At 52.0% G+C, this 113,663-nt stretch carries 121 protein-coding genes and 2 tRNA genes (2 of these 123 cut by a window edge); 75 read left to right on the forward strand and 48 right to left on the reverse strand.

What is annotated here, in order from left to right; genetic code table 11:
- From MCP_RS08525 to MCP_RS08580, 12 genes are all read left to right on the forward strand, one after another.
- Window positions 1-5, forward strand: the final stretch of a protein-coding gene (locus MCP_RS08525; protein ID WP_012900438.1) for a hypothetical protein. The gene continues 439 nt to the left of window position 1, outside the view; only the last 5 of its 444 coding nucleotides appear in the window; the start codon falls outside the window, past its left edge; its stop codon occupies window positions 3-5.
- 240 nt (window positions 6-245) lie between these two features.
- A complete protein-coding gene (locus MCP_RS08530; RefSeq protein WP_012900439.1) occupies window positions 246-686 on the forward strand; it encodes a hypothetical protein in 441 nt (146 codons plus the stop codon).
- Between the two features lie 150 nt (window positions 687-836).
- A complete protein-coding gene (locus MCP_RS08535; protein WP_012900440.1) occupies window positions 837-1,217 on the forward strand; it encodes a hypothetical protein in 381 nt (126 codons plus the stop codon).
- 140 nt (window positions 1,218-1,357) lie between these two features.
- The gene (locus MCP_RS08540) at window positions 1,358-1,735 is read left to right on the forward strand and encodes a hypothetical protein (protein WP_012900441.1); all 378 of its coding nucleotides are present in this window, start codon (window positions 1,358-1,360) and stop codon (window positions 1,733-1,735) included.
- Between the two features lie 154 nt (window positions 1,736-1,889).
- Complete coding sequence (locus MCP_RS08545) at window positions 1,890-2,252, forward strand: hypothetical protein (protein WP_012900442.1); 363 nt, start codon at window positions 1,890-1,892, stop codon at window positions 2,250-2,252.
- A 187-nt stretch (window positions 2,253-2,439) separates the two neighbouring features.
- Window positions 2,440-2,802 (forward strand): hypothetical protein, encoded by a 363-nt coding sequence (locus MCP_RS08550; protein WP_231845041.1) that lies wholly within the window; start codon window positions 2,440-2,442, stop codon window positions 2,800-2,802.
- Window positions 2,803-2,922: 120 nt separating this feature from the next.
- Window positions 2,923-3,288 (forward strand): hypothetical protein, encoded by a 366-nt coding sequence (locus MCP_RS08555; RefSeq protein ID WP_012900444.1) that lies wholly within the window; start codon window positions 2,923-2,925, stop codon window positions 3,286-3,288.
- 201 nt (window positions 3,289-3,489) lie between these two features.
- A complete protein-coding gene (locus tag MCP_RS08560; RefSeq protein WP_193763060.1) occupies window positions 3,490-4,533 on the forward strand; it encodes a hypothetical protein in 1,044 nt (347 codons plus the stop codon).
- A gap of 266 nt (window positions 4,534-4,799) precedes the next feature.
- Window positions 4,800-5,063 (forward strand): hypothetical protein, encoded by a 264-nt coding sequence (locus MCP_RS08565; protein ID WP_012900446.1) that lies wholly within the window; start codon window positions 4,800-4,802, stop codon window positions 5,061-5,063.
- 216 nt (window positions 5,064-5,279) lie between these two features.
- Entirely contained in the window at window positions 5,280-5,747 is a 468-nt protein-coding gene (locus MCP_RS08570; protein WP_128860003.1) for a hypothetical protein, read from the forward strand.
- 427 nt (window positions 5,748-6,174) lie between these two features.
- Window positions 6,175-6,807, forward strand: coding sequence for a hypothetical protein (locus MCP_RS08575; RefSeq protein WP_193763061.1), 633 nt, complete (start codon window positions 6,175-6,177; stop codon window positions 6,805-6,807).
- Window positions 6,808-6,988: 181 nt separating this feature from the next.
- On the forward strand, window positions 6,989-7,618 hold the full coding sequence (locus MCP_RS08580; protein WP_128860004.1) for a hypothetical protein: 630 nt from the start codon (window positions 6,989-6,991) through the stop codon (window positions 7,616-7,618).
- A gap of 772 nt (window positions 7,619-8,390) precedes the next feature.
- Here MCP_RS08580 and MCP_RS08585 read toward each other — a convergent pair.
- A complete protein-coding gene (locus MCP_RS08585; RefSeq protein ID WP_128567117.1) occupies window positions 8,391-9,449 on the reverse strand; it encodes a hypothetical protein in 1,059 nt (352 codons plus the stop codon).
- The gene (locus MCP_RS08590) at window positions 9,450-9,791 is read right to left on the reverse strand and encodes a PadR family transcriptional regulator (protein WP_012900451.1); all 342 of its coding nucleotides are present in this window, start codon (window positions 9,789-9,791) and stop codon (window positions 9,450-9,452) included.
- 179 nt (window positions 9,792-9,970) lie between these two features.
- Here MCP_RS08590 and MCP_RS08595 point away from each other — a divergent pair, with 179 nt between their 5' ends.
- Entirely contained in the window at window positions 9,971-11,287 is a 1,317-nt protein-coding gene (locus MCP_RS08595) for a glycosyltransferase family 39 protein (RefSeq protein ID WP_012900452.1), read from the forward strand.
- Between the two features lie 56 nt (window positions 11,288-11,343).
- Window positions 11,344-13,023, forward strand: a complete 1,680-nt coding sequence (locus tag MCP_RS08600) for a hypothetical protein (protein WP_012900453.1) — start codon at window positions 11,344-11,346, stop codon at window positions 13,021-13,023.
- A gap of 34 nt (window positions 13,024-13,057) precedes the next feature.
- On the opposite strand, the gene MCP_RS08605 is transcribed toward MCP_RS08600, so the two are convergent.
- A complete protein-coding gene (locus MCP_RS08605) occupies window positions 13,058-13,738 on the reverse strand; it encodes an FKBP-type peptidyl-prolyl cis-trans isomerase (protein ID WP_012900454.1) in 681 nt (226 codons plus the stop codon).
- A gap of 166 nt (window positions 13,739-13,904) precedes the next feature.
- Between MCP_RS08605 and MCP_RS08610 the strand changes: the two genes are divergently transcribed.
- Both MCP_RS08610 and MCP_RS08615 read left to right on the forward strand, forming a co-directional pair.
- On the forward strand, window positions 13,905-14,135 hold the full coding sequence (locus MCP_RS08610) for a hypothetical protein (RefSeq protein ID WP_128860005.1): 231 nt from the start codon (window positions 13,905-13,907) through the stop codon (window positions 14,133-14,135).
- Window positions 14,113-14,361: a type II toxin-antitoxin system HicA family toxin gene (locus MCP_RS08615; RefSeq protein ID WP_128567119.1), complete on the forward strand. Its 249-nt coding sequence runs from the start codon at window positions 14,113-14,115 to the stop codon at window positions 14,359-14,361. The genes MCP_RS08610 and MCP_RS08615 overlap by 23 nt, the downstream gene beginning before the upstream one ends.
- Before the next feature lie 38 nt (window positions 14,362-14,399).
- Here the strand turns inward: MCP_RS08615 and MCP_RS08620 are convergent, their stop codons facing one another.
- The 4 genes from MCP_RS08620 to MCP_RS08640 all read right to left on the reverse strand — a co-directional run bounded on the left by MCP_RS08620 (window position 14,400) and on the right by MCP_RS08640 (window position 17,214).
- Complete coding sequence (locus MCP_RS08620; protein WP_012900456.1) at window positions 14,400-15,110, reverse strand: FKBP-type peptidyl-prolyl cis-trans isomerase; 711 nt, start codon at window positions 15,108-15,110, stop codon at window positions 14,400-14,402.
- Window positions 15,111-15,151: 41 nt separating this feature from the next.
- Window positions 15,152-15,439, reverse strand: a complete 288-nt coding sequence (locus tag MCP_RS15790) for a hypothetical protein (RefSeq protein ID WP_162467034.1) — start codon at window positions 15,437-15,439, stop codon at window positions 15,152-15,154.
- A 540-nt stretch (window positions 15,440-15,979) separates the two neighbouring features.
- Entirely contained in the window at window positions 15,980-16,519 is a 540-nt protein-coding gene (locus MCP_RS08635; protein ID WP_012900459.1) for a hypothetical protein, read from the reverse strand.
- Between the two features lie 50 nt (window positions 16,520-16,569).
- Complete coding sequence (locus MCP_RS08640) at window positions 16,570-17,214, reverse strand: hypothetical protein (RefSeq protein WP_128860006.1); 645 nt, start codon at window positions 17,212-17,214, stop codon at window positions 16,570-16,572.
- Window positions 17,215-17,307: 93 nt separating this feature from the next.
- Here MCP_RS08640 and cyaB point away from each other — a divergent pair, with 93 nt between their 5' ends.
- The gene (gene cyaB, locus MCP_RS08645) at window positions 17,308-17,841 is read left to right on the forward strand and encodes a class IV adenylate cyclase (protein ID WP_231845042.1); all 534 of its coding nucleotides are present in this window, start codon (window positions 17,308-17,310) and stop codon (window positions 17,839-17,841) included.
- Window positions 17,842-18,482: 641 nt separating this feature from the next.
- On the opposite strand, the gene MCP_RS08650 is transcribed toward cyaB, so the two are convergent.
- Window positions 18,483-18,998, reverse strand: a complete 516-nt coding sequence (locus MCP_RS08650; RefSeq protein ID WP_012900462.1) for a nitroreductase family protein — start codon at window positions 18,996-18,998, stop codon at window positions 18,483-18,485.
- A gap of 102 nt (window positions 18,999-19,100) precedes the next feature.
- Between MCP_RS08650 and MCP_RS08655 the strand changes: the two genes are divergently transcribed.
- A complete protein-coding gene (locus MCP_RS08655; RefSeq protein ID WP_012900463.1) occupies window positions 19,101-19,601 on the forward strand; it encodes an amino acid-binding protein in 501 nt (166 codons plus the stop codon).
- Window positions 19,601-20,587 (forward strand): homoserine dehydrogenase, encoded by a 987-nt coding sequence (locus tag MCP_RS08660; RefSeq protein WP_012900464.1) that lies wholly within the window; start codon window positions 19,601-19,603, stop codon window positions 20,585-20,587. The genes MCP_RS08655 and MCP_RS08660 overlap by 1 nt, the downstream gene beginning before the upstream one ends.
- Here the strand turns inward: MCP_RS08660 and MCP_RS08665 are convergent, their stop codons facing one another.
- Window positions 20,588-20,767, reverse strand: a complete 180-nt coding sequence (locus MCP_RS08665; RefSeq protein ID WP_128860007.1) for a hypothetical protein — start codon at window positions 20,765-20,767, stop codon at window positions 20,588-20,590.
- A gap of 133 nt (window positions 20,768-20,900) precedes the next feature.
- On the opposite strand from MCP_RS08665, the gene MCP_RS08670 reads away from it, so the two are divergent.
- Window positions 20,901-21,188, forward strand: a complete 288-nt coding sequence (locus tag MCP_RS08670) for a hypothetical protein (protein WP_128860008.1) — start codon at window positions 20,901-20,903, stop codon at window positions 21,186-21,188.
- A gap of 18 nt (window positions 21,189-21,206) precedes the next feature.
- Here MCP_RS08670 and MCP_RS08675 read toward each other — a convergent pair.
- Window positions 21,207-21,279 (reverse strand) — tRNA-Gln (locus MCP_RS08675).
- 149 nt (window positions 21,280-21,428) lie between these two features.
- Here MCP_RS08675 and lipA point away from each other — a divergent pair.
- The 5 genes from lipA to MCP_RS08700 are packed head-to-tail and all read left to right on the forward strand — an operon-like array spanning window position 21,429 to window position 27,006.
- Window positions 21,429-22,298 carry a lipoyl synthase gene (gene lipA, locus MCP_RS08680; protein WP_012900467.1) on the forward strand — a complete coding sequence of 290 codons (870 nt, stop codon included), beginning with the start codon at window positions 21,429-21,431 and terminating at the stop codon, window positions 22,296-22,298.
- A gap of 2 nt (window positions 22,299-22,300) precedes the next feature.
- Entirely contained in the window at window positions 22,301-23,389 is a 1,089-nt protein-coding gene (gene pdhA, locus MCP_RS08685) for a pyruvate dehydrogenase (acetyl-transferring) E1 component subunit alpha (RefSeq protein WP_012900468.1), read from the forward strand.
- A complete protein-coding gene (locus MCP_RS08690) occupies window positions 23,386-24,360 on the forward strand; it encodes an alpha-ketoacid dehydrogenase subunit beta (protein ID WP_012900469.1) in 975 nt (324 codons plus the stop codon). The genes pdhA and MCP_RS08690 overlap by 4 nt, the downstream gene beginning before the upstream one ends.
- Before the next feature lie 10 nt (window positions 24,361-24,370).
- Window positions 24,371-25,588, forward strand: a complete 1,218-nt coding sequence (locus MCP_RS08695; protein WP_012900470.1) for a dihydrolipoamide acetyltransferase family protein — start codon at window positions 24,371-24,373, stop codon at window positions 25,586-25,588.
- 8 nt (window positions 25,589-25,596) lie between these two features.
- Complete coding sequence (locus MCP_RS08700) at window positions 25,597-27,006, forward strand: dihydrolipoyl dehydrogenase family protein (protein WP_012900471.1); 1,410 nt, start codon at window positions 25,597-25,599, stop codon at window positions 27,004-27,006.
- Between the two features lie 4 nt (window positions 27,007-27,010).
- On the opposite strand, the gene MCP_RS08705 is transcribed toward MCP_RS08700, so the two are convergent.
- The 4 genes from MCP_RS08705 to MCP_RS08720 form a co-directional block, all read right to left on the reverse strand.
- Window positions 27,011-27,751 (reverse strand): lipoate--protein ligase family protein, encoded by a 741-nt coding sequence (locus tag MCP_RS08705; RefSeq protein ID WP_012900472.1) that lies wholly within the window; start codon window positions 27,749-27,751, stop codon window positions 27,011-27,013.
- Window positions 27,729-28,007 (reverse strand): hypothetical protein, encoded by a 279-nt coding sequence (locus tag MCP_RS08710; protein ID WP_231845043.1) that lies wholly within the window; start codon window positions 28,005-28,007, stop codon window positions 27,729-27,731. Before MCP_RS08710 ends, MCP_RS08705 begins: the two co-directional genes overlap by 23 nt.
- Window positions 28,007-28,342 (reverse strand): rhodanese-like domain-containing protein, encoded by a 336-nt coding sequence (locus tag MCP_RS08715; RefSeq protein WP_012900474.1) that lies wholly within the window; start codon window positions 28,340-28,342, stop codon window positions 28,007-28,009. The genes MCP_RS08710 and MCP_RS08715 overlap by 1 nt, the downstream gene beginning before the upstream one ends.
- A gap of 145 nt (window positions 28,343-28,487) precedes the next feature.
- Window positions 28,488-30,197: an AMP-binding protein gene (locus MCP_RS08720; protein WP_012900475.1), complete on the reverse strand. Its 1,710-nt coding sequence runs from the start codon at window positions 30,195-30,197 to the stop codon at window positions 28,488-28,490.
- A 345-nt stretch (window positions 30,198-30,542) separates the two neighbouring features.
- Here MCP_RS08720 and MCP_RS08725 point away from each other — a divergent pair, with 345 nt between their 5' ends.
- Together MCP_RS08725 and MCP_RS08730 are read left to right on the forward strand one after the other, a co-directional pair.
- Window positions 30,543-31,916 carry a phenylacetate--CoA ligase family protein gene (locus MCP_RS08725; protein ID WP_012900476.1) on the forward strand — a complete coding sequence of 458 codons (1,374 nt, stop codon included), beginning with the start codon at window positions 30,543-30,545 and terminating at the stop codon, window positions 31,914-31,916.
- A gap of 510 nt (window positions 31,917-32,426) precedes the next feature.
- Window positions 32,427-33,425, forward strand: coding sequence for a transposase (locus MCP_RS08730; protein ID WP_231845044.1), 999 nt, complete (start codon window positions 32,427-32,429; stop codon window positions 33,423-33,425).
- Between the two features lie 220 nt (window positions 33,426-33,645).
- Here the strand turns inward: MCP_RS08730 and MCP_RS08735 are convergent, their stop codons facing one another.
- Complete coding sequence (locus tag MCP_RS08735; protein WP_012900477.1) at window positions 33,646-34,242, reverse strand: DUF2284 domain-containing protein; 597 nt, start codon at window positions 34,240-34,242, stop codon at window positions 33,646-33,648.
- 108 nt (window positions 34,243-34,350) lie between these two features.
- On the opposite strand from MCP_RS08735, the gene MCP_RS08740 reads away from it, so the two are divergent.
- Window positions 34,351-34,578: a hypothetical protein gene (locus MCP_RS08740; protein WP_012900478.1), complete on the forward strand. Its 228-nt coding sequence runs from the start codon at window positions 34,351-34,353 to the stop codon at window positions 34,576-34,578.
- A gap of 8 nt (window positions 34,579-34,586) precedes the next feature.
- On the opposite strand, the gene MCP_RS08745 is transcribed toward MCP_RS08740, so the two are convergent.
- On the reverse strand, window positions 34,587-34,832 hold the full coding sequence (locus MCP_RS08745) for a hypothetical protein (RefSeq protein ID WP_012900479.1): 246 nt from the start codon (window positions 34,830-34,832) through the stop codon (window positions 34,587-34,589).
- A gap of 93 nt (window positions 34,833-34,925) precedes the next feature.
- Here MCP_RS08745 and MCP_RS08750 point away from each other — a divergent pair, with 93 nt between their 5' ends.
- The 4 genes from MCP_RS08750 to MCP_RS08760 all read left to right on the forward strand — a co-directional run bounded on the left by MCP_RS08750 (window position 34,926) and on the right by MCP_RS08760 (window position 37,560).
- A complete protein-coding gene (locus MCP_RS08750) occupies window positions 34,926-35,168 on the forward strand; it encodes a glutaredoxin family protein (protein ID WP_012900480.1) in 243 nt (80 codons plus the stop codon).
- A 53-nt stretch (window positions 35,169-35,221) separates the two neighbouring features.
- Window positions 35,222-36,496, forward strand: coding sequence for an MFS transporter (locus MCP_RS08755; protein ID WP_128567122.1), 1,275 nt, complete (start codon window positions 35,222-35,224; stop codon window positions 36,494-36,496).
- Window positions 36,497-36,662: 166 nt separating this feature from the next.
- The gene (locus MCP_RS15690; RefSeq protein ID WP_158301475.1) at window positions 36,663-36,809 is read left to right on the forward strand and encodes a hypothetical protein; all 147 of its coding nucleotides are present in this window, start codon (window positions 36,663-36,665) and stop codon (window positions 36,807-36,809) included.
- A gap of 76 nt (window positions 36,810-36,885) precedes the next feature.
- Entirely contained in the window at window positions 36,886-37,560 is a 675-nt protein-coding gene (locus tag MCP_RS08760; protein WP_012900482.1) for an NAD(P)/FAD-dependent oxidoreductase, read from the forward strand.
- Between the two features lie 15 nt (window positions 37,561-37,575).
- Here the strand turns inward: MCP_RS08760 and MCP_RS08765 are convergent, their stop codons facing one another.
- Entirely contained in the window at window positions 37,576-38,352 is a 777-nt protein-coding gene (locus MCP_RS08765; RefSeq protein ID WP_012900483.1) for an NAD(P)H-dependent oxidoreductase, read from the reverse strand.
- Window positions 38,353-38,439: 87 nt separating this feature from the next.
- On the opposite strand from MCP_RS08765, the gene MCP_RS08770 reads away from it, so the two are divergent.
- Together MCP_RS08770 and MCP_RS08775 are read left to right on the forward strand one after the other, a co-directional pair.
- Window positions 38,440-38,760 (forward strand): nucleoside triphosphate pyrophosphohydrolase, encoded by a 321-nt coding sequence (locus MCP_RS08770; RefSeq protein WP_012900484.1) that lies wholly within the window; start codon window positions 38,440-38,442, stop codon window positions 38,758-38,760.
- 26 nt (window positions 38,761-38,786) lie between these two features.
- Window positions 38,787-39,200 (forward strand): hypothetical protein, encoded by a 414-nt coding sequence (locus tag MCP_RS08775; protein WP_012900485.1) that lies wholly within the window; start codon window positions 38,787-38,789, stop codon window positions 39,198-39,200.
- Between the two features lie 135 nt (window positions 39,201-39,335).
- On the opposite strand, the gene MCP_RS08780 is transcribed toward MCP_RS08775, so the two are convergent.
- On the reverse strand, window positions 39,336-40,157 hold the full coding sequence (locus tag MCP_RS08780; RefSeq protein ID WP_012900486.1) for an NAD(+)/NADH kinase: 822 nt from the start codon (window positions 40,155-40,157) through the stop codon (window positions 39,336-39,338).
- Window positions 40,158-40,249: 92 nt separating this feature from the next.
- Here MCP_RS08780 and MCP_RS08785 point away from each other — a divergent pair, with 92 nt between their 5' ends.
- The 3 genes from MCP_RS08785 (at window position 40,250) to speB (ending at window position 42,646) form a co-directional block, all read left to right on the forward strand.
- Window positions 40,250-40,627, forward strand: a complete 378-nt coding sequence (locus tag MCP_RS08785; protein ID WP_012900487.1) for an iron chaperone — start codon at window positions 40,250-40,252, stop codon at window positions 40,625-40,627.
- 693 nt (window positions 40,628-41,320) lie between these two features.
- The gene (locus MCP_RS08790) at window positions 41,321-41,707 is read left to right on the forward strand and encodes a translation initiation factor IF-5A (RefSeq protein WP_012900488.1); all 387 of its coding nucleotides are present in this window, start codon (window positions 41,321-41,323) and stop codon (window positions 41,705-41,707) included.
- 78 nt (window positions 41,708-41,785) lie between these two features.
- On the forward strand, window positions 41,786-42,646 hold the full coding sequence (gene speB / locus MCP_RS08795) for an agmatinase (protein WP_231845203.1): 861 nt from the start codon (window positions 41,786-41,788) through the stop codon (window positions 42,644-42,646).
- A 9-nt stretch (window positions 42,647-42,655) separates the two neighbouring features.
- Here speB and MCP_RS08800 read toward each other — a convergent pair whose 3' ends face one another.
- The gene (locus MCP_RS08800; protein WP_012900490.1) at window positions 42,656-42,946 is read right to left on the reverse strand and encodes a general stress protein; all 291 of its coding nucleotides are present in this window, start codon (window positions 42,944-42,946) and stop codon (window positions 42,656-42,658) included.
- 250 nt (window positions 42,947-43,196) lie between these two features.
- On the opposite strand from MCP_RS08800, the gene MCP_RS08805 reads away from it, so the two are divergent.
- From MCP_RS08805 to speD, 5 genes are all read left to right on the forward strand, one after another.
- Entirely contained in the window at window positions 43,197-43,415 is a 219-nt protein-coding gene (locus tag MCP_RS08805; RefSeq protein WP_012900491.1) for a sensor histidine kinase, read from the forward strand.
- Window positions 43,416-43,549: 134 nt separating this feature from the next.
- Window positions 43,550-44,008 carry a 30S ribosomal protein S15 gene (locus tag MCP_RS08810; protein ID WP_012900492.1) on the forward strand — a complete coding sequence of 153 codons (459 nt, stop codon included), beginning with the start codon at window positions 43,550-43,552 and terminating at the stop codon, window positions 44,006-44,008.
- A gap of 29 nt (window positions 44,009-44,037) precedes the next feature.
- On the forward strand, window positions 44,038-45,345 hold the full coding sequence (locus MCP_RS08815) for a single-stranded-DNA-specific exonuclease RecJ (RefSeq protein ID WP_012900493.1): 1,308 nt from the start codon (window positions 44,038-44,040) through the stop codon (window positions 45,343-45,345).
- Window positions 45,332-45,574, forward strand: coding sequence for a KEOPS complex subunit Pcc1 (locus MCP_RS08820; protein WP_012900494.1), 243 nt, complete (start codon window positions 45,332-45,334; stop codon window positions 45,572-45,574). The genes MCP_RS08815 and MCP_RS08820 overlap by 14 nt, the downstream gene beginning before the upstream one ends.
- Window positions 45,575-45,695: 121 nt before the next feature.
- The gene (gene speD / locus MCP_RS08825) at window positions 45,696-46,073 is read left to right on the forward strand and encodes an S-adenosylmethionine decarboxylase (protein ID WP_012900495.1); all 378 of its coding nucleotides are present in this window, start codon (window positions 45,696-45,698) and stop codon (window positions 46,071-46,073) included.
- Between the two features lie 620 nt (window positions 46,074-46,693).
- Here speD and serS read toward each other — a convergent pair.
- Complete coding sequence (serS, locus tag MCP_RS08830; RefSeq protein ID WP_012900496.1) at window positions 46,694-47,959, reverse strand: serine--tRNA ligase; 1,266 nt, start codon at window positions 47,957-47,959, stop codon at window positions 46,694-46,696.
- 154 nt (window positions 47,960-48,113) lie between these two features.
- Between serS and MCP_RS08835 the strand changes: the two genes are divergently transcribed.
- Window positions 48,114-48,833, forward strand: a complete 720-nt coding sequence (locus tag MCP_RS08835) for an MBL fold metallo-hydrolase (RefSeq protein ID WP_012900497.1) — start codon at window positions 48,114-48,116, stop codon at window positions 48,831-48,833.
- On the opposite strand, the gene MCP_RS08840 is transcribed toward MCP_RS08835, so the two are convergent.
- The 3 genes from MCP_RS08840 to MCP_RS08850 are packed head-to-tail and all read right to left on the reverse strand — an operon-like array spanning window position 48,828 to window position 50,976.
- Window positions 48,828-50,111 carry an alkaline phosphatase family protein gene (locus MCP_RS08840; RefSeq protein WP_231845045.1) on the reverse strand — a complete coding sequence of 428 codons (1,284 nt, stop codon included), beginning with the start codon at window positions 50,109-50,111 and terminating at the stop codon, window positions 48,828-48,830. The two genes, MCP_RS08835 and MCP_RS08840, sit on opposite strands and share 6 nt — an antisense overlap.
- Before the next feature lie 34 nt (window positions 50,112-50,145).
- The gene (locus MCP_RS08845; RefSeq protein WP_012900499.1) at window positions 50,146-50,550 is read right to left on the reverse strand and encodes an NUDIX domain-containing protein; all 405 of its coding nucleotides are present in this window, start codon (window positions 50,548-50,550) and stop codon (window positions 50,146-50,148) included.
- Between the two features lie 36 nt (window positions 50,551-50,586).
- Window positions 50,587-50,976 carry a response regulator gene (locus MCP_RS08850; RefSeq protein WP_012900500.1) on the reverse strand — a complete coding sequence of 130 codons (390 nt, stop codon included), beginning with the start codon at window positions 50,974-50,976 and terminating at the stop codon, window positions 50,587-50,589.
- A 150-nt stretch (window positions 50,977-51,126) separates the two neighbouring features.
- Here MCP_RS08850 and MCP_RS08855 point away from each other — a divergent pair, with 150 nt between their 5' ends.
- From MCP_RS08855 to hisS, 6 genes are read left to right on the forward strand one after another with little or no spacing between them, the layout of a single operon-like run.
- Complete coding sequence (locus MCP_RS08855) at window positions 51,127-51,519, forward strand: Mov34/MPN/PAD-1 family protein (protein ID WP_012900501.1); 393 nt, start codon at window positions 51,127-51,129, stop codon at window positions 51,517-51,519.
- Window positions 51,516-51,935 (forward strand): adenylyltransferase/cytidyltransferase family protein, encoded by a 420-nt coding sequence (locus MCP_RS08860; RefSeq protein WP_012900502.1) that lies wholly within the window; start codon window positions 51,516-51,518, stop codon window positions 51,933-51,935. The genes MCP_RS08855 and MCP_RS08860 overlap by 4 nt, the downstream gene beginning before the upstream one ends.
- A 39-nt stretch (window positions 51,936-51,974) precedes the next feature.
- Complete coding sequence (gene argC, locus MCP_RS08865) at window positions 51,975-52,982, forward strand: N-acetyl-gamma-glutamyl-phosphate reductase (RefSeq protein WP_012900503.1); 1,008 nt, start codon at window positions 51,975-51,977, stop codon at window positions 52,980-52,982.
- Between the two features lie 5 nt (window positions 52,983-52,987).
- Window positions 52,988-53,470, forward strand: coding sequence for a CBS domain-containing protein (locus tag MCP_RS08870; RefSeq protein ID WP_231845046.1), 483 nt, complete (start codon window positions 52,988-52,990; stop codon window positions 53,468-53,470).
- Window positions 53,467-54,648 (forward strand): bifunctional ornithine acetyltransferase/N-acetylglutamate synthase, encoded by a 1,182-nt coding sequence (gene argJ, locus MCP_RS08875; RefSeq protein ID WP_012900505.1) that lies wholly within the window; start codon window positions 53,467-53,469, stop codon window positions 54,646-54,648. The genes MCP_RS08870 and argJ overlap by 4 nt, the downstream gene beginning before the upstream one ends.
- Window positions 54,649-54,657: 9 nt before the next feature.
- Window positions 54,658-55,956: a histidine--tRNA ligase gene (gene hisS / locus MCP_RS08880; protein WP_128860010.1), complete on the forward strand. Its 1,299-nt coding sequence runs from the start codon at window positions 54,658-54,660 to the stop codon at window positions 55,954-55,956.
- A gap of 11 nt (window positions 55,957-55,967) precedes the next feature.
- On the opposite strand, the gene MCP_RS08885 is transcribed toward hisS, so the two are convergent.
- The 4 genes from MCP_RS08885 to MCP_RS08900 all read right to left on the reverse strand — a co-directional run bounded on the left by MCP_RS08885 (window position 55,968) and on the right by MCP_RS08900 (window position 61,668).
- Window positions 55,968-57,575, reverse strand: a complete 1,608-nt coding sequence (locus tag MCP_RS08885; RefSeq protein WP_012900507.1) for a sensor histidine kinase — start codon at window positions 57,573-57,575, stop codon at window positions 55,968-55,970.
- An 11-nt stretch (window positions 57,576-57,586) separates the two neighbouring features.
- Window positions 57,587-58,597, reverse strand: a complete 1,011-nt coding sequence (locus MCP_RS08890) for an ABC transporter substrate-binding protein (protein WP_012900508.1) — start codon at window positions 58,595-58,597, stop codon at window positions 57,587-57,589.
- Window positions 58,598-58,756: 159 nt separating this feature from the next.
- Window positions 58,757-60,307 (reverse strand): DUF790 family protein, encoded by a 1,551-nt coding sequence (locus MCP_RS08895; RefSeq protein ID WP_012900509.1) that lies wholly within the window; start codon window positions 60,305-60,307, stop codon window positions 58,757-58,759.
- Window positions 60,307-61,668: a DEAD/DEAH box helicase gene (locus MCP_RS08900; RefSeq protein ID WP_012900510.1), complete on the reverse strand. Its 1,362-nt coding sequence runs from the start codon at window positions 61,666-61,668 to the stop codon at window positions 60,307-60,309. Before MCP_RS08900 ends, MCP_RS08895 begins: the two co-directional genes overlap by 1 nt.
- Before the next feature lie 146 nt (window positions 61,669-61,814).
- On the opposite strand from MCP_RS08900, the gene MCP_RS08905 reads away from it, so the two are divergent.
- The 14 genes from MCP_RS08905 to MCP_RS08970 all read left to right on the forward strand — a co-directional run bounded on the left by MCP_RS08905 (window position 61,815) and on the right by MCP_RS08970 (window position 76,240).
- A complete protein-coding gene (locus tag MCP_RS08905; protein WP_012900511.1) occupies window positions 61,815-62,072 on the forward strand; it encodes a hypothetical protein in 258 nt (85 codons plus the stop codon).
- 71 nt (window positions 62,073-62,143) lie between these two features.
- On the forward strand, window positions 62,144-62,545 hold the full coding sequence (locus tag MCP_RS08910) for a hypothetical protein (protein ID WP_128860011.1): 402 nt from the start codon (window positions 62,144-62,146) through the stop codon (window positions 62,543-62,545).
- Window positions 62,546-62,968: 423 nt separating this feature from the next.
- Window positions 62,969-64,120 (forward strand): cell division protein FtsZ, encoded by a 1,152-nt coding sequence (gene ftsZ / locus MCP_RS08915; protein ID WP_012900513.1) that lies wholly within the window; start codon window positions 62,969-62,971, stop codon window positions 64,118-64,120.
- 129 nt (window positions 64,121-64,249) lie between these two features.
- On the forward strand, window positions 64,250-64,804 hold the full coding sequence (locus MCP_RS08920) for a DUF3795 domain-containing protein (protein WP_012900514.1): 555 nt from the start codon (window positions 64,250-64,252) through the stop codon (window positions 64,802-64,804).
- Between the two features lie 27 nt (window positions 64,805-64,831).
- Window positions 64,832-65,572: an ABC transporter ATP-binding protein gene (locus MCP_RS08925; RefSeq protein ID WP_231845047.1), complete on the forward strand. Its 741-nt coding sequence runs from the start codon at window positions 64,832-64,834 to the stop codon at window positions 65,570-65,572.
- Window positions 65,572-67,026: a hypothetical protein gene (locus MCP_RS08930; protein WP_012900516.1), complete on the forward strand. Its 1,455-nt coding sequence runs from the start codon at window positions 65,572-65,574 to the stop codon at window positions 67,024-67,026. Before MCP_RS08925 ends, MCP_RS08930 begins: the two co-directional genes overlap by 1 nt.
- Complete coding sequence (locus MCP_RS08935) at window positions 67,023-67,424, forward strand: secondary thiamine-phosphate synthase enzyme YjbQ (protein ID WP_012900517.1); 402 nt, start codon at window positions 67,023-67,025, stop codon at window positions 67,422-67,424. The genes MCP_RS08930 and MCP_RS08935 overlap by 4 nt, the downstream gene beginning before the upstream one ends.
- A gap of 236 nt (window positions 67,425-67,660) precedes the next feature.
- Entirely contained in the window at window positions 67,661-68,575 is a 915-nt protein-coding gene (locus tag MCP_RS08940) for a PAS domain S-box protein (protein WP_012900518.1), read from the forward strand.
- Window positions 68,576-68,648: 73 nt separating this feature from the next.
- On the forward strand, window positions 68,649-69,536 hold the full coding sequence (locus MCP_RS08945) for a tetratricopeptide repeat protein (RefSeq protein ID WP_012900519.1): 888 nt from the start codon (window positions 68,649-68,651) through the stop codon (window positions 69,534-69,536).
- Between the two features lie 118 nt (window positions 69,537-69,654).
- On the forward strand, window positions 69,655-70,488 hold the full coding sequence (locus MCP_RS08950) for a hypothetical protein (protein ID WP_012900520.1): 834 nt from the start codon (window positions 69,655-69,657) through the stop codon (window positions 70,486-70,488).
- Window positions 70,489-70,817: 329 nt separating this feature from the next.
- A complete protein-coding gene (gene leuS, locus MCP_RS08955; RefSeq protein ID WP_012900521.1) occupies window positions 70,818-73,634 on the forward strand; it encodes a leucine--tRNA ligase in 2,817 nt (938 codons plus the stop codon).
- 89 nt (window positions 73,635-73,723) lie between these two features.
- Window positions 73,724-73,795, forward strand: a tRNA-Ala gene (locus MCP_RS08960).
- 98 nt (window positions 73,796-73,893) lie between these two features.
- Window positions 73,894-74,823, forward strand: a complete 930-nt coding sequence (locus MCP_RS08965; protein ID WP_158301476.1) for a tyrosine-type recombinase/integrase — start codon at window positions 73,894-73,896, stop codon at window positions 74,821-74,823.
- A gap of 166 nt (window positions 74,824-74,989) precedes the next feature.
- Window positions 74,990-76,240, forward strand: a complete 1,251-nt coding sequence (locus tag MCP_RS08970) for a hypothetical protein (RefSeq protein WP_012900523.1) — start codon at window positions 74,990-74,992, stop codon at window positions 76,238-76,240.
- Here the strand turns inward: MCP_RS08970 and MCP_RS08975 are convergent, their stop codons facing one another.
- Window positions 76,241-76,552 carry a hypothetical protein gene (locus MCP_RS08975; RefSeq protein WP_128567125.1) on the reverse strand — a complete coding sequence of 104 codons (312 nt, stop codon included), beginning with the start codon at window positions 76,550-76,552 and terminating at the stop codon, window positions 76,241-76,243.
- A gap of 963 nt (window positions 76,553-77,515) precedes the next feature.
- Between MCP_RS08975 and MCP_RS08980 the strand changes: the two genes are divergently transcribed.
- Entirely contained in the window at window positions 77,516-79,870 is a 2,355-nt protein-coding gene (locus MCP_RS08980; RefSeq protein ID WP_128567126.1) for an ankyrin repeat domain-containing protein, read from the forward strand.
- 1,484 nt (window positions 79,871-81,354) lie between these two features.
- Here the strand turns inward: MCP_RS08980 and MCP_RS08985 are convergent.
- Window positions 81,355-82,674 (reverse strand): DNA primase family protein, encoded by a 1,320-nt coding sequence (locus MCP_RS08985; RefSeq protein ID WP_012900525.1) that lies wholly within the window; start codon window positions 82,672-82,674, stop codon window positions 81,355-81,357.
- On the reverse strand, window positions 82,671-83,507 hold the full coding sequence (locus MCP_RS08990; protein ID WP_128860012.1) for a bifunctional DNA primase/polymerase: 837 nt from the start codon (window positions 83,505-83,507) through the stop codon (window positions 82,671-82,673). Before MCP_RS08990 ends, MCP_RS08985 begins: the two co-directional genes overlap by 4 nt.
- Before the next feature lie 795 nt (window positions 83,508-84,302).
- Here MCP_RS08990 and MCP_RS08995 point away from each other — a divergent pair.
- Complete coding sequence (locus tag MCP_RS08995) at window positions 84,303-85,484, forward strand: type I restriction endonuclease (RefSeq protein ID WP_012900527.1); 1,182 nt, start codon at window positions 84,303-84,305, stop codon at window positions 85,482-85,484.
- Between the two features lie 80 nt (window positions 85,485-85,564).
- Here the strand turns inward: MCP_RS08995 and MCP_RS09000 are convergent, their stop codons facing one another.
- From MCP_RS09000 to MCP_RS09030, 7 genes are all read right to left on the reverse strand, one after another.
- The gene (locus MCP_RS09000) at window positions 85,565-86,077 is read right to left on the reverse strand and encodes a hypothetical protein (protein WP_012900528.1); all 513 of its coding nucleotides are present in this window, start codon (window positions 86,075-86,077) and stop codon (window positions 85,565-85,567) included.
- A 21-nt stretch (window positions 86,078-86,098) separates the two neighbouring features.
- A complete protein-coding gene (locus MCP_RS09005; RefSeq protein ID WP_012900529.1) occupies window positions 86,099-86,578 on the reverse strand; it encodes an HNH endonuclease in 480 nt (159 codons plus the stop codon).
- A gap of 41 nt (window positions 86,579-86,619) precedes the next feature.
- Window positions 86,620-87,150, reverse strand: coding sequence for a hypothetical protein (locus tag MCP_RS09010; RefSeq protein WP_128860013.1), 531 nt, complete (start codon window positions 87,148-87,150; stop codon window positions 86,620-86,622).
- Window positions 87,151-87,398: 248 nt separating this feature from the next.
- Window positions 87,399-88,574 (reverse strand): hypothetical protein, encoded by a 1,176-nt coding sequence (locus tag MCP_RS09015; RefSeq protein ID WP_012900531.1) that lies wholly within the window; start codon window positions 88,572-88,574, stop codon window positions 87,399-87,401.
- Between the two features lie 267 nt (window positions 88,575-88,841).
- Window positions 88,842-89,150, reverse strand: a complete 309-nt coding sequence (locus MCP_RS09020) for a cupredoxin domain-containing protein (RefSeq protein WP_012900532.1) — start codon at window positions 89,148-89,150, stop codon at window positions 88,842-88,844.
- Between the two features lie 82 nt (window positions 89,151-89,232).
- Window positions 89,233-91,071 carry a sensor histidine kinase gene (locus MCP_RS09025; protein ID WP_012900533.1) on the reverse strand — a complete coding sequence of 613 codons (1,839 nt, stop codon included), beginning with the start codon at window positions 91,069-91,071 and terminating at the stop codon, window positions 89,233-89,235.
- Between the two features lie 679 nt (window positions 91,072-91,750).
- Complete coding sequence (locus MCP_RS09030; protein ID WP_012900534.1) at window positions 91,751-92,221, reverse strand: hypothetical protein; 471 nt, start codon at window positions 92,219-92,221, stop codon at window positions 91,751-91,753.
- Window positions 92,222-92,479: 258 nt separating this feature from the next.
- Between MCP_RS09030 and MCP_RS09035 the strand changes: the two genes are divergently transcribed.
- On the forward strand, window positions 92,480-92,824 hold the full coding sequence (locus tag MCP_RS09035; RefSeq protein ID WP_012900535.1) for a PadR family transcriptional regulator: 345 nt from the start codon (window positions 92,480-92,482) through the stop codon (window positions 92,822-92,824).
- A gap of 11 nt (window positions 92,825-92,835) precedes the next feature.
- Window positions 92,836-93,537, forward strand: a complete 702-nt coding sequence (locus tag MCP_RS09040) for an RDD family protein (protein ID WP_012900536.1) — start codon at window positions 92,836-92,838, stop codon at window positions 93,535-93,537.
- Between the two features lie 20 nt (window positions 93,538-93,557).
- Here MCP_RS09040 and MCP_RS09045 read toward each other — a convergent pair whose 3' ends face one another.
- The 6 genes from MCP_RS09045 to MCP_RS09070 form a co-directional block, all read right to left on the reverse strand.
- Complete coding sequence (locus MCP_RS09045; protein WP_128567129.1) at window positions 93,558-93,743, reverse strand: hypothetical protein; 186 nt, start codon at window positions 93,741-93,743, stop codon at window positions 93,558-93,560.
- A 44-nt stretch (window positions 93,744-93,787) separates the two neighbouring features.
- A complete protein-coding gene (locus tag MCP_RS09050; RefSeq protein ID WP_012900538.1) occupies window positions 93,788-94,321 on the reverse strand; it encodes a hypothetical protein in 534 nt (177 codons plus the stop codon).
- 579 nt (window positions 94,322-94,900) lie between these two features.
- A complete protein-coding gene (locus tag MCP_RS09055) occupies window positions 94,901-95,668 on the reverse strand; it encodes an ABC transporter ATP-binding protein (protein WP_012900539.1) in 768 nt (255 codons plus the stop codon).
- Between the two features lie 8 nt (window positions 95,669-95,676).
- Window positions 95,677-96,834 (reverse strand): FecCD family ABC transporter permease, encoded by a 1,158-nt coding sequence (locus MCP_RS09060; protein WP_012900540.1) that lies wholly within the window; start codon window positions 96,832-96,834, stop codon window positions 95,677-95,679.
- Window positions 96,835-96,948: 114 nt separating this feature from the next.
- On the reverse strand, window positions 96,949-97,956 hold the full coding sequence (locus MCP_RS09065; protein ID WP_231845048.1) for an ABC transporter substrate-binding protein: 1,008 nt from the start codon (window positions 97,954-97,956) through the stop codon (window positions 96,949-96,951).
- Window positions 97,957-98,195: 239 nt separating this feature from the next.
- Entirely contained in the window at window positions 98,196-98,966 is a 771-nt protein-coding gene (locus tag MCP_RS09070) for a DUF169 domain-containing protein (protein WP_012900542.1), read from the reverse strand.
- Window positions 98,967-99,121: 155 nt separating this feature from the next.
- On the opposite strand from MCP_RS09070, the gene MCP_RS09075 reads away from it, so the two are divergent.
- From MCP_RS09075 to MCP_RS09085, 3 genes are read left to right on the forward strand one after another with little or no spacing between them, the layout of a single operon-like run.
- Entirely contained in the window at window positions 99,122-100,540 is a 1,419-nt protein-coding gene (locus MCP_RS09075; protein WP_231845204.1) for an AAA family ATPase, read from the forward strand.
- Window positions 100,537-102,057 (forward strand): vWA domain-containing protein, encoded by a 1,521-nt coding sequence (locus MCP_RS09080; protein ID WP_012900544.1) that lies wholly within the window; start codon window positions 100,537-100,539, stop codon window positions 102,055-102,057. The genes MCP_RS09075 and MCP_RS09080 overlap by 4 nt, the downstream gene beginning before the upstream one ends.
- 51 nt (window positions 102,058-102,108) lie before the next feature.
- Complete coding sequence (locus MCP_RS09085; protein ID WP_012900545.1) at window positions 102,109-102,711, forward strand: DUF2115 domain-containing protein; 603 nt, start codon at window positions 102,109-102,111, stop codon at window positions 102,709-102,711.
- A gap of 12 nt (window positions 102,712-102,723) precedes the next feature.
- On the opposite strand, the gene MCP_RS09090 is transcribed toward MCP_RS09085, so the two are convergent.
- Entirely contained in the window at window positions 102,724-103,260 is a 537-nt protein-coding gene (locus MCP_RS09090; protein WP_128860015.1) for a DUF1453 family protein, read from the reverse strand.
- Window positions 103,261-103,464: 204 nt separating this feature from the next.
- Here MCP_RS09090 and purL point away from each other — a divergent pair, with 204 nt between their 5' ends.
- From purL to MCP_RS09115, 5 genes are all read left to right on the forward strand, one after another.
- Window positions 103,465-106,440, forward strand: coding sequence for a phosphoribosylformylglycinamidine synthase subunit PurL (gene purL / locus MCP_RS09095; RefSeq protein WP_012900547.1), 2,976 nt, complete (start codon window positions 103,465-103,467; stop codon window positions 106,438-106,440).
- Window positions 106,441-106,442: 2 nt separating this feature from the next.
- Window positions 106,443-107,276 (forward strand): phosphoribosylformylglycinamidine synthase subunit PurQ, encoded by an 834-nt coding sequence (locus MCP_RS09100; RefSeq protein WP_012900548.1) that lies wholly within the window; start codon window positions 106,443-106,445, stop codon window positions 107,274-107,276.
- Between the two features lie 50 nt (window positions 107,277-107,326).
- Entirely contained in the window at window positions 107,327-107,689 is a 363-nt protein-coding gene (locus MCP_RS09105) for a heavy metal-binding domain-containing protein (RefSeq protein ID WP_173332319.1), read from the forward strand.
- Between the two features lie 206 nt (window positions 107,690-107,895).
- Window positions 107,896-108,105, forward strand: a complete 210-nt coding sequence (locus tag MCP_RS15540; protein WP_158301477.1) for a hypothetical protein — start codon at window positions 107,896-107,898, stop codon at window positions 108,103-108,105.
- Window positions 108,106-108,216: 111 nt separating this feature from the next.
- Entirely contained in the window at window positions 108,217-110,793 is a 2,577-nt protein-coding gene (locus tag MCP_RS09115) for a cation-translocating P-type ATPase (protein ID WP_012900551.1), read from the forward strand.
- Between the two features lie 29 nt (window positions 110,794-110,822).
- On the opposite strand, the gene MCP_RS09120 is transcribed toward MCP_RS09115, so the two are convergent.
- The 4 genes from MCP_RS09120 to MCP_RS09135 all read right to left on the reverse strand — a co-directional run.
- The gene (locus MCP_RS09120) at window positions 110,823-111,272 is read right to left on the reverse strand and encodes a universal stress protein (RefSeq protein ID WP_012900552.1); all 450 of its coding nucleotides are present in this window, start codon (window positions 111,270-111,272) and stop codon (window positions 110,823-110,825) included.
- Window positions 111,262-112,203 (reverse strand): cation diffusion facilitator family transporter, encoded by a 942-nt coding sequence (locus tag MCP_RS09125; protein WP_012900553.1) that lies wholly within the window; start codon window positions 112,201-112,203, stop codon window positions 111,262-111,264. Before MCP_RS09125 ends, MCP_RS09120 begins: the two co-directional genes overlap by 11 nt.
- 66 nt (window positions 112,204-112,269) lie before the next feature.
- Window positions 112,270-113,487, reverse strand: a complete 1,218-nt coding sequence (locus tag MCP_RS09130; protein ID WP_128567277.1) for an Nramp family divalent metal transporter — start codon at window positions 113,485-113,487, stop codon at window positions 112,270-112,272.
- 48 nt (window positions 113,488-113,535) lie between these two features.
- A protein-coding gene (locus MCP_RS09135; RefSeq protein WP_012900555.1) for a magnesium transporter crosses the window boundary here: on the reverse strand, window positions 113,536-113,663 show its 3' end. 1,237 nt of this gene lie beyond the right edge of the window; only the last 128 of its 1,365 coding nucleotides appear in the window; its start codon lies off the right edge, out of view — the gene reads right to left on this strand; its stop codon occupies window positions 113,536-113,538.

Here is a 113,663-nt window from a genome sequence, read left to right on the forward strand (position 1 = left end):
GGTAAGGTAGAAGAGTGTCCTACGACTAAGCAGTGGCAGGAGCGAGCCTCCTGCATGACTTTTTTATTTTTTTCTCCGATTATTCTAACGCATGCCGAAAAACAATTCGCATCGTCGGATAAGCCTCAAAACTGGTATCCTCCTGTGTTTATCCGATAAAAATTAAGTAATAATCGCATAATATTATAATAATGGCTAAATCGGTGGTATCGATATCTCCTTTTAGTAATTGAGGAGGGTAGTTTATGAGTAAGGTTATGAAAGGACTGTTACTTTTGCTGGCAATTGCCATGGTAACGATGCCCGTATCTGCGAACCTTGTGGCGACCTCGTTCGGTTTCCCGGTGATCGTGCAGAGCGGCACGACCAGCGCCTTCAACCAGGACACTGCGTTCGCGTCGGACTTCGAGACATTAGACATTAATTTCCCGCCCTTTGTCGGGGACACTGTACTCGGGCCACTGGTCGGAACGGCTGCTGTCGATGGAGTATCTGTGACTGGTACCGCTAATGTGCTGCCTTTTGGCCCGGTGAACCTGGCGTTCCCGTCCATTAGCCAGACGGTCGAGCAGACGCAGGAAGTCACGCACACCGACTTTGCGCAGACCAACGAGCAGGCAGAGTTCGCTTATCCGTTCGTCGGAGTAGGGCCTGTCGCGCTGCCCGGATTCGGCTTCGGCTGGTAAGGTGAGTAGGCAGGAGGACAGACTCCCCTGCCGTATTTTATTTAAAGGCTCAAGTGACTTTTTTTATTTTTTACCCTACGGTTATTCGTGATTTAACCGGCAAATGCTTTAATCGCCACATGTCGTACTGTTGACCGAGGAGGAGGGTATATGAAAAGACTGAGCTGTCTCTTTATACTAATTGCGTTACTCGGGATGGCAGTCCCGTCGGGCGCGGCATTAGCGCCGACATCGTTCGGGTTCCCTACGATGTTCCACAATGCGGGCACGACCGTTTTTAACCAGGCTGTCAGCAACGCCTGGGACCTGGAAAGCCTGGACCTTTCCCCGTTCGGCACCAGCACTTTCGGCTTCCCCGCGGTTAGCCAGAGCGGCGTCCAGGGCCAGGCCATAATGGCGACCGAGTTCGCGCAGACCACTGAGATCACTTCGTTCTCGTATCCCGCCATCACGACCACCGGCATCAACGGCTTTGGCGACTTCAACGGCTTTGGCGGCTTCGGCGACATCGACGGCTTCAACTGGCTTTGACTTTCTATTTTTTTCGCCCGGATTTAAACCGTTAATACCGCTTTTATTTGGTTTTGTACATCGATAGTTTGCTTTTCTTCGAGCCAATTCTTTAGTCAATACATGCCAACATGTTCACTGGTAAAAGGAGGGTGGATATTTTGAAGAAGGCATTATTTGCCATAATGGCTTTATCAGCCATCTTAATAGTCGCGGCTGCCATTTTCGTGCCCGCGAGCGCACAGCTCACGTCCACGTCGTTCGGCTTTCCCGTGATCGTACAGAGCAGCGATACCGTAGCTTTCCAGCAGTATACGGCTGACGCGTTAGACTACGAGGACGTCAGCATAGACTTCCCGGTGGCTGGCTGTGGCCTGCCCTTCGGGGCCGTGAGCCTGGCGTTCCCCAGCATACACCAGACATCGCTGCAGACGCAGTCCATAACGCAGACCAGCTTCGCGCAGACCAGCGAGTTCGCCGAGTTCGCTTACCCGTTCGTCGGAGTGGGCAGCCTCGGGCTCCCGGGCTTCTGCTTCTAGGTGGCGGCGAAGGCCGTCACCGCTTTTTTACCGGCCGCGACCGCACTGCGTTTAATAGTTCACACTTCCTGGTAAGCTGTTTTATTATACACGAATATTTTAGATGACGCTCATAATAGATTCCCAATGGTAGTCAAAGGGGATGGTTAGAACTATGAGAAAAGCAATAGCGGGAGCATTGTTCGTGCTTGCCCTGGCCCTGGCCTCTGGATTATTCCTGGCTTCGCTGGCCACGGCGGCGTCCGGGCAGTTCTCCCCGATGTCTTTCGGCTTTCCGAACGTAGTGCATTCGCTGACGAGTACTTCCTGGGTACGGGATACGGCCGATATGTTCGACTTCGAGGACGCCTCGATCGTACCGACCGGGGGATACTTCCCGGCGATCCATCAGACGTCGATACACACGAGGTCGCTGAGCCATACCGAGTATTCGCATACGTCGGAGTTCACTTCCATCGGGTATCCGTATGTATCAGCGGGGCCCGGCCCGTACGGCGGTTTTGCCTGCGGATACTAGGGGAGCCGAAATAAGAGGGTAATGGGGGGCCGTGGTAGAACGCCATGGTCTCCCCGGCCTTTATTAATAACCGTTAAGACTGCATTTATTTCCATAATAAAGCCAAATTATCGTTAATAATTATACTAATATATTAATCGATGCTTTATGATAGATACACTTAGCAATGAGGAGGGTAGTCATTATCATGAATAAACTGGCAGTGGTACTTATTATTGCGGCGGCCGTCACTCTTCTGGCGCTGCCGGCTTATGCGTCCCTTGTACCCATGTCCTGGGGGTTCCCCACTATGGTCCAGAATAATTCGCTGACCAATTTCGAGAGCAACTTCGCATGGGCCAGCAATAACGAGTTCTCCGACATATCGTTCCCGACGTCGACGTGTTCGGGCTTAAGCGCGTTCAGCGCATTCCCGACGATCACGCAGATGTCGAACTCCGAGCAGCTGGTCTCGCAGGTCAAGTTCTCGAACCAGCAGCAGAGCATGTCGTTCTCATATCCGTGGATCAGCATCGGGTTTTCGCCTGTGCCTTCTATGGGTTTCCTCTGAGCAAGAGGCATCTTTTTTTATTGTATTTTTCACCGTTCACTGGCCGATTATTCGTTATTATAAATGCCAATATATTAATCAAGGGCGGGGATATCCGTTATTGAGAGGAGGGTAGTTCATATGATGAAAAAGTTAGCCTTATTTGTAATTGTCTTACTGGCGGCTGCTACGATCGTAGTGCCGGCTAGCGCTGGACTGGTGCCCATGTCCTGGGGATTCCCCGTGTTGATCCAGAACGCGTCATTGACCGGCCTGCAGTCACAGACGGCCACGGCACACGACATCGAGTCGGCCGCGATCGATTTCGGAGGCGGCGGCTTCGGTGGTAGCATATTCGGGGGGGCGTTCCCGTCCATCGCGCAGTTCGCCGACCAGGGCCAGTCGCTTACCAGCCTGGGTTTCGCCAGCCAGAACCAGAACATGATCTTCGCGTACCCGTTCATAAGCATCGGCGGCTCTCCGATACCGGGCATGGGCTTCTTCTGAGCCCATCCCCGCTCTATTTATTAAGGGGGCGACGGATAAAAGTCCAGGCGACGCCACTTGGTTTTTAAAAACGTACCATCGGGCTGAAATGGCAAAAACCTCGAAAAAAATCCTCTGAAAAGGGTAGAGTTTCGTTTTTATAAACGCTAATATATTTATTATCGTTTCCTTTAGATATGAGTGTCAAGTAGGGGGGATTGTATGAGTATAAGAAAAATAGCCGTACTATCGATGCTGGTCGTTCTGCTCATTGCGTCCAGCGTATCGGCATCGGCTGCAGTTATCGGCGGTGGAGGTATCTCGGCCACCTCAGCGTCCACGTTCGCGGCGACATCTACCGGGTTTAGCTCATTCGGCGGCTTCGGCAGTGGCTTCGGCAGTGGCTTCGGCGCGTTCGGCGGCTTCGGCTTCCCGTTTAACTGTGGCTTTGTACCGTTTGGCGTGGGAGCGTTCCCATTCAACTGGGCGTTAGGCGGAGGATTCGGCCCATTCCCGTTATTCGGGTGGGGCAGGTTCAGTCCGGGATTCTTCGGAACCTGTGGAGGTAGTTTCCCATTCAGCCCGTGCTTCATGGGCGGATGTGGTTTAACCGGGCCTGCAGCGCTGCCCGCTATCGGCGCTAACGCGCCTCTCGGCGGCATTGCGAAGGGCATTGCGAAGGCGTCGGTGGACCAGGGTGTGCCGTTCATTCTCGGCTCGCCTCTGGGAGCTTCGCCGGTGCTGGGCTGGGATGTGTCTTCGTGGGCCTTCGGCCTGCAGAGCTGTGTCAGGAGCCTGCCTCTGTACTTTGGTGCACATGGCTTCGGGTTCCCGTTCACGCTGGGCAACTACAGGATCGGCATGATCCCGTCCTGTGGCCTGCCGTGCGGCATACCGGCTCCCGCATGTCTGCCTGCAGCGCTGCCCGCTATCGGCGCTAACGCGCCTCTCGGCGGCATTGCGAAGGGCATTGCGAAGGCGTCGGTGGACCAGGGTGTGCCGTTCATTCTCGGCTCGCCTCTGGGAGCTTCGCCGGTGCTGGGCTGGGATGTGTCTTCGTGGGCCTTCGGCCTGCAGAGCTGTGTCAGGAGCCTGCCTCTGTACTTTGGTGCACATGGCTTCGGGTTCCCGTTCACGCTGGGCAACTACAGGATCGGCATGATCCCGTCCTGTGGCCTGCCGTGCGGCATACCGGCTCCCGCATGCCTGCCTGCAGCGCTGCCCGCTATCGGCGCTAACGCGCCTCTCGGCGGCATTGCGAAGTAACTGAGCAAAGCGTACGATGGCAAGCGGAAGTAACGTAGAGGGGAACGGAAATTCCCCTATTTTTCTCTTTTTTTTCGCCAAAACTTAAATCGCATGTTTCGTGACCCTTTCGGCAATCAGGAGCTAAATAGCACTCAGGGGCAGTAACACGACGCTATTAGCGCCGTTTTGCTATAATAAGCTGTAGAGCGATTGATTTTCTGCTTTTAACATTCACAAATGGTTTTTAATTCATTCGGTAATGTCACATATGTAGGGGGAATGAGATGGACTATAAGAAAGTAGCCATATTCGTTCTTCTCGTGCTGGCGGTCCTGCTGATCGCGCTGCCTGCTGCAGCCTGGTTCGGCGGGATGGGATTCGGCGGCTTCGGCTTTAGGGGCCTCGGCTTCGGCTTTAGGAGCTTTGGCTTCGGCGGCTTCCCGTTCTGGGGCGGCTTCGGCGGCTTCCCGTTCTGGGGCGGCCTCGGCGGCTGCGGCCTCGGATGGGGCGGCCTGGGCGGCTGTGGCCTGGGTGCCTGCGGCTGGTAAGCTCAAGCGAATATGGGCTGCACGAGAACGATCGTATGATTGCTAGTAGGCGTGGACAACGCCTACTACACTATTTATTTTTCAGCTTAAATTTCCGGGCAGGTGCGCCATTTCTATTATTTTACGCTTGCAGGGCCGAATTATTCGCTTATTGTTTTACTAATATATATTAAATCGATAATGAAATCTGTACATATATCAGAGGAGGGTATATTTATGGAAAAAAGGAGGGTACTGGCGCTTATCGCTGCCGCACTATTCATATTCTTCACGGTAGCCCCGGCAGGCGCCGATTTCATAGGCACGGGAGTCACTTTTGCAAAGGATTTCAGCGACAGCATCAACGTGAACGTGGCCAAGATCGCGGGCCTTGATGATACCGCATTCGCCGGCGTCGGCACGTCTATCGGCGTGAGCTGGGATGTACCGGTGAATATTAACGTTCTCGCAGGGTACCCGTACGGGTACGGCGGCGTAGGGGTCGTGACCACGGGCAATACGGGCTATGCGCTCGGCCTCAATATGGACATGGTCCAGACTTCAGGGTTCGACGGCTCCGACTTCGGAATACCGCTCGCGCAGCAGGGCACCACGTCGACGCACTTTGGCAAACTGTGGGCTGCCGAGAACCAGATCGATAATACTCAGGCGTTCCTTCCCTTCTCGAGCTTCCCGGTATTATAAGGCCGCCGGATTCCTTTTTTTTATTGCCGGGCTGGCGCTCATTTTTTTAGCTTTAGCTTCGCTATTATAATTCCCGTTAGCGCAGATATAACTAGCCTATTATTTTACCCTTTAAGCAAATATGAGGCTATATTTTGCCCTGTTAAAAGTAATTGCCATTTATACAACCCATTTTAAACTATTAGCCATGATTAATACCCAGAATGCGTTAAAGAGCTTCAGAACGGTTACATTTCGTATTTTTATATACTAATTTATTTATCTTGTCTTATTAGACATAAGTGTGCAGTTCGGAGGTGTAGTTATGAAAATGGCAAGAACCCTAAGTGTAGCCATTCTTTGTATAGTGGCTACGTTGTTAGTAGCGGTACCCGCTTACGCACAATTTTGCGGGCCCGCACCCCTGGCCGGTGCCTGCGGGGCGCCTGTGGCATATGGGCCTCCCCAGGATTGTGTAGCACAAGTCTATTGCAACATTCCGGTCACTTCCCAGGTGCCCGTGACCGTGCCCGCAACCTCTGCGGTACAGGTCCCGATCACCGTGCCGGTGGCGGACGTTTGTCCCGTGACGGTCCCGAGGGCAGTCGTAGTGCCCCAGACGATCCCGGTGCCCTTCGTCAGGCCGGCAGTGACCTCGACTACGGTCCCGGTCACGGTGCCCGTCTGCTCGAGCGTGCCCGTAACGTCCATGATCCCGCAGTGCTATACGGTACCGCTGGGATGTGGGGCAGGAATTCCGCCGGCCGTAGGAGCTAACGCTCCGATCGGCGCGAACGCGCCCATCGGCGGCCTCAGCAAGGGCCTCGACAAGGGCCTCGGTGCCAACATGGGCATGGGCCTCGGCAAGGGCATCGGCGGCTACGGCATGGGCATGGGCGGCCTCGGCGGCTTCGGCTCGCCGTATGGAATGGGCGGCCTCGGCGGCTTCGGCTCGCCGTATGGAATGGGTGGAATCGGCGGCTTCGGCTCGCCCTATAGCGGCATGGGCATGGGCGGCCTCGGCGGCTTCGGTGGCATGAACCTCGGCGGCTACGGCGGCCTGGGCTCGATGATGAAATAAGCCCGCAGCATACATGCAAAAATAAAGGTTGGGAAAACTGGCATGTAAGCATAAGCGAACTGGGAAGCAGTGCCTTTCCAGTTCGTTAATATCATTAAAATAACCTTTTTTATCGTTTATTTGGCCGGTTATGTATTTATCGGGCCGGGACTACCTACTCTTAGAGTTGGGTGGGAGTTGTATGGTGAGGTACAACCTGTTCCCCGTTGTGGCCGTTATACTGCTATACTTTAGCTGTCCGTCCGCTCTTGCGGCGGACTCCGGCATCGGGGGTATCGGCCTGTATGGGTTTCCGATGAATATCGTGCCCGTTGGCGCGGGGGCCGCGGCCACTGCCGGCCAGGGCTACACGTATAATAACATAGGCTATGAGCTGCCCGATTTTGCCAGCACTTACGGCTTCACGGCCTTCGAGAGCTCTCCCATACTTACAGGCACCACCGGCTATTTCGGGCCCGACCTGGGCGGCATCGACCTGGGCGTTTCGTTCGGCCTGACCCAGGCCGACCACGACGCCTCAAAGACAGCCTTCTCAAAGGACCTCATGTACCAGGCCGACCTTGAAAATACTTTTATCGCCTTCCCCGGCATCGGCGTCGGCTCGCTCGGTGTCCTGTTCCCCACGATCAGCAATGAAAAGTCCAGCATCAAGTATGCCGAGAGCATTAAGTTCGAGTTCACCACGGAGAGCGATAAGTTCCAGATGGCGGGCTTCGGGTACCCGCTGGGCCTGGGCCTCGGGTATACCTCGGCCACCGTGGCGAGCAGTCCCGGCGCCAGCCTGGTTAACTCGCCATACTACTTCGCCTAACCAGGGCCCATCATTGCGCTCATGCTACAAAGCTCGCTAAGCAAATTAATTCCACGAAGACGTTTTTCGAGCCCGAAGGCCGCGAACTGGCGCAAAGACCGCGAAGATATATTAAAAGAAACTGGTTCTTTTCCGATTGTTGGATGAGGATTTGTTGGTTTTTATTGCCTGCTGTGATTTTAGGTTAAACATTTTGTATCCTTTTCCCTATGCCGTCGTGGAGTGTCCAATACACAGGGCCACGAGGCCACGGAGAACGCACGGAGTTTTTCTTTTAGATGGGAGACACTGAGGGGACGGAGACGTGTTTATACTTAACTGAGAGACAGAGTTGAAAAAGGCTCGGGCGACGATAAACCATTTTTCACTTTAACGTTGTTTATTCGTCAACCGTATCTCGATGATCTCTGTCTCTCAGGAAAATAATAAACCGGGCTCTGTCCCCTCTGAGCCTTGCATATAAAAAAAAGTCTTTGTGAGTCCTCCGTGACTTCGTGGCCCTGTGTATTGGACACTCCAGGAAGGCATAAGTAAAAGCAAAAGAACGTTCATCCAAAAATTGGAGAAGATCCAAAGATAATTAATATTCAAATGGATTAGGCGTTATATCGTAATAAATTTTAAGATAGTCTTCGCGGTCTTTGCGCAAGCTTAGCGGTCTTAGGGCTTGAAAAACGTCTTCGCGGACTTATACATCTTCGCGAGCTTTGCAGCATGGGCGGGATGTTTGTAATTCAACACCGTAAATATAATAAAAAAGCCGTGTGAAAGGTCACACGGCATCGTTATTCTCGGGCTTACCATAGAGCGCGAATCGCATCGCGTCCCATAGCTGTTTTGCCGTAGCGATCAGGCATCCCAGGACTACCATGGCCAGCACGAACTTGATGAGCGTCGTGGGGCCGGCGGACAGAGCGCTGTTGAACGGGAACACGGCCAGTAGCCAGATGAACAGCAGGGCATTACACAGGTTCAGCAACGCCTCCAGCAGGGACGGTATCCACTTTTGCCGGATGGCGAGATACGCCAGCGCCAGAATGATCCCGACGACACCGATGATGTTGAAGTACAGCACGAACGGCGCGAACTTATCGGTCAGCAGCGGTACAAGCGCGGGATTATCGCCGAAGCTCTGGAGGAACGGGACACGGGCCCAGAAGATGTTGAGCAGGACCAGCCAGACCGCCGTTCCGATGATCTTTGCCGCTGTGTTTATGGGCGATGATACGTCGTTCAGGCTTCTTTCGAACGCCTTCAGCCGGGCCTCGTATGGAGTCTTGAGGTTAGTCTCGTAGACGTACATGGCCAGGAATATGGCGGCAATGACTACTATTGCGATAGCAAGCGCGAACACCACTGAAAGTATGATCGACAGCACGTCCTGCGCCGGGCTCGCTCCCGAGATGGACATCTTCAGCGTATCCGGGGATACGAGCTGGAGGATGACGATGACCGCCAGGAACGCGGCCGCTATGCCTGCGAGCGAGAGCAGTGCCTTGCCGAAGTCGTGGCCGAAAACGGTCCTCTTCGTCGGGTACATGGCCGCTATCTTTTTTGCAGGGCCCATCTTACCCAGTACTTCCTTCACGATCCGCTCGTCAACTGCCACTTTACGCTCTGCGGCCAGGGCGTCGGCGCTGTCAAGGATGTGCGTCTTCAGCTCCCGGGCCACGTCGGCCTTCTGCTTTCCGCCCATGCCCTCCGTCGCCTTATCGATATATTCCTTGATCAATAGTTGTTTCTTCAGCTCTTCGGCGACCTCTCCGGGCTGTTTTCCGCCCAGGTCCTTCGCCATATCCTCAATATAATCTTTTGTGTAATCGTCAGACATTCAGTTCGCCCCTTTCATTTCAATTTCAAGCCGGCCTATGGAGTCGCCGATCGACTTCAACGACCCCAGCAGCTTTTCCCGTATCTCTCTGCCATATTCGGTGATCATGTAATATTTCCGCGGCCGGGGGCCTTCCGTGACCCAGCGGCTGCTCAATATGCGCTCGTCCTCGAGGCGTCGGAGGATAGGATAGAGCGTGCCCTCTTCCACGCCCAGCCCGGCGTCCTTGAGGCTCTTGATGATGTCGTAGCCGTAGCGCTCCCTCTCGAGGAGGCACATCACGGCCACCTGCATCACCCCGCGTTTCACTTCGGTCTCGAAGCGTTCGAAGATGTCGCCCATATTATCACTTGCATTGACCTATAATGTGTGACGCAATTAATTGTATCACAAACTATACTGTATCACTCTAAGTATATATAGTGATCGCTCGCAGCTATTAAGGCTGCAGGAGCAGGTTTTAATAATTTATTGCCATAACTTGTTTACCACATCAATTATTTGAGAGAGGATATACGGGCATGAAAGTCGATACGTACCTTGGCATTGGATCATTGAAGCTAAGCCTTGGATTTTTAAACAAGTACAAGCTGGCGATCCTGGCCGTGTTTCTTTTCGCACTGTATTTTTCCAATAATTCTTACGTTATAAGCGGTGATGCCATCCCCACGACCCTGTTGCCCTGGGCCATCCTCGAGGAGCATACGATCGTCCTGGATAATTTTACCGGCTTTATCATCACCCAGTGGGAGAACCATTATTTTGTCGTCCTCAAGCAGGGGCACCTCATATCGTTTTACCCCATCGTAGCGGCCATCCTTGCCCTGCCCTTCTATCTGCCTGCTTACATAATAATTACGCTGTCCGGCAGGCCCGTCGTCGATTTCACCGACTCGTTCATCTTCACGACCGGCTATAGCATGAAGTTCGCCGCCGTGACGATGGCGGTCCTGAGCGTCGTCGTCTTGTACTTATTATTGAAGAGGCTGTTCGATGACAAATGGGCTTACATCCTCGCGATCGTTTATGGGGTCTGCACCAGCACCTGGACGATCAGCAGCCAGTCCCTGTGGCAGCACGGCCCTGCGCAATTGCTCATCATTTGCTGCTACTTTTTCATATTGAGGAACATCGACAGGCCGGGCAACACCAATGTATTAGGCATAGGCGCCATATCCGCCCTCGCCTTCTTTAACCGGCCGACGGACGGCATCCTGCTGATACCCGCTGTTTTCTATGTCCTGAAGGAAAAACGCTGGCTCGCCATTCCCGCATTCCTCATCGCCGGCGCGCCGTTCATGGCCTATAACCAGTATTACTTCGGCTCCGTGCTGGGCGGATACAGTAATGCAGTGGGTACCCATATCTTCTCAGTGATGGCAGCCGCCCCGTTAGCTGTGCAGGCCACCGCCGTACTCACGAATGCTGCATATGTAACGGCGGGGATAGGCGACATAAGCTACATCGGGGATATCATCAAGCGATACATGGATTTTTTCGTGTTACTGCTCACGTTCACGCCGATAGCGCTCCTGGCGATCACGGGCGTTATCAACCTGCTTAAGCAAAAAAAGCTGACAGGCATCCGCCTCGATATACAGATGGCGATACTCCTGTCATTACTGGTATATACGCTGTTCTTCGGGCTGATCAACTTCGGCTCAGGCTGGGGCTATGGGCCGCGGTACTGGTCCGACGCAATGCCCCTGATCATGATATTTATCGGATGGTCGAAGTCCGAAAGCACTTTGTATAAAGCGGCTTTCGCCAGCCTGGCGCTGATATCGTTCGCGATACAGGCTTACGGCGCTTATATCTATCTGCTGATCCCCGCTTAAAGCGCATACTTCGATAATAATTTATAGATTTAAGTTTTAACCAGCTACGTTCTAACATGGAAGCAATTAGCAGAAGGCTACGCATAAAAGAGATACCCCGTTTTATGTTTTTCGTCGGGGCCATCAATATTTCATTTATTTTTCTGGCCTACGCTATAGCACTGATCGGCTTTGTATTCAATATACCGATATCCCCTTATCACATAATTCTGGCGTTTACATTAACGGCCCTATTCAGTATCGGATCATCATGGTATTATTTCGGGCCGTACTGGCCGACTATATTAAAAAATATGGCAATTGGCCTGATAATTTTCACTATCCTGCTTCTATCATGCGGCGCAATTGCGGGCCACTTCTATGATGTTTCTTTCGATGGCCAGTGGTACCATCAGGGCGCCATCCATCTGCTGATGAACGGGTTTAATCCGATTTATCAGCAGGCCCCGGATAATTATCCGGGCGCATTATACATTGACCACTACCCGGGAGCATTTGAGACGATCTCGGCCGTCATCGGTGCTTTCACTCATCACATCGAAGACGGAAAGCTGTTGAATATTTTTTTGATCGTGACCGCAGTTCTTCTCATCGCCCCTATAATTTTTGATGTCTTTCCAGGAGTTGACCTGGCGTTTGCCATTTCGGTCGTGTTATTGGCGGCTTTAAACCCGATCAGCATTTACCAGTCCCTAAGCTATTATGTGGATGGGGCTTCAGCTTCATTATTAGCCATACTCGTGTTTTTGCTGTTATTATCTTATAAAAAGATGAACAGGCCGTTACTTCTGATCATGACCAGTGTCATCGTGCTACTGGTAAATATTAAATTCTTTAATCTGGTATACGCAGTTGTCCTCGTATCCGGATTTATCGCCATATGCATTTTTAACCATAAGTCAAGCCGGCTTCATTATATGTTAGTTATTTCACTTCTGGTCGGCTTATTGTTCGGAGCTCATCCGTATATTACCAGCTTGATCGACCATGGAACTCCTTTTTACCCCGTAAATGGCATCAGCCAGGACATGATAGCCGGTGATATGCCGCCGAACCTTGCAGGAAAAAATAGCCTTGAGCAGCTAGTCATATCGATATTCTCCAGGTCCGATTTTCATAAGGCCGATGCCGTCTTAAAAATACCTTTCACGTTCACCGCAAATGAGATCAGATCATTATATACGACGGACGCAAGGACTGGCGGCTTTGGCCCGTTGTTCAGCGGCGTTGTGTTATTATCCGTTCTTATAGCAATTCTATTAATGGTCGTAAGAACAGGCGATATAGACCCCATGATTAAAGTTATTTTGCCAATGTGTGTACTACTGCTTGTTACCGTAGTGATCAATCCGGGCGGCTGGTGGGCCAGGTATGTCCCGCAGCTATGGCTCATACCACTGCTATTACTTCTCGGCGCTCAGCAGAGGTTTACGAGTAGATTAAAAATACTAAATTATGTGCTGGTCCTTGCTCTTCTATTGAATATTTGCATGGTAGCCTATAGCTATTACAGCTACCAGCAGGATATTACGGATAAAATAAGCAGGCAGATAAGTGATATAAGATCCCTTACACAGGACAAGCCCGCTCATCTATATTGTGGCATATTCATTGCCGTACAGGACCGCTATAAAGAACAGGGCATCGATTTTATCTTTACGGATACGCCGCCGGACAGGCAATGGAGCACGCTGGCCGAAGTCGAGGCCTCCTATGGCCAGGTAACATTTTATTAATACTTAAAAAAATGCCGGCCCGGAATTACCGGGCTCATTCGCTTTTTTCGATCAGGTCCTCTTCGGTGAACGTCTCTTTATACGTTACCGTCTTATAGCCCGCGAAGCTCGTCAGGAACCTGGCGATGAGCACCTTGCCCAGCGTCCATTCCTCGCTCAGGAAATATCCCTTGGGCACGTCGATCGTGATATTGTCACCATCGACCTCGTACTTTGCCTCTGGGCCGATATAGCCATGAACGATGGCGTCCGTCTTCTCGCCCTTATCCTCGAGTACGTCCTCGATCTTGTATTCATAGGTCAGCGTCTTGCCGGCCAGCGGCTCGTTGTAGTCGACCTTGACCCTTCCCCCGCTGACGCTCTCGACGACGCCGATGCGTCCCTCGGACTCGATCCACACGCCGGGCTCGGGCTTCTTATCGAACTTCTTCACGGAGACCGTCTCGATGAGCTCCAGGCTCCTGAATCCATAACCCTTCTCCGGCGGCACCGCTACTGTGCCCTTGTAGCCCTTCTTTTTGCCCATCAGGTCCTCTTCGAAGCCCTCGACGAGGGAGTTCGAGCCCACTACGATGGTCATCGGCTCGTATGTGCGCTTCTCGTCGTATATGTTGTTCTCCTTTGCCACATCTGCATCCGTCGTGTCGAACACTGAGCCATTGTCGAGCTTTCCAGTGAACGATAGCTTGATGATATCGCCTTTTGTGATTGCCATAAGATCCACTCTATTTTTTGTTTAGCTAATGGGATAGCTGTTCATCTGGATTAAGCTTCGTTATTACACATAAACGTATTTATAGATAAAATAGTAATTACATATTGTTAAGTAGTAAACGCCGATGGATAGATATTTAGTCATAGAGGGGAACAATTTGGAGTATATGAGTAGGTCACTCTCCGTTACCCTGCGGGTATTTAAGGGTGAAAAAATGCTTGTTGCCAGCAATAGGGAACTTGGCATAGTAACGCAGGGTAAAGACTGGAATAACCTCATGAAAAATATAAGAGATGTCATCGAGACTTATTTTGACATACCATCGGCTGATATTGTGAAGATCAATCTTGAGATCGACCCGATGGTGAGCGAGAATGCCGAGACTGCCAGTTGTTAGCTGGAAAGACATCATTAAACTACTTCGAAAGCTCGGCTATAATTTTAAAAGGCAGGGCAAAAGAGACCATATAATATATTCAATTGATTCCCCGAGAGTTGGGTTGGGAATAGTCTCTATTCCACGACATGATGAAATAGACCCAGGCACATTAAGGTCTATCCTTGATATAGTGAGCGACAATACAGGATTAACGACTAATGATCTAATAGAAATGCTAAGATAAAAAAAGGGATTTGGCCGTTAAATAACGGCCTAAAAGAGTTACTCTTTCTTCTCTTCTTCAGCGGGGGCAGCTTCCTCGACCTTCGGAGCCTCAGGCTTCGTGTAGGTCTCCTGGAAGACGACTTCCTTAATATCTTCCTGCTCCATGATCTCGTTGGCGGCGACGCCCTTGGCGACGAGCCAGCGCTGGTTATACGAGAACTCCTTGGGGACCTCGACGATGACCTTGTCGCCCTCGGTCTTGTGCCCGACGTCCTGGCCGGTGTACATCTTCAGGATGGCGTCGACCTTGTTGTCGGTGCCTTCGATGAGCTCCTCGACGGTGTAATCGTAAGTGAGAGTCTCGCCCGCGAGGACCGGGTTAAAGTTAATGCGAACACGGCCGCCCGCGGTGCTCTCGACGACGCCGGTCCTTCCCTGGACCTGGACGCGCATGCCGGGCTTGACCTTTTCCTTGAACTTCTTGGCCGGGATGGTCTCGATGAGGTCGAGGCGCCTCATGCCGAAGCCCTTCTCGGGGGGCACTTCGACGTGGCCCTTCTCGCCGACGTCCTTGCCGATGATGTCCTCGTCCAGGCCGGCGACTACGTAGCCCTTGCCGACGATGATGGTCTCGGGGCTATAGTTCGCCTTTTCATTGTATATGCCGTTCTCCTTCGCGACGTTCGCGTCGGTCGTGTCGAACACGGCGCCGTTCTGGAGCTTGCCGGTGTATGAGAGCTTGATGAAATCTCCTTTCTGTACTGCCATTAAATGACACCTTCTAAATGAGTATTGTAGTCTTAAAGATATTATGATGTCATAATGTTTACGGTGAGCGGGAAGAACAATGTGATGATTTTTTTAAGCGGCCTGGCCTGGTCTTTAATGGCTATGCGCTTTGTGACCAATGGTATAAATATCAATAGAAAATAGTTTTCAGTACTAATCCTGGAGGTCAAGGATATGAAGTTCGTTTTACCCTGTACGATGGTACTCTGTATCATGTTGATTGCGTCTGTTTCTGGTTGTATATCGTGTCCATTTACTAACACGGTTACATACCCCACGCCTACGCCGACAGCCACTGCCACTGCCACGCCGCCTCCGCCCCCGCCGCCATCTCAGGCGACGGTCACGGCTACGGCGACTGCAACGCCCACACCAACGCCCACACCTACACCTACACCGATGCCGACGCTGACGCCCACACCTACAGCAACTCCGACGCCCACTCCGACACGAACGCCGACGGCCAAACCTATTCAATTATCAACGCCGGGGCTCGTAAGCCCTGCAAATAATCAAACATTCGAAAATCCCCCTAATACCGTGGCTTTTAATTGGAGACCCGTATCGAACGCTGCTTCATATAAGCTCGAAGTGGAGGTGCAGAACGCGTCTGTCTGGGTAAATAAGATAAACGCCCAAGTCAAGGGCACGAACTATAATACGACCATAGGCTATGCACCGTCACAGTGGAGATGGCGTGTTACAGCATTGGGTACAGGAGCTTATACGAATTCAGCGCCCAGCCAGTGGCGATACTTTAGTTTTAGATATGCCATCCTAAGATAAAATCCCGGGTCGGATTGACCCGTTTTTATTTATAAACAAAGCTGTCAAGTTACTTTAGGGACTTAAATGCCCCGGCCATTTTGAGGACGGGTCGTTTTTTCTTCCCACTCTTCAACGCTTACGGAAGTCTTATTAAAATACGCCCACGCCACGAAGACGAGCGCGATGCCCGCGGCGACCGCCGCTGCCTCATACATGTACATGAACTCGTCGGGCTTGTGGCTGTACCGGAAGACCATGGTCAGGAACTCGATAGATAGCGAGATCATGATCACTGTCATGAACCGTGATATGAAGTGCCGTATCTTGCGCGGGGCGTTCATCCTCACCCGGCTCTTGAGCTCCTCATCGAACATGGTCCTTGCAAGCTCGAATACGGCCGACGAGACGGTCGTGAACCCGATGGCCTCGAAGAGTGTGTCGAGCTTGACAGTGGGCAATGCCTGGACCGTGACCCGGAGGCTGTTAAAGGCGAGAAAGATCATGAAGGCCGAGATAAGAATAAAGAGCAGGATGACAATATAAAAGATGGCTCTCGATAAGATGGCCAGTATAATATCCGCTATCCGTATATCAGGAGGCATGTCGTGCCTGTCGGGCATAAGAACAGGTCGGCATTCATGATGATAATGGTTTTATGCGCTTTTCACCCTCATGCGGCTGCTTTTTTCAGCCAGTTATCAGCCCTGCTCAGCTTGCTGAAAGCCTCGATGCGGTCCTTTTCCGCCGCCGCGAAGTCGGTACGCCCATCCAGATTTAAGAGCCGCAGGAACGTGGACTTTGCCCAACTGTCCAGCCTTATCGCTTCGGCCTTGCCCCTGCTGTCCGGCGCCTTATCAAGGCGCTTTTCTATGGCACACGCGATGGAGTAGCCCTCGGACGCGGTCGGCAGCATTTTCACTGCATGCCACATCTTCAGGTCGACCTCTTTCTCGAACGATGCGCGGTCTCTGGCCGATATAAAAGCTTTTTTATTCATTTTAAGCCAGCTTACACCTGAGTCCAGCCTGCCATGCAGCATTGACCGTTCCTTTCCTGTCAGGTCCGCCGCATCGATGCGGCTCCTTGCCAGCGCCAGCCTGGATAAGGTCTTATCAACGCTAGCAGCATAGTAGAGTTTTTCAGTTTCCAGGATCGACGCCGTATCAGCCTCATCGTTGCCCGAGATATACCGCATGATGCCGCCGGGCGAGATGTCAATGCCCTCGTTTGTCCAGTGTACCATGCCCCCTGCCATTTTGCTATGTGACGGTAATGCCATGAGCAGGCCGGCGGACAGTGATACGACTTTCCCCATAATAAGGAATGATTTGAATGCCGTACATATCATGCCTTTTCACGGATTGGGCGACGCCCGGATGAAAGGATTATATCCGAAGCATCTGATTGTATGCTGATGATCGAAATCGAGATCAAAGCCAGGGCGGACCATGATGCCCTTAAAAATAGGCTTAAGCAAGAAGGGGCCGACTATGAAAAGACAGTCGAGCAGACCGATATTTACTTTAACGCTCCTGACCGTGATTTTGGCGAGACGGACGAGGCGCTGAGGCTCCGGAACGAGGGCGGGCAGGTCTTTATGACGTATAAGGGTCCGAAGCTCGACCCCTTGAGCAAGACCCGGAAGGAAGTGGATGTGGAGGTCGCCGATTTCGATAAGATGGAGGAGCTCATCCGCTGCCTGAGGTATAAGGAGACGCTGCGTGTTCGTAAGATGAGGGAGATCTATCATCTTGATGGTGCCCTCGTGTGCCTGGATAAGGTGGATGGACTGGGCGAGTTTGTGGAGCTTGAGACACTGGCCGTGGATGAAGGTGCTATTGCACCGAGGCGGGACTTTTTGGTCGGGACGCTGCGGCACCTGGGTGTCATGGGTGAGTTGATAAGGGAATCGTACCTTGAGATGCTCCTTGCGAAAAAATAATTTGTATTTCATTGTTAGCGCCTTTCTTTGATTTGTTCGGTTTTATAAAATGCGACTCACGTACAGCCCTTCGGTTTCAGACACGAAGACACAAAACTTTTTTTTAAAGTTTTAACACAAAATCATGAAAGCACTGTAAACACAATTAAACCATGAAACCATGAAGTCCCTATTAAGCGAATTAAGCCGCTAAAGCACGGTTATTAAGACACGAACGAATGACGTAAATCACGAAGTGCCACCAAATTAAGACAAAAAGGGAACGCCAGCCCAGGTATCCATTAGTTGCCTATCGTTTTTAATATCGATCCAAAAATAGCCAGGCATCGCTCGCTATTATACTCGTTATTCTATTTGTCTTATTTTTGTGGCACTTCGTGATTTACGTCGTTCGTTCGTGTCTTCGAAACCGTGGGCTGGGTGTTTTAATTCGCTTAATGGAGGCTTTGAGTTTTCATGGTTTAATAGTGTTTACAGTGTCTTCACGATTTAGTGTTCGTAAAATCTAAAAAAAAATTTTGGGTCTTCGTGTCCGAAACCGAACAAATCAGCGAAATGCACAAACTGTAAAACCGAGGGGCTGTACGTGAGTCGCAGGCCATCATATCGAACAGATCAGTACAGTAAAAAATTAAAGAAAATCACCATTTCCCCCAATGCTCGGTCGCCTCGCCCATCCTCGGCGGCACTTCGGGCGACTCGTCGGGATAACCGATAGGTATTAAAGCAACGGGCCGCACCCCGGCCGGCAGGCTCAAAAGCTGCGTCACAGCCGCCTCATTAAATGCGCCCACCCAGCAGGTGCCCAGTCCCAGGTCCTGCGCCATAAGCATCATGTTCATGATAGCGGCTGAGGAATCCTGCACGGCATAGAGCTCGCCTCGCTTCCCGTAACGGGCGGAAGAACGACTAACGTTAGCGCAAACAACGATACACACCGGGGCGGCCATTATGAAGTACTGGTTCAGGGCGGCCATGCACAGCAATTCCTTAACAGCATTATCCTTGATAATAATGAGATCGCGGCCCTGAAGGTTCCCGGCAGACGGCGCCATATGGGCGGCCCGCAGGACCTCCTTAAGCATGCCCTCAGGTATTTCCTTGTTCTTAAAACGGCGTATAGAGCGCCTTAACTCAATGGCGTCGGCAACTTCCATCTGACCACCAATACATTTATATCAGGACATCATATTAAGCAATATCGAACCGTTATATAGGGCTGTAAGCCTATCAATGGTTCACATTTTGGTGAATCGCTTATGAGAATAACGATGGACCTTGAGCTAAAGGATATTCCCGGCCAGCTTGTGAAGGCGCTCGAGCCCATTTCGGACGCGGGCGGCAATATTGTCAGCGTGGTGCACCACCACGAGCAGCGCACTAACCGGGGCACTATTCCCCTCCAGGTGGTCTTCGAGATGGACGACGGCCTGGGCGCGCTGAAAGAGAAGCTGGAATCGAGGGGCATCAAGGTCGTCCGGTTCAACGAGATGCGGCTGCTTGAGAGGAAGACGGTCGTGCTCGTGGGCCACATCATTCACTCGGATATTCGCGACACCATCGAGCATATCGACTCGACGGGCTATGCCGAGGTCGTGGACCTGTCCATGAGCATGCCCGGCATCTCGTTAAAATCATCGGCCCGCATCGGCATCAGCGCCACGGGCAAGGCGGAGATGAAGAAGGCGCTCAAGCTCCTCCGGGACATCGCAATGGAGAAGGACCTGCTCGTGATCGAGCCGATAGGGGAGGAAGCGTAATGTCCCTTAAAGTCGCCATAATTGGCTTTGGCAGTGTCGGTAAGGGCGTCATCAAGGTCCTTTCTGAGCGTAAGGACGATAAGTTCCAGGTCGTCGCTATCACCGATTCTAAAGGCGCGGTCCTGGACGATAAGGGTCTGGACCTGGCGGACGTGCTGAAAAAGAAAAATAACGGTGACCTTAAAAGGGTAAACAAGTCCAGCATGGATGTCGTTAAGGAATGTGATTACGATATCCTCGTCGAAGTCACCCCTACAGATGCAAAGACAGGGCAGCCAGGCCTCTCATATATCATCGAGGCGCTAAAGCGGGGCAAGCACGTCGTCACCTCGAACAAGGGCCCGGTAGCGCTTAAGTATAAAGAATTAAAGGAACTCGCGAAAAAGAATAACGTGCAATTCCTCTTCGAGGCCACCGTTGGCGGATCCATGCCAGTCTTTAACCTAATGCGGGGCCCTCTTGCGGGCAACGAGATCAACAGCATCGAGGGCATCTTCAATGGCACCTGCAATTACATTCTTACTCGAATGGCCAGCGAGGGGTTGCCCTACGATATGGTCCTTTCCGAGGCAAAAGAGCTTGGCATCGCCGAGGCCGACCCCACGTACGATGTGGAAGGCATCGACACGGCCCTGAAGATGGTAATTCTCGCTAACTCGGTCTTCGGCATGGACGTAGGGCTCGACGATGTGGACCGCGTCGGGATCTCCAGCGTATGCCTGGAAGCGCTCAAGCTGGCCGGCGAGGCCGACATGGTCATAAAGCTTATAGGCGAAGTTCACCCGAACGGCGAGGAAAGGGTCCTTAAGGTGAGCCCGAGGCTGGTGCCGAAGACGCACCCGCTGGCCGTGCAGGGCACGCTCAACGCCGCCCTCATCCGGACTAAGCTTGCGGGCGATATCTTCGTCATCGGCAAGGGTGCCGGCTCCGTCGAGACCGCCAGTGCCATCCTGAGCGACATGCTCTATATAGCGTCTTTGCAGTAATTACCAGAAGCCCGCGTTGCCGTAATTATTGAAAAAGCCCTGCGATGTCAGAGTGCAGAAAGCGTTCGCGAACGTCGGCCCCATCCACCGTAATGGCTTGAAAGGCCACGTACATGCCGGTCCGAACTGCGCCACCACGGGCATCATCATTAGGTACGACACGCCGACAAGGAAAAACAACAATATACTTTTTAATCGTCCCATTTCCACTACCATTTAAGAGAAGGCCAGCATAGCTTTTAACATGACTTATGGATACAGCGGAAACAGGCCCAGAGTAAAAGATATCATAGAAAACGGCCATGTAAAGCATATGCCCGAAATCCAGACATCCGAAGTGACCCGCCTGCGCATCAGAGAGTTCAACAAGATAAAAGTAGGAGAAGGCGTACGGCTTCTCAAGTGCGAGGCATGCGGCAAGCTCACCGACAGCGGCATCATCATCGATCGGGACATTGTCGAAGAGGGCGCATCCGGGTATCTCGAGAAGACCGGGTACGAGCGGTGGACACTGTGCCCTGAGTGCTCTACAGCGGTCATAGAAAAAACACGGGCTTTTACCGATGGTATCCTGGAAGATATCGGCAAGCTCTTAAAATAATATATTAAAAAGAAACAATAGCCCCGTTCGGATTCGAACCGAAGTCCAGGGATCCAGAGTCCCCGATGATTGACCACTACACTACGGGGCTATTTTGCAACCAATTACGCAATAAATTTTGCAACCATAATGTAGTATGCTACAATATAATGTTTTCGCTTAGCCCGGATTATACGTAAACCCGATTCCCGATAAGTAAAATAGAAATGTAGTTATATATTTTATGTTAAATATATTAATATGCAGGAGTTCTCACCACAAAAGCCCGGCTGGCTAAAGGTCAGGCCGCCTAAGACCGAGAAATATCATATCGTCAAAAAAACACTGGCCGACCTGGGACTCAATACTGTGTGCACGAGCGCAAAGTGTCCCAACACTTTTGAATGTTGGGACCGCGGCTCGCTCACCTTCATGATATTAGGCAATGTGTGCACTCGCGCCTGCCGTTTCTGCGCCGTCGCCCACGCAAGGCGGGGGCAGGAGTTAGACCCGGAGGAGCCTGCATTAGTGGCCGAGGCGGCGCACAGGCTTGGATTATCATACGTGGTCATTACGTCCGTGGACAGGGATGACCTGGACGATTACGGGGCGGAACATTACGTTGCCTGCATACAGGAAATAAAAAAGCGCAACCCGGGCGCCAGGGTCGAGGCAATAATCCCCGATTTTTCCGGCAATGTGTACTACTTGAGAAAGGTCATCGACGCCGGGCCGGACGTCATCGCCCACAACGTGGAGACCGTGGAAAGGACGTCGCCGACCGTAAGGGACCGGCGGGCAGGGTATTATCGCTCCATCGACGTTCTCAGGAATGTCAAGCGCTATGAGCCGGGGGTGAAGACGAAATCATCCATCATGCTCGGGCTGGGCGAAGAGGAGGATGAGGTAAAAGAGACTATAAGGAGGATGCACGAGGCTCGCGTGGACGTGCTCACCATGGGCCAGTATCTGTGCCCGGGAGAGACATGCCTGCCCGTCCAGCGCTATGTGCCGCCGGAGGAGTTCGAGCGGCTCAAGGACTTCGCGGAATCTCTGGGCTTCGGGGCCGTCGCGGCGGGGCCGTTCGTCAGGAGCTCCTATCGCGCTGCCGACTATTTTAGGGAACGATGACGATGATCGACGATAAGTACCTCTACAGGCTCGAGAAGGGCGAGACCTTTCACATTTTAGATCAGGACGGCTCGGCGAACGAGCTTGACCCGAAGCTGCCTCCGGACGTGCTCCTGAAGATATACCGGATGATGGTGCAGGCCAGGGCTTTCGACGAGAAGGCGCTCAAGCTCCAGAGGGCAGGGCGTATGGGCACGTACCCGCCGCTGAGCGGGCAGGAAGCCGTGCAGATAGGCAGCGCCTTCGCGCTGGATAAAAGCGACTGGATGGTGCCCTCATACCGTGAGGCCGGGGCTATGATGGTCAAGGGAGTGCCCATGAAGCTCCAGTACATGCTCTGGATGGGTAACGACTGGGGTAACCGCATTCCCGATGGCGTGAATTGTCTTCCTGTTTCTATTCCGGTCGGTAGTCAGACGCTTCATGCGACAGGCATGGCCTGGGCCGCGAACGTCCGGAAAGAGAAAAACGCTTTCTTATGCTATTTTGGCGATGGGGCTACCTCCCGTGGCGACTTTCACGAAAGCCTGAACTTTGCCGGTGTGTTCCAGGTGCCCGCGGTCTTCCTTTGCTCTAATAACGGCTTTGCTATCTCGACCCCGGTCGTTCTGCAAACGCATGCGGAGACGATCGCGCAAAAGGCCATTGCCTACGGCATCCGGGGGTATCGCCTCGATGGCATGGACGTGCTGGCCTCGTACGTTCTGGCAAAGGACGCCCTCGACAGGGCGAAAAAGGGAGAGGGGCCGACGCTCATCGAAGCGCTATGCTATAGGTTCGGCCCGCACACCACGGCGGATAATCCGGACCTTTATCGTGAGAAGGAAGAGGTCGAGCGTATAAAAAAAGAAAAGGACCCCATAGCCAGGTTCCGAAATTATCTCGTGAAGAGGAAGCTCTGGGACGATCAAAAGGAGAAGGCGCTCATAGAGGAGATCGACAGGCTGGTCGATGCCGCTGCTAAAGAGGCAGAAAAGGCTCCCGTGCCGACGTTCGAAGATCTGGTAAGGAACGTGTTCGCAGAGACGCCCCCGTATCTTGAGGATGAGTTGAATTATTTTAAGAAGGTTTCCGGGGGCGGCAAGCCATGATGATGAACAATGTGCAGGCAGTGAACGATGCCCTGATGTACGAGATGGGCCGCGATCCTACGGTCATGATGATGGGCGAGGATGTGGGCCGGGAAGGGGGAGTGTTTCGGGCGACGACAGGCTTGCAGCAGAAGTATGGTAAGGCCCGGGTGGTCGATACGCCGCTCTCTGAGAATGGCATTGTGGGCACTGCGGTCGGGCTGGCGCTGAACGGGATGAAGCCCGTCGCGGAGATACAGTTCTCGGGATTCGTGTTTGCGGCCTACGACCAGCTTATTTCGCACGCTTCCCGCATGCGGCAGCGCTCCATGGGCCGGTATCATGTGCCAATGGTCGTACGCATGCCCTTCGGCGGAGGCGTGCGGGCGCTGGAGCACCACAGCGAAAGCGACGAGACCATCTATACCCAGATACCGGGCTTAAAGGTGGTCGCGGCGTGTACGCCGACCGATATGAAGGGCCTGCTCATCTCTGCTATCAGGGATCCCGACCCGATCATTTTCCTGGAGCATATTCGACTATACCGGGCTTTCCGGGAGGAGGTGCCCGAAGGCGAGTTCACCCTGCCCATTGGAAAGGCCCGCGTCGCCCTGCAGGGAAATGACCTGACGATCCTGGCATGGGGCGCAATGGTGAACGTTTCGCTGGAGGCCGCGAAGCAGCTCCAGAAAGAAGGCATCAATGCGGAAGTCATAGACCTGAGAACGCTGAAGCCCCTGGACAAGGAAGCAGTACTGAATTCGGTTAAGAGGACGGGCAGGGTAGTCATCGTAGAAGAAGCCCACAGGATATCCGGATTTGGCTCGGACCTCGGCGCGATCATCGCGGAGGACGCGATGCTGTACCTGAAAGCGCCCATCATAAGGGTATCCGGGTACGACATCCGGTTCCCGCTCTACAAGCTCGAAGACGAGTACCTGCCCGACCCGCACAGGGTCGCCGTGGCGGCAAAGGAAGTCATGAATTTTTGAAGGTGAAAGATTGGCGTACGAGTTCAAGCTGCCGGACCTGGGCGAGGGCATCACGTCCGGCGAGATCAAGAAGTGGCACGTAAGGAAGGGCCAGAAGGTCGAGGAGGACCAGACTATCGCCGAGGTCGAGACCGATAAGGCCGTGGTCGAGCTCCCGTCCCCCGTTACTGGTATCGTCGAGGACATAAAGGCTCCCGAAGGCGGTAAGGTCAACGTCGGGGAAGTTATCGCTGTCATAAAAGAAGAAGGGGCGCCGGAGGCGCCCCCACAGCCGAAGGCGGCGGAGAAGGCGCAGGAAGCCCGTAAGCCCGAAGTTCCTGCGCCTAAGGCGGAAGCGCAAAAGGTACCGGTACTGGCCACCCCGGCGACGCGTATGCTGGCTAAACAGCTAGGCGTTAATATCGATTCTGTTAAAGGGACCGGGCCCATGGGCCGCATAACCGACGAGGACGTGAGGAGCGCTGCACAGAAGCCGGCTGCCAAGCCCGCGGAGGCCCCTGTGCCGGCCCCGGCAATGAAAGCCGCAGGAAAAGAGGAGCGCATACCCTTCCGCGGCATCCGCAGGACCATATCCGAGAACATGATACGGTCCGTATCAAAAACAGCCCAGGTAACGCTCGTCGACGATGCGGACCTGACGAGGCTCGTCGAGTTCCGGGAGCGTATTAATAAGAAGCTGGGCGGAGAGGTCAAGATCAGTTACCTTGCCTTATTCGTCAAGGCCGTGGTCGCCGCGCTCATCGCTCACCCTACTTTGAATTCCAGCCTGGACGAGGAGAAGGGCGAGATTGTCCTAAAAAAATATTACAATATCGGCATTGCAGTTGATACGGACAGGGGCCTCATCGTTCCGGTGCTCAAGGATGCCGATAAGAAAAGCCTCATAGATATTTCTAAGGAACTCGTACACATCATCGAGCTAACGAGGGATGGCAGGATAGGCATCGAGCAGCTCAAGGGCAACACGTTCACGATCGCCAACATCGGCAGCGTCGGCGGGCTCTTTTCCACCCCGATCATTAATTATCCGGATGTGGCTATCCTCGAGATGCAGCAGATCCGGGATATGCCGAGGGTCGTGGACGGCAGCATCGTCATCCGGAAGGTCATGTACCTGCCGCTCACCATCGATCACCGCATCGTGGACGGCGCCGAAGGCCAGCGTTTCATGAACGACCTGAAGCGGTTCCTGGAAGACCCGGAGCAATTGCTCGTGAGCATGGTCTAGGTGTTCTCATGGTCGTCGGGGACATTGAAGTAGGGACGGATGTCCTGGTCGTGGGTGCAGGGCCCGCGGGCTATACCTGCGCCATCTCTGCCGCACGCCAGGGCCTTGACGTTACACTCGTAAATAAGAGCGAGCTGGGCGGCGTGTGCCTGCATAAGGGCTGTATACCCGTCAAGACGCTCATCAACGTTTACAGGCTGGCCGAGGACATTAAGATCGCTTCTACGATGGGCCTTAAGGCGGAAGGCGCATCCGTCGACCGCCGGAAAGCGTATGAGTGGAAAGATACGGTCGTCGGGAAACTGGAGGCCGGCATCCGGGAGCTTTGCAGGGGCAGCGGCGTCCAGATGATGGAGGGCTCCTGCTCGTTCCTTTCTTCATCCAGGGCGGTCGTCTCTGGCCCATCCGGCATCCAGCATGTCATTTTCAAGAGGGCCGTCATCGCTGCCGGGGGGCGGCATAAGCCTTTGCCGGGCATTCCATTCGACGGTAGCCTGGTCATCAACCCTGACGAAGCGCTGGACATGCCAGACGAAGGTACGGCCATCCTGGGCGGCGGCTATGCGGCCATAACCATTGCAGCGCTCATGGCATCACAGAATAAGAAGTTCACGATCATCCATAAAAAGGAGCATATATTAACGTTTCTAGATGAAGAGATGTTAAGGCCCGTGATGAGGCGTTTTCAAGAGAAGGGCGTGGCCGTTCACGCCGCCTCATCGTGGACCGTTAAAAGAATGGGCGATAGAGTACGGGTCGAGCTGGACATAGAGGATAAAAAAGAGACCCTGGAGGCGAAGAAGCTCGTCCCGGATAACGGGATGATCGCGAACACGGATGGCCTGGGCCTGGAAAATACGGCCGTAAAGACCCGTAAGGACGGCTTCATCATAACCGGTGAGAATTACCGGACCGACGACCCTTCGATCTATGCCATCGGCGACGTCTGTGGCATGCACGGTAATGCCAGCACGGCATACCGGGAGGGGGAATCTCTGGCCGATATTCTTGCCGGGAAGACCGGCCTTCCGGATACCATCGTGACACCGCTTACAATGTCCACTGATCCCGAGATCGCGTCTGCCGGGTACACCGAAACAAAAGCCCGTGAAGCCGGCATCGACGTTATCGTGGGGCGATTCCCGTTCACCGCTAACGGCAAGGCCGTTTCGATAGGGAAGACCACGGGCTTCGTGAAAGTCGTCGCTGAAAAAAGCTCCCACCGGATACTTGGCATGCATGCCGTCGGATATGAAGCGTTCGATATTTTGCAGGAGGGCGTCCTCGCGATAGAGATGGGCGCCCGGCTGGAGGACGTGGTTTTGACGTTGCACCCTCACCCGACCTTATGCGAGGCGGTGCGAGAGGCATGTGCCGATGCTCTCGGCGAGTCGACTAACATCCGGGAGAACAAATAAGGTATTACCGGGAAAAATTCCACTCATAGCTATCGTATTTCCGCATAGCATCCTTAACCCGTGTCCACTCCTCGCCGTTCAGCGCCCCGAACTCCCAGTCCTTTCCTTCAGTAAACCCGTTCAACAGCGCATCGTATAGCTCTTCCATGGATGCGCTGCACAATTCACGCACGCAGGCGACGCCCTCGCCAAATGAAGCAGCAGGCTTGTCGGAAAGCTTCAGCTTCGAAGGCTTGAGCACGGAGAACATGGTCGAGCGGTCCAGGCCGTAGAGGATGGTGCCATGCTGTGTCAGCACGCCCTGTCTCCGCATCTGGGCGCTGCCCGAAATTTTTCGGCCGCCAACGATAACGTCGTTGATAGGCCTGAACGAGGCATCGATGCCCACATCGGCCAGCCCTCGAATAATACAAGAACAGATCTCCCTGTAGGATTCACGAATATCTTTCGAGAAGAGCGATTCTGGGGCGATGACACTATAGGTGATCTCGCCCGCCGGGTCATGGTAGACCGCCCCGCCCCCGGTGGCCCGTCTCACGAATTCGATGCCCAGCCGGTGGCAGGCGTCAAGGTCGACCTCGTCGCCCACGCACTGGAAACAGCCGATGGTCACTGCACCAGGCGACCAGCGATAAAAGCGGATAGTCGGCGGCGACCGGCCCTCTTTAACCAGAGCGGAAATGGCCTCGTCAATGGCCATGTTCTCGGCCGCAGAATAAGCGTTAAGGCCTATGACCCGCCACATCGACCGTACCCCTGTATAACCGGGCGATAACGGGCACATCGAGGCCCACGAGCTGTAGCCCGTTCTCCCGGACCGCTCTCTCCAGGGCAGATTCGATGGCCTCAAGGGGCTCATCACCCCGAAACCCGGAAAGCACGTTCTCAATGACCAGTATACCCTCTTCGGGATAAATAAAAAAATCTCCTGACAGCCTGACCGCACCATCACTGAAAATGCGCAGGCGGACCAGCTTACCCCCGGGCACCTTCGCTTCCATCACGAACTCTCAGTAGGCAGGCCGCCCATCTTCCACTCACGGACGCCGCCCTTATAGTCCCGGACATTATGGAAGCCCATGCCGGCCAGCATCTTAGCGGCGCTGCTGCTCGCCGAACAAACGAAGCTGTCACAGTACACGATAATAAGCTCGTCGGGCTTGAAAAGCGATTTCGCCCTGTCGAGATCGTCGAGAGGAAGGGACATAGCGCCCTTTATATGCTCTTTATCGTAGTCCTCCTTTCCGCGAACGTCGACGAGCCGGTAGGGCTCGCTGCCCTCCATGACCCGCTTTAAGTGCTGCATACTGATGAACTTGATCTGCTCTGTCGCCATAATATCACTATAATTAGTATATATGTGACTATATAATAAATCTGAGGCTTATCGGAAAACAGTTGAAGTCGCATTAATAAATGCCAATTTTCACAAATGATATAAAACATAAAAGAGGGCGATCCCTCAAAGACGTTATAAGAGGTTAAGCTGTCTTGATCTTAGCCACGTCTTCCAGGCCAAGCTCTTTTGTAGAGATCTCCCTCATCTTATACTTCTGGATCTTCCCGGAAATAGTCATGGGGAACTCGTCCGCGAACTTAATGTAGCGGGGGATCTTGTAGTGGGCGATCTTGCCCTTACAGAACGCCTTGATCTCGTCCGGGGTCATGACCGAGCCGTTCTTTAGCTTTATCCATGCGCAGAGCTCCTCGCCGTACTTCATGTCGGGCACGCCGATGACCTGCACATCGCTGATGGCCGGGTGTTCGTAGAGGAACTCTTCTACTTCTCTCGGGTAGATGTTCTCGCCGCCCCTGATCACCATGTCTTTCAGGCGGCCGGTGATCTTGCAGTAGTCCTCATCGTCCAGGGTGCCAAGGTCTCCGGTATGGAGCCAGCCCTCTTCATCGACGGCCAGGTCCGTGGCTTCCTTATTCTTGTAATAGCCCCGCATGATCATGTAGCCCCGGGCGCATATCTCGCCGGGCTGACCCCGCGGGACCATCTTGCCCGTCTTGGGGTCGACGATCTTGAGCTCGCAGTGGGGCATGGGCTGACCGACGGTAGAGACGCGCTTCTCCAGCGGGTCGTGCGTCGATGACATCGTGAGGCCGGGAGACGACTCCGTCTGGCCATATGTAATGACGATCTCGCTCATGTTCATGAGCGTGCTTACCTTGCGCATGTACTCGATGGGGCAGGGCGAGCCCGCCATGATGCCCGTGCGCAGCGTCTTCAGGTTGAACTTATTAAAGTCAGGATGCTCCAGCTCGGCGATGAACATCGTGGGCACGCCGTGGACGGCCGTGCAGCGCTCCTTCTCGATGGCCGTGAGCGTCGAGATTGGGTCGAAGTACTCGGCCGGGATGACCATGGTGGCACCGTGGGTCATACAGGCCAGGTTGGAGAGCACCATGCCGAAGCAGTGATAGAATGGTACGGGGATGCAGAGCCGGTCTTTATCGGTGAACCTCATGCATTCGCCGATGAAGTACCCGTTGTTCACCAGGTTATGGTGCGTGAGCACGACGCCCTTGGGGAAGCCGGTCGTGCCCGAGGTGTACATGATATTGATAGGGTCGTCGAAATCCAGGGAACACTGCAGGCCGCAGAGCACTCCGTCCGGCAGCTCGTCGCCCATCTTCAGGAACTCGTCCCAGGTAAGCATGCCGGGCTGCTTCTCGCCCCTGATGAGGATGACCGTCTTCAGGAAGGGCAGATTCTCGCAGTTGAGCTGTCCCGGCTTAGAGGTCTTCAGCTCCGGGCAGACCTCGTTGACCATGCCGACGTAGTCGGACGTCTTGAAACGGTCGATGAGTAACAGAGCCTGGGTCTCGGACTGGCTCAGCACGTACTCGAGCTCGTGGGTCCTGTATGCCGGGTTGACGTTGATCATGATGATGCCGGCTTTGGCGGTCGCGACCTGGACCATCACCCACTCGGCGATGTTCGTCGCCCATATCGCGACCCGGTCCCCTTTCTTAAAGCCTAAGCTTAATAATCCCTTAGCTATCCGATTGGTCTCTTTCTGGAATTCGCGATAGGTGTACCGCTTACCCTGCTGTAGCGATACCATTGCGTCGTTATCGGGGTAAGTCTCGGCGATCTCGTCGAACATGTCGCCGATGGTCTTGCCGATCAGCGGCTTTTCCGAACCCCTGAACGCATAGCTTTGGGATATTTTTCCGGGCATTTATGTACCGTCCAATTCTTTTTATGCTTTAACAGGCCGCCGCTAGGGGGCGAACGCCTGATATATGACAGCATATGTCATTCTATCGATATGGCTCCCCGTATTTAAATTTACCCTTAATTTCCATATATAAAATATCGCACCCCATGCGGCCAGAGAGCGTTATGGATTTTAGAAAAATAACCATTATATATCTTTCGCCTGCCAAGCACGATAGTTAATATTTATTTAGCAAATCTTTAATTATTATTCGTTATGTTATGTGCCTGGCGTGTGCAGTGGCAACCTATCGCACGGAAGCCGTTAAATAGTAATTATTTTATCTTGTTTGTGGTGAATCCGACCGTGCATAAACATGACTCCCAGTACTGGAACAAGGCGCAGGAGACGATGAAGCCTGAAGAGCGCGAGAAAAAGATCTTAAAACGCATAAAGTATCAGCTGAACTACGTCTACGATTCTGTACCTTTCTATCGAAAATTGTACGATTCAAAGGGCTTCAAGCCCGAAATGGTAAGGACGCTCGAGGATTTCACCAGAAAAGTACCGATCGTAAAGAAGAGCATGCTGAGGGAGAGCCAGGCTCAGCACCCTCCTTTTGGAGATTACCAGGGAAGCCCGGACGTTTTCCGTATCCATGGCTCGTCGGGCACGACGGGCATGCCCACGCTGTACTCGATCTCGCGGCATGACTGGGAGCATACCGCCCAGGTCCAGGCCATGTGTTACTGGTGCGGCGGCGTGCGGCCGACCGACACCGTCCAGGTATCGATGCTCCTGAGCCTGTTCATGGGCGGCTGGGGCGCGGTCCTGGCATCGGAGACCATTGGGGCGAAGACGTTCCCCATCGGGGCGGGCAGCACCGAGCAGCAGGCCACCCTGATGACCCGGCTGAGGCCGACCGTGCTGACCTGCACGCCCACCTATGCCATTCACCTGGCCATGGTGGCGCAAAAGATGGGCATCGATCCGAAGTCGCTTGGCCTCCGGACCGGCATCTTCCTGGGCGAGCCCGGGGCCGGCATACCTTCCATCAAGAAAAAGATGGAGGAACTCTGGGATATCAAGGCCATTGATAGCGGCTCGACCTCCGAGATGACCCCCTGGGCCACGAACACGGAGTGTGAAGAGCGCTGCGGCATGCATAACTTCATCGACGAAGTCTATACCGAGATCGTGGACGTCGACGACCCGAACGTGCCCATGGCTTACGGTGAAGAGGGCGCGGTCATCTATACTCACCTGGGCCGCGATTCGCAGCCCATGATCCGCTTCTGGTCCGGCGATAAGTCGGTCATGACCATGGAGAAGTGCAACTGCGGCCGCACGTACCCGAGAATGCCCAAGGGCATCTTCGGCCGGCTGGATGACATGCTCATCATCCGGGGCGTGAACACCTTCCCGAGCACCATCGAGGAAGCCGTCCGGCGCTGCCGTGATGCGGGCACGGAGTTCCGCATCGTCGTTACGCGCCCGAAGGACATGGATGTCGTGACCCTCCAGGTGGAGCACCGGGACGGCCTGTTCGATGGCCTGAATACCCTGGAGGCCGAAGCCATATGCCTGAGCTTAAAGGGCGAGATCTCCCGCAGCGTGAAGGCCGTCTGCGGCATCAGCGCCGGCGTCGAGATCGTGGGTCCGCATACGCTGCCGAGGGCGGAGATCAAGGCCCGGCGGGTGGTCGATAAGCGCGTCGGCGTGTGGGCGGATAAAAAATAAATTTTTCCCGCATTTTCCCGTTATGCCGTCTTAGGCGTGTCCTCAACCACAGAGGCGCAGAGCGCACGGAGTTCACAGAGTTTTTCTTAATAATTTGAGACACGGAGTAAGCGGAGCACGGTTTATTGACTTACCTGGGGCATAGGGATTATTGAGGCTCGGTTGACCAATAAACATTTAACCGGTTTATCCTCGCCAGTGCCTCTCAAATCTCTGTGCCCCAGGAAAGTATAAAACCATTCTCCGTGCCCTCTGAGCCTCCATCTTTAAAAAATCTCTGTCCGTAGTTCCGAGGTTGTTTTGTTAGGGGTTGTGGTGGTAGAATAAGTTTTAGTATTTAAGGGCGGGGGTGTAAGGGGCTTGTTGGTAAGAATGAAAACTCCTCACAGTCCCCGCGTTTGTAGCGTTAGGCATGTTGATATAAATCTTTTCGCGCGCCGGTTCGCAAGCCTGTTTGATTTTCCCCGAAGCATGGGTTATGCAAGGTGTCTTGTTAACGCGTCCGTGAGAATGAAGAGCCTGGAATCTGTGTATAACAATTACGGGGGGCTCCCTCCGGACAGTTTCTTCCAGTTTTTCAAGTACTCCATGGACGATGTGATACGGGGAGCTGACTGGTTCTTCGAGTGTCAGGCCAAATTGGTGGACCTGCATGGCTGTGCTATTGCCATCGACTTGAACGATGTGGAGCACTGGGGAGTGGAGGACGAGTACGTGCACCCTAAAAAGGGCCTTAACAAGAACACGTACGTCCTCCGGTACGCCGTGGCCTCCCTTGTAGACGAGAGCCGCAAGCTCGCTCTGGCATGTATGCCCGTCACTACGAACGATAAACTCTCGGACATTGTACGAGTCCTCCTTGAAAAGACAATGAGCCATGTCCTGGTTGACGTCGTCCTGTTCGACCGGGGATTCTACAATGCCACCATCCTCAAAACCGTGGATGACTTGGGCATGCAATTCGTGATCCCCCTCAGGAAAAGCATGACATCGGACAATGTCTGGGAGGAATCGAAAAAACGGGGAGAATACAAATTACGGTATACAGTAAAGGGCGAAACAGACCAGGTACGGGCATGGCTATACCTCGAAGAGAAAAAGAAAGAGAAAAAAGAGGATGGTAGAAAAGAAAAGGGCAAAAGAAAGGGACGGAACAAGAGCAAGAAGAAGCGAGAAAGGGAGTACGTGGGAGTGATCAGCAATATGGACGTGTGCCCGGAACTGGTCCAGAATTTCATGGACTGGTACTTCGTAAGGAACAACGTGGAAACAGGTTTTAAAGAGAAGAACCAGTACAAGATACGAACATGCAGCACCGACAAAGCCTACCGATACCTTATCTATTGCATCAGCCTTTACCTGATGAACCTCGTACAGGTCGTAAGAATGGTTAACAACACCTTTTTCAGGAACGACGAGATGAAAAAACTCGTAAAACAATTACTGAGACTTGAAGGATCGCTGATAGGAGAGCACAGGCTCTCAAGAACCCTGATAGTGATTGCTTAGCGACAACCCGATAGCCCAAGCTATCAAAAAACATTGAAAAACCCCCGCTATTCAGCCAATTCTAACAATAACAACCAACAAACCCCACAACAAAACAACCACTTAGATAACAGCCCAAAAAAGACCACATCGGAAGTACGGTCTGTGAAACTCTGAGCTCTCCGTGCCCCTGTGGTTGGACCACTCCGAGACGGCAGAGGTAAAAAGTAAATATAAAAAATTATTCCACGAGCAATAGCGTAAAAGTCGGTAACTGCTCAGGTTTCATGATCTCTTTATCCTGCACGACCTCGGTGTACATGCCGGCGTTCTTGGCAGTCTGGAACACATCGATGCCCGCGGACTCGAGGGAGGGCCGGGTGTCTTTCGGGAACCGACAGCCCTTTCCACCCTGGACGACTTCGCAGACATCGCACTTGCGGCAGCGGTGTGCCCCATAGGAGAAGGCCTTGTAGTAGCCCGAAAGGAAGGCATGCCGCTCCATGTCGAAGGCCGCCTTACAGACGTGAAGGCTCAGCTCGTCCATAGCGTCAGGGAGGCGTTTTGGCGGGTACTCGTCGAACCCCAGGAAGCCCTCGTACTTTATAAGATAAGCTTTCGAGTACTCGTCGAGCACCTGCCGGGTGGCCTCGGGCGTGGGGCTGTGCGGCGGGCACGTATACCTCGTACCGTAATTCTTGCAGCCGAACTGGCACTTGAGGCGCACCCAGTGCGCCGTTATAACTTCAGAAGGTTTAATGAACCTGAGATCCGAGGCCCCGCTCTCCCGGGCCATACTTCTTAATTCGTTCTCTAACGTTTCGACCGGCTTCGGCATATGAAATCCACTTCAATTAGCAAACGACATTGAAAGAATATAAGCTTATTTTCAGGCAGGGGAGGGTTTAAGTATTTACAGGAGAAATAGGCGAATGGTAGGGTAATTATGGTAGACTTAAGGGTCATCAGCGACATGAGCAGGCAGCGAAAGCTCCAGGGCCTGACCGGGTGCCTGGCCGTCTTCGGGATCGGCCTCTGGTACTTCAACGTGAAGATATTCTCGGTGAGCCCGGGCGAGTTCATCGCCGCGCTGGCCATCATCTTCTTCGCCATCGCCACCATCCACTGGTTCGACGACGAGGAGAAGCTCGAAGAGGAAGGCCTGAAAAAGTAGACTAAGGTTCAGCCTTTTAATTTTTTCTGCACGGGCGAGACCTTAGACTTGCCCTCGATCCACTTTACTTTCTGTTCCGCATCGGGATCGTCCTTCCATTCTGCAGGGACCTTTCTCTGCCTGACCAGGGCGTCCGTCCACCGCTCGAACCGCTTCTGGTTCTCCGACTTCGTCTTATCCTCTTTGTAGAGCGTGGCGGCGCTTTTGAAGGGTGAGTCGAATACTGCGGGTACTTTCTTTTTCGGCGGAGTCACAATAAGCCTTCTCCCGCCGGTCCGACAAATAGTTTACGATACCTGCGAAAGTATATAACCGATAAACAGGAAAAAGCCATTAAGAGGCAAGATATGGCCGATATTAGGATCTTTTCTCAACCGACCTGCCCGGCATGCAACGAAGTAAAGGAATACCTCAAGGGCAAGGGCGTACCATTCACCGACTACAATATACTGGAAGACGATAAGGCGCTCGAGGAGATGCTCCACGTCCATAAGGTCCGTGTTACCCCGCTGATCATTATCAACGATAAGAAAAAGATCATAGGCTTCGACGTGGAAGAGATTGAAAAAGCCCTCGCCGAAAATCAATGACGCTAATCCTTCATCTATTTATTTATATTAGTTAAGATGTATTGGCTGCCAGTATGGAGCTTAAAAGACAGCAGATACTCATCCTCGCCGTGGCGAACGTCATATTCACGCTCGGTTTCGGCATCATCATACCCGTCCTGCCATACTATTCCAGGAACCTGGGCGCCGACGCCTTTATCCTCGGCCTGCTCATGGCGTCCTTCTCGCTGATGCAGTTCATCTTCGCCCCGTACTGGGGCATGCTGTCTGACCGCATCGGGCGCAAGCCGGTGCTCGCCATCGGCCTGGCGGGCTTCGGGCTGTCATTTATCATATTCGGATTATCCACACAGCTCTGGATGCTTTTCGTGTCTCGCATCGTGGGCGGCATCCTGTCGGCCGGTATCTTCCCGGCATCGTTCGCGCTTATCGCCGACATCACCGAGCCGGGCGAGCGCGGCAAGATCATGGGCTGGATGGGCGCAGCGGCGGGGCTTGGCATCATCTTCGGGCCGGCCATCTGCGGAGTGTTCGTGCCCTTCGGCATGTCCGTACCGTTCTTTGTGGCGGGCGCGATTGCGCTAGTCACGGTCGTGGCACTATATGCCGTCATGCCCGAATCAAGGGCCGTAACCATAGACATGCACGCTAAAAAGACATCCATCGCAGACTCGTTCAAGGCGATCGCAACATCCCTGAAGACGCCGATCGGCGTATTTTTACTCCTGACCATGCTGATCAACTTCGCACTGGCATGCTACGAAGGTACCTTCTCGTATTTCCTGATGGACCGGTTCCATCTTACCTCGGAAGCCCTCTCGTCGGTGCCGCTGCTCGCGTTCCTGGACATCTCCATCGACGCCACCGGCCCAACGCTCATGGCCTTCCTGTTTACCGCGATGGGCATCGTCATGCTCTTCGGGCAGGGCATACTCGTGGGCATGGCGCTCAAGCGCCTGAAGGAAGAAAAGACGGTCATCGCCGGCCTTCTCCTGTCCTGCGCTGGCCTGGTGGCCGTACTTGTGGCTCCCGATTTTGTCACGCTGCTCCTGGCGGCCTGCGTCATAGGCGTCGGCAGCGGCCTTGTGATGCCCAGTCTCAGCTCGTACATTTCAGGCCGGACCGATAAGGATACGCAGGGGTCTGCGCTGGGCGTCATGGGCTCCTATAACAGCCTGGGCAGGATCGTCGGGCCGCCCGTCGGCGGGTTCGCCTACGACGTGAACATGATATTCCCGTACATATCTTCGTCCATCCTGCTGGCCCTCGGGGCGCTCTCCGTCGTGTTCATCATGCGGGCCTCGAAAAAGGAAGAAGCGGAAATTATTGCGGTCAAACCCCCCGTATAACGTGTTAGTCTCCGCCGTACGCCCTATACGATATTTACCGCCGATATAATACGCTGATAACGCGATGAAGCTTAGCTATTCTCGCCTTTTTTTACGACATGTGATAAGTATCAAGTAAAATATAACAAATTTTACTTTAACGCTTTAAAAATAAACGGTGATACAAATGGAACAGAGATATGCTACTAATACTGACAATGGCGAGAAGGCATATACAGCTAAGAACTACTGTGTCAACACTAACCGCACCTACGTCTACGAGATCAAGAACGGCCAGATCATTAATGAGCGTAAAGTCCATGGGGAGGATTAAGCCTTTTTGGCTTTGACCACAATTTTATTTGGATTAGTTATATAATTTCTAATTTTAGTATCTTCCTTGTGTTGTTATGGCTAAGACCGATCTTTTAGACAAGGGGGCTATTTTGCAGAGGGATAAAGAGACTTACGCGATCGCGCCCCATCTACCCGGGGGCATCTGCAGCCCCGATACGTTAAGGAAGCTGGCGGACGTCGCTGAGAAGTACCATGCGGCCACGCTGAAGGTCACGGGCGCCCAGCGCATCGCCATCGTCGGCCTCAGGGAAGAGGACCTGGATAATGTCTGGATAGAACTGGGCCTGAGCCCCGGCGCCGCCGTAGGCATGTGTGTCCGGAGCATCAAGGTCTGCCCGGGAACGACTTTCTGTAAGCGCGGCGTGCAGGACAGCGTCGGCCTCGGGCTGGCCCTGGATAAGGCGTATCACGGGCTTACGACGCCGTCCAAGTTTAAGATCGGTGTCTCGGGCTGCCCCAATAATTGCGGCGAAGCCTGGCTGAAGGACCTGGGCTTCTTCGGCACCGTCAAGGGTTTCACCTGTGTCGTCGGCGGCGAGGCCGGCAGGACCCCCCGTATCGGCCGGGAACTCGCCACCGGGCTTAACGTCGACCAGAGCAAAGATCTGGCCGATAAGGTCATCCAGTATTACCGCCAGAACGCAAAGCCCCGTGAGCGCATGGGTGCGTTCATCGAGCGGATCACCTTCGAAAAGTTCGCCGAGGACGTGCGGGAGCGACGCAAATAAAAAAGCTGGGCCCGCTTACTCGCAGCTGGGCCTTATGTCCATTTTGCTCTCGACGCCTAACCTGGAAAAAGAGACGACGTTGTGCGTCACGTTCTTCACGTACTCTTCCATGAGCTTGTCCTCTTTAAAGTATGCGTGGTCGGTCTCGCTCTGGTAAGCCCGCCCATGGGTCGAGTAGGCGATGCCGTAAGGGGCCAGGATATAGCCCAGATTCTGGAAGACCATGAAAATGTCAAAGGCCGTCTTATAAGCGCCGTCCTCGTGGCCGTTCACGATGATGCCTACGGTGCGCCCGGCGAGCGGCGTGGACTTATCGATCAGGTACATGTTCTCGATGCAGGTGAGCCGGTCCAGGAATGCCTTAAGCCGCGACGGTATGCCATTCCAGTTGATCGGGCTGACGACGATGATCGCCTTCGCGCCCATGATCATCTCATGGAGCTTATGCACGTCATCAAAAGCGTTCCGGCACGGGTATCGGCACATATCCTCCTTCATGCTATAGCAGCACCAGCAGTGCTCGACGTTATAGTCGTTAAGGTGCAATAGCTTGCAGGAAACGCCGTATTCGCTGGCTGCCCGCTCCGCGATAGTGGCAAAATAGGCGGTGTTATGCGCCCGGTGCTTCGAGCCGTTGATAATGAGTAGTTCAGGCCTCTCGTCAAGCCTGTCTTTAGGGCGCTTTCCCTTTTCATAGAACTCATCTTTGAACGAGCCGCAGGAAGGGCAGTCATCGGGAGGCGAATCCCCGTCCATCTCGTAGCCGCAGACGCCGCATTTCCACTTTGCCATATAGAACCAGAATAATTGTTGGGAGGCTCATAGTAAAATCTTTTCGGGAACATGTAATTACATATAGCCTAAAGTAATTACTATATAATGATGAGAAAGCTCGTGAGGGACAGGGTGCCGGACATCATCCGCAAGAGTGGCCGGGAGCCGGACGTGGAGCGTGTGTCCGGCGAATGGCTCAGGCTGGCGCTGAAGGATAAGCTCGTGGAAGAGGCTTGCGAGCTGCGTGCATCGGAAGACGTATACGAGGAACTCGCGGACGTCCTGGAAGTGGTGGACGCGATCGCCGAATACTGGGGTATCGACCGGCAGAAGCTCGAGAACATAAAAAAGGAAAAGCTGGACAGGGCCGGAGGATTCAAGGAAGGCTACGTGCTCCGGGACGATGGCGAAAAGCATTTGGCGTAGGGCGGATAAATTTAAAGGAGAAGACGATGGCCACAAAGTACAAGCTCAAGACCGACCCGGTGGGCATGGTCGGAAGGGATTGCCCCCGGCAGTCGTGTAAAGCCTATTTCAAGGTCAGGGAGGCCGACGTGTACGGGGACGTGGAGCTGACCTGCCCGAACTGCGGCAGCCAGGCCAATGTGAAAAAATACACGACGGAGGAGCAGATCAAATACATCAATTCCCTCATCTTCCACCACAACGAATGTCCCGTCGACTTCAATTATTCAAAGACCACCCCGTGCTACGATTACGTGGAAAGGCCCGCGCACTGCACGTTCAGCTGCGACTCCTGTAAGAATAAGTTCGGCTACGACGCGAAGCCCAACTATTGCCCGTACTGCGGGGCTACGCATGAGCACCTGCACGTCGATGGCACGTGCGAGCTGAAGGAGCCGTGAGTACGGGGAAAAATCCGGGTGCATGGGACTACACGAAGGGGTCTCGGTTTGTGGTCACGCTGCCGGCATTTGAAAAATGGTATAAACCAAATTTTAACTTAAAGCCAAATTATGATCCTATCAGGCTGAATGCCCTTACCGCCCGAGCTTCTCCCGGACCAGCTCGTAGAACTTATCGCCGAACTTCACGAACAGGGCGGGCGTGTCGCACCGCGTGAACGTCAGCACGTCGCTCTTCCGGACGCTTGCCGTATACTGGCCGTCCACAACGACCATCGACTCCTTATCCTCTTTCATCAGCTCGAGCCTGACCACGCTCTCTCCCGGGACTACCCAGGGCCTGGCGGACAGCTTATACGGCGCAAGCGGCACAACAATGATGCCGTCGACACGCGGGTCAAGGATGGGGCCGCCGGCGCTCATGGCATAGGCCGTCGAGCCGGTCGGGGTGGCGATCACAACGCCATCCGCCCTGAAGTCCTCCATGAACTTGCCGTCGACGTGTATCTTGAACTGCGATATCTTGGCCGGCCTCGACGTGATGATGACCGCCTCGTTCATGGCGCATGGAAGCTCGAAGTCGTTCAGCTTCACGGCCAGCCTCGCCCTCTCGACGACCTCGTAATTATCCAGTACGTCGTCGATCATGTAGAACGCCGTCTCCGGGTCCACTACGGTCAGGAACCCGACCTCGCCCATGTTGATGCCCAGGATAGGCGTGGGCTTGGGCAGTAATTGTAAAGAGCGTAATATCGTGCCGTCGCCGCCGAAAATGAGTATAAGGTCGGCGTATATCTCGTCGATCTCCGTTGCCTCGGCGACCCCCGCCAGCGACGCCGTCACCGGGTCCAGGAACAGCTTCACCTTGTACGACAGCTTCTTGACCATGTCCGCTATGTAGCCCTTCGGGTCCTTCACGTCCAGCCGGGAGATGATGCCTACGGAGTTCGCCTTCATCCGGAACAATATTGTGCACTTATGGGCTATAAGCCCTTTGGGGAGAGCACTATAGTTTTTTACTATTAAATGCCTTAATCAAGGGAGAAGTTATGGATCAAAATAATTATGAGACGATCGATGAGTACATTTTACAATTTTCTCCTGAGGTCCGGGATAAGCTAAGTAAGTTAAGAAAAGTTATCAAAGAGGCGGCGCCTGAGGCTGAAGAGAAGATAAGCTATCGGATGCCTGCTTTTGCGCAAAACGGCATACTGGTTTATTTTGCAGCCTTTAAAGAACATATTGGTTTCTTCCCTACGAGTAGCGGAATTGCCAAATTTAAAGATGAGCTGTCGAGGTATAAGGGAGGAAAGGGATCGGTGCAGTTTCCCCTGGATAAGCCTCTGCCTTATGAGCTGGTAAGCAGGATAGTTAAGTTCCGCATTGCCGAGAATATGGGAAAGGCAAAGGGCGGTAAAAGGAAGTAATATTGTTCGGTCGGTATCACGAACATCTCCAAAGGAAATAAACCACGAATTTTTCTTTTTAGATTTTTCTCACGAAGCCTCGAATGCTCTAGAACACCGTCAATGCCCGAACTCTCAAACACTCTGGGCAGTGCTCTAAGTCTCTAACGCGCTAACCCGAAAAGAAGGCTCTAAAGCTCGAATACACGTTCGAAACGCTAAACGATGGAGCACTAACACTCTAAGAGTCCGGTCATTCCCCAGAATTTTTGGGTGTTTGTGGCATTGGCGATTTAGCCGAGCTTTGGAGGGTTAGTGCTATGTCGTTTAGCGTTTCAAACGTGCATTCGAGCTTTAGAGCCTTCTTTTTGGGTTTGAGGCTTCGGGCGTTCGTGCAATGCCCCGAGTATTAGAGAGTTCGGGCATTGACGGTGAGTTCGAGGCTTAGGGGTTTCGTGAGTAAAATCTAAAAGAAAAATTCGTGGTTTAATTCCTTTGGAGAGGTTCGAGATACCGACCGAACTGATTTGCTAAGAGCCGCTGATAACGGCCCTGGGGGACCAGGCGGCACGAGGCCAGGCGGGATTAAGTATTTATAAGGGTTGGGGAGTATAGTAGCTCAAGTTTGGCTTTGTGAAAATGAAATAAACACGCGCAGAGCCCTTAATATTCATGATGCGTTAACGAACGCTCGCTTAAGCGGAGGATAACACAATGAAGCAGCAAACTGAGATCAAGACCCTCAAGGAGGGCAAGTTCGTGATCATAGACGATGAGCCGTGCACCATCGTATCCGTGCAGCACTCGAAGCCCGGAAAGCACGGCGCCGCCAAGGCCAGGATCGACGCCATCGGCCTGTTCGACGGCCAGAAGCGGTCCATCGTCAACCCGGTGGACGCCAAGGTATACGTCCCCATCGTTGAGAGAAAGAGCGCCCAGGTACTGTCCATCGCGGGCAGCACGGCCCAGCTCATGGATTCCTCGGACTACTCGACCTTCGAGCTCACCATCCCGGATGAGCTGAAGGACAAGGTCAAGCAGGGCGAAGAGATCTCCTACATCGCTGCCATGGGCAAGATGAAGATCCAGATGAGAGGGTGAACCTCAAAAGAGAGGGGGAACCTCCGGATCGAGGTTAAAGCCCTTCTCATTATGCTTTTTGGAGGCTTGTTTTTGAACATGAATCTTTTCGCCGACGCCTGTAGCTCTTTTGAAGAGGCGGAATTTGTCCTGTACGGTGTCCCTTTCGACGCTACGTCATCCTACCGTAAAGGCTCCAAGTGGGCGCCGCTGGAGATGAGGAAGGCCTCGTATAATTTTGAGACTTATAACGGGGATCTGGACGTCGACCTGGCGGACGTGCCCATCCACGACATGGGCGACTGCGACGTATGCTGTGCCGTAGATGATACTCTTAATGAGGTCTACGACGTGGCCTCGTCCATCGTCAAGGCGAAAAAGATCCCCATCATGATGGGCGGAGAGCACTCGCTCACATATCCCTGCGTCAAGGCATATAAAGAAAAGATAGGATTTGTCGTCATGGACGCGCATTATGACCTGCGGGAAGAGTACGAGGGCGTCCGGAACAGCCATGCCTGCGTCTCCCGGCACATTATCGATGACATCACCGACAAGTACGTGTCCATCGGGATCCGCAGCGGGCCGAAGGAAGAGTACGAGTATGTCAAAAAGAACAAAAAGATCCGCTCGTACACGGCTAACGATGTCGACGGGATGGGCATTGACAGAATATTGAACGAAACCGAGACGTACCTCAAGGACTGCGACAGGATCTACCTCTCGCTCGACATGGATGCCATCGACCCTGCCTATGCGCCGGGGCTGGGCACGCCCGAGCCGTTCGGCATGACCCCGCGGCAGGTAAGGTCGGTCATACGCCGCCTGGCACCGAAGACCGTGGGCTTCGACGTCGTCGAGATCTCGCCCGAGTACGACCAGGGCATCACTGCCCAGCTGGGGGCCAAGCTCATCCGGGACTTCATCGCCGCTAAATGGAAGTCCATGCAAAAAATATAAGCGGCCTTTTTATTTCTTTTCCTCGGATTCCTTACCCTCTTCGATGAGCTTCTTGACCTTCTGTCCGCCCTTGTGCCCGATCTCCTCGTAGAACTCCTTGCCGCGGGTCCCGGCGACCTTCTCGCCGCCCTTGTGGCCGATCTCCTGGTAGAACTCGTGGCCGTGGGTCTCTGCGGTCTTCTCGCCGCCCTTGTGCCCGATCTCCTCGTAGAACTCTTTTCCGTGGGTCCCGGCGACTTTCTCGCCGCCTTTCTGGCCGGCCTCCCGTACGGTCATTCCCTTCTTCTTTTCCTCTGCCATTACATCACCCGTCCAGAACCTTTCATCGCGATTGCATTAATGTAACGTGCGGAAAATTTACAAAACAGCAGGCCGTACGGTTTTATCGGCAGTCATCTTCCCGGCTGGCCCGGGGGATATCCAAGTGGCCATGCAAGCCGTTTTAGTATAAATTCATATATTAGTATATTAAGACAAAATAGATCAGATTACTTCATGTGAGTTCTGGCAATGAGGCTAAACTCGATAAGGCTACGCATGCTGGCGGTCATTGTGGCATAGCCCGGGCATACCGGACGATATCAAAGCCCGCATATTCGACCGCATGATCCGGGGCGAGACAAAGGCGAAGGGCACCGGCCTCGGCCTATACCTTGTGAAGACGCTGGTGAGATCGTTCAACGGAAAGGTCTGGGTAGAGAACCGGGTCGCGGGAGACCATACGAAAGGGAGCCGGTTCATTGTGCGGCTTCCCGCCATTAAAAATTAGTACCATGGGCGATATTTGCTTCGACGTAGCCAAAAATTATATAAGCAGGCTCACATATTGTAGGTACGTCTTCGCCACAGACATTAATTAACTCATACACATCAAACCGTAACAATGATCCAAGAGGGTAATAAATGGCTAAAATGCATACAAGAAGGAAGGGAAGGGCAAGGTCCGTAAGGCCCATAAGGAAGACCCCACCCACCTGGTTAACGATCAAGAAGGACGAAGTAGAAAAGCTCGTGCTCAGCCTCAACGCTCAGAACGTCCCCCAGGCCCAGATCGGCCTCGTCTTAAGGGACAAGTACGGCGTTCCCGACATCACGCAGGTCACCGGAAGGAAGGTCCAGAAGATCCTGAAGGAGAACAACGCGGCGCCCAAGGTGCCCGAAGACCTGACGAACCTCATCAAGAAGGCCATCGGCTTACACAAGCACCTCGACGTCAACGCGCACGACCTCCACAACAAGAGGGCCCTGCAGCTGACCGAGTCCAAGATCCGCAGGCTTTTAAAGTACTACCACGCGAGCGGCGTCCTGCCCCAGGACTGGGTTTACACGCCCAGCACGGCCGAGATCCTTATCTCCAGATAAGCATCTCAACGGCCCCGGGTGGCTTCGTTATGAGCGACATGTCGAAGCTGGACGAACTCTCGAGCCTCACAAGGCCCGCGGTTAACAAGATCAAGGCGCAGCAGTTCGTCCGGGTCGTGTCACACCACGACGCGGACGGCATCACTGCATGCGGCATCATCTGCCACATGCTGCAGCGCCTTAATATTCCTTTTCAAGCGACCATTGTCAGTAACCTTGACCATTCTATCGAAAAACTGATCGAGCCCGGCGAGTTCGTCATCTTTTGCGACATGGGCTCCGGCCAGCCGGACATTGTTAATAAGTACCAGGCGGTCATCCTGGACCACCACATGGTCCTGGACGGTCAAAAGCAGATACATGTGAACCCCCACCTCATCGGCATCGACGGAGGCTCCGAGGTATCAGGCTCCGGCGTCGCCTATTCGCTTGCCCGCATGATGGGCAAGAACGCCGACCTGGCAGGCCTCGCCATTTCCGGCGCCATCGGCGACAAGCAGAAGATGGTCAGCGTCAACAAGGATATTCTTAATGAGGGCGTCAACTCGGGCGCCATTACTGTCCAGAAAGGGCTAAAGCTCGGCAAGGGCCCCCTGGAAAAGGTGCTCTCCTGCTCCACGGACCCGTACTTCGACTTTTCCGGGCGCCCCGAAGAGGCAAAAAAGTTCATCGATGAGCTCGGGCTCAAGGGCAGCATCGAATCGCTGTCCCCTGAAGAGCTCAAGAGGCTATCCAGCGCCCTGACCCTGAAGCTCCTGAAAAAGTCCCCGCCCGACACGATCGATTCGCTTCTGGGCGACACGTACATCCTTAACGACGAATTGATCAAGGACGTTTACGATTTTTCTAACACCGTCAATTCCTGCGGCAAGCTTGGCGTCCCCGGCCTGGGGCTGTCAGTCTGCCTGCGCTACCGGCCTTCGGTCGAGGAGGCCGAGCACAGGCGCTTCGACTACTCTGAGCAGATATTAAAGGCGCTTCACGACGCCATATCAAGCGTGCAGGAATGCGGGTCCTTAAGGTATCTGGATATTTGCTGCTCTGACGTCACGGGCGCGATCGCATCGACGATAATACGGTACGTGATGCCGGACAAGCCCATCATCGTCCTTAACACCGAGGACGGCAACGTAAAAATTTCTGCCCGCGGCACGGCCGACCTCATCGGCAGGGGCCTCGACCTGTCCGTGGCAATAAGAGAGAGCGCTAAGCAGGCCGGCGGCAGCGGCGGAGGGCATAAGATCGCCTCCGGCGGCATGATCCCCCGCGGCACCGAGAAAACGTTCCTGGCCTCCGCGGACGCCATTATAGGGAGGCAGTTGAATGGTAGCTTGTAAGGCCCGCCTGTCCATCGAGTCCTGCGATGCCAGGTCGCTGGCAAAGTCTATTTGCGCCGATAATATCTCGTACGTGAAGACCCGCTATGAGGGCGGCTTCGTGGTGACCGATGTCGAAGTGGATAGCGTCGGCTCGATGCTCGTCACGCTGGACGATATCCTGGTTAACCTTAAGGTGGCCAACGACGTCCTGTGCGGGCGCAACGCCGACGAGGACTTAAAAGAGTAGCACTATTTTTCAAAAATTTGGATAAAAACGGCTGATTCTCCAGTTGAAGCCGGGGGAATATATAAACTGCACTGCCGCGGTACCGAAAACTCTTTAAGTTCCTCAAGCGGCTTATTCTGCCATGAACAATAGATTCGCCCCGGGTGAAGAGATTTGGGGCTTAGAGGCAAGCCTTGACATTCATGGCTGTAACGGTAAGATCGACAATGCGGATGCGGTTAAAATTTATGTAGCCGAGCTCTGCGAGCTTATAAAGATGAAGCGGTACGGGCCCTGCCTGGTCGAGCGCTTTGGCGCCCCCGGCACTGACCTCGAAGGCCTCTCGATGTTCCAGTTTATCGAGACGTCCTGTATCAGCGGCCATTTCTCTCCCTCGACTAAGAGCGCCTACATAAACGTTTTCAGCTGCGCCGACTACGACCCCGAGGTCGTCAGGAAGTTCACAGAGAAATACTTTGGTGCCCACGATACGAAGATGCTGGTGAACCCCCGCAAATAAGCGGGCCAACAATTTATTATTCTCTTTTCTGTCGTTAGCGTTAGCTTTTTATGCCGCTCTAAGCCGAATAAGCGATCCCGAAGACTTTTTAAGCACAAAGCCACTCGTAGCGTGCCGGAAGCTACTCAAAGATTATAATAAACTATAGCTATCTCCATTTTTTTAATGTTTGTTTTCCTTCGTGTAATATATGCCTGCTTAGATATCGTTTTCTCACCACAAAGTCACAATGGCACAAAGGCTCACGGAGTTTATTTTAAATGTAAGTCACAAAGTTCACAAAGCCCGGTTCATTGGGTTATAAGGCACAAAGGGGACAATGGCACAATGGAATGAACATGCGAACACTTTTTGCCATCGTGCTATTGTCCCCTTTGTGCCTTATATATTCAAAAAGCATGCTCTGTGGGCTTAGTGACTTACATTTAAAAGAAAGCTTTGTGAAACTCTGTGACGTTGTGCCTTTGTGGTTCAAAACTGAGGGGAATGCACGTGAGTCGCACACATTGAACAAGAAAATAGAATTAAAAATATGGAGAAGAATTAAAAAATGCTTAGTGACGCTTTCAGACAGCTTTGAGAACTTTGAGCTGAAAACGTCTTCGTATAACTTATACTTTTTAGAGTGGCTTCTTGATCTCGGTGGCGCCGCCCATGTAGGGCCTGAGCGCCTCGGGGATCTCCACGCTGCCGTCCTCGCGCTGGTAGTTCTCCAGGATGGCGACGACAGTCCTGCCCACAGCCAGGCCGGAGCCGTTGAGCGTGTGGACGAACTTCGGGCCCTCCGGGGTACGGTAGCGGATGTTGGCACGCCTGGCCTGGTAGCTCTCGAAGTTCGAGCAGGACGAGATCTCCCTGTATTTGCCCTGTGCCGGCACCCAGACCTCGATATCGTACGTCTTTGCGGCGGAGAAGCCTAAGTCGCCCGTACACAGATTAATAACGCGATAAGGCAGCTTTAAAAGCTGCAGTATCTCCTCTGCGTCCCGGGTGAGCTTCTCGTGCTCCTCGTACGACGTTTCGGGTAAGGAGAACTTGACCAGTTCGACCTTGTTGAACTGGTGCTGGCGGATAATGCCGCGGGTATCCTGGCCGTGCTTGCCCGCCTCACGGCGGAAACAGGCAGTATATGCGGTCAGGTAGATAGGCAGGTTCTCCAGGTACTCGTCCATGTAAAGGTTCGTGACCGGGACTTCCGCCGTGGGGGCCAGGTAATAGCCGTCCGTGCAGGCGTACATGTCCTCCTTGAATTTCGGTAACTGGCCGGTGCCGGTCATGGCCTTCTCGTTCATGAGCACCGGGGGGAACACTTCTGTGTAGCCCTGCCGGGAGTGCACGTCCAGCATGAAATTGATCAGCGCCCTTTCGAGCTTTGCGCCCATGCCCTTGTAGACGGTGAAGCCTTCGCCCGATATCTTGACAGCCCGCTTGAAGTCGAGAATATCAAGGTCTTCGCCGATATCCCAGTGGTTCTTCGGCGTGAAGCCGAACTTCGTCGGCTCGCCGACGACACGCACGACGGGATTATCATTCTCATCTCTGCCGATGGGCGTCGTTGTGCTCGGAATATTGGGGATATTCAGCAATAGGTCCTGCATCCTGGATTCGTAGTCTCGGAGCTGCTCGTCGATGGCCTTGATGCGGTCGGAGATGCCACGCATCTCGTCGATCTTTTCCTTCGCATCCTGCTTCTCTTTCTTGAGTTTCGCTATTTCGAGGGAGACCGTGTTCCTCTGGTGCTTGAGCACGTCGCCCTCTTTTAAGGCCTCTCTCCAGGCCTTATCGTATTCTAAGAGCTTGTCGAGGGGCTCTGCGCTCGCGTGTCTCTTCGCCAGCGCCTCCCGCACGACCTCCGGGTTGTTGCGTACGAACTTTAGTTCCAGCATGTTAAGACCTGAGAGTATGCTATGCGTGGGGCGATATATAGCTTTTTATCGGTAAATGGTGAAAGAAAAAAATTAAGGTGCCACCCGCCTTTCCCCGTTGATGGCCCGCCAGCGATAAAGACAAAAGCAATGACGCAGAATAATATTGGTCATTATGCCAGTAAAAGCCATCAAGATCATAAAGCAGGGCAACTTAAGCTGGGAAGCGTTCGAGGAGCCGGAGATCCACATCATGGCCATGAAGCGCCTTACGGGGACAGGGGGCGGCTCCACGGTCACATACATCGAGTCGGACGCTAAAATACTGGTCGACACCGGTTTCGAATACGAGAGCGACCGCAGCGCTGAGAACGTGAAGCGTAATAAGAAAAACCTCGTCCACGCGCTCAAGGATATGGACCTGAAGCCTTCCGACATCGACATCGTTTTCATCACTCACTGGCACTACGACCACTTCGGTAACCTGGGCGCCTTTAAGAAAAGCCGTATCCTGGCGAGCAAGCCGCTGGAGGGCTTTAAAGTGGAGGCCGTAAAGGATGGTGAGGCTATCGCCGACGGAGTCCAGGTCGTATACACGCCCGGCCATACGGCAGAGCACGCGTCGCTGCTCCTTAAGACCGAAAAGCTCCGGTATAGTATGCGCAACGAGCGCGGCGGAGGCTCCATCATGGGCATAGGCAGCGTCGAGGTCGCCGTGGCGGGCGATGCCATAATAGCGCCCTCCTACTACATGATGGACCGGCTATGGGACCGAAACCCCAATTTCCACTCGACGGAAAAGGGGATCGAGAGCGTCAGAAAGCTGGAGGAGAAAGCCGACTATATCATCCCCGGCCACGGCGGCATCTTTAAGAACGTAAAAAAGGCTTCATAATTCCCATGCCAGGAATGGGATCTCCATTTCCTGTTTTGTGAGCCCGCCATGGTGCCCTAAAAAGTCGATCTCGAACAGGCCTTTCTCGTACCACCAGACGCAGTGGCCGTCGAAGGGCAGTATGACGAGGTTGCCAAGCCGCCCCGCCAGCACCGGCGATATGTGCCTGTCGCCGAAATAGCCGTTCTCGATAAGCTCCTTTATCTTTACGACTGCTGCCCGGTCACTTAGTTTATCCGTAAGCAAATGATAAGCATCGTCGAGGCAGTCGTCTTTGATGTAGAGGAACATGTCGCGACAGGAGCCGGCTGGAGCCAGATAACGCCCGCTCTTCGACATTTTTATCATATCCTTGATCCCGGGGAACTCAACATTCAGGTAGACGCACTTCGCCGGGTCGATAGTGGCCTGCCCGTGGTCGGCGGTCATCAAAAAGAGCACATTATCGACCTTATCCTTGACCCGGTCCCAGAATAGATGCTCAAGCGCCAGGAAAAACACCTCTGCTTCGGCCATGGCCTCCTTCGAGCCCGGCCCGTATTTGTGGGAGAGCGAATCCACCTTATCAAAATAAAAGTAATAATAGGCCTTCGCGGGCTCATCGACCACCGCGCGGGCCAGGTTCACCAGGCCATCGGCCACGGATAAAAAGCCATAGCGCTTTGCCCCGTCGAAGACGATATCCGTATACTCGGATTCTGCATACTCCGAGTCCTGGAACGAGAAGCACCGGACCCCGTGTTTGATCAGCTCTCGATACAGGCTCTGTTTCGGGTATATGGCTTCAGGCGTCACGGCTTTATCATCTTTTAAAGAGTCACGCTCACGGATGCACTCGCCATACGAGTAAAGGAGAGGGGAGATGATCTCTCCCGCCACGGGCTCATAATAGAACCACTCGAAGAGGCCGTGCTGTGCAACACTGACGCCCGTATTGAGAGTAGTGACATTGCAGGCCGTCGTCGACGGGAACTGCGTGCCCAGTTGCATGAAATTACCCTGCCGGCGAAGCTCTCGAAGAAACGGGCTGCGGCCCATTAGATCCTTAAAATGGTCCAGGCCCAGTCCGTCTACCACAAAAAGAACGACTTTATCATATTTATTGGAAAGCCCTCCAAGCGCATCGTCGGGCAGCATTTGCGCAGGCGTTTCAGGGGTTAGCGCAGAAAGTATCGTGCCGGGGATAGACGGGAGACTGTAGGCGCCATAGGATGCGGGATCAACGAGATACGGGGATAGCCTCATGGTGACCTGTATAAAAGGACGTCTCCGGGGCATATAAGCTGCCCCAAAAAAATCGTGAAAGAAAAGGTCAATGAAGCAAATATTTCTTTACGAAGGGCACGACCCAGTCGACCATGTCCATGGAAAGAAGCTCCTCGACAGTAGCCCATGTAAGCCCTTCGTGCTCCTCGCTGATGGCCGGCGTGCCGCGAGCCTCAACTTCCAGGATGAGCTGAATAGCGTTCACGTGCGGCAGCTTCACCTCCGCCGCCCCGATATAGCGCTTGATATGCCCGCTCATGCCCGTCTCTTCCCGGACCTCCCGGACCAGGGCATCGTCGAAACGCTCGTTCCTGTCGACCTTGCCGCCTGGAAACTCCCACCTGCCGGGATAATTCCTGGACGCCATGGACCGCTTTAAAAGGAGAATGCGCCCGCTCTCATCGTAAATGACCGCCCGGACGGTCAACCCGTATGGCTTTGCCGACTCCATTCGAATCCCAGTAGCGGCTAATTCGGGCTGATAATATTAATTTTTATCGTCATCGAGGCGCTTTTTTAATGCCTGTTTGATCGCCCCGATGAACTCCGCCCTCGAGAATGGTTTCCTTAGTATGGAGGCCCCGGATAGCTCGGGCGGCATGTCCGAGTTATAGACCTGTTCGGCGGTAACGAAAATGATCTTTGCCCCGCGGTCGTACCGCCGGATCTCCCTCGCCGCCGAAATGCCGTCCAGCTCCGGCATATTCACGTCCATCAGGACGAGATCGGGCTTCTTTTTAAGCTTCTTGTACTTAATGACCGCGTCCCGCCCGTTGCCGGCCATGCCCGCTATATCGTACTTTCCCTGGACGGAAAGCATCTTTTTATACAGGCAAAGCAGCTCGATATTATCGTCTACGATAAGTAGCCTATCCAATCCACTCCAACCCCTTGTTTATATTACCCATATTATAACTGGGCCAAATATACATAAACTTTCCTTATTACCGTAGAAGCAATGGCTGTAAGTTAAATCTTAAGTACGAAAACTACATAGTAGTGAAAAAACGTTTACATATGTGATACCATGGCCCGAAGAAAAAACGTCTCCGGCATTGCCCGGGATGCCCTAGCGTTCATCCTTGAGGCGAGCAGGTCCACGCATCCCCACGAGTTCGCGGGATTGCTGCGCTCGGACGGCCGCCTCATATCCGAGGTAGTGCTGGTGCCGGGCACGACGTCGGACGAGGGCTCCGCGCGCATGCTACTGGACATGATGCCCCTCGATATGTCTATCGTCGGGTCCGTCCATAGCCACCCCGTGAGGGACCTCCGCTTCTCAGAAGCGGACATCGACATGTTCGGCGCCAAAGGCTATTACAATATCATCGTCGCTTATCCTTATACTGATAAAGACTGGGTTTGCTATAGCCCTGACGGGGAGAAGGTCAGCCTGCCGGTCGTGGAGGCAGACCAATGACACGGGTCGTGGCCACCGGTACCTTCGATATCCTGCACCCGGGCCATGTGCTGTACCTGAGCGAGGCAGGAAAGCTGGGCGACGAGCTCTATGTCATCGTGGCCCGGGATAGCACCATAAAGCATAAGCGCAAGCCTCTCGTGCCCGAGAACCAGCGGCTCTTCATGGTAAGAGCACTAAAATGCGTCGACCACGCGATGCTGGGCAGCGAAGATGACATGTTCAAGCCCATCCGCGAGATCGACCCGGACATCATCACTATCGGCTTCAACCAGCACTGGGACGAGGAAGCCCTGCAAAGACAGCTGATAGAGAGGGGGCTGAAAGCTAAAGTGGTGCGCATCACGAAGTGCGATACGGCGCCCTACGCGTCGAGCCGCCACATCAGGGAAAAGATAAAGGAAAGCGACTGCTAAAGCAGTGAAGTTAAATTCATCAATGGTGGAGAGTCTACTATGTTACGAGTCGGTATAATCGGCGGCACCGGATATGTCGGTGGCGAGCTGCTGCGGCTTCTGTGCGTTCACCCAAAAGCTGAGGTAACCGTGGTCACGTCCAGGAGCCACGCGGGAAAGCCCGTTGACGCGATGCACCCCAACCTGAAGGGCCTGCTGGACCTGAAGTTCGAAGACGTTGACCCGTCGGCCATCGCCCATAAATGCGACCTTGTCTTTACGGCCGTGCCCCACGGGGCCGCGATGAACGTGGTGCCCGGATTAGTGGATGCCGGGCTTAAGGTCATCGACATGAGCGCGGACTACCGGCTGCCGGCAGATGTGTTCGAGTCGGTCTACAATAAGAAGCACGCCGACCCAAGGCCGACAGTCTACGGCCTGCCCGAATTACATGCAGAAGAAGTGAAGAATGCCACAGTAGTAGGCAACCCCGGGTGCTACCCGACAGGGGCCATACTAACGGCAGCTCCGCTGGTAGCGGCAGGGGTCGTGGACCGCATCGTGTTCGACTCCAAATCCGGCATATCGGGCTCGGGCCAGGAGCCCAGCGAGACCACGCACTACCCGAACGTCGCCGAGAACGTCCGCCCCTATAACATTACCACGCACCGCCATAAGTCGGAGATCGACCAGGAGCTTCGCGCGTTAAACAATAAAGTGAAGATCCACTTTACTCCGCATGTCATTCCATCGGTCAGGGGCATCCTGACCACGGCACACGCATTTATCAATAAGCCGCTCACCGACGACCAGGTGCGGGCCATTTACAACGAGTTCTACGCCGGGAAGCCATTCATTCGCATGAGCAAGCCAACGCTGGCCAACGTGCGAGGCTCCAACTTCTGCGACATCGCGTTCGAGATCGAGAAGGGCACCGACCGCATCGTGATCGTCTCCGCGATCGACAACATGGTAAAAGGCTCGGCCGGCGAGGCCATACAGAACATGAACATCATGTACGGCTTCGACGAACGCACAGGCATATGGATGAGCGGGCTGCCCCCGTGAGGTATATGATGAAAGTTTCCGAAGTCATGACGAAGGACGTCATCACCTGCAGGCCGTCCGACCCCGTGGACGGCGTCGTAAAGCTGATGAGCGAGAAGGACATCAGCGGCCTTCCTGTCGTGGACGGCGAAAAGGTCGTCGGCATGGTGACCGAGGCGGATATCATGCGCCTGCTGGTCGTCCCCGAGCCTTCCCGCACGCTGTGGATGCCAAGCCCCCTCGAAGTATTGATCGAGATACCGTTGAAAGAGATCATTCAGCTCAGGCGCCTGCAGCAGTCCGTCAAGGACGCGGGCGGGCAGAACGTCGGCAGCATCATGCAAAAGGATGTCCTGTCCATATCCCCGGACGACGACATCGAGGATGCGGCCTCGGCCATGGTGAAGCATAAGGTTAATAGGCTGGTAGTCCTTAAGGATGGAAAGCTCGTCGGCATCATTACTCGTGATGATATCATCCACGGGCTCGGAGGATCTGCTAATACATGAAGACCATTGAGGGCGGCATTTGCGCCGTTAAGGGCGTCAGGGCTTACGGCATTAAAGAGGGTAAGATGGGTCTTGCGGTCATGCTGGCCAAGGGTCCGGCGGCCGCTGTGTTCACGTTGAATAAGGTCCGTGCAGCCCCGGTTTTAGTCACGAAGGATCACCTGAAAACGAATGGTGCCCTTTTTAATGGCATCATCGCCAACAGCGGCTGCGCTAATGCTTTTACACATGAGCAGGGCATCAAGGACGCCATCGGGATGGCGAATATCTTGGCAGCCCGGCTTAACGTAGATCCCCATACGATCGGTGTTGCATCGACGGGCGTCATCGGCAGGCCCCTGAACATGGCCTGGATCAAGGACCACTTTAACGAAGTCTTCGAAAAGGCATGTACGGGCCCCGAGTGCAGCCTCGCTACCAACAAGGCCGTCATGACCACCGACCTCGCGCCGAAGTCATACGCTGTCGAAATAGAAGGCGGCGTCCGCATCGGCGCCATCGCGAAGGGCTCCGGCATGATCGAGCCCAACATGGGCACCATGCTATCATTCATATTTACGGACGCGGACATACCCCACGCCTCATTGCAAAAATGCCTGAAGAAGGCCGTGGACAAGAGCTACAACATGGTCGTCGTGGACGGCGATACGAGCACGAACGATACGGTCACGCTCATCGCTACCGGCGAAGCCGGTAAGCCTAAAATGAAAAAGTTCCAGGAAGGCCTGGAAAAGGTCTGCATGGAGATCGCCAAGAAGATAGCCCGGGACGGAGAAGGTGCCACGAAGCTGATCGAAGCTACGGTCGAGGGCGCCAGGACCGTCAGGGATGCCAGGAAAGGGGCAAAGGCCATCGTGCGCTCTCCGCTCTTTAAATCGGCCGTCTACGGCACCGACCCCAACTGGGGCAGGGCCGTATGCGCCATCGGCTACTCATCCTGCGACGTGGACCCTGCCAGGGTCACGCTCATCTTCTCGAATGGCAAGGAATCGGTCGCGCTGGTCGATAACGGCATGCCGAAGAGCGACGAGGCGACGCTGGCAAAGGCCAAGGCCATCATGGGCGGCGATACGCTCTACGTGACCGCCAGGCTCGGGCTGGGAAGGGCGAAGGCGACCGCATGGGGCTGCGACCTGACGCACAAGTACGTCGACATCAACGCCTCGTACACGACTTAAGGGATGTTCATGAGATTTCAATCGCTCAAGGGGTTCAGGGACTTCTATCCCGAAGAGATGTCCGCCCGCCGGAAGGTGCTGGACAAGATCTTCGAGACTGTCCGGCCTTACGGTTTCCGTGAGGTAGACTCGCCGAGCCTGGAAATGCTGGAATTGTTCCGGGTTAAAAGTGGCGACGAGATACTTACTCAAACCTTTAATTTTGCGGACAAGGGCAAACGTGACGTGACTCTCATCCCCGAGCTTACTCCGACGATGGCCCGCATGGTCGTTGAGCGTGAGAAGTCGCTTAAAAGGCCGATAAAATGGTTCTCGATGCCCAAGATGTGGCGTTATGAGGAGCCGCAGTCGGGCCGCCTCCGCGAGTTTTACCAGCTTAACGTGGACATTTTTGGCGTGCCGGGGCCTGAAGCGGATGCCGAAGTACTGGCGGCCGGCATCGATATAATGTTAAAGCTGGATCTCGAAGGGCAGTTCATTTTTAAGGTGAGCGACAGGAGGCTCATGCAGGGCGTGCTCGAGAGCATGGGCATCGCGGACCGGAGAGAAGCCGTCTTCGCCGCTATCGATAAGCGCTACAAGGTCACGCACTCCGAGTTCAAAGAATTACTTGCCAAAGCTGACCTGGACGATCTGAAGATCGGGCAGCTACTATCGATCCTGGACTCCAGGGGCCCCATGCTTGAGGCCCTCCAGAAGCTTAGGGGCTTAATATCTTTAGAGAACGAGCAGACCCGGGCGGGCTATGAAAGCCTGGAAAAGCTGACAGACCTCCTGGTCATGTACCACATGGAGCAGTACTGTGAGCTGGACCCGTCGGTCATCAGGGGCCTGGCATATTATACTGGCACTGTGTTCGAGTGCTATGACACGAAGGGCGAGCTACGAGCCATATTCGGCGGCGGGCGCTACGATAAGATCATCGAGCTGTTCGGCGGGGAGCCGATGCCGGCCGTGGGCTTCGGCATGGGCGACGCAGTGCTCGAGATCCTCATGCGCCGTGCAAAAGTGTGGCCCGAAGAGAAGCTTACGACGGATTATTTCATCCTTACGACTTCAGCGCAGTACATGGAAACTGCACTGTTTTTGGCGCAGGCGCTGCGTGAGAAGGAATTTATTGTAGAGACTGACCTGCTGGGCCGCAACTTCGGCAACCAGATGAAGTACGCCAACAGCATAGGCGCAAAGTACGTACTCATCCTGGGCGAGAAGGAGATGGCCGGCGGACAGGTCTCGGTCAAGGACATGAAGACCGGGGAACAGCGGACCGAAGAGGTCATCAGGTTCCTGGATAGCGTGACGAAATAATCGAACGACGATCATTTTTCTATGGCAGGCAGCATGACCACGAACTTGGCACCCTTCGTATGGTCGCCGGGCACCCGGTCCTCCACCCATATACGGCCATGAAAATCGCGCACGAGCGTCTTCACCAGGTAGAGGCCCAGGCCTTTACCCTTAGCCCGGGTATTGCCGCGCTCGAACCGGTTGAAGACCCGGGTCTTCATCTCATCCGGTATGCCGGGGCCATTATCCTCGATGATGACCTTGTGATATCTCTCGTCGATGCCGTAGACGTGGGTCTGGGTGATATCGATCTCCAGGGGCTTGACCGCGTCCGAATGCTTGACCGCGTTCCCGACGATGTTGATGAACACGTCCTTGACCAGCTCCGTAGCCAGGACATGGCTCTCTGTCGGCGTATAATTGATGGTGATGCGGCGGCCGTTGACCCGGGAGAACTGCTCCTTTACGCTCTCGAGAATTTCCCTCAGGTCGATGGGCTGGAACTGGAATTCCATAGACCTTGCCGACCGGATCTTTCGCACGTTATCGATGAGGCGGGTGCTGTCCTGGATCGACATGAGGGACTTTTCCAGGAGCTCGGCATCCTCCTTCTCGATCCTGCCCTCCTCCTTCAATGTATCGAGGGCGATCTCCAGGTACCCCATGCTCACCTGGTTCATGTTATTGATATCATGGCCCATAAGGTCCAGATACAGCTCGGCCTGCGCACGGGCTTCGGCCAGTCCGGCTTCGGCACGCTTACGCTCTTCTATTTGCCTTAAGAGCTCCTCGTTCTTGGAGCTGAGCTCCCGGGACTGGGCTTCAAGCGTCTCCTTCTTTTCCTGTAAGGCTTTTTCAGTCTGCATACGCCGGGAGATCTCGTTCTCCAGGTCCATCTTTGAAGCGGTAACGGCTTTCAAGCGAGTTACCATCCGGTTAAATGAGCTCGTCAGGTCTCCGATCTCATCATCGGGGTTTTTCACCGGGATGACATGGTCGAGATTACCGGAACCGATTATCCTCGTTCCCGCCTGGAGATCTGCGATCGACCGGACCGTGTTCCCGAAGATCAATAGATAATCGATCAACAGAAATACGATAAACGCCCCCAGCATAGTGAATATCAGCAGCGTATTCGTTTGCTTTACTTGATTTTTTTCGTCGCCTATCATATGCGACAGGCGGGAGGTATCGTAGGCGATCGCCTGCGTTTGGACCTCGATCCGGCTCCACGATATACGGGCATAGGCCAGGTCATCGGCCGTATTATCGTTTTGATGCGCGCTCCGGATAGTCGACGCCACATCGTTGAAGACTTCCTTCAGCCGCTGCTGATTCGCCCGGATGCTATCGAGAAGCACCTGCTGCTCGGGGGTGTCCACGGATATATTCATTATATCATCCGAGAGCGCAGCATATTTTGAGTTCCATCGGTTTAGCTGCGGGCTTTCCGGGTGCAGGAGATAATCATTCGATAGATAGCCAAGCTCACCGGCCCCGAGCTGAATGGAATTGACAAGCTCTTCCTGCTTGCTCAACCTATCTACCTGCTGATCCGTGAGTATCACCGATGTGGTGATCACGATCAGAGCTAAGATAAAGAGGATTATGCTCAGTATCAGCTGTGTCCGGATCTTCATGGTTCCTCGGTTCAAATTACGATATTAACCGACTCAGGCTTAACCGCATTCATGCCAGTGAGATAGATATTGTCCTGATAGTCGGGGACCACGTTCACGTCGGTGAGACCATTATTGATCATCCACCGCCCTTCATCGTCCATGGCCACGATGAGCGACTGGTCGAGCGAGAGCCCGAACTGGGTGTTATTCCATACGGACGCGACATACTTATCGTCCGCGTTCAACCGCTTTTGTACGATCGTCTTCGATTCGGCGGTATGGTATATCGTATATTTTTCCGCCCGGTCGATCGATCTCAGGAATCGGTTGACGAGCTCCGGATGCTGTGCCGCCCAGTCATCCCTGCATATCGCGTTCCAGTATCCTAACTGGCCACTTTGGGCCGGCCAGATGGTCGCATTGGCCCCCAGCTGATCTTTAATGGGTTCAACATAGGGCTCCCATACGATGATCGCGTCGACCGACCCGTTTACGATGGCGTCGGTATATTGTGCCGGCCGGACATCGACGAGAGTTACTTCCGGCAGGTTAATGGCCCGCAGCTCGAGATATCGGCCGAGATAAAATTCCCCCGAGGTTCCCCGGGCAAAACCGATCCTTTTTCCCCGGAGGTCGGAAAAATTCTCGACGCCCCGGTCCTTTCTGCCGATAATATAATGGGTCTGGTATTTTGCGATACTGCCGATGCTGCAAATTTTTTCCCGGTTCAACGCCTTACCGACCAGGACGATCTCGGTGGCTACCGCAATATCACTATTACCCTTCAGCATGTCGTCGACGGCATACAAGCCGGCATCATACTCTTTTATCGTTACGTTAAGGCCGATATCGGTAAAAAAGCCCTGATCGTCAGCGATATAGACGAGCGCGGAAGAATCGAACATCCGCGGGACCCCGATGGTTATCGATTCGGGCGGACCCGCATCGAGCTTTTGCGAGCTCTGAACATACCATGCGGCGTATACCGATGCCGCAATAACGGCGATGACAATGACGAGAGCGATGATGAACTTTTTCATGTTCGTACTCCAAGCCCATATACCCATATACCGATTATCCTAATACATTTTAATATTATTGGACTAAATGCTGGATATACTATTATAAATAGTTTATAATAAACTTATTAAACCCCGATACTGACATAAAACAATAAAGATCGGCTATCCGTCATCCCGTTACCTTATTTGCGGCGCCTTATAGATCACGGCATTTTCGGGGTCCAGCCCGCTCCACTTGACCGTATAGCCGAGGATATTCAAGACGGGATCGACGGCCGTAACGCTCTTCGAGCGGATCTGCGCGGAAGCCTGCGAATAAGGCATTTTGGCGGACAGTGACGTACGGATCGATCTTAGCAGTCCATCGGAGAGCAGCTCATCGCCGGCCAGCGTATAGCCGGCCACGCCGCGCTCTTCGATATACCTGCGGACGGCATCCGCGCCGATGCCCGTTTTGGATACGATGTCCTCGAGGCGGACGATGTCGCCTTCCGGCGACAGCCCTGAGGCGTCCAGCTTTGCCACGCCATCGGCCACTTTTCGCTCATCCCAGACTTTGAGCCGGTCCAGCACTTCCTTCAGCGGGATCTTCCTGTCGAAGAGGATGACGTTCTCCGTGATGCCCTTGAAGGCGTCGCACGAGGACCGCGTGCTGGCAAGCACTATCAGGTTGACGTCTTTTAGTTCGCCGAGCTTCGCCACCTTTCGCTTTAAATATTCGGCCGTCCAGAAGCCGGCGATCTCAACGTAGACCCTTGTGCCGTCCTTTTCCAGTAAAAAGTCGGGTATGTACAGGTAGCGTCCGGCTATGAGCGGCTCCGGCTCGCGGACAATGGTCCATCCCGTGCCGGCGTTCGCGAGCGAATCATAAAAACGCTCCTCGGGCTCACTATCGAATTCCAGGTCTTCATAAGTCCCCGCCGCGTCCCCGAAGAGATGCCCGTGCGCATGCTCGCTCATGCTGAACCGGTACAGCCGGGGGTTGCCATTGAAATCCTTACGCACGATGGATGCGTCCATTCCCCAGCCCGGCGAGGCGACGATGAACGGCAGCAGCTTTGCCAGGGAAGTGCCATACCGCTCAGTAGACTTAATGGCGGACAGCGGCCCGTCTATCGTGATGTCGAGCCTGCCCGTATCATACCCTGCCGTATACATGAGGCCCAGGCGCTTCACGGACCGCAGGACTTCCTTATGCTTCGCTGAAGCCTTGAACCTCATTTCCGTGGCCTTGAACAAGAGGGTCTGGGCCAGCGAAAGGTTGTATTCTTCTAATAGCGCCACTGGCTTCGGAGGGTTGAAGCGGCTGATGATCAGCTCGCTCTCCAGGTCGGCGAACATCGATGCCTCTGCGGCTTCCGGCGACAGGCCCAGCTTTTCGGCAGCGGCCGCTATCGCCTTTGACCGCACTTCGGGAGTCAGCGCAGGGGATTTTACCTGCGTAAAGACCTCCCGCCGGACCAGCTCAGGGGAACCGGCGCTATCAACGGTAAGAGTACACCGCCGCTCCAGCAGCGCCACAAGCCCCCGGACAAGGCGATAATCGAAGCCCTGGTCCTCCATCTCCGCCAGAATATCCTTCAGCTCGCCCAGCTTCTTTCCGGTATGGTCACTGAATGCCTGGATGATGTCCTCTGCGAGAGCCAGGCTATCGCCGTCAGCCTCGACGAATGCGGGCATGATGCGGTCGCCCTTCACCCGGGTCTTCAGCAAGTCAGCGCTAAGCATTAGCGCTCCACCTCTTCAGCATGAAGAGCCTTATGCCTTCGATAAGACGTATCGACCTCGTTGGTGCTGCCCGACACGATCTCGTAGAGCACGGCCTTCTTATCGCCCTTTTTTCGCAGGATGCGGCCCAGGCGCTGGACGAACTCCCGCTTGCTTCCGCTGCCGCTCAGGATGATGCCCACGTTGGCGTCGGGCACGTCCACGCCCTCGTCCAGCACCTTGGACGTGACGAGCGCCCGGTAGTTGCCGGCCCTGAACTCCGCCATGTTCCGGCTGCGCTCGTCCTTGCCGGTCGTATACGTGATGAACGGTATGAGGAACTGCTTCGAGATCCGGTATACCAGGTCGTTGTGCTCGGTGAAAATGATGATCTTGTCTTCGGGCCCCGCGTGCTTCTGCAGCACATCGGCCAGCGCCTCTAACTTGGAAGACGAGTTGAGCGCCGTAACGCGGGCCCTGTGACGGGCCAGTATCGCCTCCCTGGCCCCTTTATCACGGCCGCTCCTCATGACCAGGCGCTCGAAATCCCGGGGCGTCCTCAGTATCAGGTTATTATCCCGCAAATAGTTCTTGTAAATGTCCATGTCCCGAAGGTATTGCTCCTCTTCGTCCGCCGTAAGCTTCACGTAGATACGCCGGAGGTCGAATGGGGCGAGATGTATCCCCTCCATGCTCTCCACGTTGCGCTCGAAGACCTTGCCGCCCACCAGCCTGGGTAATTCTTTATGGCGCCCGTCCTCGCGCTCGTACGTAGCGGTCAGCCCCAGCCTCGCCGGGCAGGCGAACATCTCGGCGATGCTCATGTACCCCGGCGATGGCAGGTGGTGGACCTCATCGAAAACGACAAGCCTGAACTTATTACCCAGCTCGGCGGCCCGGATATATGCCGTATCATAAGTCGCCACGGTTACAGGCCCTAAACGATGCTCATCGCCGCTGTAAACACCAGTATCGATGCCGAACTCATCATCCAGGCGCTCCTTCCACTGGGCCAAAAGGTCCAGCGTAGGCACGATAACGATGGCCGGGCTCGCTAAGGAAATGGCTTTCATGGCGACGTGCGTCTTTCCCGAGCCCGTCGGAAGAACCACGATACCCCACGAACCGGCCCGGTCCCACGCCTGGACGGCACGCTCCTGGTAGTCACGAAGCACCGTCCTCATGGTCAGCACAGGCGATGGCACGAGGTCGAGCACGTCGTCCTTACAGGAAAAACCGGACGAATCCACGTACGACCGGATATCCTTGTACAGGAAAGCCGGTGCCCGGTAAGCGCCCGCCCGCGAATCCCAGGCCGAGCCGGGCACCCGGACGTTGCCGTACACGAGAATAGTGCCCCGGTCGTAGGTGAGGTGTATCATCGTTACCAGAATGCGGGGTATATAAATAATCATTCTGGTCAGCGCCCGGTATTTCAGGGCACTGTACGCCGTTAATGGCCATAAAAAGGGGATATTTCGATAACTTTATGTCGGTAATAAGCGTATAGGCAGTAGAGGCGGGCAGTATGAAGATAATGTACAGGATATTGATCGTTGGAGTCCTGCTTGCGGTAGTGCTATTAACGTTCATTGATTATTTTGCCTTTCATGGCTCGATCGTATTAGGCGGCCTGGCGGACGGCCGGATCGTAAGCGTTCTGGATGATTTCATGGGCCTTTTCGAGGGGCCGCAGGGTAATTCCAACATTCTATACATGACCATCTTCGGAGCCTGCGCCACGGTGGGCATCGTCGCCATATTGTATAAGTTCATCAAGGGCTGACCATGTGATGTCGCCGACGCTTGCCGAAAGACCATAAGCTTTAAATGCATCGCGGGCTAATAGGAAATATCATGTTCGGCTTCGAGGAGTCAGACCCGGTCGTTGTCATCGGCAGAGCGCTGGGCGTTTCGGTCGTCATATCGGCGCTGATGCTGCTCACGAGCCTGGGCTTCATGTACCTGTTCTCGGGCATGAGCCTGCCGCTCTCCCTGGCCATCATCCTCGTGGTCTTTGCGATTTCTTTTATCGCTGCAACGGTTCTCCTGGATAAGGCGAGCAACGACCTGCTGGCCGCTTTCATGGGGGGCGCCGCCGTCGCCCTGAGCGTTACCGTGTTCGTCATCGCCCTGGTCTCCGGAGCATACTTTTTTATCGATAAGATGAAGATGCCGGGCCTGGACGTGCTCCTGACCGGCTTCGCCATATGCCTCATCGCCAGCCTGATCATAAATCGCCTGACGCTGAAGGTATAGTCCGCTGGAAAAATTTTGAACTAAATTCTAATTTATCCAAAAGTATACGCTTGCTTATCGACCGGTCCAGCAAGTATAAATATCTGTTAAAGCGTATATTAGCGTAGGGTTTGGATTGGAGTAGTTGAATGAGTAAAACTCATCGACACACGCTGATTTATCAGCGAAGGCCATCGATATGAGAGGCCTCGGATAATCTCCATTTTACACGCCCTTTCGGGCCGAGTCACTGGCCCACCCTCACATAAAATCGTCCGGTACTTACAAAACAGGGACGGCTTGAGCAAGTCAGCGAAAAAACGTTGTGAAAAACGCTTGAGGACGGAATGCTAAGATCGGGCAAAGGGCATCCACCCCAAACGGATGAAATGACCGCCCATAAAAGCATCCCGTCCATGTATAAATTTGGGGATGGGAAATACAATGGGAATAGATTCTGTTGTGCAAGAAGCACTGAAATACACGGAAATGGAACGTGAGTACAGGAACGACAAAGGGGAGAACACCGTAGGCAACGATTTCGAGGACTTCGGGCTGCCCCAGATCAAGATCGTCGGGTGCGGCGGTGCCGGTAACAATACCATCAACCGTCTATACAACATCGGCGTCAACGGCGCTGAGACCATTGCCGTCAACACCGATAAGCAGCACCTGGACGTCATCAAGGCCGACAAGAAGATCCTGGTGGGCAAGTCCCTGACCAGGGGCCTCGGCGCAGGCGGCTTCCCGGAGATCGGAAAGAGGGCCGCGGAATTAGCCAGAAGCACGCTGCAGGAAGTCCTGAAGGACGCAGACCTGGTCTTCATCACGGCGGGCATGGGAGGAGGAACCGGTACCGGCACGGCACCCATCGTAGCGCAGGTCGCTAAGGAGCAGGGCGCCATCGTCGTAGGCATGGTTTCCACGCCGTTCAAGGTCGAAAGGGCCAGGATGGTCAAGGCAGAAGAGGGTATCGCAGACTTAAGGTCGGCCGCTGACACGGTCATCGTGCTCGACAACAACAGGCTGCTCGAATATGTCCCGAACCTGCCCCTGGAGCAGTCGTTCTCCGTCATGGACCAGCTTATCTCTGAAACGGTCAAGGGCATTTCCGAGACCATCACGAGGCCTTCGCTCATTAACCTCGACTTCGCCGACGTTCGCGCTATCATGAACGCGGGCGGCGTCGCCGTCATGCTCGTGGGCGAGACCAAGAGCCAGGACAAGTCCGACAACGTCGTAAGGAACGCTCTCAACCACCCGCTGCTCGACGTCGACTACCGTGGCGCCACTGGTGCGTTAGTACATATCACCGGCGGCCCGGACCTGACGCTGAGAGAGGCGGAGAACATCGCCGAGTCGTTAACCTATGAGCTGGACTCCCACGCCAATGTTATCTGGGGCGCAAGGGTCCAGAAGGACTACGAGGGCAAGGTCAGAGTGCTCGCCATCATGACCGGCGTACAGTCGCCGCAGATCATGGGCAAGAACGCAAAGGGCTCCGCTATGGCATCGGACGAGATGCCGGCCGGCAGGATCCCGATGCGCGGCAACAACGCCAAGGCCTCTAAGTCCATCATCGACGTGATCAAGTGAAGGTGAACCCTTCACTTCCTTAAATTTTAAATTTTCGATATCCGTAAAAACGTAAAAGGGACGCCAAACCTTTTCTTTTTTAATTTAGAGTATGTTTTATTATTCGTAGAAGCCTATACTGTTATTCATATGGATATCCAGTACCCGGAGATCGGCATATGCGGCCTATCCTGCCGGCTGTGTCCCCGGTATCATACGGAGGGCGAGAGCCGGTGCTTCGGATGTAAGACAGAGTCGAGGATGGCCGCCGGCTGCCCGTTCATCACCTGTGCCATAAAGAAGAAACACGTCGAGTTTTGCGGGGATTGCGAGGACAGCCTCTCGTGCGATAAATGGAAAAAGCACCGGGAGGCCGGGAAGTCGCACGATTCGTTCAAGTGTTATCAAAAGCTCGAGGACGACATCGCCTGCATTCAAGAACATGGCATCCTGCAATTCGTCGAATCCCAGAAAGTACGTGAGGAATTACTGAAGGTCATGCTGCAGGAGTTCAACGAGGGCCGCTCTAAAAGCTATTATTGCATAGCCGCTACGGTACTTACTCCCGATGAGCTTCGTGATGCGCTGGAGGAAGCAAGGAGAAAGGCGGGCGGCGCAGATGTTAAGTCACGGTCTATTGCGCTTCATGCAGCGCTGGATAAGGCCGCGGCCGGTAAGGGTCGCATCCTGCGACTGAGAAAATAGGCCATACGGCTAATTATTTATCGAAGTATGGCTTACCATACGCTGATACGTATGGCGGCGATCACGACCAGGGGATTGGTTAAGAGGTATGGCAGCCTCGAGGCGCTGAGCGACCTGAACGTTACGGTGGAAGAGGGCGAGTCTTTTTGTCTGTTAGGGCCGAACGGGTCGGGGAAGACTACTACGATCGGCATCCTGACGGGCTCGCTGGCCCCCACGGCCGGGACTGCCATGGTCATGGGGATCGACGTCATGGCGGACCCGATAGGCGTTAAAAGGAAGATCGGCATTGTGCCTGAGATGGAATACCCTCCCAGCTTCCTGACGGTACGCGAGTATCTTGACCTGGCGTGCAGCCTCCGTAAGGTCGCCGACCCTAAACCTAAGATAGACAGGTGGATCCAGTTTTTCGGGCTGGAGAGCAAGGAGAACGTGCTCTGCAAGGACTTGAGCAAGGGTACAAAAAAGAAGGTCATGCTATCGACTGCGTTCGTTCATGAGCCGAAATTGCTCTTCCTGGACGAGCCGTTCCTGGACCTGGACCCCATTGTGCAGCGCAACACACGTGAATATTTACGCACCTACGTCAAGGAGGGCGGCACCATCTTCCTCTCGACACACATCCTCGAGATCGCCGAAAAGCTCTGCGACCGCGTGGGCATCCTCTATAACGGCAGGCTCATCGCCAGCGGCAGGCTCGCCGAGCTCAAGCATTCCCGGGAAAGCCTGGAGGACGTGTTCATGAGGCTGGTGGTGGAGGCCGCATAATGGAGTTCCGCCCGAATTTGTTCCTATTGCTCATAAAGGAGGAATACCGGGCGCAGTCCTCCATGTTCCGCAGCTCGTTCCTCGTCTATCCCCTCATGATGCTGACCATATCGCTCGTCATGGGCTTTATGCTCCTGCCGATGCGTACGGCCCTCTCCGTCAAGGATATCGTCATCGTGGGCCATGTGGGAGTCCTCGTCGCGGGCATGCTCGTGGGAGGCTTCGCCATGTTCCAGGACCCCATCCTCGAGCGGCGCATGGGCGGCATGCGGATGCTCCTGGGCACGCCCGGCACGCTGCCGATAACCTACAAAGAGATATTCTCGTATTTTTACGTCAAGGACATCGTCTACTACCTGCTCATTAACATTTTACCGGTGGTGCTGGGCGTTTACATATCCACGCTCTTCACGGGCCTGTACGTCAATTTATTTATGGCGACGATCACATTCACGGCGGCTTTCCTCATGGGCGTTTCTCTGACGTTCGCCCTTTCGACTATTCTAATCAGGAGCAGGGCTGCGCTGGCCGCTATCGGCGTCGCGATCATCGCTGTAGTTGCCTGGCTGTCCATGCAGTACGGCATACTGGACACGCTGGGGATGCTCGTGCCCCCGGCTGGCGCCTACCTTGATAATACGTGGGGCGGCGTCCTCATCGCTCTCGCCGTATTCGTCGTGCTCTCGGCGTTCTCGCTCCTGGCAATCCGCGAGAAGCCCGCCCCTGCCGCCGAAAAACGCTACACCAGCCACTTCCTGGAAACGGAGAGGCGCTTTTCCATCTTTGGAAAATATGGCACCCTGGCCGCAAAAGAGTGGATAGACCTCGTAAGAAGTGGCTCTCTAGGATATGTCATATTCAGCTTCCTCATCCCGCTATTATTCCTCTGGGGCTTCCTGTGGCTCTTCCCTGTCGCTCTCACCTTCCTGATGGGGGGAGCGATGATAAGCTTCGGCTTCAACACCATCTTCTACTCGGTCGTCATCGGGTTCTTCGCCTCTGAGCTGTATGGCTGGCTGAACCGGATGGATACGATAGAGTGCTACAAGACGCTGCCTATTAAAATGTCCGAGGTGATCAAGGCGAAGCTGATCATATTCATGATCCTTAACGTGGCAGTGTCCACCGTGTATCTGGCGCTGATATGCATAAGCAGGGGCGAGTACGGGCTCTTCCCGTACGCATTCTACACGATGCTCATGGTCTCGGGCTATGTGGCGGCCGTCATCGCCTACATGACCGGCGTTTATACGAACTCGCTATTGTTCGATTATAAGGTGCTTTTAACCTACTGGCTGGCCGTCGCGCCGGTGCTCATCGTGCTCATCCTTACGTCGTTCGCGGAGTGGCTGCTTTGGCCCGGCATTATCATCGCTACCGCCGCCGGCGCCATTGCATTATTACTGTTAAGAAGAATAGATGCTAAATGGGGACGGGAGGAGTTCAAAGCATGATATGGAAAGAAGTCGGTGTTCCGACGAGCATGAGAGCGCAGATGGTGGACGTGACGTCTCAAGTAGTCTCTGAGCTCGCGTCGAGCGGCATAAAGTCGGGCATGTGTTATGTTTACGTGCCCCATACGACGGCAGGCGTGACCATCAACGAGAACGCGGACCCCGACGTGGTCACCGACATCCTCAACGGCCTCGAAAGGCTCGTGCCCCTTAAAGGGAACTATCGCCATGCGGAAGGCAACTCGGACGCCCACATCAAAGCGTCGCTCATGGGATTTACTGTGGCGGTGCCGGTCATCGATGGCAGGCTTGCGCTGGGCACCTGGCAGGGCATCTATTTTTGCGAGTTCGATGGCCCAAGAAGGCGAAAAATGCTCATAGGGATCGAAGGAAAATAGCAACCATCAGGACCCCCGGGATAATATGAATCGCCTCTATTTACCTGACTAAATATGGTGGGATTGATATGTGTGTGGCTCCCGGGGGTCTAATGGATACAATAGACCGAACTTTCGGACGTATATAGTTGTATATCTTCTGTATGGTATAATATATAGGTTTCGGTTAACAGTTATACATATGCAGTATAGATATTTATATACCAGTTCAACAAATACATTTTGGGGCATATAGCATGGATAGCCGGAGCATACCCGACCAGATCAAAGAAGCACTGAGAACTAATCCCAGAGGCATGACGGTAAGCGACGTTGCCCGGAGCATCGGCATGAACAGCCAGTCCACAGGGCGGCATCTCGACGTGCTTGCGGCGTCGGGACAGGTGGAGGTCAGGACATTCGGCCGGTCCAAAGTTTACTACTTATCACAGCGCGTACCCATCTTAGCCATGATCAACATGTCCCAGGACATGATCATCATGCTGGATAATGACCTCAGGATCACGAACGTCAATAGTAAGTTCTACGAATTCACAGGCGTTAAAAAAGAAGACGTGTTGAACAAAAATATAGGTGACAGGTCGTTCCCCATCCGGTTCAGCCCTGACATCGCGCCGCATGCAGCACAGGCGCTGGAAGGCAAGCATTTCCGCATCGACGCTCGCTACCAGCGCGATGGCAGAGGCCTCTATTTCCGGATCAAGTTCGTACCGATGCTCTACGATAACGGCAATAACGGCGTCACCATTATATTCGAGGATATCACCGAGCGTAAAAAGATAGAGGCAGAGCGCTCGTTCCTGGCCGCAATCGTCGAGTCCTCGAACGATGCCATCATCGGCAAGAGCCTGGACGGCACCATCACGAGCTGGAACAAGAGCGCCGAGCGTATCTACGGGTATACCGCGGCCGAGATGATCGGCCACGACCTGTCCGTCATCGTGCCGCCCGAGTTACTCGGCGAAGTGACCGGCATCCTTGAAAAAGTGAAAAACGGCGACCGTATCATGCACCACGAGACGGAGCGCATCCGGAAGGACGGAAAGAGGGTCACGGTCTCTCTTACGGTTTCGCCGATCATCGATAGCGATGGCAGCGTACTTGGCGCCTCAACGATAGCATATGAGGTCTCAGGGTATGATAGGCCGTGAATGGCGCGCTGGCCGTATCCAGCTACATATTTTTCGTCTTAGATTTATCGTTCCGTAGCGTATTGTTTTAGCTATGAGCTTGAAAGAGATGATGGAGGAGATCGAGCGGCAGCGCCGTCGGGGCAACTTCAAGGGCTCGGAGAACCTGCTCCGGCTCGAACAGAAGCGCGCCTTGCTCGAGGGCGACGACCCTTACTACCACTTTTTCGGCGGGCTGCTTCTCTATTATTTTAACTTCACAAAGGACGCTTACCTGAACCTTAATAATGCCCTGCTTACCGGCGACCACGACTCCTTCTACGTGGATAAGTACAAAGGCGTTATCTGCATGGATAATGGGAGGTATGACCGTGCGCTGGAGCTTTTTGATAAAGCCTTGCTTACTGCTCAAAAAGCTGCCGACAGTGACTGGATCGCCTCCATGCATAACGCCATTGGTAATGTGTATACGCGAATGGGCAAATTCGATAGGGCCCTGGAATCGTATTTTACCGCATTAAATACAGCTCAGGACACTAACAACAAGGAGTGGATGGAAACGAGCCTGTGTAACGTGGGCGTCGCCTGGAGTAACAAGGGCGACTACGAGGACTCCATCGAGTATTTCGAGGAATCTTACCGTATCGCCGGCGAGATCGGCGATGAGCGCGGCCAGCGCGTATGCCTGAATAACCTGGGCAGCGCTTACAATAACCTGGGTAAGCATAATGAGGCCCTGGATAAGTTCGAGGAGGCCCGGCGGCTGGCGCAAAAGATCGACGATAAGTATGGGCTGCGAGTGGTCTTTAATAATCTGGGCTTTACTTACCGGACGCTGGGTAAATTCAAGGAAGCCATGGAGTGCTATGAGCTGGCTTTGACCATCGCCCGGCAGATCGGCGATGACCAGGGTGCTGCAGTTGCCAAGTACTGGATCCTGGCCATTTATGATGAGCTTGAAAAGGCGGCTGCCGCGCATTAAGAAAAAATGTCTTTATCAATTCTTTTTCTTGAGCTTGATGCGTTTTGTCTATAATAAGGGTGTGAGAAAAAATTAATGATACGCCGGCACATATTACCTTAAAGAGGGGGCTATCGTCTTGCTGAACAGGCTAAAGGGCATCCTGGGCAGCTCTGAAAAGAAGGAAGAGCAGCCAGCCGAACTACCAGTAGTGCAGCCATTCATCGGCACGGACGTGGAGACGGCGCCTGCGCCCATCCATAAGCCCGTCCGCGTCAAGGCGGACATCGACCATGCTGGCCACATGCGGACGATCTCGCACAATGACGACGAGGCAAAAGCCCTCGAAGCCGAGGCGTTACGGGCCGCAAGAGAAAAGAAGACCGTTATGTACGGCGAAGACGCGGTATCCGCATACCTATCGAACCTTCCCTGCCTGAAGCTCATTACGATAACGAAGAACGGGGAAACGCTGTGCAGCTTTCCGTTCTTCAACGCCGGCAGGCCTGTTGACTTGCGAATTACCGAGATAACGGAATGCAGGAACGGCTACGAGGGACAGCTCGAGGCATACGTAAAGGGCTCGATCATCAACTTTTTCGACGCGGCATATTTCAAGAATAAGAACACCTATTTTCCGGGAAAGGAAGCCAGGGTGCTGTTAGCGGGCATAGCCTACGTTCTCTCATGCAAGAGAGCGGATAAGAAGGCCCGTGAATCGGCCGACTCCGACCTGGCCTTCCACTACGAGAACGGCGACGTCGACGACTACGTATTCCGGGGAAAGGTCAAGGACGTACGCGAGTGCCAGGTACTGGGACGGAAAGCCCAGATAATACTGGTAGATTTCCGCACAGGCGCCGACTCAGTGATCGACATGTACGTATGCGCCACGGAGAACGCCATAAGGGAAAAGGTCCATAAGGGCGACCACGTGAGCGGCATCATATGGCTACAGGGGTTCACCATATAAGCCACACAAAGACCTTATTTTAAGAATTCTCGAAGACGTTTTTCAGCCTCAAAGACCTCAAAGCTGGCCTGAAGTAACTCGAAGACTAATTTAAAAAAGATGGGGCATCAATTAAAATTATTTTTAAAATTCTTAGAGTCACTTCAGGCCAGCTTCGAGTCGCTTCGTGGCTGAAACCGCCTTCGAGCAGGCTTTTTACTTTTAGTGTGTCTTGATTAAAACCCTAAAGAGTATATATAAGAAGAAAAGCCTTATAGCTGTTGAAACACATAAGTCTGGAACAAGTTCAGAGACTGCGTTATAATCGTTTTATCACCGAGGGTGTCATCATGGATTTTAAGGCGATCGAAGAGAAGTGGCAAAAGCGTTACGAGGAAGCGAAGGCCTTCGAGCCGTCCGTCGAGCCGGGCAGGCCGAAGTACTTCATTACTTATCCGTATCCGTATATGAACGGGTATTTCCACATTGGCCGTGCCTTCAGCGGGCTGAGGGCCGAAGTGCTGGCCCGTTATAAATTAATGCAGGGCTACAACGTGCTCTTCCCGTTCGCGTTCCACTGCACGGGCACGCCCATCGTCGCGGCCGCCGAGAGGATCGCCGAAGGCGAGAAGAAGCAGATGGACATCCTCAAGAAGGCGGGCATACCCGAAGAGGAGATCCCGAAGTTTGCGGATCCCGTCTACTGGACGGAGTACTTCTCGAGGACCACGAAGGAGGACCTGAAGAAGGTCGGCGCGGCCATCGACTGGTCACGCTCCTTCCGCACGACCGCGCTCAACCCTCACTACGACCGCTTCATCAAGTGGCAGTTTAGAAAGCTCAAGGAAGGCGGCTATGTAGTCATGGGCGAGCACCCCGTCGTCTGGTGCCCCCGCTGTAAGTCGCCTGTCGGCGACCACGCCCGCCTCGAGGGCGAAGGCGTCACCCCCGAAGAGATCTTTCTCATAAAATTTAAACTGGGCGAGGCCATCCTGCCCTGCGGCACGTATCGCCCCGAGACGTCGTTCGGCGTCACCAACCTGTGGCTGAACCCGGAGGTCACCTACGTCCGGGCGAAGGTGAACGACGAGGAGTGGCTGGTCTCCGAGGAGACCGTGGAGAAGCTGGCCAACCAGAAGTACGTCGTCACCGTCATCGAGAAGGTTAAAGGAAAAGACCTCATTGGCAAGAAAGTCCTCAACCAGATCACTGGCCGTGAAGTGCCTATCCTGCCCGCCGTGTTCGTCGAGCCCGGCAGGGGCACAGGCGTTGTCATGTCAGTTCCGGCACACGCCCCATACGACTACGCCGCCCTTCGCGATATCGAAAGCAGCCCCGCGGATTTCGGCATCAGCCCCGACATCATCAAGGACATCCGGCTCATCCCGCTGATCACGATCGAAGGCTTCGGCAAGTTCCCGGCTAAGGAAATTATCGAGCAGATGAACATCAAGGACCAGAACGACCCGAGGCTCGAGGACGCGACCAAGGAGATCTACAAGAAAGAGTTCCACACGGGCGTCCTGAACGAGAATTGCGGCAAGTACGCTGGCAGCAAGGTCATGGAGGCCAAGCTGGAGCTGGAAAGCGACTTCGTCCACAGCGACATGGCCGCCATATTCTACGAGCTCCCGCAGCAGGTCGTCTGCCGGTGCCTCACGAAGTGCGTCGTCAAGATCGTCTCCGACCAGTGGTTCCTTAACTACAGCAACCCGATCTGGAAGGCGCAGGCGCACAAGGCGCTGGACGCCATGACGCTGTACCCGGAGAAGGTCCGCAAGCAGTTCGACTACGTGCTCGACTGGCTGAAGGACTGGGCCTGCACCAGGGAATACGGCCTGGGCACGGAGCTTCCCTGGGATAAGCGCTGGATGATCGAATCCCTGTCCGATTCGACCATATACATGTCATATTACACGATATCGAAGTTCCTGCAGGACCCCCACTACGGCATCAAGCCCGAGCAGCTGACCGATGAGTTTTTCGACTTCGTGCTGCTGGATAAGGGCACCGTCGAGGACGTTTCGAAGAAGACGGGCATCATGCAGGGTCTCATCATGAAGATGAAGCAGGAGTTCGAGTACTGGTACCCGTTCGACATGCGGTGTAGCGGCAAGGACCTCGTGCAGAACCACCTGTCCTTCTGTATTTTCAACCATACGGCCATCTTCCCGGAGAAGTACTGGCCTCAAGGCATGGGCGTCAACGGCTTCCTGCAGCTTGACGGCCAGAAGATGTCGTCGAGCAAGGGTAACATCTACACGCTCCGGCAGGTCACCGAAATGTACGGCGCCGACGCGACGAGGCTCACCCTCATGTACGGCGGCGAAGGCCTGGAGGACCCCAACTGGGATAGCGAGTTCGCCCGCACGGCCGGCCCGAAGCTGGCCCAGTGGTACGATTTCGCCCTGGAGAACTACGGCAGGGGCCGGGACGACGAGAAGTACATCGACCTCTGGCTGGAATCGGTCGCTACCAAGACCATCAAGCTCACCAAAGAGGCCATGGACACCATGGACTTCCGTACAGCCATCCAGCGCGGCTACTTTGACATGCAGCGCTATCTGCGCTGGTACATCCGCCGCTCCCCGGTGCCCAACAAGAGGATCATCTCCTGGTTCATCGACGTCCAGACCAGGATCCTGGCGCCCTTCACCCCGCACATGTGCGAGGAGATCTGGCAGCAGATCGGCGGCCAGGGCTTCATCGCAAAGACCCCGTACCCGACCTGGGACGAAAAGATGATCGCCAACGAGACCATCGAGCGCTCCGAGGACTTCATCCGAAAGGTCATTGAGGATGCCCAGGAGATCATCACCGTGGCAAACCTGACCGAGGCGAAGGAGGCGTACATTTACACGTCGGACGACTGGAAGTATAAGGCGCTCCAGATCGCGGCCGGGAAGAACATGGGCGATGCTATGAAGGCCGTGATGGCCGACGAGGATATGCGTAAGCACGGCAAGGAGGTCAGTCGCTATATCCAGAAGATCATAAGCGAGCGCCTGGTGCCGAGCGGAGTCGATGAGCCCGCTATACTGAAAGAGGCTCAGGAGTTCATCGCCGGCGAGATCGGCATGAAGGTCTCCGTGAACGCCGAGTTCGACCCGCAGAATAAGAAGAAGCACGCGATACCGGGCAGGCCTGCCATTTTCATTCAGTCGTGAGCCGGCCCTGCTTATTTTTCTTTTAAATCGCCCCAAACCGTTAGGTATATATGTCAGGAATCACTATGAAGTGCTGCGAATTTTTATTAGGGCACGTAGATCAGGGGTAGATCGCTTCCTTGGCATGGAAGAGGCCTCGGGTTCAATTCCCGACGTGTCCATTTTTCCAATAATTGCCTTGATGTACTCCGATTTTGGTAAAAGGCACGTTTTACAATTCTCCCGACGTGTAACCCGACGCATTCGGGAATGTGTCGATATGGAGAAATTAAGATTCAAGAAAGTAGAAAGGAATAATACGACTTTTAAACCCGCTGACGTGCTAACTACAATCGAGAAAGTAAAAGAATACATGCTTTACGAACGTCGATTAAGCCAATATAACACAAAACAGGCAGTAGCACTATTACGTAAGATTATTAATAATTATCGAGTCTTGAAGCCTTCTAGAGAATTAGGATATCGCATAGAGCACGATCTAGCAGATAAGGGCAGAAAGCCACGAACAATAAGGAATCATCTAACTGTGCTCGAATTATGGGCAGATGCATTTAAAATTAAAGACTCTGACGGAAAGCTGCTCAAATTTAAAATGCCGAAAATCGACAGTCACAGGATAGACAGCTTAACATCTGAAGAAGCAAGAGCATTACTCGACTATGGAGCTTTAACGCTACGTGATAACGCTATATTGTACTTGCTTGTTTATTGTGCTATCCGTCCTAAAGAATTAATAAACGCAGATGTTGAAGATGTCGATCTCATTGAACGTAAGTTCTATGTTAGGGCAAAATATGACGTAGATATCGAGAGTCCAGGTATTAAATCACACAGAGAAAGGGAAATACCGATAAGTCGTGAATGTGCAAAAGCTATTAGGACATATCTTGATGAAGGTAGGCCTAATTACCCTACAAAAGCGTTATTTTTCACAAATCTCGGCAATAGGATTGCAATAAGAACGCTTCAGGATATCGTCAGAGATGCGGCTAAAAGGGCAGGAATCAAGCGCAGGACATACCCATACTTATGCCGCCATAGTGGATGCACGTTAATGGTTGAGAGCAACATAAATTTGTTGTATATCAGTAAGATAATGGGCCATAGCACATTGGAACAGACTCGGGCTTATAGTCACCCTCAATGGAGGGCGATGAGAGAAGCGATAGATAAAAATTTCGTGATATAAAAGCTTTCAGCGAGTGTGTAAAAGCAAAATAAAAATTATTTAAATTTTATATTTTATCACCGCTTGGTATAACTAGACTTTTTTACAGATTTGTGAACCAGCTAATCTAGATAATGGATAACGTTAAAGTGTTTAAGCTTGTTTATTAGATACTATCGATTGAGCCATGACCGAAGAAGACTTACTTGATATTACACAATTTGGTAAAGTAATAAAAGAATACAAAGGCGTAGGTGATATAAATTGGATAGATGGGCAGTCTAACGAATGTACTTTAAAGTGTGGACAATTATTACGGGGAGATATCATTTGTAAATGCCTTGTAAGAGATTTAAGCGTAGGTGATGCCCTAATAAATTTAAAACCTATTATTAATATAACTGGAAAGACAGATTCGGGGGATGCTTTTACTTTAACTCATTGTAGAATTGCATTTTACAGCTTACCAGGACCATTTGATATAACTATATTATCGCAGGAATTAGCTATAGAAAAAAATATCGATATAAAAATAAATGAAATCAAGTTTTATCTTATTAATTGTTCATTTAATAAACCGATTTATTTAGAAATTGATAGTTATGATGTGTCAATTGAAAGTTTAAACGATCATAGAGAAAGAATGCATTATTTAAAAGTAACTTATGACGTTGCCATAACATCGATTCTAACATTTAAAACATCCGGTCACGAAAAAAGTAATACTGAAATTATAAATGAAGTAAGGGAGATTGCAACAAATATATGCTATTTACTCTCTTTTGCAGAAGGCCATAAAATTTCATGGCATTATTATGATGTTATCAATAAAAAAGGCGAATTGATTAGTAGTTACTTAAAAAAGACAAGAAAAATAACTCCATTTAATTCATGGTGGACAATATTCCCTGATTATGATATCGATTCATTTTTAAGCCAATGCTATAATAATTTTATAAATCACAAACAGGTATATAATATTTTTGAAGTTCTAGATCAATTCTTAAATTCTATATCAGAAACGAACTTTTTAGAGCTGAGAGGGCTTGGACTAGTGGCATTATTAGACCATGTGACAAAGTTAAAATACCCTAAATTGACCGATTTACCGAGTAAATTAGAAAATTTAGCCACTCATCTGAAGCTGGATATAACTCGAGATGAATTTGATGAATTTAACGATATAAGAAATAATCTTGCCCATAAGTCTCGTTTCTTTGACCTGCATGAGCCTACAAGAATCAAAGATGGGAAAGTGGTTAGAATAAATGAAAGGACAATATTACAACAATATTATTTTGTATTGTCCGTAACACAACGGATACTGTTAGGGATATTAGGATATGAAGGATATTATTTTGACAGAAGATATTTTATTCCAAATACTTGGACAAGTGAAAATGTTAGTGGAAGGGTTCGAATGGCATATAAAAAATAATTATTTGTTCAAAGGTTTGAAAATTTGGACAATCTCGCCTATCTCATCCTTCCTTTCTAATTCTTCGCGGTATAATTTTTCTCGCTCGGCTGATGCATCCTTTTCCACCTGTTCCACACGGTTTACATATCCGAATCGGTCATATGAATGAATAGCGTTCATCTTGATATTACGTCTATTATTAATTTCAGCTTCGCATTTTTCTAGTAACCGTCTTCTGTAGTGCCATCGCAATGAATAAAGAATGATTACAGTCAGACCAAAAATTACGCTGACAACAAGTCCCGCTATAACAATTGAATCCACAGCCATGAATGAAAATAATTTCGTTTAAGAATAAAAGCTTACTGTAATTTATGGTTTTGTAATGTCGGAATTTTTTAACGGCAAGCAAATATTTAAGTCAAGATATTTTATATTGTTGGTTGGGGCAATATCGCTTGAGCTTAGTAGCAGACTTCGAATTCATCAAGACCGTTCTAATAGTTGCTATATATACCGTGTATTTAATAGCGTACGCTGTGTGGGCGTTATTCAAGTGGAAGCTGATCATAGCCGTAGCAATACCTGTGGCGGGATTGATTTATAAGTATCTGATAAGCCGCCCGCATATACGGAGTCGGTATTAATGACTGACTTTATCGCTAGTAAAATTTCGGCATTATTCACGGTCATCATAACATTCGCATTCGGTCATCATAACATTCGCATTCTCCGCATTAGTGAGTGTCATAGGCGAGTTAAGATTTCACGTAATATCGAACATTATTAGCTTTATAGGATCAATATTCGGTTGGGATGTATCGCCCATCCTAAACTCGCTATCGCTAATCTCACAAATCGCATCGATTATAGGGGATTTAGCTTATATCGGTGTCTTTTTAATCATTATTGGGATTTTGATTTCTATCGTTCTTGCCCCGTTTACATTTTTCATGGGGTTACTTAAAAACATAAAGTAGCATGGCTGATTGCACCTACTTATATAACCTGCCACACCTGCAAGTACGAGTTCTCCGGATACTGCAACTTCCGGGTATTCATGGGCTTGGGAGACCGGATAAAAGTCAACCTGTGGCTAATCATGACCTACGAAGACTGCAACTGTTACCAACCATATGATAGCCTCCAACTCGATATCATTAAATGAAAGAATAAGAGTAGAAATTAGGGTAATAAATTTGTTTTAAGTTATCACTTACCCCGTTATGAACTGGTATACCGTATTATAATAAGATAGATATATCAGTAAATCAACAATAATTTTCTAGGTAAGTGGTTGCTGTGTTTGGTCTAGGAAAGCCTGATGTTAATAAATTGGAGTCGAGAAGGGATATAAACGGGTTAGTCAAAGCTTTAGATTATAAAAATGATACGATTGTTCGACAAAATGCCATTAAAGCTTTAGCTAAAATAGGCGGCGACAGTGTAGTTGGATCAATTCTAACAGCGTTCAATGATAGGGATGCCCAGGTTCGCTGTGAGGCTGCCCGGGCGTTTAAAACGATAAGGAATTCTCGTGCGATTGACCCTTTAAAAAAATTACTTCGTGACGAAGAACCGAGTGTCAGGGCTTGTGCGGCTGAAACCCTTAAAAGTATGAATTGGATTCCCGGTAATGATGAATTATCAGCCCGTTTTTATATCGTTATATCCGACTGGGATAAATGCGCCGATCTAGGGGCAATTGCAGTTGATCCCCTCATGTCCGTACTTAATAACTTGGATAAAGATGACCTTCGTCGGGTCAATATAATTAAGGCTCTCGGAAAAACTGGTAACGCCTATGCTATAGAGTCGGTTATTAAAGACCCGAAAAATTTTGATTATCTGGAAAAGGTTGCGAAGGCAATATTAAATGAACCTAATCCAAGATATATTGAATTCTTAATTAAGTTGGTCGCCGAAGGGAACAAATCTGGATTGGCGTCAATTTCTATTGCTGCCGATTATGCGGCAAAGGCCCTGGGAAAAATCCATGATAAACGTGTCGTGCAGCTTTTAATAAATTACTTGGCAACTGATATTTATTTATCAAGGGCAACAAATGTTGTCAGAGCATTGGCCGAGATTGGGGACCCATCGGCTATCGAGCCCCTGGTGAACTTATTGGAACCTAAACGTTCAAGAAATTCGAATTCCGATCGGGATTTTCATGTGGGCGTTGCCTCGGCGCTTGAAAAGTTGCAATGGCAGCCTGGGAAAGATAGAAGCGGGGCTTATTATTGGGTGTGGAAAAAAAATTGGGCCAAGTGTGTTGAGATTGGTTCACCGGCGGTTGAGCCATTATTAGCAGATTGCTCGACTCATTGGGAAGCGATTGAAGCATTGGGGCTAATAGGAGATAAAAGAGCAGTAATACCTTTGACTGGTGCTTTTGAAAATATTGGTTTAGGCGGCTGGGAAGGCGCAAAACTATGGTATGACGTATCTGCGAATGCTCTTGCTAGGATAGGTGACACCAGAGCGATAGAACCTTTATTTAAACTATATACCGGTAGATACTGGCGGGCAAAAACAGTTGGTGAAGCTATTGCAATTTTAATTAAAAAGGATCCACAGCCCCTAATCCGATATATGAACGTCAACGATAGATCTATAAGCGGAGATGCAGAAAAACTGCTTAGGATGGCTGGATACTCTGGTGTTCTTAATGCTTCAACACAGGCGTTAAATAATGGTGGTAGCAACGTAATAGAGCCAGCATCAGAAACTAATCATAAGATAACGGCTGGTAATACGCCAAAACTTGATAAAACGGTCACTAAATCAAATGAAAATACGACGATGTATGAATACAATGACGATAAACATTTACCGATAAAAGCAAGCTCAGGACTTGAGCCTCAAGGCATGAAAGGATCCGCGTTAATAGATGCGGTAAGAGCAAAAAATTGTGACAGTCTTAGAGAATTATTGATTTCAGGAACTAACCCTAATACTTTTGATGAGGATGGTTTTACAGCTCTGATATTAGCAGTATATACTGGAAAAACATGTATCATCGAGTTACTCATCAAAGCAGGCGCAAACCCTAACCTTACCGATAAAAATAATAATGCTACTTTGCATCACGCCGTAAGTCTTGGGCATAAGGATATCGTAGAGTTGCTCATCAAAGCAGGCGCAAACCCTAACCTTACCGATAAAAATAGCTTTATGGCTTTGTCTCGAGCGGCAAACCTTGGGCATAAGGATATCGTAGAATTACTCATCAAAGCAGGCTCAAACCTTGATATTAAGGACATTAATGGCAGAACTGCTTTGATCTACGCGGTAAGAAACAGGCATAAGGATATCGTAGAATTACTCATCAAAGCAGGCTCAAACCTTGATATTAAGGATATAACAGGCTGTACAGCTCTGATCTACGCAGCAAGCCTCGGACATAAGGATATCGTAGAATTACTCATCAAATCGAACGCGAACTTAGATATTCAGGATATCCCTGGCAGTACAGCTCTGATCTACGCAGCAAGCCTCGGACATAAGGATATCGTAGAATTACTCATCAAAGCAAAAGCGAATCCTAACCTGATAGATAAAACAGGAATGAATGCTTTGGCATATAGTGAAGCTAGCGGGTATAAAGATATCGCACTCATTATAGAAAACGCATCAAAATTCTAAAATGGCTCGACCATTATGTACCAACTCTATAATGAGCTAATATCAATGATAGCTCATTGTAATTCTTGTATACCAGAATAAAATGCGCTTTGTTGCATGGGCGCCAAACATGGCCAAATCTGAGGTGCTATTTCCCGAATATGGCATATATTATAACTGATCCTATCATTGCACACTCGCCGAGTTGTATTAATTGTCCTGCAAGTGACATATCATTGGTAACAAATGCCGAACTTGCTAAGGTCGCCAATCCGCCGAATAGCAAAAAAAGACATAATATAGTTACTTTTGTATTTTTAGCCAATACCATTTGATACACCCTTTATCAGAAGAACCGGATTAATCGCTTAGATAATAAATATTTACTATAAGCTAAGTCTACTTCCACAAATACTTATTTGCAGCAACGTGTAGAAATGGCCAAATCTGAGGTGCTATACTCTATCCCCATAATATCATGGGGCCGTCTAAATTTGAACATGGAAATTAAAATTGGGACAAAATATACGTCCGATTACTCATAGTCAAAAATTTCCTATCCCCCAAGGCAAAAACTTCGGGACTTAAATTTGGCGTTATTTAGCATCCATTTACAATTCACAGTATATTATAAAAATATTTTAGAGTATTTACCATTAATTTGGTTACGCTGTGTCGATAAATATTTATTTATCGGCAAATAGGCTATTCAAGGCATTATTAGTGTCAATTTATGATAAAAGACATATATAAGCCATATTAATTAAAATGTAGGCATGGGGTTTAGGGTTATATATTGCTGAAGCAAAATATGCCCCATGCCTACAAATCGAGCAATAAGCACTTATAATTATATAAGCGTTTATCTGTCGTGGTTATGCGGCCAGGTTATATGGTAGGCGAGCGAAATTATGGTTGTTGGAATACCCTATAGCCTATATTTAATATTAGTTGGCCAACGTATGAACTAATATTTAGACGTATGCTTTGTTCTCGATCACATAAACATAAATTGATTTATCATAAAAAGTATCAAATTTTGACTTCTAAATATCAGCAATTTTCGAGAGGGAAATAAGAACGCACTTTCAGAGAGAAATTTTTGTCCTTTTGTAGATACTTGGTAGTCACTTAGTAGACATATCTTAGAAAATATGAAAGGCATGCGTCATCATTTTAGACACTTTAGACACTTTCTTCCGAAAAAAGTTTTTTATTTTTATTATATCATTATTTTGTAAATTTAAAAGTTTTTTTAAAAAGAAGTGTCTAAAGTGTCTACAAAAATAGAAAAATTACTGACGTTCATCGAAAAAATTGTAGACACTTCTAAAAAAAAGTGTCTAACGAGTGTCTACAAGTGTCTACCATTTTCACTTATGGTTGGTACTCGGTACACTCACCCTAACGCCTTTCCAGTACCGAGTATCCTTACGTTCCTGCGGAAAACCCATTCCTTTTAACTTGCTGGATAGTTCCCGCTGTGTTATATTATTGCTGTAATCTCACTCGTTCATACAGAACTTTTTAAATTCCAGGTACATTACAGCATTATCCATAGTGCTTTTCTCATCCCTGAAAATGCAGGTATTAACGAATGCAGCGACCATATCAGCTTCGTTCCAAACGTCCTCTGTTGCATCTGCTACAGCCTCGACCATATTTTTAGGGTTAGCCTCGCCATCGCAGGACATGTAACCTTCAATAAGCCGGTTCAGAATTCCGCTAATTTCTTTTAGGAGCTTATCCTTTAACTCCACATCATCATTTTCATCATCGATGTTGAGGTTGAATGGTATTACCCTTATTCTTCGGGACATTGCAAGACTCTTGTTCATCTTGGGAGTGGTATTCGTTAAAATTATCAGTGTCCCGCATGGCTTGAACATGAAAGGATCACAGTATTTCCGCTCAGCGGGAATCATATCTCCACCAGCATATTGCTTAATCAATGCCTCGTTGAATGCGCTACCGTCAGCCGGTTCATTAACGAATATGATACGCTTTTCTATGGTGTCGTATAGATCGAACCGTCCCTCTCCCTCATGTTTTTTGGAGAACACCTTACCTGGCTTTTCAATAGCGTAACCGTCAAGGATATGCTCTATGACATCCCTTAGAACGCCTTTGCCGTTCCGTCCCGCTCCCTTGAATATAAATGCTAACTGCTTATCCGTCCGGCCACTTATGCAGTAACCGAGTGATGTGAGCAAATATTTTTTCAAGTCGGCATCCTCGCAAGTTATTTCATTAAGGAATTTATCGAATAAGGGGCAGATAGCCTCTGGATCGTATTTCACATTATAGATATGAGTGAAATACATCTCTTTCGTTTGCTCATGGTGTATTAGTGTCCCTTTATCCAGGTCGAGGACGCCATTTAAACAGTTTATCATACGGCTGTTCTTGTCTAGATCATTCTTTTTAATGAATAGTCCTGTTGCCTCAGATTTAAGCTGTATGATTATACCGTTTTGCCTGTTAGTATTTTCCAGGCTATTCGTATATTTAAATGCAGCATTCCTCGCTTTTTCGTCCTTGATGTGTTCCGTTCGTGCTTGGAATTCAGGGGCCATTAACGAGATAAGCCTGCGCACATTTGTATTGCGGTCATCCAATTCCCAGTAACGCCCGTTCCAGACTAAAAATCGATCATCTTCTACAACATACTTTACATCTTTATTATAGAAAAAGTCGAACCAGTGGGCCATACAAGCCTCTGTATATTTCAACTCGACCGCTGGAGGATTGCCAGCCTCATTCTTAAAGGCTGACGTAAGCGTTTGTAACGACTCCTTATCAAGATATGGGTGATCAGCAATCATTGGTTAACGCCTTCCTGGTATTTCAGCATCCATATAGCCGCTTGTTCATAGGTAAGCCTCATATCACGAAGTTGACAAGCGAAAACGTACCCAGAATTATTCCTACCGATGTATTTTGCTCTCCGTATAGCCTGACGTAGAAAGTCATTTATTATCCGGTTCATTTGCTTACTCGGTATTCTGGATAATTCAACACGAACGCCTATACACTCTTTTTTCGGTGGTCTGGCAAGCACTTCCAGCAGTTCTGGCAGATCTTCAGGTCTGGTGTTTAAAAGTGTCTTTTCACTAGTGAACGTATAGCCGCCTTTCTCGGTTACAGTGGGGTAGCAGTATGCTAAATTACGTCCTGCCGTGACTTCTATGCTTATACCATCAATCTGAACTGTATATTTGCCGCCTTTTATTCCTTTGAAGTATACGTGTCTGCCGTCACCCTGCGTTTTTTCAATGATACAGCCCTTGAATGTTCCGACTTGCTCAAGTTTATGGTATACTGTCATACCATTAGGTTCCGCTGTATGTGCATCAAAATCGACATAACATACTATATCTTCGCAGAGGATGGCACAGTTGGCATTAGCTGGTTGCCCTTTCCATACTTCATCGAAGTCATAATCTTCCTTATGGACTGTTGACCAGTAGTAATATGTTTGCTTTTTATTGGATATCGCTGGTATGGTGAGGTATCCATTATCATTTATAGTCCTGATATCTGGATTTATGGCCATTTTATGCACCCTGGACCTAACAGTAATTCCCGTCAGCATTGACGGACAGATGGCCATTGCAGAGCATGTACCAAAGGGTAGCCTTGAGCTTTCGTTCGTCACACGGACTCATACTGTAAATAATCTTGGACTCGTTCACGGGTTGAAGCACATTAAAGACTCCAATGAGCTGCTTGTTGAATGTCAAATTTAAGTATAGGCCATACTGCTTCATGTTTAAGCCCTACGCTGTTTAGGATATGGCCGACTTCCTAAAGTAACAATAGTGTGCCATACGTCTATTTTCAAATTGATATAATCACATTCGGCCAATAAGCGAAGGCGTCTCAAGGTTTTTGTACGTTGACTTACTGTAAAGGCCTCTCCCCATACTCCCCTGATAAGATCGATAGCTCTTAATTCTCGATTTTGCGCTTTGACATAGGCGATTATCATGGAGTCGATGCTATCATATTTCAATTTTTTTGGACTTGTTTCTATCATAGTGGTTGCCTTCAAATTTTTTAGAAAAGTCGGTTAGGGCAACCCGATAGCAAGTGTTATATATGAACGAGCGGATAAATGTCTTTTGTAAGTATTAAACGCTCGCTCCAACTTGCTTAACTTGCGAGGTCATGTCAGGTTGGAGCCTGCCGACTTATCCCTTAATTATATATTAGTTCGACCTTATTTAAATACTCGATATATCGGCAACATAAACATGTGGTTGCAGTTATACACTTTCGTATCATTACGAATGTTATATAAAATATAAAAAAAATTCGTAAGAATAATATTAACAGAATATTGCATATTAAACGCTACTTATACAATAGCTATTTAGTTATTGAAGTAAATATTATGGGATTAAATTTTAACATATAGATAAGTCATCGATATATTATTGGGGTATAGAGAATGGGATTTAAGGAAGAACTACAGAAGCTTTCTATTCAAATAAACGAACGCAAAGCACACATTGTAAATGAAGAAATGACAAAGCAGGCATTAATTATACCTTTTATTCAAGTTTTAGGATATGATGTCTTTAACCCTCTTGAAGTAAAGCCAGAATTTATTGCCGATTTTGGCATGAAGAAAGGCGAAAAGGTAGATTATGCAGTTTATAAAGGTACTGAGCCTATAATGTTTATAGAAGCGAAATCTGCCGACGCAAATTTAGTTAATCATGATGCGCAGCTTTCGAGGTATTTCAATGCAGTATCCAACGTTAAATTAGGTATTATCACCAATGGTCTTGAATATCGATTTTTCACTGATCTAAAGACTCCCAATGTCATGGACGAAAGCCCATTCTTAGTAATTAACATTTCTAACTTGAAGGATAGCGATATCGAAATACTTGCAAGGTTTAAGAAAGACACCTATGCGAAAGATAATCTCTCTGAGTTTGCCGAAGAACTTGTGTATACTTCAGCTATTAATGATACATTGAAATATCAGTTCAAGACTCCGACTGATGAATTTGTAAAATATTTGCTTAAAGAAGTTGGCGTTACGCGTGTTATGGCAAAGGACATAGAGCGTTTCCGTCCAATCGTCAAGAAGGGTATCTCAAATGCTATTTTAGATATCGTAAGTCAAGGCCTTTTACAACAGGAGATTAATAAAGCGGAACCCGAGCAAGAAAAAGTTGACGTAGGCAAAGATCAAAAATCTCAGCCTGTGAAAACGACCGAGCTTAAGGCTGATGACATATCTAAACTGCAACCTGTTACAACAGAAGAAGAGTTGAAAGCCTTTAATATCGTAAAAAATATCCTTATAAATGCTGGTAGGGATACAAAGGATCTCACATATAAAGACACTGTAAGTTATTTCTCAATAAATAATCAAAATATACTAAAATGGTTTATGAGGATTAATCTGGATGCCGTTAGTAAGAATGTTGTTATAAGACTCGATCAACAAACTACTGAAAGCCTTATTAGCGGTTTAACGATTGAGCCAGCTCCAAAAGCTTTAGGAGAAACAAGAATCTTCATAACAAGTGCTGAAGACCTGAAAAAGTTTGATAAGCTTGTTCCGATCTGCTTCGACATGGTGAACAAGAAAGATACCTTACTCTCACAGACATAAAATAATAAAAACTATTTTTATATTTTAAAGCGATATTAGTGTAATATCGCACATGGCTAGCCAGGTTTTATCAAACACCCTCATTCGGTAGCATCTTCATCCATGTAGCCGTCATCCTCATCTTCCATATCCTCGATACTCTCAAGATATCGACTGTATGGCGAAGGAACACATTTTGAGCATTGCTTACGATTCTCAGTCATGTATCCGTCGCATGTCGGACACTTTTTCAATCCTTTATGGATTGCATAGTGATATCGATTGCAGAGTACAATGACGTCATTAAATGCAAGATAAGATTTCTTCGCTGATTCGAGGATTTCGCCATGATGCTCATCACAAAAAGCCTTGAATATCTCTTTTTCCTCTTTCGTGTGGCGAACGGAATTATATTCATGGCCCGTTGATACCCATAATGATAGTGTCCAAAGTCTTATTGACCGCTTCATTGACGTTTTGTGATGGACCACCAATTTAGTTGTACTGCCGCACCATTCACATTTTTCTGCTTTCTCAATTATAGCCTTTGATTTATCTCTAAATTCATCAGATTTGTGAATATCGGCTAAATATTTCATACCTTTCGTTAACATTACGCACGACCTCATATAGTATTAGAACAACCCGAAGCCACCCTTAGGCTTTTTGCCCTTCGGTATTCCGAGATCGAGAGAAAATGGATCATATGCTTTATTCTTCGATTTTTTAGCCTTCGGAAGCCCAAGATCGATATCGAATGGATTAGGCGATTTGGTCTTAGGTGCTTTAACCGTAGGTAGTTCGAGGTCGAAAGGATTATAAGCATCTTTCTTAGACTTTTTCGGCTTTTTCTCAATGTCATCGACGGTTTCCTTTATATGGATTTCAGAGTGACAATTGGCACAGACAGCTATACCATTCTTAACATTTGTTTCGCCGTTTTTCGACCATGCCTTTTTATGATGATAATGAGTGGATGATAACTTCAACTTTTTACCACATCTCGCACAATAGCCATCCTGTCTATCGAATATCAACTTCTGCTGTGATTTTGTAAAAGAACGCTTACTATCTCGCTTATCTTCATTGTCGTCATAAGGGTTAAAATTGTACATTTAAGCTTCTCCCATATTGTAATAAAAAAATTATTTGATACTCAATATTCCATCAAGCCAGATTCAACAAACTTCCTCAATATTGTTTCGCTTTTTGGAAAATCCATGCCATCTATCTTTTTACTCCAATGTCGAGTAAACGAAAGTTCGCTTGGATCGGTTGTAGTACCTATCCTGTGTTCGCTGACTTCTGATGTTCCATCACTGAAGAATATTTCAGATTTTATTTCATAAATTGGCATTGGCGAAATCCGTATTTCTTCAGGTATCTCAGTCATTGATAACTTCTTAAAAATGCCGTTAATAGTTTCCTCGATAATATGGCAATCTCCATCTATTGTCACAGTAGCAAATTTATCACTATCCCTATCTTGAGGGAAATTACCGATAGGTCCAATTATAGCAATTTTAGACTTTACTTTCTTTCCTTTTACTTTTGCTTGTTTGAATTTACCTATTCCAGATTTCGGATCATGTTCAATTACTAACTGTGGCTCCCCGTCAAGGTAAATAGTATCGTCACCGCCAGGGTGTATTTTTTTAATTTCTAGTACAACTTTAATTTGAGCCATAATGAAAATAAATATTAACACTAAAGCATAAAGCTATCGGTTATATAACAACTATTATTATCACGATAACTATAAGCCGTAGCAATCTTCATATCATTAATCTGAATGCGTCGGGTTTTGTAACCCGAACGTGCTCTGAAATAAACCAAAATTAGAACAAAATAAGAATAAATTTGGATGATTCCTTGGTATGGAAGAGGCCTCGGGTTCAATTCCCGAAGTGTCCACTTAGCATTTTTCAAAAATTTTTATGACCAGTAAGTGGTTATGGTCTCAACAGTGCCCCCGGGGTTAAACGTTATCCACTTGATCTCTTCACTATTGAGAATTTCCAGCCTTTGTTTCTCCAGGTTTGCGTATTGCTGGTTAAGCGTGCTTCTCCTCGAATCAAGCACATTACCGCCGGTCGGAGCTCCGGGTATTTTTGCGATGTTCGTATCATACCAGCTCTTATATTCTTCATAAGTCATTTTGTCGTTCTTGTATAACTGGTATTGTCTTTCGTTCTCGGCGTTGAAGGAAGTGACGGCGCTATTGTGTTTGGCCATCTGGTCATTGTAGCTGTCGTAGTCGGCCTGTAATTTCAGGAAACTTACCGAATATGCATCGACAGCCTCGAGATACTGGTTCACTTTATCCTTGAACGCCTCAATACGTTCCATACGGTCGGCGTAGAAGGCGTAATTCAGGTTACCGTTTGTCTGGTTATCCGGCAGCTCTCCCAGGTGCTCTCCGACTTGCAGGTACACGTTATTGTCCGTGGCTAAATAGCCGTCATCTATGCAGGTCTGGTTGATGCCCGTACAGTCGATGAATACGATCCCCCTGTCGGTCGTCTGGAAAGCATTGAAGGCGTGGCCGGGGATGGCCTCTTCAAATGTAACTGAGACCATGGCGCATTTAATCCCTTTCGCCTGCGCATTGTTAAATAGGTCAGCGGAGAAGTCGACGCACGTATAGCCCGGCAGGACGTACAGGCTGTCCTCGGTATCGTCTTCATTTAGGAATTGCATAAGCGCATTATAGCTTACCGGCGTTGAATTACGATACGTCGTGATGTTCAGGTACCGGTCATTATAGTCTGTCCAGGGTGTCGGCGTAGTCCAGTGGTCCCGGAGCAACCGGATCTCGCCGAACGGCACAGTATAATCCTCCTGGGACACATTCATGGCGGTCGGGTCCACGTAGACCGGGCCTTTATCGGTAGTAAGGAAAGAGACGATGGCGTTCAAGGGCACTTCGTTAACGATACCGCTCCCGATAATGGTGCAATTAATGCCGCTCGCTTCGGCCTTATCGTGCAGCAATGCAGCGTACTCCACGGGCTTATAGTCGGGGTCGGCATATACCAGGTACTCGATGTCGTTAGCGGCGAGGAAGATAGTCAGGTTCTCGTACGTGACGTCCGTGGCATTACGATACATGGTAACGGCCTGGTACTGGCCGGTGCTGTTTTTATAGGGGAGCTGCTCTGTCCAGACGGGCGGGAACAGAATACCATAAGTAACAACGCCGCCAATGCCTAAAATTAAAATAATGACAATAGCCGAGATGATAAGAAGTATATTTTTCTTTATGCTAACGTCCCCGGAACAGCTAAAATTACTTTTATGTTTTAGTAACGATCGATGATAAAAATATCCTTTGGTGTACTGTTAAAAAAAGTATAAGCGTTAAATAAAATTACCCTATTACTTGACGATCACCTTGCCCTTCATGTAGGGATGAACACCGCACTCATAGTTGAAAGTGCCCGCCTGGTCGAACTTCTTAGAGTACTGTCCCCCGTTCTTCAATATTCCAGACTCGGAGTCCGCAAATTTCACGGTATGGCTCGCCGGGCCCGGGTGAGTCCATGTGATCGTATCCCCCTTATTGACCGTGATCGTGTCCGGCTGGAACTTAAAGTCCTTAATTAAAACCTGCGCCGTGCTTGCCTGTGCGGCACCCGAGAAAAAGACGAGGACCGCCACGAGTACGATAACCCCTGCCAGCTTCATAAAACCACCAACGGGACTCTGGGTGGCCAGAAGATAAAATTATGCGCGGGATGGGACGGTCCTTTGGCCGGGAGTTTTTCACCTATTCTGCCGACGGTAGCGTAACGATGAAGCGGCAGCCCTTTGAAGGTTCCCTGGCAATACGGTCTTCCACTTTAACTTCCCCGTGGAAATCTTCCACGAGCGTCTTGACCAGGTAAAGCCCGAGCCCGCGGCCACCTATCCTCATGGACTCTCCCCTGTGCGAGACAAATAATCGCTGTTTTATGTCGTCGGGGATGCCGGGGCCGTTATCCTCGATGTCGACGATACAATATCGCTTATCGCCCACCAGGGCTTTCTTAAGATTAATGCCGATGGTCAGCGGGCCGCGCGAGTGCTTGATGGCATTACCGATGATGTTTGAAAAAACATCCGATAGCAGGTCATTCGCCATGACGTGGCACGCGCCTTCAGTCTTAAGGTCAATTACGATATCCCTTCCGGCGATCTTAGAATATTGCGGGATAAGCCTGCGGATCGTCTCTACTACGTCCACCGCGTTGAGAACGAGAAGGTCGCCCCTGGCGCGCTGGAGTTTTCTCACGTTGGATATCAGCCTGGTGCTGTTACCTATCGCCTCCAGGGGCTTGGAGATGAGCTGTCTCGCCTTTTCATCCAGGTCGAGCGTATCCAGTGCCAGTTCGAGGAAGCCCATGCCTATCTGGTTGAGGTTGTTAATGTCATGGCCCATCAGGTCGAGGTAGAGTTCGGCCTGCGCCTTAGACTCCTGCAAGGCCTCCTCCACCTGTTTGCGGGCCGTTATGTCCTGAATGATACCGTAAAGCCATATGGGCCTGCCTGCCTGGTCCTGTCGGAGCTTATCGGCCACGGAGTTGATATAGCGTACAGACCCATCGGCCGTGATTATGCGATAGTCGATGTTAAAAAGCTTGTTTTCTTTTATTGCCGCAGTTAAGGCATTTGTTACCATTTCCCGGTCGTCCGGGTGTGTATGAAATATGAACCAATCATTTGAAGGCAGAGGGCTGCCTGGTGAGAGCCCCACTATACGGTATATCTCATCGGACCATTGGACTTCGTTTTTCTTGATGTCTAACGCCCAGTTACCGACATGGGCAATGCTCTGGGCTCTCGATAATATCGCCCGGCTCTTTATGAGCGCTTTCTCCGTCTTTTTACGTTTTGATATATCGATACCGGATATGAGGCCGGTAGGCACACCACCGTAAGTGATGAGCTCTGTGGAAATATCGAGCCACTTCTCTTCCCCGCCCTTCGTCAAGATCCTTACCTCGTACCGGGAAGGGTCGGGCTTGCCGTGCAGGCAGGATCCGGTACGGGACTTTGCTTCATCCCGGTTAGCAGGATGGACGAAATGCCAGGGTTCGCCGGATAAAAGCTCGTCCCTGCTGTAGCCCGTTATCATCTCTATGGCACGGTTCGCGTAGATGAACTTATCATCCTGGTAGAGCATGGTGACGGCCGGCGATGCCTCGGTCAGCACCTTGAATTTTTCCTCGCTCTCGCGCAAGGCTTTTTCGATGTGCTCGCGCTCCGTGATCTCATTCTTCAATGACACGTTCATGCGGCTAAGTTCGGCTGTCCTTTCTCTCACACGGGATTCCAGCGTTTCCTGTGCCTGGCGTAGCTTTTCCTCCGAGCTTTTCAATATACTTAACAGTGCATCCTTCTTGAGGGCGATCCATCCCACGATGTATGCGATGATCAGGAACATGAAGGCCCGGAGTAGCGCATCGTATGTTAACGAGCCATCGGACATGTAATTGAAAATAATGTGAACCATGCCGAACAATAGGGCCACATAGACGGCTTTTCTGTGATACCAGATCCCGGCGAGGATGATCGGGATGTAGAATAAATGGGTATACACTACATCGATCCTGTGCAGGATGTTCATATAGAAAGCGATGAATATGGACGCAAGTATCGCTAAAGCCAGAATGGCCGGCCTATATTGGTCAAACCTACTTTTCTCACTACTACAACCTATAAGATCCCCTCAAATATCGACAAGCCCATGAGCGATTAATATATTATTTTATATTATATATTATCGCATAAAATAAGTATTGGGTTAAATATTTTCAGTATCACCGAATTAAAACTGACAGGCCGGTAAGATGGCACAGTAAGAAATAAAGGTTCTTGTGCGTTTTTGGGATGATATATTGCTTTGGCTGATGCCTTCGCTCGTTTTTATGTTATGCCGTCGTTGAGTGGTCCAACCACAGGGGCACGGAGAGCGCTGAGTTTCACGGAGTTTTCTTATAAATGGAGGCTCAGAGGGCACAGGGGACGGGTTTATAACTTTCCCGGGGCACGGAGTTGAAAGAGGCACTGCCGAGGATAAACCGCATTATTGTTTATTGGTCAACCGAGCCTCAATAAACTCTGTGCCCCAGGCAAACTAATAAACCGGGCTCTGAGCTCTCTGAGTCTCAAATTATTAAAAAATAACTCTGTGAAACTCCCGTGCGCTCCGTGCCCCTGTGGTTGGACCACTCAACGACGGCATAACTAGAAAAGGATAAAAATATTCATCCCAAAACCGCGGAAGAATCAAAATAAAATAAATTTTAAACGGACGTTTCCCGGAGCATGTCCCACCTGCCGTCCATGATGGCGCTCTTCACCTGGCACCCTGCGACCGTGATCTCCGCCTCATGGGGAGTGATCACCTGGGCCAGGTACTTGCCGGTCCTGTCGCCGTAGCCGCTGTGGCGGCAGTCGAACTTTGCCTTGAACGTATATTCGGAGGGAGCCAGCGGCATGGCGATCTTCATCGTCATGGCCGAAAATTGAGGCTTCACGACGTCGCTCAGCATGCCGGCGTGCTCTACCCGGAGGCTCAGCGTATCAGACATGCCGTCGAACCTGAAGGTCTCGTCATTCTTCACGAACTGTTCCGCCACGAGCGATGCGCCATCCCGCGTATCGCACGCTTTATCGGCCGTGGCCGAGCCCCTGTATGAGCATAGTATAACGGACATGAGCGCGCAGACCAGAAAGAGCATTTTTACCGTTTTGAAGCCTGTATTGTGAGCCATTTTTATCCCTTGCCTGATTAGACATTATCCAATCCACGGCGTATAACCGTTGTCCGGTAATGAGGCAAATTTAACCCCTATTATGACGATTTGAGCTGAATTTACCGCGTTTTTATTTTTATAAAAAGAGGCTTATGAATGTAGCTGAAAAAAGGCCCGACGTCGACGGCCCGTTATAAATAAGGGCAAACCTATATATATCAGGATAGTATACATAAGACTAGTAGGTATATACCTACAATACGTACAGTGAGAGGTATGCAGTCAGACATCGAAAAGTGGCTTAAGGAGCTGCGAAAGGGAAGCACGAAGCTCGCAATGCTCACCCTGCTGAACAAGCGGGACATGTACGGCTATGAGATCACGAAGGAGCTGAGCAATATCACGGGCGGAGCCATTGCTCTCAAGGAAAGCAACGCCTATCCGGCCCTCCACACGATGGAGGCGGACGGGCTTATCACCAGCTACTGGAAAGAGACCGAGCCGGGCATGCCCCCGCGAAAATACTATAGCATAACACCGGCAGGCAAAGGCTTCTTCGAAGATATGAAGAAGGAATGGATGAAGCACAACGAAGCCATGGAAAAGGTATGGAATTACTAGGAGGGCTTCGCATGGAATTTACACAGGGCGCTAAAGACCTGATAGAGAAGAACATTAAGATCATTTTGGAAAAGATGACCCTGAGCCAGAAGGACAGGGCCGACGTGGAGAAGGAGCTTCGCTCGAACTTTTTCGAGGGCTCCGAAGTCAAGGCAAAGGAGAGAGGAGCGAGCGTCGTCTCCGAGGAAGACGTGCTGAAGGCAGTAAGCGAGGAAGGCAATCCCGAAGAGATCGCTGGCGCATATATGTGCTCTTACGCAGGCAGCCTGAAGAGGGCTGGCTTCTGGTGGAGGTCGGCCGCGTACATCATCGACATGATCATCGCCGGCATCACCATTGGCATTCTATCGCTGCCCTTCCTGGCGCTGAACTTCCTGTTCGAGACTCACGATACGCCGTTCTGGATCGCCGGGATCGTCGTCCTCATGAACCTGGCCATCGGCCTCATCGCGCTGGGCGTGCTCATTTCCTACCTCGTCATACTGGAAGGACGCTACGGCATGACGGCGGGCAAGTACATCCTGGGCCTGAAAGTGCTCAAGGTCGATGGCACTCCGATAGACTACAAAGACGCGCTGCTGAGGAACATCCCCAAGTTCTTCGGGAATTTCATCATCATCGACGCCTTGATCATGGTGATATTTTTCAATAAGGAAAAGCAGCGGGCGTTCGATAAGGTAGCCAACACGATCGTTGTCCATACCCGTGGTTAACATACCACGGGTCGATCCTCCTATTTTTTATCCCCAAGATGCGTTCGAACACCGCTGATGATCTTGTCTTTCTTTTTCGCCTCTTCGAATATCCGCTCCTCGGCCCGCTCCGAGTCGATGATGGGCGGCGATATCTCGGGGGCTGCGGCCTTTTCCGGGGACTGCACTTCGTCTCTCTCGTCTAAAAGCTTTTTGAGGCTCCGCATCGCGTTCACCCGTCCATATCGTGGGCTTACGCGTTTGAATATGTTTATTGTGGTTTTACCAGGATGAGCGTCAGCGCCGGTGTTCCTGGCGAGAATTCCTGGCTGTAGAATGGTATGGCTCGCACGTCCCGTGGCAGCGCCGTGCCCTTGCCGTAGAGCCAGCGGTCCCATTTTTCGATGGGCGGCGTGAGCTTCATGTCCCCCCTGGCGTCCACAACACGCTGTAGAGACTCTGTGAGCCATTCCCGTAGCTTGAACATGATCTGCCCGTCGTCCATGAATGCATTGGCCGCCTCATAAGACGCTTCAATAATAACGAATATCTGCCCTCGCCCCAGGTCCGCTTTAAAAATATCGTAAGTCCGGCCGCTTATCTCGCTCAGGCGCTCCTTGTTGTTGAACTTCTCCTCCACGAGCCCGAAGAACTTGAGTGTTTTCATGTTCCTGTATGTGCGGTAGACTTCGGCCAGAGCGCTGTTCGGTATGGATACCGGTCCCGAATACGCTGCCAGCTTGCCTACCTCGCGCTTTAAATCTATGTCGACGGTCGTAATGCGATTAAGGGGTGTTATGGGCATTATTGAAAGATTTAGAGGCTGCACATATGTAATTTTTCCGGCTGAGCGTTGATTTGTTTGGTCGGTAACACGAACCTCTCCAAAGGAATTAAACCACGAATTTTTCTTTTTAGATTTTACTCACGAAGCCTCGAATGCTCTAGCCCACCGTCAATGCCCGAACTCTCGAATACACAGGGCAGTGCTCTAAGCCTCTAACGCGCTAACCCGAAACGAAGGCTCGAAGGCTCTAAATCACGTTCGAAACGCTAAACAGTGGAGCACAAATACTCTAAAAGCCCGGTCGATCCCCCACATTTTGGGTTTTAGTGCCGTTAGCGGTTTAGCCGAGCATTAGAGAGTTAGTGCAGGCTCGTTTAGCGTTTCGAACGTGCATTCGAGCTTTAGAGCCTTCTTTTCGAGTTTGAGGCTCAGGGCGTTCGTGCAATGCCCAGAGTGTTAGAGAGTTCGTGCTTTGACGGTGTTTTAGAGGCTCAGGGATTTAGTGAGTAAAATCTTTAAAAAGAATTCGTGCTTTAATTCCTTTGGAGAGGTTCGAGATACCAACCGAACTAATCAACGCAACAGTCAACCGGTAGTTTATTTTGCCCTAATGGGCACGATATACTTACCGTACCCGCTCTCGACGACTACGGCCTCGACCCCATAAACGCTATTAATATTCTGCACGGTGAGCACATCCTCAGGCCTACCAAAAGCATACAGCCGGCCTTTCTGCATCATGGCCACCTTATCCGAATACTTCAGGGCAAGGTTAAGGTCATGCAGGGCAACGATCATCGAGGCGCCCTGATCCTTCGTAAGCCTCTTTGTAATCTCAAGGACCTCGATCTGGTGCTTCAAGTCCAGGTTACTCGTGGGCTCGTCCAGCAAGTACAACTGAGGCTGCTGGGCGAGCGTCCGGGCGATATATACCTTCTGTTTCTCGCCGCCGCTCAGCTCGTCCATGAACTTACCGGCCATGGACGTGATGCCCATGTTCTCCAGCGCCTTCTGGACGATGTCCAGGTCATTTTTTGACACCTTCCACTTGATATGGGGCTTACGGCCCAGCAGCACGGTCTCCATGACGTTCGAATAGAACAAATAGTGGAAATTCTGGGGGACATAGCCGATCAGCTTTGCGATCTCGGAGATGTCTATGGTCGACAGGTCCCGTCCGTTCAGGGATATCCTGCCGGAGGACGGCTGGATGATCTGGGCGATGGACTTGATGATGGTGCTCTTGCCCGAGCCGTTGGGGCCGATGATGCTCACCACTTCGCCGGGGCCGACATCGAAGGAGACGCCGTCCGCTGCCACGTACTTACCATATTTTACCACGACGTCCTCGAGATTTATCCTCATGGTGCCTCCTAATAGATGTGGCTCTCCTTCCCCCGAAGGATCAGGAAAAGGAAGAATATCCCTCCGATGATGTACATGATGATGCCGACGGGAAGCTCGATGGGGCTCACGATGGTGCGGGCAAAGGTGTCCGAGACCAGCAGGATGATGGCGCCGGTCAGGGCGGAGCACGGGAGAAGGTACCGGTAATCGTTGCCGATGAGCATGCGGCAGATGTGCGGCGCCATGAGGCCGATGAAGCCGATGACGCCCGTAAAGGCGAGACAGCTCGAGGCGATCAGCGTCGTCAGGAACAGGCAGATCAGCCTTAAACGCTCGACCCGGATGCCCAGGCTCTTCGCGATATCGTCGCCAGCCGAGAGCGCGTTGAGGTCCCAGGAGATGAGCGACAGGAGCAGGACACAGATGAGCGTGATAGGCGCGAGGATGACTATTGTGTCCCAGTTCGCGCTCCACATGCCGCCCATGAGCCACATGACGATGTCCTTGAGCCGCTCGTTGTTGGACAGGTACTGGAAGACGAGCACGCCGGCCTGGAAGATATAGCCGATGACCACGCCCGCGAGTATTAGCGTCGCCTGGCCCGTGCCCCGCATCCTCGAGATCCCGTAGATGAGGAACATGCTCAGGAGGCCGAAGGCGAAAGCGCTGATGACTATCACGTAATCGTCGCTGATCATCATCATGGCGGAAAGGCCTGCGCCGAATACGATGGCGAGGGCGGCGCCGAAAGAGGAGGCCGAGGCAAGGCCGAGGGTGAACGGGCTGACGAGCGGGTTCCTCAGGATGCCCTGCATGACCGCTCCCGCGACCGCCAGGCTGATGCCCGTAAGGATGGCCAGGAGGATCCTGGGCAGGCGCATGTTCACGACGATGGATTCGGCGATGCTGCTGCCCGGCTGCATGGCCGACGCGTCTAGCCGAAAGCTGAAAGGAATATAGTTATCGACGAAGGTGAAGATGCCATTGATAAAGGCGATGAACGCGTGGCCTATGGACAGCCCGACATCGCTGATGCTGATGCTGGCCGACCCCGCAGTCACGGAATATATCGAGGCCACGACCAGCAATATGAATAGCGCAATGAGCAGGCTGACCTTCTTAGCATGGCCTTCCCGGTAAATCTCGCTGACGAACGCCTCTTTTAACGAGGCCTGGCCCTCCATCCATACACCTCTATCAAATAATCGAACACGGATTTATCCGTGACCCTATCATATATCTTAAAATGATTGATATCGTTTTCCCCTGATAAAAGAAGGGCATGAAATTCATGCCCTTCAGGGGGAGGGATAGATGTAGACGTAGTCGTTTGCGCCGGGGACGAACTTTTGCGCATACGTGTCGAGCGCCTTTTGCGCGTCCACGTCGCTGAACCTGTCAGGATAAAGGATCTTGCCCATGTACAGCATGCCCATGAATCCCTTGGGGCCGTATGCCACGGCGGTGGACATGATGTAGACCCTGTTGTCCTTGACGGCGTTCACGTTCTCCATGCCGGTCCTGTTCTTGATCTCAGCGATCTTGCCAACCATGTAGTCCTGCGACTTCACGTACCCGACGGTCTGGACGACAATGTCCGGATTACTCTCGAGTATCCACTCGGCACTGACCTGCGGATACATCTGGGTCAGGTTGCCCGCGATGTTATAGCCTCCGGACATTCGGACCAGCGTGTCGCCGCCCGATCCCTTTCCGGCTGTCGAGAGCGTTGTCATGTTCTGGCCCCAGTAGACCTTCGGCTTTTGGCTCTCCGTCACGTTGGCGATCCTGTCGGTAACGGTCTTCATGTTATCCTCGATGAAGCCCACGTATGCCGTGGCGTTCTCCTCTTCGCCGCAGATAACGCCCATCTTCCTGATGTCCGATGTCAGGTTGTCCATCTTATAGCAGTCCAGCTGTATCAGCGTAATGTTGGCCGCCTGGAACTGTGCCAGGTTCTTAGGCTTCCAGCTCGCGTAAGAGATGACCACGTCGGGCTTGAGCGCGATGATATCCTCGATGCTGGGGTTGTCCCATACGCCGACGCTAGTAATATTGCCCAGCTGGGATGCCATGAGCGGCGTGTTGTTGACCGTGTTCACGATGCCCACTATCTTGTCCTTCGCTCCGAGAGCTATGAGTACTTCTGCCGCGTCGGAGTTGGTGACGATTATGCGGTTCGCTGCCGCAGGTAACGTAATTGTTTTACCCGTCGAGTCAACGATGGTCACGGGCTTTGCGGTCGCAGTCGGTGTTACGGATGGCGATGTCGTCGGGCTCGTGCAGCCGGAGAGTGCCGCGGCCATTATCATGATCGAACATAATACGAAGCATAGTAAGCGTTTGTTATAGATACCTGATTCCTCCCTGTATGGTTGCTTATTACTGAAGAGTATGGTATGCAAGGTATAGTATTAATAATTTATCGATTTTTCATACTAAATGTGACAATTATAAACAATTATAATAAAAGTACTGAATAAAAATATACCAGGTTTAAGACCCCTAAGAGGTATAAGACCGCAAAAACGGGCAGAAAAAAGTTTTAAACAGGTTCCCTGGTCCTGGGATAAGTCATCTCGGGCGCCCTCACAGCGAACGAGGCACCATACTTCTCGCAGATGCGCCGGGCCATCTCAATGGGCATGCTCAAGGCCATGATATTCTCAGGGAACCAGGAATTACCATCCGGGGCGTTCGGGCCGAGGAAGGCGGTATTTTTTGGGGCGTTAGCGGCCATGCCCGAGGGGTAGGCGACGAATAAAGAGCAATGAGAGCCCCACGGGGCCATTATGGGGTTGAAAATGCGGGTCTCGTCGAAGTGGACGAGGGCGCAAAGGTTCCGGACCTGCTCGGCGCTGCCGAAACAGACAACAGACAGCACATCGGCTTTTCCAGAGATATCAGCGGCCGCGCTGGTGACGATGTAGTCGGCAGGGGGCGTGATCCTGCCGATATTCTGCAGGCTCAGGCGGCACACTTCGGGCGACGATTTCAGGAACAGGGCCTCGTCGTCGCTCCTGCCTACCAGCATGTCCTCCATCGAAGTAGGAAAATTAATGAAGCCCAGCCAGGACTGTGCGCCATAGCAGCAGCCCTTGAGCACGTCCTCCCCCAAAAAGAGGGGTGGGATGCCGTCATGAGCAGACTGCTTGAACATCGCCTTTGCAAGGCAGCGGTGCCCGGCCTGTAATATCGAGGACACCTGGACGGCGCCCTTCGGGGCGACGTCGGAGCCATATACATATATCGGCCTGTAGATGAGCCGGCCGGCCTCAATCAGCCGCTCGTTTATTTCGTTGATGGAAAGGGACATTATTCGAGAAACCCCGGAATGCTAAAATATTGAAGGCTCATATAGCATAAATTTTTATTCGGGATGTTAAATCACCTGAATACGTTAATATACAAATCAGAAGATAGTTATTTTTAATCAAGGGAGGGCGTGCCATTAGCATAACGGAGGACCTGCTGGCCGTACGCGAAGCGCTAGATAAAAGATTTAAGGAGCGGACGGAGGAGATCAACTGCGCGCTGCTGGCCATCATCTCGGGTGAGCACGTGCTCTTTCTGGGGCCCCCGGGCACGGCGAAGTCGCTGCTCTCGAAAAGCGTGTGCGAGGCCATCGACGGGTACTTTTTCTATTATTTGTTGACGCGCTTTACGACTCCCGAGGAAGTGTTCGGGCCGCTGTCGCTGAAGGCCCTGCAGAGGGACGATTTCCGCCGCAGGACCGAGGGGTACCTGCCCACGGCGCATATCGCTTTCCTGGATGAGATATTCAAGTCGAACAGCTCCATCCTGAACAGCCTTCTCACGATACTGAACGAGCGCAAGTTCACAAGCGGCAGCCACGTCACGGACGTGCCGCTTCTTACGGCGTTCGGCGCCTCCAACGAGATGCCCGAGGATAACGAAAGCCTCGAGGCGCTTTATGACCGTTTCCTGTTCCGGTGCTCGGTGAAGTACGTGGAGGACGAGTTGAATTTCGCCGACCTGATATTTGGTACGGATGAGTCTCTTGCCCTGGGCTCAAAGCTGTCCATACCGGATATCCAGGACCTGCAGGTGAGGGCTAAAAACGTTAGCGTCGATGCCGATGTCCGAAAGATCGTGCTGGAGACGAGACGGGAGTTAAGGGCCAAGAATTTTATCCTGTCGGACCGCCGCTGGAAAAAGATGGTCAACGTCATGAGGATAGCGGCCGCGAGCATCGGCCAGAGGACCGTGGACCGCTCCATGGTGCTGCTATTACAACACATGGCCTGGGATCGGCCTGAGCAGAAGGAGCATATCAAGAACATGCTGATGGACTTGATGATCTCGGGCGGGGAGAGCCTGAAAAAGCTCAAAAAGGAGACCGACGACCTGCTGATGCTGGTGCAGCGCTCCGTGGACTTCAAGTTCCCGCTGCGCATCCGTTGTTATGATTGTAATGAGATGCTCGAGAGCTCGAAAAAGCTGTACATGCATAAGACGATATTCCCCGAGCATCTTTATTATGACCCTTACCGCATCAGCCTGCATCTCCGGTACTTCGGCTACCACGAGCTGCTCAGGGTGCTCCAGGAGGAGTACGGCTGGAACTTCGTGGAAAACACGCCCCAGCGCATCCACGCCTACATCGTGGAGATGACCGGCATGCGGGACAGGCACGCCCAGGCCCGGGTCAAAGTAGAAGAAGAGGTTGAGACGCTGAAATGCATGCTGGACAGGAACGTCTGGGTCACGCAGAACGACCGCACGGCGGTCATGAGCCGGTGCCAGTATAAGATAAACCTGCTCCACGAGATCGACCACACGTTCCACATCATCGAGTCCATGATCGAGCAGGATGGGGCGGTGAGCCTGATGGACCGCGCTTTTGTGTTTGAGGCTGAAGCGCAATGAGCGCCGCGGGCGCATTTGAAGCTGCGCTGGACGAGGATGAGATCCGTGAGGTCATCACTCAGCCCCGGAACATCCCCCGGAGGAAGAGGGAAGAGATCGCCTCTATACTGTACCGGGAGATCGTGCTGGGCGAAGATTATGAGGTCAGGGATATCGCCCGCTTTATCGAGCACTACGGCGTTTTTTATTTGATCCTCGTCTCGTTGAAGGGCTCCGACGATTGGGCCCATGTAAAGAAGCTGGCGTCAGTGAGCAGTATATCGGCGCTGATCATGCTGCGCATCGTCCTCGAGCAGATCTTCGATATGCTGGACGACTTCTCGCGCTTCGAGCCGGAGTTGAAAAAGCTGGCCAGGGGAAAGATGGCTTTCTATTATCAGCAGTTCAAGGCGATACTGGAAAGCACCCTGGATCTATGGCACCGGAGGACGAGTAAAGAGACGCCCAGGTCAACCAGGAGGGCAGCCCAGGAAAAAGTAGATATCGTCGAGCGGGTAAGCCGGTTTGAGAATGATAAGGCGTCCAGGAAGTTCCTGGACTTGCTTGCCGGTAGCGTGCTCCTTTCGGGCATCATGGGACAGGTAAGTAACGTGGAGGACCATCTGGAGTCGCTGGAGATGCTTTCGCTGTTATACCCGGGCAGGGGCTGGGACCGGTCCATGCTGGAGCTTCACCGCGTCTACTTCGCCAACCTTCACAAGTACTCGAAGATCGTGGAGCGGAACGAGGACTTAAAAAAGATTTTGGATACGATTGGCCGTATAGAGATGGAGTATGGGTCGAGGCGCCTGTCCTTGTCGAGCTATAGCCATTCCGAGGTCTACTCGGTCACGACGTCGGGCGACCTGCAGCACATGCTGCCCGTGGAGAGCGTCAAGCTGCAGGACGAGACGCTCAGGAATCTCTTTTTCGCCCACTGGATGGAGAAGAAGCTGCTCACATACGAGCTTAAGGGGGTGAACTGGACGGATGACTCGAAAAAGAATAGGGGTCCCATGGTGGCCATGGTGGACACGTCGGGCTCCATGCATGGAGACCCCGAGATCGTGGCCAAGTCCATCATCCTGGCCCTCGTGAGGCGCATGATGAAGGAGAGCCGGGACGTCAAGGTATATTTGTTCTCGTCCGAGGGTCAGACTCACGAGATAGAGATCACGGATAATAAGAAAATGGCCACAGAGTTTTTGGATTTTCTTAGCTATACGTTCGAGGGTGGAACAGACTTTGATACTGCGCTTCGGGAGGGCGTGGAGTCGCTGAAAAAGAAACAATATGTGAACGCCGATATTCTCTTCATTACGGATGGCCTGTCCGTCGTGAACGATAAGTACGTTATCTCGGGCCTGGAGCAAATGAAGAGGGAAAACGGCACCAGGCTGTTCACCATTATCGTGGGTAACGATAACGCTGGCGGCATCGACCGATTCTCGGACCACATTTTCATACTGGGCAAGGCCGACCACTGGGACCCCGAGAACGGGCCTGCCAATGCCATACGGCTCATATCGGCAAGATGAGGCCTCATAGTAAAGATGAGGCCATCTGTACGATGAGGCCTCATCTTTACGATGAGTTTAAATAAAGCTGGCGAGTACATGGCCATTGTCATGGAGCAGGTATATCCGTCCGGGCGTGCCCGTGCTGTCTTTAGCCGCATAAAAAATATTAAAAAGAAATGTGAGCTGGGAGAAGCGCTCGCCTTCGAGCTTGGGCGCCTGAGTATTCTGGACCTTCAGGCAATGAGCGCCTTTTTGGAATACGAGATCAACAAGCTTCCATCGCCTTACCGGGAAAGTATACACCCATATTTCACCGAGCAATTATTTGGCAGCTATTTTAAGCTGATGCGTATGCACGGCGACGGCTCGCTTAAAAAGATCCCCGGCGAGATCGAGGACCAAAAAACGTTTCTGGAATATTGTGCCATGATCACTGGTGGAGAAGACGGTCATCTCGAGGAGTCGTACTATGGAGGCTATTATCATCTTGTCAGTTGTTTCACGATCTTTGTGATGGATGAGCCCGGCCATCCCGTGGGCATGCCGTTCCCCGGCGGCTTCCGGGTCGAGCGCCGCCCGGAAGGCTTTTATTGCCCCATCAGGGATAAGGAAAAGGACGTGCTCTTCTCCATTTGCAACTTTTGCCCGGCGAAGCAGAGCGAGCTGCCCTAAGCGACGGCCATTCTACTGATTTAACGGCACGGCCATGGCCTTTTTCATCTGCAGGTAGCGCCAGTAAACGAACCCTCTTCGGGCGATCATAGCCCCCACGGCCATCATCAGGAATATCGACGTCACCAGGCCCACATCGATCACACCGATACTTTTGATGAAGTCCTTGCCAAAGATCTTCAGGCCTATGATGCCTGCCCACAGGAGCACGGCCAGTATGGAGCCCTTAAGCAACATGGAGCCATCCTTTTCGTCGACCTGGACCTCCATCATCGAACCGACCGCAATGCCGATGCCCGCGCCTATGATTAAGCCCAGCCCGACGAATATGATCTCTAACAAACCCAATGATAGTTCAGGCATGACCATCGGGATACTGAAGAGCAGCATGATCAACGGCATGATCACGAGCCCGAAAAACCTGACACGGCGTCTGCGAAGCTGAAAGATAAGTAAAATAATAACGACCAGGAAAAAGATGCTCTCGAACGCCAGGCTATTGGACATCATATCCTGGCTGCCGGAAAAGTCATATTGCAGATGGCTCACCCGCCCCTATTTTTCCTCTTGATTATATATAACGATTTCCTGTATTGACATTATAAATTAATCGACCGTCTGGAATTACACGGCCCCGTTACCCCGATAAAAGGTATATATTCCATGAACAGGGTACATCTCAACGTTAAAAGCGTCCACACTGCCGTGGATAAGCTTAATAGTAAAACAACCGATTGATAACCTAGAGGAATTATGCCGTTCAGGATCGAGGTCGCGTTAAGGCCCGGCTACCGGGACGCCGCCGGCGAAGGCGTTAAAGCCGCCATCAAGGACAATCTGAGCATCAGCGCCGACAACGTGAGGACCATCAAGGTCTACACGGTCAATGCCAGTCTGTCGGAAGACGAGAAAAAGGCCGTTGCATCGGGCCCGTTCTCCGATGTCGTCGTCCAGGAGTACTCGCTGGACAGGCCGCTGGCCGCGAACTTCGACTGGATGATCGAGGTCGGCTTCAGGCCCGGCGTTACGGATAACGAGGGCAAGACAGGCCGCGAGGCCATCGAGGACAGGCTCGGACGGAAGCTGAAGCCGGACGAGTCGGTGCATACCTCCATGCAGTACCTCCTCAACGGCAAGATCAACCACATTCAGGCTATCCGCATCAGCAAAGAGCTGTTAGGCAACGAGCTCATCGAGCGTTTTAACATTATCAGTAAGGACGAGTGGGACGGCAAAGTTGAGCCTTATGTGCCTTTAGTGAAGGACGCTCACAAGCCCCACGTCGGCGAGATAAACCTGGACGTCAGCGATAAGGAGCTTCAGGACATCAGCCGGAAAGGCATCCTGGCGCTTTCTCTTGAAGAAATGAGGCGCATCCGGGACTATTTCAAGGAGCCCGCGATCCTCGATGCACGCCGTAAGGTCGGCCTGAGCGATAAGCCCACCGACGTCGAGCTCGAATCGCTGGCCCAGACCTGGAGCGAGCACTGTAAGCACAAGATCTTCAATGCCTCCATCGACTATTACGAGGACGGCAAGAAGGAGACCATTGACAGCCTCTTTAAGACGTATATCCAGGGCTCTACGAGCGAGATCGCAAAGAAGGCCGACTGGCTCGTATCCGTTTTCAAGGACAACGCCGGGGTCATCAAGTTCACGAATGATCATAATATCGCTTTCAAGGTAGAGACGCATAATAGCCCGTCCGCCCTGGACCCGTACGGCGGGGCCATAACGGGCATCGTGGGCGTCGACAGGGACCCGTCGGGCACGGGAATGGGCTCCAAGATCATCGCCCACACGGACGTGCTCTGCTTTGCATCTCCAAATTACACGGGACGCCTGCCGCCCCGCATTTTCCACCCCAAGCGCATAATGGAAGGCGTCGTGAGGGGCATCAAGGACGGCGGCAACAAGAACGGCATCCCGACCATCAACGGCGCTATCCTGTTCGATGACCGTTATGGCGGTAAGCCTCTCGTTTACTGCGGCTCCATCGGCATCATGCCGGCTATCGTCAACGGGAAGCCATCTGAGGATAAGAAGGCCGACGCCGGGGACCTCATAGTCATGGCCGGCGGCCGCATCGGGAAGGATGGCATTCACGGCGCCACGTTCTCGTCCGAGGAATTGCACGAGGGCTCGCCCGCGACGGCCGTCCAGATCGGCGACCCCATCACGCAGAAGAAGATGCTGGATATGCTCCTGGAAGCCCGGGACATGGGCCTGTACCGCTGCATTACTGACAACGGAGCCGGCGGCTTATCCTCATCCGTGGGAGAAACGGCGGAATCGTCCGGCGGGTGCGAGATGCACCTGGAGAAGGCTCCCTTGAAGTACCACGGCCTGGACCCGTGGGAGATATTGCTTTCAGAAGCGCAGGAGCGCATGACGCTGGCCGTGCCGCCCGAAAATATCGATGCGTTCATGGCATTATGCAAGCGCAGGGGCGTTGAGGCGACCGTGTTAGGCAAATTCACCGGCACCGGCAAGTTCCACGTCCTCTACGACGGCAAGACCGTCGCCTACCTGGACATGGACTTCCTGCACCACGGCCTGCCGAAGATGAGCCTGACGGCGAAGTGGGCTGCGCCAAAGTACAAGGACCCGGAGCTTCCTGTTGAGGGCCTGACCGGGGCGCTCATGACACTGCTTTCCGACCTTAATATTGCCAGCAAGGAATGGGTCATCAGGCAGTATGACCACGAAGTCCAGGGCGGCTCCGTGATCAAGCCGCTCACCGGCAGGGACAACGACGGCCCCGGCGATGCTGGAGTCATCAGGCCGCTCCTGGACAGGATGACCGGCCTGGCCGTCGCTAACGGCATCAACCCGTTTTACGGGGACATCGATACATATCACATGACGGCCAACTCAATCGACGAGGCTATCCGTAATATTATCGCGGTAGGCGGCAGTCTAAAGCAGATCGCTTTACTGGATAATTTCTGCTGGTGCGATCCCATCTATGACCCTGAGAAGACGCCTGATGGCGAGTATAAGCTGGCTCAATTAGTACGGGCGAATAAGGCGCTTTACGATTATACGACCGCCTATGGAACGCCATGTATATCGGGCAAGGACTCGATGAAGAACGATTACAAGCTCAAGGGCGAGGACGGGAAGGAGTACAAGATCTCTATCCCGCCGACCGTGCTGTTCTCGGCAGCGGGCGTTATTCCTGATGTCAGGAAATGCGTCACTATGGATGCCAAGATGCCGGGCGATGTCGTGTTCGCCGTGGGCAAGACGAAGGATGAGCTCGGAGGTTCAAGGTTCTATGCGATGCTCGGCGCCGTCGGGACGAACGTGCCGAAGGTTGACGCAGCAGCGAACAAGCGGACTTACGAGGCACTTTCGAAGGCCATCAATGCCGGCCTCGTGGCATCATGCCACGACTGCTCGGATGGCGGCCTTGCCGTGGCCCTGGCGGAGACGGCCTTCGCAGGCGGGCTTGGCATGGATATAGACCTCCTGCGTGTTCCGTCGGAGCGGCTCAACAGGGACGCCCAGGTGCTGTTCTCCGAGTCCGCGGGGCGGTTCGTGGTCACCGTGGCCCCTGAAAATGAAAAGGCGTTCAGGCAGGCCATGGAGGGCGTTGACTGCGAGTCCATCGGCACGGTAAGGCAAGACGACCGATTCCTCGTAAGAGGCCTTAAGAGCATCCGCATCATCGACACGATCACCGGCGCCATGAAAGAGTCCTGGCAATATCCGCTGAGGTGGTAAACATGGCCGTGAAGTCTTTAGTATTAACCGGATATGGCATAAATTGTGAAATGGAGACGGCATACGCTAACAGGCTGGCCGGGGCCGATGCGACCATCGCCCACATCAACGACGTTATCGACGGCAAATATAAATTAGAAGATTACCAGATCTTGAATTTCCCGGGCGGTTTCTCTTATGGAGACGACCTGGGCAGCGGTAAGGCGTTCGCCAACAAGGTGCTGTACGCGAAGACGCCGAAGGGCCCCATCATGGACGACATCCGGAAGTTCATCGACGACGGCAAATTAATAATCGGCATCTGCAACGGCTTCCAGATCCTGGTGAAGATGGGCCTGCTGCCCGCGTTCGATAAGGACTACAGGGCCCAGACCACGACCGTCTTCTACAATGATAAGGGATTCAGGGACGCCTGGGTCAACCTGAAGGTCAACCCGGCGTCGCAGTGCATATTCACGAAGGGCATCGAAAAGATGTACCTGCCGATCAGGCACGGTGAGGGCAAGTTCATCCCGGGCGATAAGGCCATACTGGACCGCCTCTGGAAGAACGGCCACGTCGTCATGCAGTATGCGGACGAGAGCTACAAGCCCAGCATGGAGTTCCCGATGAACCCGAACGGTTCCGTGGACTCTATCGCCGGCATTTGCGATGAGACGGGGCGGGTCTTTGGATTAATGCCCCACCCTGAAGCTTTCAACCACATCGTCAACCACCCGCACTATACCCGGATGGCGGATGAATACCGGCGCAAGGGCAAGGTCATGCCGGAAGAGAGCGATGGTATTAAGGTGTGGAGGAACGCCGTGGCCTATGCGAAGGAAAAGCTAGCCTGAGACCGCAATTTCTATATTCTATATTTACCTTTTTCTCTTCAGTGTTTATCATGGCAGAGGAATTGATCATTGTAAGCACGCCTTACGTGCCCGGTTATAAGATAACGAAGACTATGGGCTTCACCTGGGGCCTTATCGTGAGGAGCCGCGGGCTGGGAGGCAATTTCATCGCCAGCCTGAGGACCATCTTCGGCGGCGAGATCCACGAGTACAGCGAGCTGCTTAACCAGTCCAGGCAGCAGGCGCTGGACCGCATGAAAGAGCATGCTAAGGCAATGGGCGCCAACGCCGTCATCAGTGTCGACTTCGACTCGTCCGAGCTCGGGCAGTCGATGACCGAGGTGCTGGCGTGCGGGACGGCCGTGTTCGTTGAGAAGGAGACGGCGCCGGCGAGCCCTGTAAGGCTATCTTGAGATATTATCATTTTTTTAAAAGAAAGTGTAACGGTTTTTTCCTTTATCGGGTTATCTTTGTAGTCATCGTCATGGCCGGGTATAGTGAAATATATAACAATTGACAAGTAACATAAAAGGTACGATAGATCAGGTGCAATACCATATGTCGATTTTTACGAAGATAAAGCGAATTCTGACCGACGATGACAGCCACGACAAACACTATGCCGAAGACAGCCAGCACAAGGATCAACACTCTGGGAGTGATCATCACCATGATGACCATCATGACCACAGCCATAGCGATCACAAAGACCATGACCATCATGACAACCACGGTGAACACCACCACCACGACCACGACCATGAGCACGATAAGAAATATAAGAAACACAAGGACGACAAGTGGGACTTTTTCGATTAAGTGTCTCTGACGCCATTTCCGTATTTAACGTACGGCCATCGGCATACTGCAAGCCTTGCGTGGAAAATCGGTAGCTAAGTAAAAATCTTTATATAAATCCTGCGAGAAAAATATCTATTCTATGGTTAAACTCGGCCACTACTCCGGCATTGAAAATATCAAGGGCCTCAGTAGCCAGGAGGCGGCCGAGAGGTTGAAGGCAGAAGGCTATAACGAGCTCCCTGCAGGTAAAAAACGGACATTCGTTGATACGGCCCTCGATGTTATAAAAGAGCCTATGTTCTTGTTGCTGATCGCTGCGGGCGCTATATATTTGCTCATCGGCGACTTCGAGGAAGCTCTGATGCTCCTTGGTTTTGTATTTGTCGTCGTAGGCATTACGATATACCAGGAAAGGAAGGTCGAGAGGGCCCTCGAAGCGTTAAAATCGTTGTCTAGCCCGCGGGCGCTCGTCATCAGGGACGGGGTCGCGAGCCGCATACCGGGGCGAGAAGTGACCCGCGGGGATGTCGTTATCCTCGCTGAGGGGGATCGCGTGCCCGCAGATGCTTTGGTATTATCCTGTAGTAATTTATTGATAGACGAATCGCTTCTCACCGGGGAATCGATGCCCGTGAGGAAAGGCCAGGCGGAAACCGATATTGCTATCGGGAGGCCCGGTGGCGATGACCTCCCCTTTGTATACTCGAGCACGCTGGTGGTCCAGGGGCACGGGGTTGCGGAAGTAAAGAGCACCGGGGTGCACACTGAGATCGGCAAGATCGGTAAAGCGTTACAGATCCTTGAGACGGAGAAGACGCAGCTCCAGATAGAGACGGAAAGGCTGGTTAAAGCGTTCGCGGCCATCGGGATGGCCGTGTGTGTCACGATCATCGTTATCTACGCCCTCACGCGGGGCAACTGGCTCAATGGTGTGCTTACCGGGCTTACGCTCGCCATGGCCTTAATACCCGAAGAGATCCCCGTCGTGCTGACGATCTTCCTGGCGCTGGGCGCCTGGCGCATGTCGAAACACCATGTGCTGACCCGGCAGCTCAAATCTATCCAGACTTTGGGCTCCACGACGGTGCTTTCCGTCGATAAGACCGGGACCCTGACCATGAATAAGATGGCCGTCAGGAAAATCTACGCGAACGGAAAATTTTTTACGGTCGACGAAACGACGGTGGTGCTGCCGGAGCCTTTCCATGGGCTCATGGAATTCTCGATACTGGCCAGCCAGCATGACCCATTCGACCCTATGGAGAAAGCAATTAAAAGTGCGGGCGAGAAATTACTCGGGGGTACGGAGCATTTACACGACAACTGGACGCTGGTACAGGAGTACGCCCTATCGAAAAAGCTCCTCGCCCTTTCCCACGTATGGGCTTCCCCCTCCGGCAGTGATCTTGTGATCGCCTCCAAGGGGGCGCCGGAAGCGGTCTTCGACCTCTGCCATCTGGGCGAGAGTGATATTGCCCTGTTAAGTTCCTGCGTCCAGGAAATGGCCGAAGACGGGTTAAGGGTCCTGGGCGTCGCGAGGGCGTATTTCCTGAAGCCCGATCTGCCAGCCGATCAACACGACTACGATTTCCAGTTCATCGGCCTTATCGGGTTCAGCGACCCCCTGCGTCCAATGGTAGCAGGTGCGGTCAAAGAGTGCTATGAGGCGGGCCTCCGGACCGTCATGATCACCGGTGACTATCCTGTAACAGCGCAAAATATTGCCCGTCAGGCCGGTATCAAGCCCTGTGATGAGGTCATCACCGGCCACGAGCTCGAGGCCATCAGCGACGATGAACTTAAGGACCGTATCAGGAACGTGAACGTGTTCGCCCGTGTTGCCCCGGAGCAGAAGCTCCGCATCGTGAACGCCCTCAAGAGAAACTGTGATATCGTAGTTATGACGGGGGATGGCGTAAACGATGCGCCAGCGCTGAAGAGCGCCCACATTGGTATAGCAATGGGTGGCCGAGGGACCGAAGTAGCCCGTGAGGCGGCGGCGTTCGTCCTGCTGGACGACGACTTCTCAACCATCGTTCAGGCAGTGAAAATGGGCCGCAGGATATTCGACAACCTGAAAAAGGCGATGGCCTACATCTTTGCCGTACACGTTCCCATCGCCGGTATGTCGCTGCTCCCCGTTCTCCTGGGCTGGCCGATCATGCTCTTCCCGGCACACATTGCCTTCCTGGAGCTCATAATTGACCCTGTTTGCTCTGTGGTATACGAGGCTGAGCCTGAAGAGAAGGACGTCATGAAAAGACCACCTAAGAAAATTAACGAGCCCGTCTTCGACGGGAGGACCATACTACTAAGTATTCTCCAGGGTTTCGTTGTTTTCATAGTTGTCCTGGCTGTTTACCGGTTCGCCCCGATGCTTGGCGAAAGCGAAGCCCAGGCCCGCGCGCTCGCCTTCACGACGCTGGTGCTCGCGAACCTCGGCCTGGTCTTCACTAATCGTTCATGGAGCCGGACCATCCCGGAAATGCTCACGACGCCGAACAATGCGCTATTATGGGTATCGGCCGCTGCCATTTTCTTCCTTGGACTATCGCTTTATGTCCCATTCCTCGCGTCGGCTTTCAAGTTTGGCCAGCTCCACTCTGTCGACCTGATCATCTGTTTAATGGCCAGTATCGTCAGCATCCTCTGGTTTGAAGTGCTGAAGATCATCAATAGAAGGTTCGGGAAGAATCCTTCGCCCTTAAAAGCCTAACCTTAAGCAAAGTCGGCAATATAAAAAAATTAAATTGAGCCTCGGACGACGAGGACCGGGCATGGCGCCTTTTTTACTATGGCTTCCGAAACGCTGCCCAGCAGCAAGTGCTCCAGGCCGGTCTTTCCAAGGTTGCCCACGACAATCATATCGACGCCTTCGGAGGATGCCAGCTTTATGATTTCCTCGGAGGGGTAGCCGCGGACCATCCTGGTAGATACACCTACTCCGGCCTCCCGGCACTTCGAGGAGACGTATGCCAGCGCTTTCTCTCCATCGGCCTTCAAGGCAGCATCGGCCCCTGTGTAACCTCCAATATCATCATGATGCCCAAGGGCATACATTTCAAGGCTCTTTAGGTTCACGACGTATAAGGCTATGACACTGGCCCCCAGCTTTTTCGCCATGCTGATGCCGTAGTCGACAGCCATCTGGCTATATTTCGAGCCATCCGTAGCGATCTGAATCTTATTGGACATTTGCATTCTCCCCATCGCATACTTTGCAATTAGCTCCCATTTCCTTACAGGGCTCTATGTGGATGATCACGCTCGCCCTGGGGAAGCGTTCCTTGATATCGCTCTCGATATGATCGGACAGTATATGAGCCTCCTCGACGCTCAACTTTTTATGTACGACCAGGTGCAGGTCTACGAAGCGGTCGGATCCCGACTTTCTGGTGCGCAACTCATGGAACTCGACGTAGGACGCCGAATGATCCGCTATGATCCGCTTGATCTCGTCCTCTTCCTCCGTCGGCAGCTTGATGTCCAGCAAATCCTTTACGGACTTAATGGTCAGATCGAAGGCCGCTTTCAATATGAATAGCGCGACAAGGATGGCGAGGATCGGGTCCAGGATGGCTATGCCCGTGAGCTTGATGGCCACCAGGCCTGCGAATATGCCCAGTGAGGTGAGCACATCCGTCCGGAGGTGCCACCCGTCGGCCTCGAGGGCGATACTGTCCGTCCTCTTCGCCGTCTGGAGCAGCTTCTGCGATACGAAATAGTTCGCCACGACCGAGATCAGCATGACAGCGATACCCAGGCTCACGTCCTCGATCTCGACGCCATGGACAAGCTTATTATAGGCTTCCCATATGATGAGGCCGGCGGCGACGAAGATCAGGACCGCCTCGACCGCACCCGATACGTTCTCGATCTTTCCGTGGCCGAAGGCGTGCTCGGCATCCGGAGGCCGGCTCGATTGCCGGACGGAGAAGTATGCGATGATGGCCGCGACCAGATCGATGCCAGAGTGAATGGCCTCGGAGATGACGCTCACCGAGCCGATCATGATACCGACTGCAAGCTTTAAGGCCACCAGCATGGCGTTCGAGATGATCGATAATCGTGCTATGCTCGTTTTTTCCTTGTTCAGCGCTTCGATGTTAACGTTGTTGTTTACCATATTTCAACCCGTGATTTATCGGTAGCCCTCCCGGTACGCGCTCAACATATATAGGGTTTTGTATTATTATTTGAAAAGCCCTGGGATGATGCTCGTCACGACCAATAGCACCGTGAGGATCGACATGATGATGGTCGTCCCCCAGGCCAGGACATTGAAGAGCTTGCTGTTCGTGTATTCTCCCATAAGCTTTTTATTATTGATGAGCAGGAGCATGAACACCAGCACGAACGGCAGCAGCATGCCGTTCAGCACCTGGGAGACGAGCATGATGCTGATGAGCGGCGCCCCCGGGATAAGGATAGCCAGCGCGCCCAGGACGATCAAAGACGTATAGAGCACATAGAACTGCGGTGCGTCGCTGAACTTTTTATCGATGCCCGATTCCCACCCGATGCCCTCGCAGACCGTATAAGCGGTGGCGAGAGGCAGGATGGAGGCGGCAAAAACGGACGCATTAAACAACCCGAAAGCGAAGAGCCACGAGGCGTATTTACCGGCAAGCGGCGCCAGCGCCCGGGCCGCGTCCGCGGCCGTCTCGATGGGAATGCCCTGCAGGTACATCGTGGCCGCACAGGTCATTATGATGAAGAAAGCCACGATCGAAGTAACAAAACAACCCATAATAACGTCGAGCCTGGTGAACTTATAATCGGAAAGCCTGACGCCTTTTTCCACGATAGCGGACTGGATGTAGAACTGCATCCAGGGGGCGATGGTCGTGCCCACGAGGCCAATGAGCATTAAAAGGTATGAGGGCTGGAAGCTGAATGACGGCACGACCGACTTCTCGATCACCTGCCCCCAGTTCGGGCCCGCCAGGAAGCCCGATATGACATAGGTCACGTAAAAGGTGCTCGCTATCATGAATATTTTTTCGACGAAGCTGTAGGTGCCCTTTACCACGAGTACCCAGACGAGGGCCGCGGCTATAGGCACGGAAATGTACTTAGAGACGCCGAATATCTCGAGGCTGGCCGCCACCCCGGCAAACTCGGCCATGGTGTTGCCCAGGTTCGCCAGCACCAGCACGATAATAAGCAGAACGGTAATGCGGACGCCGAAATTCTCCCGTATCAAATCCGATAATCCCTTGCCCGTGACCACGCCCATACGGGCGCACATCTCCTGGACCACGATGAGGGCCACAGTGATCGGCACCAGCGTCCAGAGAAGCATATAGCCAAAACGGGCGCCTGCAAGGGAATAAGTCGTGATGCCGCCGGCATCGTTATCGACGCTCGCCGTAATGATGCCAGGACCAATAACGGCTAAAAAGAGCATGATATTTTTCAGGCTAATTCCGCCGCTCTTAAGCTCCGGCACGACGGCTCACATCCTGTGTACCCGGCGGGTAATATGGTAATTTGCGGGCAGGCGGCTCTTGATGTCCTCGGGCAGCATGTACTCGAGGGCGTCGTCGAAGGTCACGATGCCGAGCATCACGTTGTCGTTGCCGA

This window comes from Methanocella paludicola SANAE, from assembly GCF_000011005.1.
Classification (GTDB): Archaea; Halobacteriota; Methanocellia; order Methanocellales; family Methanocellaceae; genus Methanocella; species Methanocella paludicola.

Coding starts and splice junctions, on each gene's coding strand:
- MCP_RS08530 (WP_012900439.1), top strand. CDS start 246: ATGAGTAAGGTTATGAAAGGACTGTTACTTTTGCTGGCAATTGCCATG.
- MCP_RS08535 (WP_012900440.1), top strand. CDS start 837: ATGAAAAGACTGAGCTGTCTCTTTATACTAATTGCGTTACTCGGGATG.
- MCP_RS08545 (WP_012900442.1), top strand. CDS start 1,890: ATGAGAAAAGCAATAGCGGGAGCATTGTTCGTGCTTGCCCTGGCCCTG.
- MCP_RS08550 (WP_231845041.1), top strand. CDS start 2,440: ATGAATAAACTGGCAGTGGTACTTATTATTGCGGCGGCCGTCACTCTT.
- MCP_RS08555 (WP_012900444.1), top strand. CDS start 2,923: ATGATGAAAAAGTTAGCCTTATTTGTAATTGTCTTACTGGCGGCTGCT.
- MCP_RS08560 (WP_193763060.1), top strand. CDS start 3,490: ATGAGTATAAGAAAAATAGCCGTACTATCGATGCTGGTCGTTCTGCTC.
- MCP_RS08565 (WP_012900446.1), top strand. CDS start 4,800: ATGGACTATAAGAAAGTAGCCATATTCGTTCTTCTCGTGCTGGCGGTC.
- MCP_RS08570 (WP_128860003.1), top strand. CDS start 5,280: ATGGAAAAAAGGAGGGTACTGGCGCTTATCGCTGCCGCACTATTCATA.
- MCP_RS08580 (WP_128860004.1), top strand. CDS start 6,989: ATGGTGAGGTACAACCTGTTCCCCGTTGTGGCCGTTATACTGCTATAC.
- MCP_RS08585 (WP_128567117.1), bottom strand. CDS start 9,449: ATGTCTGACGATTACACAAAAGATTATATTGAGGATATGGCGAAGGAC.
- MCP_RS08590 (WP_012900451.1), bottom strand. CDS start 9,791: ATGGGCGACATCTTCGAACGCTTCGAGACCGAAGTGAAACGCGGGGTG.
- MCP_RS08595 (WP_012900452.1), top strand. CDS start 9,971: ATGAAAGTCGATACGTACCTTGGCATTGGATCATTGAAGCTAAGCCTT.
- MCP_RS08600 (WP_012900453.1), top strand. CDS start 11,344: ATGGAAGCAATTAGCAGAAGGCTACGCATAAAAGAGATACCCCGTTTT.
- MCP_RS08605 (WP_012900454.1), bottom strand. CDS start 13,738: ATGGCAATCACAAAAGGCGATATCATCAAGCTATCGTTCACTGGAAAG.
- MCP_RS08610 (WP_128860005.1), top strand. CDS start 13,905: ATGAGTAGGTCACTCTCCGTTACCCTGCGGGTATTTAAGGGTGAAAAA.
- MCP_RS08615 (WP_128567119.1), top strand. CDS start 14,113: ATGCCGAGACTGCCAGTTGTTAGCTGGAAAGACATCATTAAACTACTT.
- MCP_RS08620 (WP_012900456.1), bottom strand. CDS start 15,110: ATGGCAGTACAGAAAGGAGATTTCATCAAGCTCTCATACACCGGCAAG.
- MCP_RS08635 (WP_012900459.1), bottom strand. CDS start 16,519: ATGCCCGACAGGCACGACATGCCTCCTGATATACGGATAGCGGATATT.
- MCP_RS08640 (WP_128860006.1), bottom strand. CDS start 17,214: ATGGGGAAAGTCGTATCACTGTCCGCCGGCCTGCTCATGGCATTACCG.
- cyaB (WP_231845042.1), top strand. CDS start 17,308: ATGCTGATGATCGAAATCGAGATCAAAGCCAGGGCGGACCATGATGCC.
- MCP_RS08650 (WP_012900462.1), bottom strand. CDS start 18,998: ATGGAAGTTGCCGACGCCATTGAGTTAAGGCGCTCTATACGCCGTTTT.
- MCP_RS08655 (WP_012900463.1), top strand. CDS start 19,101: ATGAGAATAACGATGGACCTTGAGCTAAAGGATATTCCCGGCCAGCTT.
- MCP_RS08660 (WP_012900464.1), top strand. CDS start 19,601: ATGTCCCTTAAAGTCGCCATAATTGGCTTTGGCAGTGTCGGTAAGGGC.
- MCP_RS08670 (WP_128860008.1), top strand. CDS start 20,901: ATGCCCGAAATCCAGACATCCGAAGTGACCCGCCTGCGCATCAGAGAG.
- lipA (WP_012900467.1), top strand. CDS start 21,429: ATGCAGGAGTTCTCACCACAAAAGCCCGGCTGGCTAAAGGTCAGGCCG.
- pdhA (WP_012900468.1), top strand. CDS start 22,301: ATGATCGACGATAAGTACCTCTACAGGCTCGAGAAGGGCGAGACCTTT.
- MCP_RS08690 (WP_012900469.1), top strand. CDS start 23,386: ATGATGATGAACAATGTGCAGGCAGTGAACGATGCCCTGATGTACGAG.
- MCP_RS08700 (WP_012900471.1), top strand. CDS start 25,597: ATGGTCGTCGGGGACATTGAAGTAGGGACGGATGTCCTGGTCGTGGGT.
- MCP_RS08705 (WP_012900472.1), bottom strand. CDS start 27,751: ATGTGGCGGGTCATAGGCCTTAACGCTTATTCTGCGGCCGAGAACATG.
- MCP_RS08710 (WP_231845043.1), bottom strand. CDS start 28,007: ATGGAAGCGAAGGTGCCCGGGGGTAAGCTGGTCCGCCTGCGCATTTTC.
- MCP_RS08715 (WP_012900474.1), bottom strand. CDS start 28,342: ATGGCGACAGAGCAGATCAAGTTCATCAGTATGCAGCACTTAAAGCGG.
- MCP_RS08720 (WP_012900475.1), bottom strand. CDS start 30,197: ATGCCCGGAAAAATATCCCAAAGCTATGCGTTCAGGGGTTCGGAAAAG.
- MCP_RS08730 (WP_231845044.1), top strand. CDS start 32,427: ATGAAGAGCCTGGAATCTGTGTATAACAATTACGGGGGGCTCCCTCCG.
- MCP_RS08735 (WP_012900477.1), bottom strand. CDS start 34,242: ATGCCGAAGCCGGTCGAAACGTTAGAGAACGAATTAAGAAGTATGGCC.
- MCP_RS08740 (WP_012900478.1), top strand. CDS start 34,351: ATGGTAGACTTAAGGGTCATCAGCGACATGAGCAGGCAGCGAAAGCTC.
- MCP_RS08750 (WP_012900480.1), top strand. CDS start 34,926: ATGGCCGATATTAGGATCTTTTCTCAACCGACCTGCCCGGCATGCAAC.
- MCP_RS08755 (WP_128567122.1), top strand. CDS start 35,222: ATGGAGCTTAAAAGACAGCAGATACTCATCCTCGCCGTGGCGAACGTC.
- MCP_RS15690 (WP_158301475.1), top strand. CDS start 36,663: ATGGAACAGAGATATGCTACTAATACTGACAATGGCGAGAAGGCATAT.
- MCP_RS08760 (WP_012900482.1), top strand. CDS start 36,886: ATGGCTAAGACCGATCTTTTAGACAAGGGGGCTATTTTGCAGAGGGAT.
- MCP_RS08765 (WP_012900483.1), bottom strand. CDS start 38,352: ATGGCAAAGTGGAAATGCGGCGTCTGCGGCTACGAGATGGACGGGGAT.
- MCP_RS08770 (WP_012900484.1), top strand. CDS start 38,440: ATGATGAGAAAGCTCGTGAGGGACAGGGTGCCGGACATCATCCGCAAG.
- MCP_RS08775 (WP_012900485.1), top strand. CDS start 38,787: ATGGCCACAAAGTACAAGCTCAAGACCGACCCGGTGGGCATGGTCGGA.
- MCP_RS08780 (WP_012900486.1), bottom strand. CDS start 40,157: ATGAAGGCGAACTCCGTAGGCATCATCTCCCGGCTGGACGTGAAGGAC.
- MCP_RS08785 (WP_012900487.1), top strand. CDS start 40,250: ATGGATCAAAATAATTATGAGACGATCGATGAGTACATTTTACAATTT.
- MCP_RS08790 (WP_012900488.1), top strand. CDS start 41,321: ATGAAGCAGCAAACTGAGATCAAGACCCTCAAGGAGGGCAAGTTCGTG.
- speB (WP_231845203.1), top strand. CDS start 41,786: ATGAATCTTTTCGCCGACGCCTGTAGCTCTTTTGAAGAGGCGGAATTT.
- MCP_RS08800 (WP_012900490.1), bottom strand. CDS start 42,946: ATGGCAGAGGAAAAGAAGAAGGGAATGACCGTACGGGAGGCCGGCCAG.
- MCP_RS08810 (WP_012900492.1), top strand. CDS start 43,550: ATGGCTAAAATGCATACAAGAAGGAAGGGAAGGGCAAGGTCCGTAAGG.
- MCP_RS08815 (WP_012900493.1), top strand. CDS start 44,038: ATGAGCGACATGTCGAAGCTGGACGAACTCTCGAGCCTCACAAGGCCC.
- MCP_RS08820 (WP_012900494.1), top strand. CDS start 45,332: ATGGTAGCTTGTAAGGCCCGCCTGTCCATCGAGTCCTGCGATGCCAGG.
- speD (WP_012900495.1), top strand. CDS start 45,696: ATGAACAATAGATTCGCCCCGGGTGAAGAGATTTGGGGCTTAGAGGCA.
- serS (WP_012900496.1), bottom strand. CDS start 47,959: ATGCTGGAACTAAAGTTCGTACGCAACAACCCGGAGGTCGTGCGGGAG.
- MCP_RS08835 (WP_012900497.1), top strand. CDS start 48,114: ATGCCAGTAAAAGCCATCAAGATCATAAAGCAGGGCAACTTAAGCTGG.
- MCP_RS08840 (WP_231845045.1), bottom strand. CDS start 50,111: ATGCCCCGGAGACGTCCTTTTATACAGGTCACCATGAGGCTATCCCCG.
- MCP_RS08845 (WP_012900499.1), bottom strand. CDS start 50,550: ATGGAGTCGGCAAAGCCATACGGGTTGACCGTCCGGGCGGTCATTTAC.
- MCP_RS08855 (WP_012900501.1), top strand. CDS start 51,127: ATGGCCCGAAGAAAAAACGTCTCCGGCATTGCCCGGGATGCCCTAGCG.
- MCP_RS08860 (WP_012900502.1), top strand. CDS start 51,516: ATGACACGGGTCGTGGCCACCGGTACCTTCGATATCCTGCACCCGGGC.
- argC (WP_012900503.1), top strand. CDS start 51,975: ATGTTACGAGTCGGTATAATCGGCGGCACCGGATATGTCGGTGGCGAG.
- MCP_RS08870 (WP_231845046.1), top strand. CDS start 52,988: ATGATGAAAGTTTCCGAAGTCATGACGAAGGACGTCATCACCTGCAGG.
- argJ (WP_012900505.1), top strand. CDS start 53,467: ATGAAGACCATTGAGGGCGGCATTTGCGCCGTTAAGGGCGTCAGGGCT.
- hisS (WP_128860010.1), top strand. CDS start 54,658: ATGAGATTTCAATCGCTCAAGGGGTTCAGGGACTTCTATCCCGAAGAG.
- MCP_RS08885 (WP_012900507.1), bottom strand. CDS start 57,575: ATGAAGATCCGGACACAGCTGATACTGAGCATAATCCTCTTTATCTTA.
- MCP_RS08890 (WP_012900508.1), bottom strand. CDS start 58,597: ATGAAAAAGTTCATCATCGCTCTCGTCATTGTCATCGCCGTTATTGCG.
- MCP_RS08895 (WP_012900509.1), bottom strand. CDS start 60,307: ATGCTTAGCGCTGACTTGCTGAAGACCCGGGTGAAGGGCGACCGCATC.
- MCP_RS08900 (WP_012900510.1), bottom strand. CDS start 61,668: ATGATACACCTCACCTACGACCGGGGCACTATTCTCGTGTACGGCAAC.
- MCP_RS08905 (WP_012900511.1), top strand. CDS start 61,815: ATGAAGATAATGTACAGGATATTGATCGTTGGAGTCCTGCTTGCGGTA.
- MCP_RS08910 (WP_128860011.1), top strand. CDS start 62,144: ATGTTCGGCTTCGAGGAGTCAGACCCGGTCGTTGTCATCGGCAGAGCG.
- ftsZ (WP_012900513.1), top strand. CDS start 62,969: ATGGGAATAGATTCTGTTGTGCAAGAAGCACTGAAATACACGGAAATG.
- MCP_RS08920 (WP_012900514.1), top strand. CDS start 64,250: ATGGATATCCAGTACCCGGAGATCGGCATATGCGGCCTATCCTGCCGG.
- MCP_RS08925 (WP_231845047.1), top strand. CDS start 64,832: ATGGCTTACCATACGCTGATACGTATGGCGGCGATCACGACCAGGGGA.
- MCP_RS08930 (WP_012900516.1), top strand. CDS start 65,572: ATGGAGTTCCGCCCGAATTTGTTCCTATTGCTCATAAAGGAGGAATAC.
- MCP_RS08935 (WP_012900517.1), top strand. CDS start 67,023: ATGATATGGAAAGAAGTCGGTGTTCCGACGAGCATGAGAGCGCAGATG.
- MCP_RS08940 (WP_012900518.1), top strand. CDS start 67,661: ATGGATAGCCGGAGCATACCCGACCAGATCAAAGAAGCACTGAGAACT.
- MCP_RS08945 (WP_012900519.1), top strand. CDS start 68,649: ATGAGCTTGAAAGAGATGATGGAGGAGATCGAGCGGCAGCGCCGTCGG.
- leuS (WP_012900521.1), top strand. CDS start 70,818: ATGGATTTTAAGGCGATCGAAGAGAAGTGGCAAAAGCGTTACGAGGAA.
- MCP_RS08965 (WP_158301476.1), top strand. CDS start 73,894: ATGGAGAAATTAAGATTCAAGAAAGTAGAAAGGAATAATACGACTTTT.
- MCP_RS08970 (WP_012900523.1), top strand. CDS start 74,990: ATGACCGAAGAAGACTTACTTGATATTACACAATTTGGTAAAGTAATA.
- MCP_RS08975 (WP_128567125.1), bottom strand. CDS start 76,552: ATGGCTGTGGATTCAATTGTTATAGCGGGACTTGTTGTCAGCGTAATT.
- MCP_RS08985 (WP_012900525.1), bottom strand. CDS start 82,674: ATGATTGCTGATCACCCATATCTTGATAAGGAGTCGTTACAAACGCTT.
- MCP_RS08995 (WP_012900527.1), top strand. CDS start 84,303: ATGGGATTTAAGGAAGAACTACAGAAGCTTTCTATTCAAATAAACGAA.
- MCP_RS09000 (WP_012900528.1), bottom strand. CDS start 86,077: ATGTTAACGAAAGGTATGAAATATTTAGCCGATATTCACAAATCTGAT.
- MCP_RS09005 (WP_012900529.1), bottom strand. CDS start 86,578: ATGTACAATTTTAACCCTTATGACGACAATGAAGATAAGCGAGATAGT.
- MCP_RS09010 (WP_128860013.1), bottom strand. CDS start 87,150: ATGGCTCAAATTAAAGTTGTACTAGAAATTAAAAAAATACACCCTGGC.
- MCP_RS09015 (WP_012900531.1), bottom strand. CDS start 88,574: ATGTATCGTAATGCCACGGACGTCACGTACGAGAACCTGACTATCTTC.
- MCP_RS09020 (WP_012900532.1), bottom strand. CDS start 89,150: ATGAAGCTGGCAGGGGTTATCGTACTCGTGGCGGTCCTCGTCTTTTTC.
- MCP_RS09025 (WP_012900533.1), bottom strand. CDS start 91,071: ATGAACATCCTGCACAGGATCGATGTAGTGTATACCCATTTATTCTAC.
- MCP_RS09030 (WP_012900534.1), bottom strand. CDS start 92,221: ATGGCTCACAATACAGGCTTCAAAACGGTAAAAATGCTCTTTCTGGTC.
- MCP_RS09035 (WP_012900535.1), top strand. CDS start 92,480: ATGCAGTCAGACATCGAAAAGTGGCTTAAGGAGCTGCGAAAGGGAAGC.
- MCP_RS09040 (WP_012900536.1), top strand. CDS start 92,836: ATGGAATTTACACAGGGCGCTAAAGACCTGATAGAGAAGAACATTAAG.
- MCP_RS09045 (WP_128567129.1), bottom strand. CDS start 93,743: ATGCGGAGCCTCAAAAAGCTTTTAGACGAGAGAGACGAAGTGCAGTCC.
- MCP_RS09050 (WP_012900538.1), bottom strand. CDS start 94,321: ATGCCCATAACACCCCTTAATCGCATTACGACCGTCGACATAGATTTA.
- MCP_RS09055 (WP_012900539.1), bottom strand. CDS start 95,668: ATGAGGATAAATCTCGAGGACGTCGTGGTAAAATATGGTAAGTACGTG.
- MCP_RS09060 (WP_012900540.1), bottom strand. CDS start 96,834: ATGGAGGGCCAGGCCTCGTTAAAAGAGGCGTTCGTCAGCGAGATTTAC.
- MCP_RS09065 (WP_231845048.1), bottom strand. CDS start 97,956: ATGGCCGCGGCACTCTCCGGCTGCACGAGCCCGACGACATCGCCATCC.
- MCP_RS09070 (WP_012900542.1), bottom strand. CDS start 98,966: ATGTCCCTTTCCATCAACGAAATAAACGAGCGGCTGATTGAGGCCGGC.
- MCP_RS09080 (WP_012900544.1), top strand. CDS start 100,537: ATGAGCGCCGCGGGCGCATTTGAAGCTGCGCTGGACGAGGATGAGATC.
- MCP_RS09085 (WP_012900545.1), top strand. CDS start 102,109: ATGAGTTTAAATAAAGCTGGCGAGTACATGGCCATTGTCATGGAGCAG.
- purL (WP_012900547.1), top strand. CDS start 103,465: ATGCCGTTCAGGATCGAGGTCGCGTTAAGGCCCGGCTACCGGGACGCC.
- MCP_RS09100 (WP_012900548.1), top strand. CDS start 106,443: ATGGCCGTGAAGTCTTTAGTATTAACCGGATATGGCATAAATTGTGAA.
- MCP_RS09105 (WP_173332319.1), top strand. CDS start 107,327: ATGGCAGAGGAATTGATCATTGTAAGCACGCCTTACGTGCCCGGTTAT.
- MCP_RS15540 (WP_158301477.1), top strand. CDS start 107,896: ATGCCGAAGACAGCCAGCACAAGGATCAACACTCTGGGAGTGATCATC.
- MCP_RS09115 (WP_012900551.1), top strand. CDS start 108,217: ATGGTTAAACTCGGCCACTACTCCGGCATTGAAAATATCAAGGGCCTC.
- MCP_RS09120 (WP_012900552.1), bottom strand. CDS start 111,272: ATGTCCAATAAGATTCAGATCGCTACGGATGGCTCGAAATATAGCCAG.
- MCP_RS09125 (WP_012900553.1), bottom strand. CDS start 112,203: ATGGTAAACAACAACGTTAACATCGAAGCGCTGAACAAGGAAAAAACG.
- MCP_RS09130 (WP_128567277.1), bottom strand. CDS start 113,487: ATGCTCTTTTTAGCCGTTATTGGTCCTGGCATCATTACGGCGAGCGTC.